Raw genomic sequence first — 83,651 nt, forward strand, 5'->3', positions numbered from 1 at the left:
CTGGCATCGGGAAGACATACCAAAGCGTTCTACGATGAGATGTGGACAACCATCAAAAAACAGGGCTTCTGGCAGGGAGAGGTCTGGAACCGCCGCAAAAACGGCGAAATCTTCCCCGAATGGCTCTCCATCAGCTGCGGCACCAACAGCAAAGGCGAGGTCACCGAATATGTCGCCATGTTCACCGACATTTCCGCGGTCAAAGCCTCCGAAGAGAAAATACAGCGGCTGGCACACAACGACCCGCTGACCGGCCTGGCCAACCGCCAGCTGCTGATGGACCGTCTGCAGCAGAGTCTCAAAGTCGCCGAACGCAGCGGGCGCGCAGTGGCTCTGCTGTTCATTGACCTGGATCACTTCAAGAACGTCAACGACACCCTGGGACACCATATCGGCGATGAATTGCTGGTAGAAATCAGCGCTCGCATGTCGCAGGTGCTGCGTGCCGAAGACACCCTGGCGCGTCAAGGCGGCGACGAGTTTATCGTGATACTGCCGGACACCGATGAAAACGGCGCCGCCCACGTGGCTCAAAAGATGGTCGAGGCGGTTGCCCAGAAAGTGGAAGTCGAGCATTACGACCTCTTTATCACCCCCTCCATCGGCATTGTCACCTATCCGCAGGACGGTAACGACGCTTATACATTGCTAAAGAACGCCGATGCCGCCATGTATCAAGCCAAGCATGACGGGCGTAACAACTACCGCTTCTTTACCCCGCAGATGCAGGCCCACGCCTCACGCCTGATGCAAATCGAAAGCGCCCTGCGCCAGGCGGTTGAACGCAACGAAATGTCACTGCATTATCAGCCGCAGATAGATGCCCAGAGCCATAAAATCATCGGGGTCGAAGCGCTGTTGCGCTGGCACCATCCGCAAATGGGTGCCATCTCGCCGATGGAATTCATTCCGGTGGCCGAACACAGCGGCCAGATTATTGCGCTAGGCGAATGGATTCTGCAAACCGCGCTCCAACAGCACAAAGCCTGGCTATCGCAAGGAATCGAACCCTTTGTCATCGCCGTCAACCTGTCGGCCGTGCAGCTGCGCCAGCCCGATTTGCCCAAGCAGATTTTCAAGGCGCTCGAGGAGAGCGGCGTCTCCCCCGAGCATCTGGAAATCGAACTGACTGAAAGCGTCACCATGTCCAACCCGGAAAGCGCCATTAAAATCTTTGAACAACTGACGCACAAAGGCATCAAAATCGCCATCGACGATTTCGGCACCGGCTACTCCTCGTTAAGTTATCTGAAGCGTTTCCATGCCACCAAACTCAAAATCGACCAGTCTTTTGTACGCGACTTGACGGTGGATGTCGAGGACCTGGCGATTGTTGAGGCGATTATCAGTCTGGCGAAAAGCTTGAATCTCAAGACCATCGCCGAAGGCGTCGAAACCCCCGAACAACTGGCGCTGTTGAAAGCGCGCGACTGTGACGAACTGCAAGGCTATCTCTTCAGCTGTCCGCTCGACAGCGCGGCGATGACAGAGTTTCTAAAACGCCATGCCAACGGCTTTGACAGTGAAAATCTAAATCACTAAAACGGCGTTTAAAACCGTTATAATGCCGGTTTTAAGCGCACCGCGCCCTTAAACGCTCCACGCAACCACGGTAAAACTATGCTCAGCTACCTGCACTCTTTCCACGCCGGCAATTTTGCCGATGTGCTCAAGCACACCATTCTGGTTCACACGCTGAACTATCTGACCCAAAAACCCAAACCGCTGTTTTATCTGGACACCCATTCCGGACCGGGTGGTTTCAGTTTGAATCAGAGTGAAGCGCAAAAGAACCGCGAATACGAAAACGGCATCGGCAAACTGTGGGAACAGGCCAACCTGCCCGAAAGCGTGGCGCAGTACGTGCAAACCGTGCGCGGCTTTCAGGCCGAAAACAAAACTCAACAGGCCGGGTCGGCACTCAGCCACTACCCAGGTTCGCCGTGGTTTGCCGCGCATCTGCTCGGCGAATACGACCGTCTCACGCTGTGCGAACTGCATCCGCGCGAACACCAAACCTTGGCGGGCAATTTCAAGGGCGACCGCCGTATTAAAGTCTTCAATCAGGACGGCTTTCAAAGCGCGATTGCCGCCATGCCGCCCAGAGAACGCCGTGGCTTGGTCCTGATTGACCCGCCGTATGAAATCAAAAGCGACTATGACCGTGTGGTTGAAGTGTTAAAGGCGTGCCACAAACGTTTTGCTACCGGCACTTACGCTATCTGGTATCCGGTGGTGCAGCGCAAGCAGATCGACAGAATGCTCAAGGCGATACAGACCAGCGGCATCCGCAATATCCAGGTGTTTGAACTCGGTCTGCAGGCCGACACCGCCGGACGCGGCATGACCTCCAGCGGCATGATTGTGGTGAATCCGCCGTGGACTTTATGGAAGGAGATGCAAACCGCCCTGCCGTTTCTGGCCGAAACCCTCGGCGGCAAAGCAGGCGTTTACAAAATGGAACAGTTAGTCGCCGAATAAACACAACAGACCGGCTGAACAGGCCGGGTAACAGCAAAGCGACCCGGCCTGTTGAGTTTTTGCGAAGGTTTTCAGCGCACGCGCTTTAACCACAAGACGGCCAGGGCAATCACCGTCACCGCGGGCAAAAAGGCCCCGACAACGGCCGGCAGGTGGTAAACGATACTGAGATTGCCAAACATCTGATTGAGCAGATGAAAGCCCATGCCGATCAAAATCCCCACAAACACACGCTGCCCCATACTCACCTGACGTTGCGAACCGAAAATCAGCGGAAAGACAATCGCAATCAAACCGATCACCACCAACGGCATGGCCAGCTTGCGCCAAAATGCCAACTGATATTCGGACGCATCCAGATCATTGTCCTGCAAAAACCCGATATAACCGCGCAAGCCCCACAAGCTCATATAACGGCTCTCGATATTCAGGCTCTCCAGCACCTCGGGCTGCAGCGGAAAATCCAACGGCAGGGTTTTCAGCGTTTGCTGCTGCCACTGCAGGCGTGGCGGCCAGGCGACTTCGCCTGCCGTAATACCCTGAGGTTGTGTGACAGCAAAAGATAACGCCTGTTGATTAACGGCTTGCAACTGCCAGCCTCCGTTCTCGAACACCGCCTTTTTAGCCTGCCAGACCTGCGAGATGTCGCCGTTTTTCTGCTCATAAATGGTCACGTTACGCAACTCCGTGGGAGAGACCGCCTGCTTCACATGAATGAAACGCTGCGGGTCTTTCAGCCAGAAACCGCTGCCGCTGCCGATGGAAAAGCCCTGCTGCAAGGCTTCGCTGCGCAGCTTCTTGGCATAGGTTTCACTCTGCGGCGCCAGCCACTCGCCCATCATGGCCACCACCAGCCACATCAGCAACGCCGTTTTGAGCACGCCCAACAGAATGCGTCCGACTGACCAGCCGGTCACGCGCAATACCGTCAACTCCGATTGGTTGGCCAAACCGCCCAATCCCATCAAAGTGCCGATCAGCAGGGCCACCGGAAAAATCTCGTAACCGTACACCGGCAGTTTCAACAGCGTATAAAGCGCCCCTTTGGCAAGCGTATAGGTTTCATCCAGCTTGCCGAGCTGAATCATAAACTCCGAAAAGCCGAGAATCACCAGCAGCACCAGCCACACCAACAAGGTGTGGCCAAACACCACGCTCCCCAAATAGCGTTCTATGCGGTTCATGCCTTGGCTCCTCTTTTTGAGCGCCCCAGCACAGCGCGTTTTGGTTTACCGGGCTGCCACAGCGCGTAAAGCAGAAACGCCAGCGGTACCGGCCACAGGCCCACAGCCAACGGAATGCCGCCGTTGCTGACGCCGTCACGCAATGTCACCAGCAGCTGGGTATAGACCACATAGAGCACAATCGCGATAAACAGCTTGGCGAAACGCCCTTCACGCGGGCCGGTTTTGCTCAACTTCAGCCCCAGCAGTCCCAGTACCAGAATACTCAACGGCACCGCCACTCGCCATTGCAGCAACGCCATGTCCTCGGCGGTTCCCGAGGCCCACAGCGTCGCGGTCGGAGCCCAGACGGCTTTGGTTTTCTGCTGGGCGGCCGCCTCGATTTCCGGCAAATAGCCTTCGAAACGCTCGAAATGCTGCACCGTCAGCGTTTCGCTGCCGCCGTGCAGCCCTTCATAACTTTTGCCGTTCAGCAACACCAGCGCCAGACGATTATTAATCCATTCAAACCGCCCCAAAGGCGCGCTCAACACCAGATCGCGCTGGGTGTCGCGGTATTGAATCCAGACCTCTTTCATCTGCCCTTCGGCGTCAATCTGTTTGGCATACAACACCCCTTTATTGTTGGGCAGGGTATTGAACTTGCCGGACACCAGCCCGGCAAACGGCGCACTGCTCTGCGCCTCACGCACCAGCTGCGTTTCCTGCTGATAACTCCACGGGGTGACCACCAGCGTAATCCAACCCGTCAGCAGCACCAGCGGCAACAGAAACCAAAACAGCACCTTCTGAAAATAGCGCGGCGCCACGCCGCAGCTGTTCAGCACCACCATTTCGTGATCCTGATACAGACGCCCCACCGCCAGCATTACCGCCAACAACGCCACCAGCGGCAGAATCACCTCCAGCGCCGGCGGGATTTTAAGCAGCAACACCTGAAACACAATCGAGGCCGGCAATTTGCCTTCCACCGCCAGCGCCAGCAGTTTGGTGGTCTCGGTGCCGAAGGTAATCAGCAGCAATACCGCCAGCACCGCCGCAAAGGTGGCGGCCAGCTCTTTCAACAGATACTTATCGAGAATACGCAAACGCTAAAAACCCCGTAATTCCGTTACAAAACGGCTCCAAAATCATTAAAATGGTGAAATTCCGTCCCCGCCAACGCCTAAGGGTTTTTGCCGGATTTTTACCGCAAAAACTCAACAGGCCGGGTAGCAGACATTTAACGCATTATACAAAACAACGCACCCCAAACGGTTTTTAAACAAAGGCTTTTCCATGAAACGACTCTCTTTTAGCTTGAATGCCCACGCCCAACATTTCGACACGCTGATTGCTCCGGTATTCGCCGACGGCACGCTGGATCAGAGCGTCAGCGACTTTCAGGCCGACCTACAGGATCAGGTCAGCCAGCTGGTCGACAGCGGCGACTTCAGCGCCAAACCCGGCAAAACGCTGCTGCTGGTGCAAACCGGCACCGGCCCCAAACGTATTCTGCTGGTCGGCTTGGGGGAGGCCGAAAAACTCTCGGTTAAAGCCTATTTAAGCGCGCTTAAAGCGGCTGCCACGGCGATTGAAAACAGCGGCGCGCAAACGGCCCTGAACCTGTTGGCGCAAGTCCAGCCCAACGGCTTCGACCTGCCCTGGGCGATTCGCCAGAACGCGCAGGTGTTCCAGCAAAGCTGCTACGACTATGCCCACGAAAGCCGCGGCGAGCACCATGCCAAAGACCCTAAACTGAACGCGATGGTCTTTGCCGCCGAAGCCAACCCAACCAACGAAGCCGCCATGACGCAAGGCCAGGCCACCGCGATCGGTATGGCGCTGACGCAGGATCTGGCGAACATGCCGAGCAACTTCTGCACCCCGACGCATCTGGCCAACACCGCCAAAGAGCTGGGCAGCACTTACGGTTTTGAGACCCATATTCTGGATCGCGAAGAGATGATCGAAATGGGCATGGGGTCGTTTATGGCGGTCGCGCAAGGCAGCCAGACTCCGCCTAAGATGATTTGCCTCTCTTATCAGGGCGGCAGCGATGAAGCCCCGATTGCCCTGGTCGGTAAAGGCGTGACTTTCGACACCGGCGGTATCTCTTTGAAGCCGGGTGCCGACATGGACGAGATGAAATACGATATGGGCGGCGCGGCGGCGGTGCTGGGTGTGTTCAAGGCGTTGGGCGAGCTTAAACCCAAGATGAATGTGGTCGGCGTGATTCCCGCCACCGAAAACATGCCGTCCGGCAATGCCATCAAACCGGGCGACGTGGTCACCTCCTTGTCAGGCCAAACCATCGAAATCCTCAACACCGACGCCGAAGGCCGCCTGATTCTGTGCGACGCGCTGACTTACACCCAGCAAACCTACAAGCCTTGCAAAATCGTCGATATGGCGACCTTGACCGGCGCCTGCATTATCGCCTTGGGTCACCACGTTTCCGGCTTGATGGCCAATGACCAAACATTGGCCGATGCCCTGATCGCCGCCGGGCAAAAAACCTACGACCGCGTCTGGCAGATGCCGCTGGGCGAAGAGTGGGACGAGCAGTTGAAATCCAACTTTGCCGACATGGCCAATATCGGCGGCCGTGCCGGCGGCAGCATCACCGCCGCGCAGTTTCTGGCGCGCTTTACCAAAGAGGTTTCCTGGGCGCACCTGGACATTGCCGGCACGGCGTGGGTCAGCGGAGCCAATAAGGGGGCAACCGGTCGCCCGGTGCCGACCATTGTGCAGTTCCTGTTGGATCAAATCCAATAATCATTGAGGTCGGCGGCAATGACAGAAAACGTTCAAACCCTGCAAACAGCCGCGTCGCAAGACGTGCTCTTTTATGTGCTTAACAGCACCGAACCGCAAAAGCGCGAACGTTTTCTGAGCAAACTGCTGCAAAAAATTCAAAACGAACAACGCCGGGCTGATGTGCGTTTTGAAAACGAACACGAGGCGCAACGCTATGACCTGACTTTGTGGGACACCCAGCCGCAAAGTTTTATTGTGCATAGCGTAGCGCGCCAAGTGGCGGCCCCGATCCAACTCTACGGCGAGCATATTCCCAAACCTTGTGAGGATGTGCTCGTCAATCTGCACCCGCAATTTCCGCAGGAATTCAGCCGTTACCAACGCACTATCGAAATCCTCGATCAAACCGACTATCTGGTGCAAATGGGACGCGAGCGCTATAAAGCCTACAAAGCCCAAGGCATCGAACCCACCGTCCATAAAATCGGGTTTTAACTCAACCCTCTTTTTCGTGCGCGTTTTCTTGCGTGGCCTATGATAAAGTTTTGTTAAGATTTAAAAAAACCCACTATTACACTAAGCGATTTTATAAGCATATAAACACATCGGATTTTTCTTATATAACCATTCCATGATACTTTGAACAGCACAATTCCAACGGGGGGAATGTTACATGTTCAACGCCATTCAAGACACTTTTAAAAATCTCTGGTTCCGCGATCCCAAGGAACAGACCCCATATATCAACGACACCGCCGTGCGTATCCGTGCCGGATTCCTGCTGTTTATTCCCATCTACATGCTTTATACACTGATTGACGTGGTCTACGGTTCGAACTGGGTGGTGGACGGCAACACCGCCGTGGATACCTATGAGATGAACTGGGACGACCAGATTATCTATTCGGTTGAAGCGGTCAGACGCACCTATGACTATACCATCCAGACCTGGGTGCTGTGGTATGCGCTGTTTGAAATGTTCGCCGGCATGTTTGTGGCGACATCGCGCCTGTCGCCGACAATCTTGATTGCCAGCTTCCTCGCCAGACGCCACCCTGCCGTTTGGAAACCCTTGTTGCCGAAACGTTTCGCCTGGACGCTGGGATCGACGTTCATCATCGCCTGTCTGGCTTTTTTCAATCCGGAAGTCCTCGCCAACTGGTTGAACGCCGTGCTTGCTACGTCCATTCCAACAACTTACAACTACATGCCTTATTGGATTCCGCTGTATCTGGTGTGGATTTGCTTCGGCTTTATGTGGCTGGAAACCGTGCTGGGCTTCTGTGTCGGCTGCAAAATCCACTCGCTGCTGGTCGCCCTTAAAGTTCTGGAAGCGCCCTGCGAAGCCTGTAACAATATCGATTGGGAGGCTATCGAGCGCCGCAACGCGGAACGCAGAAACGCCGAACGTCGCCAGCAGGAAGCAGAAAACACCTCACAGAGCTAAGCCCCGTTGACGTCCCCTCTTACGGCAATGCTTTAAGGGGACGCCTCATTTATGCGCATTTCCGTGTTAACCGGCGTCTGTTAAAATCAAACTCAATTCATCTATCCGCACAACGCTTTTAAATGCTACCGGGTACGCTACAGCAACGCGTGTCCTTTCAACGTAAAAAACTTATGCCTCTAAATACCGAACACCACACCATTAAGCTTTTGATTGTTGAGGACGATGCCCACACCCAGCATTTATTGCAGCTTTTTTTCCAGAAAACGCCGCAGTTCACGCCGCGTTTTTCCAGCCTCGGCAGCCAGGCCATTGCCCTGTTTGAAGAGTTTGCACCCGACATCGTCATTTTGGACATCACGCTGCCGGACGCTTCCGGACTCGACCTGATTAGCCACTTCCGCACGGATTCGCAAATCGGCATTATCATGCTTTCCGGTTCCGACGCCTCCGGCGATAAGGTGGAGGCCTTGACACGCGGTGCGGATATTTATCTGGAAAAGCCGGTTGACCTGCCGTTTCTCAAGGCGTCGGTGATCCGCCTGCACCAACGCCTGCAGCAAAGCCAAGTCGCTCCGCTGCTGGCCGAACAGACAGAAGAACCACTTTGGACATTGAATTCGCAATCATGGAGCTTGGACTTTAACCATCAGATTAAAGTGCGCCTTACCCCCAGCGAGTTCAAACTACTTGACCTGTTGTTGTCGCACAACGGCAAACCGGCTTCCAGCGAATGGCTTGCGCAGAAACTCAACCGTGAAGCCTACGACAGCTACGAGAAAGTCATCAGCACGTTGATTTCCCGCCTGCGCAAAAAAATAAAGGATGAAACCCAGCAATCCTTAATCATCAAAGCCTACCGCAATGAAGGCTACCTGTTGGTGAGCCGGATTGCCCGCAGCTGACCCGCACCCGCCGCCAACCCTCCCTCGCGCCCTTATCCACTTTCCCCAACACCAATAGCAGAAGCAGACGCCCGTTTGCAACTTTTGGTAATAAATCGCAGTTTATTTTGACCATTATCGGCATTCACTTTTTGTATGATTTCGCACAAAAATTATCTATCGTGCCAATCAGTAAATGAGTCCTTAAGTCCCTTATGCTGCAATCGATCTGTCAAAACCCACAACTTGTCGAAACCGTGTTACACACCGTTGACAGTCTCGTCATTGTATTGGACAAGGACGGTATCGTCCGCGCCATGAACGCCGCGGCCGTGGCGTTCACACATTACGATCCGGAAGAGGTCGTGGGCCGATACCACTGGTCCGACTTCGTCCCCGCAAAAGAGCAAGACAAGGTAGAACGCCTGTTTAAAAGCCTGCTCAAAAAACGAACCGTGCAAAATGTCGAGCATCATTGGCTAACCAAAGAGGGTAACCCCCTGCTTGTGAAGTGGCACAATACGGTGATTACCGATGAGCACGACGAGATTGAGTACGTGATCGCCACCGGGGTCAACATCACCGATCAAGCCCGACTGGCAGAGGAACTCAAGATTTCCAGCAAGGTCGTTGAAACGGGCGACCCCGTTTTAATCACCGATGCCGCCCTGCGCATCATCAAAGTCAATGAAGCCTTTACCCGGGTCACCGGCTACAGCGAGGCCGACGTTCTGGGACAGACACCGCGGATTTTAAGTTCGGGCGCACACGACCAGACCTTCTATGAGAACATGTGGCAAAGCTTGCAGACAAGCGGCTGCTGGGCCGGCGAAATCACCAACCGCCACAAAAGCGGCCACTATTTCACCGAGTACATGAGAATCTCAACGCTGCACGATAACGAAGGGCAAGTCACGCACTATGTCTCCTCTTTTATCGATATTTCCGCCGCCAAGGCCAACGAACAGAAACTGCGTTTTCTGGCGCGTTTTGATTCGCAAACCGGGATTGCCAATCGCGACTATTTCACCCGGAAACTCGACCAGACCATCCAAAGCCACCAGCAAAACAGACAGAAAGGTCTGCTGTTTTATCTGCGTCTCGGCTTTCTGGAAAAAATGGAGGCGCATTACGGCAACGCCTTTGTCGACACCGTCATACTGAAAGTGCTACATGATGTTGAGCATACACTGGCCGGCTACCAATATTTCCTCGGCCGGATCACCGGCTCCGGGTTTGGCATTTGCATACTCAATGTGCCCAGAACAGCCGGACTCAAAACCGCCACCCAGATCGCACGCTCTGTGGTGGAACTGACCAGACATTACCCCTTGGCGATCGATGAAGAGGACGAATTTTTCAACCTCTATCCGGAAATCGGCATCTGCACCTTTCCGGACGCCTACGATGCCAGCTCGCTGGATGCCGAGGCCATGCTGCATCATGCCCTGATCGCCTCGCAAAAGTCGCGGGATAAAAAAGAGTGCTACGAATTCTACTCCAGCGCACTGCAACGCGCGGTCGATGAGAGCCACAAACTGGAGGTTGCGCTCAACCACGCCATTCAGAAGCTGGACGAATTCGAGCTGCACCACCAGCCGCAATTTGATGCCTGCGGCCGGGTCACCGGCGGCGAAGCCCTGATTCGCTGGAAACATAACGGCAAGCTGGTTTCACCCGGCCTGTTCATTCCTTTGGCCGAAAAAACCGACGATATCATTACCATCAACCGCTGGGTTTTCAAGCAGGCGGTCGCGCAACTGCACGCCCTGGACGAAGGCGGTTTGCTCACCCAGTACCGCAGCCTGTCCGTCAATTTCAGTCCCAAATGCATTATGGCCGCCGATCTCGTGACCTTTCTCCAAAATGAGATCGAGCGGACGCCCTGGGTTGCACAACGCATCAAACTTGAAGTCACAGAAAGCTCCTTTATCCACGATATCGACGCCTTCAAACAGCGATTGGCGGAAATCAAAACCCTCGGCTTCAAGGTTTCAATTGACGACTTCGGCACGGGCTACTCTTCGTTGTCCTATCTGACAGAACTGGAGTTCGACGAAATCAAAATCGATCAAAGCTTTGTCAGCAAGCTCAATCAACGCTGCGAAAAGTCTTGCCGCGTTATCAAATCGATTATCAGCATCGCCAAAGCCCTCAACGTCAATGTTGTCGCCGAAGGGGTGGAAACCGCCATTCAGCTTGAGGTCTTAAAAGAGTTACAGTGCGCACACTTTCAAGGTTTTCTGTTCAGCAAACCGCTGCCGGTCAATGAGCTCACCACGCTTCTGGCCCGCAATCCGCCGTCTACGCTGGTACCGGCAAGCGCCGCCTGACCAACAACCGTTTTAGCGGGACGCCATCCGGGAGCCGGCTTTAGCACGGCTCGTCCGCGGTTCATCGCGCACTTCTCGGCCCACGCGGGCAAAACCTCAATAAATTCGCAAGAATTGTTTATTTTTGAAAAAATTCTTCACTATAATGAATCTTACTCAGTTAAGCCTTGTCGTTTGAGGAACCCCGCATGGATATTACCCAGCTTTTAGAATTCAGCGCCAAACAAGGTGCATCCGACCTCCATATTTCCGCCGGTCTCCCCCCCATGATCCGTATTGACGGCGATGTCAAACGTCTCGACACCGCCGCACTGGAGCCCGAACTGGCGCAGAAAATGATTTATGACATCATGAACGACGAGCAGCGCAAGAATTTTGAAGAGCACTATGAGCTCGACTTCTCGTTTGAACTGCCTCATGTCGCGCGCTTCCGTACCAACGTCTTTCGACAAAGCCGCGGCTTGGGTGCGGTGTTCCGTACCATTCCCAGCGTAATCCTGACGTTGGAAGACCTCAAGGCACCGGAAATTTTCAAAAGCATTGCCGACACGCCGCGCGGTATCGTGCTGGTCACCGGGCCAACCGGTTCGGGTAAATCCACCACGCTGGCGGCGATGGTGAACTACCTGAACGAGCGCAAGAACGCCCATATTCTGACCATTGAAGACCCGATCGAATTCGTGCACCAATCCAAACGCTCGCTGGTAAACCAGCGTGAAGTGCATCGCGATACCCACAGTTTCTCCAACGCCCTGCGCTCGGCACTGCGTGAAGACCCCGACATCATCCTCGTCGGCGAGATGCGTGATTTGGAAACTATCCGTCTGGCGCTGACGGCGGCGGAAACCGGTCACCTGGTATTCGGTACCCTGCACACCAGCTCGGCGGCCAAGACCATCGACCGTATCATCGACGTTTTCCCCGCCAACGAGAAAGCGATGGTGCGCGCCATGCTCTCCGAATCGCTGAAAGCGGTTATTTCACAGACCCTGTTGAAACGCGTCGAAGGCGGACGTATCGCCGCGCACGAGATCATGATCGGCACCGCGGCCATCAAAAACCTGATTCGTGAAGACAAGGTGGCGCAGATGTACTCGGTGATTCAGACCTCGAACCAGCTGGGTATGCAGACACTCGATCAGGATTTGAAACGCCTGGTCAACGAACGCAAAATCACCCTGGAAACCGCGCAAACCAAGGCGGTTAACAAAGACACTTTCATGAGTTAAAAACGAAATTGCCGTTTCATTCCATAAAGGCAATATCAGAGGAGATTTCCCATGTCGGACGCCATTAAAGAAGACCTGCATAAACTACTCATCTATTTCGCGGAACAAGGGGCTTCTGACCTTTTCATCACCGCCGGCCGCACGGCGGTCATGAAAAAGGACGGGGTGCTGGTCAATATCACCGAAGAGAAACTGACGCCGACCATGACCAAGGAATTGGCTTACGCCATTATGAACTCCGAACAGCTGGCGCTTTTCCAGAACACCAACGAATGTAACTTTGCCTATCACATCCACGGCAAGGCGCGTTATCGTGTCAACGTCTTTATGCAGCGCGGCACGCCGGGCATGGTTATCCGCTCGGTAATCACCAACATTCCGACGTTTGACAGCCTGCATCTGCCGCCGGTTCTCAAAGAGTTGGTGATGAGCAAGCGCGGTCTGTTTCTGGTGGTGGGGGGAACCGGCTCGGGTAAATCCACGACGCTGGCGAGCTTGGTCGACCTGCGTAACGAGCACTCCGACGGTCACATCATCACCATCGAAGACCCGATCGAATTCGTGCACTCCCACAAAAAATGCATCGTCACCCAGCGTGAGGTCGGCGTGGATACCGACTCCTACGATTCGGCCCTGAAAAACACCTTGCGTCAGGCGCCGGACGTCATCCTCATCGGGGAGATCCGCTCCGACGACACCATGGATCACGCCGTGGCCTTCGCCGAAACCGGTCACCTGTGTATGTCCACCCTGCACGCCAACAACACCAACCAGGCGCTGGACCGTATCATCAACTTCTTCCCGCCGATTCAGCGTAACCACGTATTGATGGATCTGTCGTTGAACCTGCGCTGCATCGTCTCGCAACGTCTGATCCCAAGCCTCGACGGCGGACGCGTCGCCGCGGTGGAGGTCATGATCAACACCCCGCGTATGCAGGATCTGATTTTCAAAGCCGATATTTCCGGCATCAAGAAGCTCATGGAAGATTCCGAAGACCAATATATGCAGACCTTCGACAAGGCGCTGTTCGACCTCTACGAAGCCGGCAAAATCAGCTACGAAGAGGCGCTGCGCAATGCCGACTCCATGAACAACCTGCGTCTTAAAATCAAACTGGAAAGTAAACTGCCGCTTCCCAAAATCGCCGAAGAGGAAATTATCTCGGTTAGCGGTCAACGCGGTTTCCGTGTACAGGACGATCTGGAATACTGAGTTTTCTTTCTCGCTGAAAATGTTTCCGATTTAAAACTGAACAGGCCGGGTAAAGCACACTCTACCCGGCCTGTTCAGTTTTTTCAGCCCCGAAAAACCGCAGGATCTTCTAAACGCCCATATCGCCCACACCGACCATTTTACCTTTGAGCTGCTTGAGCTGGTCGCGCAGCACCGCCGCTTCCTCAAAATCCAACTCCTTGGCCGCTTTGTACATGGCCTTTTCCAGCTTTTTGATCTGTGCCGCCAGTTCGGCCGGGGTGAGGTGCGCAAATTCGGGATGATAGCCGCCCTCTTTCTCCGCCGCCTTCTTCGCCGCCGCGCCGCGTCCCGCCTTGGACGCATAAGGCGAATCGTCGAGGATATCGCTGATTTTCTTGTTCAACGCCTGCGGCACGATGCCCATGCGCTCGTTATGCGCGATCTGTTTGGCGCGGCGGCGTTCGGTTTCGTCAATCGCCGTTCTCATCGAGCGCGTGATTTTGTCGGCATACAGAATCGCCTTGCCGCTAACGTTACGCGCCGCACGGCCGATGGTCTGAATCAACGAGCGGTCGGAACGCAGAAAACCTTCCTTGTCGGCGTCCAGAATCGCCACCAGCGCCACCTCGGGAATATCCAATCCTTCCCGCAACAGGTTGATGCCCACCAGCACGTCGAACTCGCCCAAACGCAAATCGCGGATAATCTCGATACGCTCCACTGTATCGATATCGGAGTGCAGATAGCGCACGCGCACCTGATGGTCTTCCAGATATTCGGTGAGGTTCTCCGCCATGCGTTTGGTGAGCGTGGTCACCAGAATGCGCTGGTTCAGCTCCACGCGCTGTTTGATTTCGCCCAACAGGTCGTCCACCTGCGTCAATGCCGGACGCACTTCGATTTCCGGATCCAACAGGCCGGTCGGGCGCACCACCTGCTCGACCACCTTGGAGCAGTGCTCCGCCTCGTATTTGCCCGGCGTGGCCGATACCAGAATGGTCTGCGGCATCAGACGCTCAAACTCCTCGAACATCAACGGACGGTTATCCAGCGCTGAGGGCAGACGGAAACCGTAAGTCACCAGATTCTCCTTGCGCGAACGGTCGCCCTTGTACATGCCGCCCACCTGCGGAATGGTCACATGGCTCTCGTCCACCACCAGCAACGAGTTTTTAGGGAAATAGTCCATCAGGGTCGGCGGCGGCATACCGGCATCACGCCCCGACAGATAACGCGAGTAGTTTTCGATGCCGGTGCAGTAGCCCAGCTCCAGCATCATCTCGATGTCGAGCTTGGTGCGTTCTTCCAAGCGCTGCGCCTCCACCAGTTTGCTCATGGAGCGTAACTGCTCCAAACGCTCTTTGAGTTCGACCTTGACCTTCTCGACCGTCTCCAGCACGCGCTCGCGCGGCGTCACATAGTGCGATTTGGGGTAGACCGTCACCCGTGTGGGCCGGCTGACGACCTCGCCAGTCAACGGATCGAACCAGGCGATGCTCTCGACCTCATCATCAAACAGCTCGATACGCACCGCAACTTCCTCGGCTTCCGCCGGGAAAATGTCGATGACATCGCCGCGCACGCGGAAGGTGCCGCGCCACAGCTCGATATCGTTGCGGTTATATTGCATCGAGGTCAGCCGCGCGAGAATATCGCGCTGCGAAAGGCGATCGCCCAGGCGCACCTGCAGGATCATCTTGAGGTACATTTCCGGGTCGCCCAGACCGTAAATGGCGGAAACCGTGGCGATCAGAATCACGTCCTCGCGCTCCAGCAGCGCTTTGGTGGCCGACAAACGCAGCTGCTCGATCTGCTCGTTGACGGAGGAGTCTTTGGCGATATAGGTGTCGGAAGCCGGAACATAGGCTTCGGGCTGGTAGTAGTCGTAGTAGGAGACGAAATATTCCACCGCGTTTTTGGGGAAGAAGCCCTTCATCTCGCCGTAAAGCTGGGCGGCCAGGGTTTTGTTGTGGGCCAGGATAATCGTGGGTCTTTGCACCTGCTGAATGACGTTGGCCACCGTAAAGGTCTTGCCCGAACCGGTCACGCCCAGCAGGGTCTGAAACGCCTCGCCGTGCTCCAGTCCTTCCACCAATTCGGCAATCGCCGTCGGCTGGTCACCGGACGGCTGATAGTGGGACACCAATTCAAACCTTTTTGCCACAATAAACCCTTTAAATCCGACCCTAAAATCCAGTAAAATGACAGCTTTATGAAAATTATCGCGTCAATCGGTCGCAAATCGTCACAAAACGGTCAAAACCGGCTGCACATGAAAAAAACGTTGTCTATTATAGCTCACCTTTTTTCGAGAGAAACATTACATGGTACCCCTAGCTGATCGCGTCAACCGAGTAAAACCTTCCCTGACTCTAGTTATTACCGCCAAAGCCGCCGAGCTGAAACGCGCCGGCAAAGACATCATCAGCCTAGGTGCCGGGGAACCTGACTTCGATACGCCGGAGCACATCAAAGCCGCGGGGATCAAAGCCATTCAATCCGGGCAAACGCGCTACACTGCCGTGGACGGCACGCCTGAGCTGAAAGAAGCGATTATCGCCAAGTTCAAACGCGACAATAACATCGATTACGCCGCCAACCAGATTCTGGTCTCGTCCGGCGGCAAGCAGAGTTTCTTCAACCTGTGTCAGGCCGTGCTCAACGATGGCGACGAAGTGATTATTCCCGCGCCTTACTGGGTATCCTATCCCGATATGGCCCTGTTGGCCGGCGGCGAGCCGGTGATTATCGAAGCGGGGATTGCGCAAGGTTTCAAAATCACTCCGGCGCAGTTGGCGGCGGCAATCACCCCGAAAACCAAAATCGTGGTCATCAACAGCCCATCCAACCCGACCGGTGCGGTGTACACGGCCGACGAACTGCAGGCGTTGGGTGAGGTGTTGAAACAGCATCCGCAAATCGTCATCGCCTCTGACGACATGTACGAGCACATTCTGCTGACCGACACCCCTTTCACCAATATTCTGGAAGTGTGTCCGGAGCTATACGACCGCACGGTGGTGCTGAACGGCGTATCCAAAGCCTACTCGATGACCGGCTGGCGTATCGGTTATGCCGGCGGTCCGGTGGAAGTGATTGCCGGCATGCGCAAGGTTCAGTCGCAAAGCACCTCCAACCCCTGCTCGATTTCGCAGGCTGCCTCGGTAGAAGCGCTAAACGGCTCGCAGGAATGCATTCAGACCATGCTGGTGGAGTTCAAAAAACGTCATGAGTTCGTGGTGGAACGCGTCAACCAGATTCCCGGTTTCAAATGCATCCGTGCCGCCGGCGCTTTCTATGCGTTTATGGACATCTCCGAAGCCATGCAGATGAAAGGCTTCGCCAGCGATACCGACTTCGCCACCGCACTGCTGGAAGAGAAACTGGTCGCTGCGGTACCCGGCTCCGGTTTCGGTGCCGACAGACACCTGCGCATCTCTTTTGCCACCAGCATGGAAAATCTGGTCAATGCACTGGACCGCATCGACGCCTTTATGAAAGGCTAAAACGCTTTGTAAAAAACTCAACAGGCCGGGTATTAATCCTGATACCCGGCCTGTTCAAAAGCAAAAAAGCCTTGCTGGAGAAACCTTCAGCAAGGCTTTTTTATTGCTACCAACTTTTGTCCGATCTGATTCGCCAATAAACCGGAAAACGCGGCAAACCGTTCTTGGTCAATCCCATATACTGAAAAGTCACCAGCGTGCCTTTTGGCGGCGGCTCCCGGCGCTCTTGATCGCTCAAGCCACTGCCGAGCTTCACAACCCTTTGTGAGTCTCTGAGCGCAGGAAATTGTCCCGCAACGATTTCACACAGCAAAGCCCCCACCTGTCCCTGATACTTGCCTTCGCCTTGAGTATAGCCTTGCACAATACATTCGGCATCCTGCTTTTCTTTGACCTTTAGAGCTTTGGCGGAACGCCCGGCATAATAGGGAGTGTTTGGATCACGCAGCACCAGCCCTTCGCCGCCATGCGCAATCATCTCTTTTAAATGGTTAGCCACCTCATCGCGGCCGCTGACGGCGGTTTGCTCGATAATATGCAGATAAGGCGCCGGAAAAACCTGTAAATACATTTTCAACACGCCAAGACGTTCTAACAATCCGCCCGCCTGGTTCGGCACCTCAAAAATCTGATAGCTTAGCTGCTGCCAGCCATTGTGCGGCTGTTGCTGATTGACAATCGACACGGTATTTTCAAACTGCCCGCGTCCCATCCACAATTCGCCATCCAATTCAAACGGCGGAAAGTTCTCGGTAAACCAGTCAGGCACCACAAAACGCTTTCCCTGACGACTCATCAGATGCTTGCCGTCCCAATAAGCGCGCACGCCGTCAAGCTTTTCGCTCAGCAGCCAGCCCTGCACCTCTTCTTGGCCTGAATAGGTATTCAGCAGGACTAGCGATGGCTCAATCGGCTTGGCTGAATCAAACGCCCATGCCGACGGAACAACGCCCAGCCACAAATAAAAAAGGCCTGTGAAACTCAACAGGCCGGCTTTCGCTAAATTCAACATTTAACTCGTTTCCAATTCAGGTTTTGTCCTGATCAAACCGTAGATCGGCTTTGATTTTCTCCAACGTCTTTTCGCCGATGCCTTTTACGTTCAACAGGTCTTCCGGCTTGGAGCAGGTATTGGCCTGACAGTATTGCGAAATTGCCTCCGCTTTGGCCGGACCGATGCCGCTTAATGCTGCGGAAATCTCCTGCGACGTGGCGGTATTGACATTCACCGGCGCCGCCAGTGCTACCCCACAAAGGGCCCAAAAGCCCACGGCCAACTTGATTGTTTTACTTAACATAGCGTTCTCTCCATATGAATAAAACATTCACTATCAATAAGATAGCTGTTTCATCATAACAAAGAAAACGCCTGTCGCACAAACAAATAAGCGGTATTACGTAACATTACACCTTGGCACTTCGCCCGGCACGCTTAATGCCGTGAGTTTTGGCCAGTTCTCGCAAGTAAGCGGCCAACGCCGTCGTCACATTCTGACCATCCTTTTTCTTGAATTTGACCTTCTCGATCTCTTCCAGATACTGCGCGATCTTTTGCACCGAATAGCCCTGTTCCAACAGCACTTTCAATTCGTCTTTATAGGTCTCGAACTGATTAGTACGGCCACGGCGCGCGCCCTTTTCCGGGTTTGCTTTGATCCAATCTTGCAATGTTTTTTTCATTTTCTCCCCCCAACGCTTAGGAAACGTTTAACGCGCATTTTTATGCCAGAAGCCTTTGAACAAAGTCATAAAGATAATTTTAACATCAAACCATATTGACCAATTTTTAATATAGTGCAGATCAAACTCTACCCGTTTTTCCATCTTTTCAATCGTATCTGTTTCACCACGCCAACCATTCACTTGTGCCCAGCCAGTGATACCAGGCTTTACCAAATGACGTTGCATATACTTAGGCACCAATTTGCGATACTGCTCGTTATGCGCCACAGCATGTGGACGTGGTCCGACTATAGACATCTTACCTTGCAGTACGTTCACAAACTGCGGCAATTCATCCAGACTGGTTTTTCTGAGAAATCGCCCCAAGGGTGTAATTCGGGGATCCTTCAGTCTAGCCTGCTGAATATGCTCGCTGTTTTCCATGCAGACCATTGAACGGAATTTATAGACATTAATACGCTGTCCATTTAGACCATAACGTGTCTGCTTAAATATAACCGGACCACTTGAAGAAAACTTGATTGCAAAGGCTATCATCACCAATAACGGACTAAACAAAATTAAAAAAAGAAACGCCAATGTAATATCTTCAATACGCTTTACTATTCTAGATGACAAAGAATTCAATGGCGTATCAAAAACTGAAATAATTGGAATGCCGTCTATATCAATCCAACGTGCATGCATCAAATCAAATGAAAACAAATCAGGTACGAATTTAACAACGACCGTTGTATTGGCTAAAACATCCAAAAGCTGCTTGATTTTGGCTTCTTCCTGTAACGGCAAACAGATATAAATCTCATTTATACGTAGTTGCTCGATTTCTTCTTGCAGTCTTTCGGTAGCTTCTCGTACAGGAATCCGCCCGAGAAAGCGTCCCCACAGCTCGGGATTATCATCATAAAAGGCAATTACTCTATAGCCCAATCCAGGCTTGCGATTGATACGCTCTGCCAATGTCAACCCAACCTTGCCAGCACCTATAATCGCAACATTCCTGACGTTCTCGCGCCTCTGACTCAATCCATTCAAAAGCAACTGCATTATCAACCGATACGCCATCAGTAAGACAGGCGTCACTAGTGCCCAAGCTAAAATAACTGGTCTAGGCAACTCGTGACTTTCCTGCAAAAGAAATGCCGCGATAATCAGGCCTGTCCAGGCCAAAAACCATGCCTTCAAAATGAGCTTCGAACTAAGTGCTAATTCATGCCCTTTCCATGCGCGGTAAACGCCAAATAGCTGCGCAAGGATTAAGAAAAATGCACTACCGAAGACAGCCAACCACACATAAGCCTGCGTAATTGGTAGCGCCAACACCATCACTATTGCATAGAGCACACCCGCCGGCAGAAGCAAATCCAATACGCGAAACAACCATACAGTACCTGGCAGCCTGCGCTTGATATCAATCTTGTTAAACGCCATAGAGCTCAATTTCCTATCCAATCAAAAAAACTGCTGATAAATCCAGCTAAAGCTATACTTTCATTCCCCAAATAAAAAAGGCGAGTCGAAAACCAACTCGCCTTAGATTATAAAGTTTTCAGAGACCAGATTAATCTTCATTAAATGAACGGGCAAACATATCCTTGAAGGGCTTCAAGAAATAATCCAAAAGGGTTCTTTCACCCGTTTTGATCATGACCTCAGCCGGCATACCTGGCAAAAGGAAAAGTCCATCCTTCTCCATCTGTTTGACACCATCAGGTGTCACGATGACCTTGGCTTCAAAGTACTCCATCCCGCTTTTTTGATCGATAAACTTATCCGCCGACACATTGATGACTTTACCCTCGATAACATGAGTAGTTTGACTGCTAAATGCGGAAAACCGGACATCTGCAATCAAACCCGCGTAAACACGATCAATATCTGTTGTAGAGACTCTGGCACGAACAGCATAGTCCTTCGAGGCAGGCACGACCTCCATCAATGTTTTTCCAGGTTGCACCACCTCACCCACTGTAAATACCGTCAGTCCGTTAACCCGCCCATCCACCGGTGCTACAATTTCAATTCGCTGCAATCGGTCAGCCAGCGCTACCTTGCGGGATTCCAAATCGGCTTTTTCCGATTGCGCCTTTCTCAGTTCAGAAACCACCTCTTCAAGAAATTGCTGCTTTTGTAGAATCTGCTGAGATTCCGTTTCCGCTATCTCGACCTTAAGACGTGCGATTTCCGAACGATGGCTATCACGCTCCCCCTTTAAACGTGCCAATTCTCGCTGCATTTCCTGCAAGCGGATTTTGTCGGCAAATTGTTCGCGGTAGAGCGCCTCCCAATCTGCCACCTCAAGAGCATAAGAGGCAATGCGCTCATCAAGGGTTCTGATAACCGATGTCAAACCACCAATCTGTTCCTTCAATGCCTCAATGCGTTGCGCGTAAATTCGCAGCTCACCGTTCAGCGCCTCCTGGCGCGCAGTAAAGACCTCCTGCTGACCAAGCAAAACTTCATTTACGTGGGCATCCCCTTTAAACTGCAATAATGCTACCGGAAACTCGATTTTAGCCGCCATACCTCTTTCGGCCTTCAAACGCGCCTCAAGCCCCAAAACCTCATTTAAACGAGATTGCACCATCGACAACTCAGCCTGAGCCTGAGTTGGAGAAAGACGCAATAAAACCTGACCCGCAGATACCTCATCCCCCTCTTGCACCAGAATCTCAGAAACCATTCCGCCTTCATAATGCTGCACGACACGGTTGTTGGAAACCACCATCACTTCGCCAGCCGCCACCGAAGCACTATTCAAGGGAGCAATGGCCGCCCAGCCACCAAACACCACAAAAACAACAAAGAGAATCAACAATCCCAAACGGGTATAACCGCGATGCTCACTACTTATCGACGGCAACGCCTTTTGCTCCACAATTGAAAAACTCTCAATATCCTGCTTTCCTAGGGATTGGACTGTGTCTGTCCGGGAGGTTGCCGATTGAGCCTGAATTAATTCCTGTGACATTAATAAACCTTTACTTTTGATCACTCAATGATAACTGCCCATTTTGCAACGCACTCAATACATCATCGCGAGGCCCAAAGCCACGCAATTGTCCCTGAGCCATTAGCAACACCTTGTCAACATGCTTAAGAATCTGTTTGCGATGTGATATCAACACAGCGGTAATACCGGCCTGTTTGAGGTGATCTAACGCCTCGCCAAGTGCCTTTTCACCTTGATCATCCAAATTGGAGTTCGGTTCATCCAGAATAATCAGTTTAGGACCATCATACAGTGCTCGTGCCAAGCCAATTCTCTGACGCTGTCCACCAGAAAGCCCGCCTGCGTTGCCCAGCAATACAGTATCGTACCCGTTTGGAAGACGTAGAATCATCTCATGCACACCAGCCAGCTTAGCGGCTTCCACCACCTTAATAGGATCCAACTCGCCAAAGCGGGCGATATTTTCACTAACCGTGCCGTTGAACAACTCTATATCCTGGGGCAGATAGCCAATATATTTCCCTAAATCCTCTTTATCCCAGGCATGAATATCTGCCCCATCCAGGCGAACCTTCCCTGCCATCAACGGCCACACCCCCAGTAATGCCCGCGCCAAAGAGGACTTACCAGCTCCACTGGGACCGATAATCGCAACCATATCCCCTTTTTCCAAAGAAAACGACACCCCCTTTACAGAAGGCGCTTTGGCACCAGGGGGCATAACCATAATACTCTCCGCCTGTAACCTCCCTTCGGGAGCCGGCAATGCCATATTTTTGGGCTTGACGGGATAGGCTTCAAACAAGCCATCAAGACGACCATACGCACTTCTGGCCTGGCCAAAGCCTTTCCAAGAACCAATCATTAGATCCAGTGGTGCCAGGGCACGTCCCAAAATAATCGAACCTGCAATCATCATCCCCGGGGTAATTTCGCTTTGAATAGCTAAATACCCCCCAAGCCCCAGAATCAAGGACTGGAACATCAGCCGAAGGGTTTTAGAAAGATTAGACAACACACTGGCACGGTCACTCGCCTTGGACTGTTTGCTCAAAAAGCTCATGTGCTTCTCAAACCACTTTTGACGCAGGTGCTGCTCCATACCCATAGCAGCCACAACTTCGGCATTCTTAAGACAAGACGCGGCATAATTACTTGACTGCAAATTTTCTGTATTTGCCTCTGCCAGTAATGTCTTGGTGGCATACTCGTTGGCCAGCGTTAAAGAAAACAAAATCACCACTGCAATGAGCGCAAAGGCTCCGAAATAAGGGTGAAAAAGAAACAAGATTGCAATATAGATAGGCAACCACGGCGCATCAAAAAACGCAAAAAGTCCATTGCCAGTCAAAAACTGGCGCAAACTTGTCATATCGTTAATGGGTTGCGGACTCCCCTGCCCCGGCTCATTAATAGCGCGCTTAAACATGGATGAAAACAAATTTTCATTGAGATACTGATCCATGTGATTCCCAACACGAATCAAAATACGCGAGCGCACAAACTCCAGCAAGCCCATGGTAATAAACAGAACCACAACAATAAGGGTAAGCATATACAGCGTGTCTTCACTGCGGCTGGTGAGTACACGGTCGTATAACTGCAACATATACAGCGCCGGCACCAACATCAGCAAGTTAATAAACAAACTAAAAAAACCCGCCGACAAAAAAGCCCTTCTCGCCGATAAGAGTGCTTTCTGTAATTCTGTTTTTTGAATATCCTTCGCCATTCTCTGCCTATGTTCCAATTCATTTCTAACGGCCGGTTGTCAAAACAGCCAACCAGCCTTACCGTACCACACGGTTACGTTTTAATTATCACCAATTTTCAACTGTAAAAGGCTGTTTTAAATAACGCTCTACCGAATTAGCATCCAGTCGGCCTATCAAATACAAAAACTCAAACTGTGCCATCAAGTTGTTATAAATCTCGGTTGTCAATTGACGTTGTGCACTGTATAAATTGGCTTTTGCCTCCAGCACATCAAAAACGCCCCGCAACCCATAGTTCATACCCTTCTGAGCAGCTTCAAGATAAGCTTCGTTAGATGCTTTACTCTGCTGTAATGCCAAAATATTGGCCATTGAACCATATAAGCGCGCCAGCACCTCTTCAAGCTTCACCTTAATAAAGCGTTTGCGGTCATTAAGCAAATGCTCTCTACTTAGCATCATTTTCTGAGCAGCCGTGACTTTAGACTGGGTACCCCCCCCCTGATAAAGCGGCACAACCATCTCCAACTGCACTTTGCGATCATCCTTAATACTGGTTTCATAAGAATCGGTTTCACCAGCCTCAAGACGCAAACTCACCTCCGGCCAATGTTCCGCCTTCTGAACACCCACCTCCTGCCGCGCAAGTTCATATTGCCGCTCAGCCACGCTCACACTTAACGCGTTTTGCAAGGCACTTTGCGGCCAATCATTACGCGATAAAATCAGACGCGCACGCTCCCAAAGGGTTTCATCAAGAGAAACCACACTCTCCACGGGCTGTCCCAGAAGATGCTCCAAACGCTTCTGGCGAATCTTCACCTCGTTTTGGTTTTGTACTAGAAACGAATTAATTTCATCAAAACGCGCACGCGCTTCCAGCAAATCCATTTTGGTGGCCAAGCCGCGTTCCAGCATGGCCTCCAGGCGCTCAAGACGAAGTCGATGATCCGCCAACTCGCTTTCAGACAGTATCAGTAACTTGTTGTATTTCGACAAATCCAAAAATGCCTCTGCCAGCTCCAGCGTCTTGGTTTGCTCATCAAGACGAAACTGCAACTCGGCTGCCTCAACAGAAACCTCGGCTTTATCAATATTTCTGAAACGCTTTAATGAATAAAGCGGTTGAACCATCGACAAAGTGCCTCGATTGTAATGATTGTCTAGCTTATCCGAAAAACTGTTTGAATACTCAGAATAGCCGCGACTGTATTGAAAACTCACATTTGGCTTCACAGCGGCCCACGCCTGATTTACGCTCTCCGCATCGGCCTGCAACTGAGCCTGTTTGGCGGCCAAGTCATCATTCTGACCCAAAGTCAATTTAATGGCTTCCAGCAACGTTACAGGCGCAGCCTGTAACGTAGGGGCCCAAACAAACCCGGCAACAAATATCATTACCCCAAACGGCTGGTTTAATTTCATACGTCTTTCATCTTAATTTTAATATGGAATTGGCAGATAAGATTCAAATCGGAATTAATTCCAACCATCCGCAAACTATTCAAACTTTAAAACGTCACTGGCCTCTTCGCCAAAAAAAGCATCCAGATTTTCAATCCTTGTTGCCCTCTGCTGCTTGAGCTTCGCAAAATTCTGAGTCGCCTCCGAAACACGCCTCAAATGTTGCAAACTGAAAAGATGCGCATAAATCAAAGACATGGCTCCAACCGACATCAAAGTCTGCAACTGCTCTGCATCCAGTCGATTGAGTTTATGTTCATCCACCCTAAATAGGTCTTCACGCGCTGTTTTCAACTCACCGTTTTGAGGATCTTTATATTGAAATAAGAGGGGCACCAATAATCCAAACGCCGCCAGTTGAGAACACGCTTTGGTTGTCTGTTCAAAAGAAGCATTCAGATTTTGCAAAAAACGCAAAAGTGCCTTGCCTTTTTCAGTCAACTCATTCTCATCATCAATAATCGCCTCTCCACGCCCCTTGGCAAACCCCTTTTCTGCAGCAAATGCACATAAAACCGGCTCACCATCGGCCGGCTTAATCAAATCATAAGGGTACTTGCGCAAAATAGCTGGCGCATAAGGCAACAAAAAACGACCATTTTGAGGATGTACCAAACAATTCACCCCACCCAAGCCGGTTGGCATACCGATTTGAATCCCGTTCTCATTTTTCTGAAAACAAATCGGGTAAAGCGGCAGCACACTGCCCAACTCAGCCTGAGACAACGCAATAAAAGACCAGTTCCCGGCAAAAGAAAACGGTTTATCCGGCGCATATCCAAACCCTGAATGCCCAGCTTTTGAAAGTGCAACAAATTCCGTCATATATTTTTACTCAATTTATTTTCATCCCCAAAAAAGCAAAGCCTCTAAACAATAGAGGCTTTGCTTTTGGCAATTTATGAAATTTCATATCATTCAAAAAATAGCCAATCCTAACACTTTTGAATGTTAATGTAAAAAGCTTAAGGAATGTCCGCCGTGCCCTCTTGAACAAAAAATCACGCCCATTTGACTATGAAACCTTGCTTAACTGAACTTGCTCATTCTCTTTATCACTTTTAAAGCATTTTAAGCAATGAAGCTTTGTACAAACTAGTCGACAGCCGCAAGAAAGAAAAGGCTATCAACCGAGTATTTCAATGCCTGCTAGCGGTTTTTGATACGCGCAACAATACTAGTACTCGAGACCGTGTCCGTAGCTGGCGCAAAACATACATGAATACCTTTTGCTTTGAAGAGGGCCGTTAAGCGGATCCAGCGCTCTGAGTCCCGCCACATTCCTACGACAATAATCGTATTAACTTTAAGTGACACAACCCAACTGACCATTTTTTGTGGTTCCAACTCAGTTGAAACATCCATCACGTCAACTTGATCTACACAACGCAGGGCTTTAATAATTTCAACACGATGCGCCTGAGGAATAACCGGCATTTTGCCTTTTTGTTTTTGGCAAACTCTGTCACTGATAACAGCCACGGTTAAACAATCAACTTGCTCGCGAGCATACTTCAAATAACGCAGATGCCCTATATGAAATAAATCAAAAACACCTAATGCCAAGCCTCCACTTTTATCATTAACTTGATTAACGCAACCTAAAAGCTCACCCTTTTTGGGGATGCCCTTCAAATGATTAACAAGCAAACTCAATAACTTGTCTTCAGGAAGATAATGCAACGTAAACTTTGCAAGTGAAACAGTCTTACTAATATTACCGCATTGCCAGTTAGTCAAAATACGGGAATAAGCAAAGCACTCTGTCAGTAAAGAGAATTCACGCAAATTGCAAGCTGCAATCACCGTATCAAAATCAGGCTGTGGGGTTTGCCAATCCATGCCATATAAAGCCTTCAGAATATATGATGGCTCGGCTACAGACCAACAAGGCTTTTCGGCGCTCTCATCATAATTAAGAGTAAATATGGGGAACTCGGTCACACGACTCCAAGGGTGATCAACAGACTCGTACCAAAACCCACTTAAGATTTTCTGATTGCCCTTATCGAAGGTGAAACCATAAAGATCGACGACGACATCCAGTTTTGGGTTCCACATAGCAACGGATTGACTAAATTTTTTACCCCTTCTTGTCGCTTCCAGCCTAGTTTTTCTAATATAGCGGCAGCCGCCCTAAGCTCCTCAAATGGAAGGCCGATATCTAAATCCTTATCGTAAGTAAATAACGCCCCATCTCGCACCATTGCAAGCAGCGTTCCCGAGGTTGCAAACGCATGAAGCCCGTTCTTGGCGAACAGGCCTAATATTTTATCTAAAACCTCTTTTCCCAGTTCAGGATTAAAACGAATCGCAGGAACCTTCGCATAAGCGGCTTCATAGCGATTCTGCAATCGACATTGCAACGCCTCTCTGAAATGTTGTTGCGCATCCGGCAAACACCCCAGCTGCAAAAGCATTACCGCCAAACTCCATTGCTCTTGCAGGGAACCAGGGGACAACACAACGGCATGCTCAAACGATTGCAAAGCACCGTCTGAATCCTCTAGTCGTAATAAAAGCTTTCCCTGCAACCTATAAAACACAAACTGATTGGGAAATTTTTCAATCGCCGTCTTTAAGAGCGTATGCGCTTCATTAAGACGATTTTGACTCAATAACTTTTCGACTTGTAAGCAAAACTGTGTAATATGACTGGTCATCTTGGCACTTGGTACCATAATTTATCCCGCCTTAAGCAAAACGCCCAAATATGAACCTAGCGCATAAGGCTTCTAATATAGAGAGAAATGTATAGAGAAAAGAGGTTATCCTTTTTCTACTTTCTACTCATTGATCGAAAAGAATTCGTAAAGATTGATTAATAAACTGTGAATGCGAACTAAACAGAATAGCAAATAAACGCTTGCCTACTTGCAATCCAGCATGATTAGCCGTCCCATCCAATCTTCCAAAGGAAGATCTTGGAACGATTTATCCATTTGCCAACTTTCTTTTAAAATACTGCAGTAAATAACTCAATTGATTCAATTCACTCGGTGTCTCCACCAACTGTTTTAGTCGCTGAATTTCACTTGTGAATCTAATGATAGCTTCCCGGTCTGCTTGGTTAGGAATTATGCTTTGCACCCATCCAACAATAACCAATCGCTCACCGCTGATGACTGGGTTAACCTGATGCAAAACACCGGTTGGATAAACTACCATCTGCCCTTTTTTTAAGCGAACTTTGGTCTTATATTCACCATAGTCAAATTCGAGTTCTCCACCCTCATAGTCATCTGTTAAAGCCAGAGTGAAACTCATATCCGTTCGTTTTCGGTTCATGATAGCCATATCGACATGCCAACCGTAATAGCCCCCCTGCTTATAACTCGCGACACGAGGACTCACAATCTCTTTAGCAAAAGTGTAACCGGCAAGGGCGTCATGTCCCATAAATAACTTACGAATGTCATTAAAAAGCGGCTGTGCTTGTGGATTGGTCTCCAATATTTGGAAGTTCTCCTTTATTTCTCTGGCACTGCCGCGTGCGGTCGCCTTACCATCCTCAAACTGCAAACCGTTAATAAACTCACGGAGTTGCTCAACTTGCCGTGCATTCAACACATTAAATACTTTCACACAAAAGCTCCCTTTGTTTTTCAGAAACACACTTTAACAAAATGTGCTTATAAAAAACCCCTCAGGACGAACCTTGAGGGGTTTGGGTTTGACTTTGACCTAAGTCAAGCCTAGCGAACTAGGCTATCTTAAGACATCTTAGACAAGTCTAAGATAAAGCTATTATGCAAATACGAAGTTTGCACCAGCATCATCCAGATCTGTCACACCCGTTAGCTTGATTGCCATATCAGCATCATCAAGTGTACCTGACGCATCGATATCAACGTACAGAATACTGGTTGTGTTATCAAGAACCACATTGGTATTACCGATGGTCAAGCTTGTCAATACAGCACCGTAACCTTCTGCTTCACCTACGTATACAGGTGTTGTCATATCACCAGCAAGCAGACTTAGGTCAATAATATCGCTTGCACCAAAGTTAGTGATGATATCCATTGTAACACCTTGTGACTCAGTCACCGCAGTGAATACATAGGTATCCACACCAGCACCACCGGTCATAGTATCGATGCCTTCGCCACCTGTGATAGTGTTAGCACCGTCACCTGCAACGATTGTGTCATTACCAGCACCACCAGTAATGTCATCATCACCAGCACCAGTAGTGATTGAGTCATTACCAGCACCACCGTCTACCGTGTTATCACCAGAACCTGCGTTGATTGTATCGGCTAAGTCACCACCAGTAATGTCATCATCACCAGCACCTGAGGTGATGTTGAATGAACCGTCCTGTTCAGCTGAACCATCAAATGTGAAGTCATTACCAACAACCAATGATGACGCGTTAACTGTCAAAGTTGCAGAAGCCGCAAGCATTTCATCAGAAGTGGTTACAGAAACTGATTCAGCAGCAGTAGCGTCTTCATCTGTTACCAGAATCGTTTCAAAACCAGAAACGTTAGCACCGAATACTGCCGCACCAGCGTCAGTCCAAACATTGATCACATCATTTGAACCCGTACCGCCTGCTAGGGCATCAGCAGCTGTGAACATAGCCGCTTCGCCTTGTACTGTTAATGTAAAGGCACTTGCAGAACCATCAACATCGACATCACCAGCTGCACCCAGCTCAACAGTTAGGTCACGCAGGTAACCTTCACCTACTGTAATCACATCGTCACCACCGCCACTTAGGATAATCTTATCCAGGCCAGCGTCGTTAGCAATCGCATTCAATTCGATATCGTCAACACCAGCAGCAGCTAGATCAAGTACTTCAACATTCGACCACTTGTAGAAGAATGCATCGTTACCCACAACTTCAGTTGCATTAGCAACTACCGTATCCGTACCGTCACCACCGTCAATGGTATCTGCAGAAGTTAATTGTGCACCATCAAAACGAATGATGTCGTCACCAGCGCCACCAGAGATGGTTTCGATACCCGCACCAGCCGTGATGTCATCGTTACCGTCACCACCGTCTAGCGTATCGTTACCAGCACCACCGTCGATGATGTCATCACCGGCTTCACCGTAGATGAAGTCAGCCATATCTGAACCTGTGATGGTATCAGCACCAGCACCACCCATAGCAGTCAAAGCAGACGCCGTATCATTTTGAACGATAGTGTCGTCATCAGAACCACCTGTTACAGAAATTGCTGCCGCAACATCAGTCAAAGTGATATCTAGAGAATGCGTCATACCAGAAGCATCAACCGTTGCCAAGTTAACGGCATCGACTGAAGCAACAGTGAAGTTGATGTCACCAGAAATATTTAATGTCGTTAGATCGTCAGAAACATCGGCTTCACCGTCAGAAGTCAAAGTTGTAACAGTGATGATGTCATCATTGTCATCCAAACCTTCTGTGACCAAATTCTCGTCAAGGAATGCGTCAACTAGAGAGATGTTTACCGTTTCAGACGTATCAAAGTCTAGGTCATTGATTGCATAAGTACCAGCCGCAGCTAATGCAGGCGTAGCGCCTAAAGCAAATTCAACGTTGGCGATATCCGCAGCAGAATCTTCTTGAGATACGGTAATGTTATAGCCGTCCTCAGCATCTTCATCCAGATCCATCAGCACATTTACTTCGGCAGTCATAACATTGGTCAAAGCAACATCGCTATCCATTGACGTACCAGTAAAGTCATAAGTGTGGATGCCTGCGGCATTCGCACCTGAATCGATACCGTCCAGTGTACCTGCGTATGCAGCGCTATTGTCTTCCAACACTTCCATGTTAGTGATGTTAGCGAATGCTGCCGTCAAACCAACACCTGCAGGTGCATCTGCCAACTCGATATCAGAAACGATAATACGGTCAGTGCCTTCACCACCGTCAATGGTGTAACCCATACCGTCATCTTCACCATCTTCTAGGTTGTTAGTCATAGCTGAAAGATTGATGGTATCGTCAGAATCCCCCATAGAAACGTCTAGAGCCGCAACTTGAGCGCCTGTCAGTGTCACAGCATCAACACCAGTTCCTGTTGTAATAGTGACATCAGCGTCTGCTGAGTCAAAATCCATATCTACAGTGTTCGTACCGTCGCCAGCGGCGATAGTGAAAGTTTCATTGTCAGCATTATCCACATTGATGTCGTCGTTACCAGAACCCGCTGTGATATCAATTGATCCAGCACTATCTTCAGACAAGTTAATGACGTTATTACCTTCACCGGCATCGATTGTATGCGTAGTTGAACCATCTGTCGAAATGTTCAAAGTATCGTTATTTGCCGTACCGGTTACAACAGAGTCATCACCGATTGAAGCAGTTAAGACTAATTGCGCTTCCAGCGCAGACGCATCAACTGTTTGAACAGTCGTATCAACACCTAGAGTAAGGTTGGCATCACCATCAATCACAACATCATTTAGCTCATCGCCATCAATTGTCATATCAGAGGCACGGTCAGATGAAGTAATATTGACATTCTCAACACCTTCAACGTTTACATCACCTTCAAAACGGTCAACCATGATATTTTGTGTTTCATCACCAGCAACTACATCATCCACGTAGTTAACAGCCACGTCAATCGCGGTTGCGCCGTTACCCGTCAGATCCAAGTCAACCAGATTCTGTACTGTATTTAGAGTGATATCACCAGTACTGGTAGTAGAGTAAACCTTTTCCAGGCCAGAAACGTTAACCATACCCAACGTGACGCTGTCACCGTATGAGCGAACATCCATCTCTTCAACGTTAGACATAACAAAACCGGTTACGGCCGCATCTTCACCATCCGCAGTTACACGAAGCGTATCCGTTCCTTCACCACCGTCAATAACGTCAGACGCATGCAATGTATTCGCGGCAGTAGGCTGAACTGAATCGGTCGCCTGACCCACGATCAAATCGTTAGCAGAAGTACCTTGTACATCATCGGTCGCACTGGTAGTCAACGTGAAATCTTCACCAACTGCATCAACGCCATCGATTGTCGCTTTAGCTGTGTCAACTGATGCTGAATCTCCAGTAATGTTTTCCATCACTTGCTCTGCAAGCGCTACATCGTTCGAACCGACTTCAATAGCGAAATACTCACCCACAGCCACTTTGTTATCAAATACGGCTTTGTCAGCTTCTGATCCTGGGTTGCTCAGTGACTTGAACATCTCAACCACAGTTTCGCCGCGTGAGTTAATGCCGTTATTCATGGCACCCGCCCAGAAAGCCAAGCCTTCGGCATCAGGCTCACGATTGAAAACGTTTTGATAGATTTTAGTGACAAACTGCTCGTTGGTCAGCGCATCAGAGTAGTTTGCGTTTACTTCGGCAATGCTTTGGTCATTGAAGATAGCGTTAGCTACGTCAGTTACTGTTGGGTTAACGCCGCTGATAATAGAGTTAGCCCAGAAATCCAAACCATCAGCATCTGGCGCGCGGTCAAACGCGGCGATGTAGACGCTGATCAGATCTGATTGTTGTTGAGTTGTTAAAGCCATTCGATAATCTCCTATTGAGTGGACTTAATTTTGAAATTGCGTCTTAGACCCTTCATTGCAATAATGATTGGTTGGCGAACGCTTGTGCGTAATTTACTTTATTAATAACTTGATCAAGTTACTCGTTGTGCGAGCTGATTAAAAACTACACGATGGCGATTATTGCACAACCTCTTTAGGTATTTCAGTGATATTTGTCACAAAAAAGGGTCTTTTTTCTATTTAAATTAGATTTAATGCTTAAGCGATGCCGCTAATTTTAGAATTGTGCGCCGCAGTACGGTTCTTCTTTAGACATTTTCAGAATTAGCAGACAACAGAATTATCATTTTCCATACTAAAGTAGGAATTTTTGTGGATATACCTTACAGCCGTTTAAAAAACATTACGCTTTTTAGCGTCTTTACTCAGCCCGAGCTACAATCGCTGGCTCCTCAGATTAAGGCGTTTGAATTCCAAAAAGGCTTGACGATTATTAAGCAGAACGCTGTCGCACAAGGTATTTTTGTGATCTTTGAAGGGCGTCTAAGAATATATAGCTTTGATTTTGAAAACAAAGAAACGGCCTTTGCTTTTTTAAATAAGGGCGATTTTTTTGGCGAATTATCGGTAATTGATCAAATCCCCTCCTCAGTAAATGTGGAAACAGTGGAACCCAGTATCTTGCTGCTGATTCCAAGCCCGTTAGCCCAGCGCCTACTACAAAATCACGCGGCCTTTAATCAGATTGTTTTGCACAAACTTGCCAACACTCTCCGAAAAAGCAATGAAAAAATCCGTATGCTCAGCGCCAAAAGCATGGGGCGTGTAATCTATTTTTTGAGTGCCCAGGGCAATCCCAACTTGCATGGAGAAGTCCATGGTAAAATGCTGACTCATGAAGAGATTGCCAACATGGTTAATTTAAGCCGTGAAACAGTATCACGCACAATCACCCAATTGCAAAAGCTTGGGCATTTACGCATTTACTACGAGGCAGAACAAAAAATGTTTTGTATTAAACCAATGGACGTCGAAGACAAACGCATTGGCCAGAAAGGTTAATAATGTGCTGTGTAGAGGTTAAAAAGTAGATGTTTCATTATCGATTATCGTTGTTTTTGCTGTTATGGCTCACCTCCTATTCGGTAATGGCAGAAGCGGGCGTAGTGGCTTTTTCGGTAGGGGAAACCTCCGTCAAAAAAGGCCAATTGATTGAAGTGGGCCAAACCATTACGACTGGCAATAACGGCCATGTACACATTCGCTTTATCGATGGTGCAAAACTGAGTTTGCGCCCCAATACTGTGTTAACCGTGGAAACCTATCTTTATGACCCGAAAAACCCTCAAAACAACCGCGTTAAACTTTATCTGGAAAAAGGCGTAGCGCGCAGTGTTACCGGCGAAGCGGGCAAACAGAACAAAGAAGGCTTCCGGATGAACACGCCGATTTCTGCAATTGGTATTCGGGGTACCGACTACACTGTCTATACAACCGATAAAAAAACGCGTGTTTATGTGAGCTCTGGCGGCGTTGGTGTATCCCCTTTTGACGAAAACTGCAAGCCTGAAGCCTTTGGAGTATGCAACACCCCTAAGTTGGTTGAACTGTTTGAGGGCGACTCGCACGTACTGGAAATCAGCAATCAGCACGAGCGCGCATTCCTAATCGACATCGAAAACGCCCTGCAAAATCCTGATTTGTATCTGACAGACATCCATCACAAGGCATTGTTTTTGGCGGATGCCGGAAACTTACCTACACAACCCGTCGAGAGCCGCACACCTGAGATAGGATGGGGGCACTGGAGCAGCTACCAGCCCGTATTGGATCGTTTATTTATTTCGATGACGCCATACTTGAACAGCGATTGGCGCGTGGTGTCTATTAATCAGTTCTTTGGACTGTTTTTGCCCAATAAAGACCCAGAGCTACCCAAAACCGGTCAGTTGGCGTTCAAACTGGATCGCTATCAGGCTTTCAGTCTGGTTGACAATCGCATTGAAACCGCGCAACTTTCTGAGCCGAGCTTTAGTGTAAATTTCACTGATCGTACCTTTAGTACAGCCTTTAAGGTAAGCTCTAACAGTCTGAGCACTCAAATCAGTGGCACGGGCACTCTTGATAACATAGGTTTTTTACGTTTCAGCGATAGTAACTCGAGGATATCCGGCGCCATTAATCGGGATCTAAGCCAAGCAGGCTTGCTATTTGAAAAAACCTTAAACGACAATCATAAGGTGCTCGGCAGCAGTGCGTGGATTCAAGAGTAAACTGACCTTAATTGCGCTGGCAGTACTGGCGTTTAGCTTGCCACTCCCCCCTTTGCAGCAAAGCCTGTATGACCTGAAAGTTCCGCTACGTAGTTCCACTGCACATTTTTCTGCCCCCATCGTGGTCGTAGCGATTGATGAACCAAGTTTACAGGCTTTTGGCCATTGGCCCTGGCCCAGGGAACAATTGCAACATCTGTTAAAACTTATCATGAATGACTATCAAGCAACCGCCATTGGCTTGAATCTTATGCTGCCGGAAAACGGTTCTCTTGAGCAGGATTATGCTCTGACAACCCTTTTTGCAACCCAAGCGATAACACCTGGCGTTGCCTTTAATCTGCATGAACCGGTATATTCAGGCTATTTGAATCGTGGAATTAAAACAGAAGATTTGAAAGATTGGCTGCAAAGCCAACTGGCTTTGCCTTATCAAGCTAAAGGTTGGATCGGTTTGTTTTATGAAATGGCCAAAATCGAACGTTTGAGCGGGCATCTGAATACTGAATTAGACAGTGATGGCAAAATTCGCCGTGTCCCTCTATTTATAAAGGCTGAAAATCAGCTGTATCCACAACTGACTTTGGCCATGCTATACGACCTTTTGGATGCACGCCATGCCTACATTGATTGGATCGAACTACTCCCCCCCCCCTCCCGACAAGCTTCTGTATTAATTCCGTATGACTTTCCTTTTGAGCAGATTCCAGTCGTCTCTGCAAAGGATATCCTTGAAGGAAGCGTTCCGCCAAATCTCTTAACTAACTCTCTGGTATTGGTGGGCGCAACAGCGGTTGGAGTAAGTGACCTGGTTTCCACACCGATTGCTAATCAACTGCCAAGTGTTTATTTACAAGCCTATTTACTAAACGCGGCTTTGAGCCAACGATGGATAACCCCTCCTGCACGGGAACGTGAGCTGACCGCACTAGGCTTCACTCTCTGGACCTTGTTGCTGATTCTTTTGGCACACCGTTTAGGCTCGATTAGTTTGTTTGGCTTAATGGCACTGGCTTTGGGTCTGTTATGGCTTATGAATCTATGGCAGTTTGTGTTTTTAGGCGTACATTGGGATTTTAGTCCATGGTTGGTATTGTTTGCTGGCCAGATAAGTTGGTTGATTTTTCAACGCTATCAATTTCATGCGCAACGCAGCCAGCAAATTGAGGCAATGTTTAAACCCTATGTGCCGCCTAGCGTATTGCAAAAGCTGATTGAAGGTGAGTTTGAACATTTAGAACAGGGAGAACGCCGTAAAATCACTGTAATGTTTATGGACTTGAAGGCGTTTACTCAGCTTGCCGAGCAAAGTGATCCACGTGAATTGACGCAATTTACCCGTTCCATTTTTAACGCACTGACACCGATCATTTTGGAACACCAAGGCACAATTGATAAATACATGGGCGATTCGATTATGGCGTTTTGGGGTGCCCCGCTGACGGATGAAAACCAAGCGCACAATGCGGTTTTGGCGGCCATTGCGATGTGTAATAAAATGGCCTCGCAGTTTCCTGACCTTGGCTTCGGCATTGGTATTCATACCGGTGAAGCGATTGTTGGTAATATGGGTTCCGATTTCCGTCATGCATATAGTGCATTGGGCGATACGGTGAATATTGCCGCGAGAATTGAGAGGCAAACTAGAGTTTATGGCTACTCAATTTTACTCTCGAAGGAAACGGCTATGGAATCGGGCGTACTAACCAAATGGGTAGATGACTGCCAATTAAAAGGAAAGCAGCAATGCGTCAGTTTGTATACATTAGTTTCTTGAGCTTGTTGGGATTGGGGGCAACTTATAGCCTCCCAGCGTCAGCCGACCTGCCGGAAATTAATCAATTGGAACAGCGTCTGTTCAATGAAGGTGAAAGCGCGGCACTTTATCTGGCTTTAGCAAAAGCTTATGCACAAAGCGGCGATTTGGCATCGGCTCAGGCTTATTTGCAAATTATTGAACAGACCTGGTCACTGGAGACGCTGAATGAACAGTTACGTGTGCAAATTGAAGAGTTTCGTCAGTCTTTAAAGACTCATCAAAATAAAATGGTTAATCAACAAAAACTACTTGTCGTAATGGAGAGTGGTTATGAATCCAACGCCAACCGAGGCACCAACTTGGATTTCTTAACCTTTTCACTCGACAACGGTGAGGCGTTTTATTTAAGTTTGGATGAAGGTAGCCAACAACGAGAAAGCTTTTTTGTTAGTACGACACTGCTTCATCATTATCTACCGGACAATCAAGATTGGATGCTCTCTACCGCGCTGGAAACCACTCAGTATAGTCATACTGACTTGGAAAGTAGCCTGCTTATTCGTTCCAGTTTACGTTGGCGCACGCAAAGCATTACGCTCTATCACTATGCAAACAGCAGGAAGCTTAATGGCATTCTATACAGCGGACATTTTTTACCGTTCGACTGGGGGTTACGACGTCAGAATGATCGCCAAATCGCAAATTTGGGTATATCAGATTGGTGGCAAAAGGGTAACTCAATCCATCATTTTGGCGTAAGCCTGGGATTAGATGAGCCGCTGGAAACCCGAGCCGGCGGGATTACTGAAAGCGTTCGTTTTAAATATGAATTAACGCAACAAGAACTCAGCTTAACCTATCAGTTTGAATATGGTCATGACCAAGAGGCTTATAATCCGTTTTTCTATCAACACCAGCGGGATACTTATCAATGGCACAGTCTTGGAATAGAATACACCTTAAGTCAAAGCGCTCAGCATCGTTGGGCAGTTAAGCTGCAATATGATGATAAAAATCACAAGATAAATTTAAACAGTTGGCAAAACACTACCGTAGCGATCAGTTGGGCGCAGTTGTTCTAGACTGCAGGAGCCCCCCCAATGTCTGCTGTAGCGAGCGCACCTCAGTCGGTTTTATCCATTGCTTTAATTTTTGGGCACTCCCACCAAGTCGTGGCAACTCATTGGCACGGACAAACGCAGGATTCACTTCAATTCGCGGTTGATGACCGGTGAGTTTTGTCAACTGCAACAACACCTCTTGCAGTGAGACAAGCCTCTCACTGCACAGATTAACTATACCCAAAGCCTCTGGATTCTCCATCAACTGTTGATACCAGACGCAAATATCTGCCACATCGTTAAATTCACGCCAAACTTGCAAATTACCCAACTCAATTACCTCTGCTTTTTCCACAAAATGTTTAATCAGCTTGGGAATAACAAAACTTTCAGCCTGACCAGCGCCCGTGTAATTAAACGGTCTGGTGATGAGAATGGGCAATTTATCTTTATAAGTTTGCGCTAGGAGTTCCATCGCTAACTTAGAATACCCATAATGATTTTGCGGACGTGGGCAAAGCGACTCTTCCAGCAATTCTTTCCCGTGATGACTACCGTAAACTGCGGCCGAACTTGCTAGGATAACTTTTTTAGGTGCCGTTTTGAGCTGAAAGAGCGCTTTGAGTAGGTTTTCGCTACCTAAAACATTCACCCGATAAAAATCGAGAGCATCACTATGGGCAACAAAGCTGATGGCGGCTAAATGCAGCACATAATCAATCGGTTCATCTTGTGTTAGCGTTGATATCTCGGCAGAAATCGCAGATGAATCAGTGATATCGGCCTGCAACGACAAAATCTGATAGCCATTTTTTGCCAAATGCTGACTTAAATGTACACCTGTAAAGCCATACGCCCCTGTGATGAGAATCCTCTTAGCCATTAAAAAGAGCGTCCAGTTTGATTACGCTGGATGTCAGCTTGAACCATCATTGTACAGAGTTGCTCTAGGGTGGTTTTTGGTTGCCAGCCCAACTGCTCTAGTGCCTTTTGCGGGTTACCGATCAGCAGATCAACTTCGGCTGGGCGGTAAAACCTCGGATTAACCCGCACCAGTATTTTTCCGGTCACTTGGTCTTTTGCAATTTCGTTCTCTCCCTGCCCGGAGAATTCCAATTCGATATTAACGGCTTTAAACGCCAAACGTACAAAGTCGCGCACAGTTTCGGTACGGTTAGTGGCCAGCACATAGGTATCGGATTGCTCCGCCTGTAGCATTCGCCACATCCCCTCAACATACTCTTTGGCAAAGCCCCAGTCACGCTTGGCATCCAAATTACCGAGCTCTAGACAATCTAGCTGCCCTAGATAAATTTTGGCAACTGCATCAGTGATCTTACGGGTTACAAATTCTTTACCTCTGAGCGGAGACTCATGATTGAACAAGATGCCACTAGAAGCAAACATACCATAAGATTCACGGTAATTGACGCACATCCAATGCGCATACAACTTGGCGACGCCATACGGACTGCGCGGATAAAATGGTGTAGCTTCAGTTTGCGGCACCTGTTGGACCAGTCCAAACATCTCGGAAGTAGAGGCTTGATAAAACCGTATTTTAGGATTAACAATACGAATGGCTTCAAGCAAATGGACACAGCCCAATCCTGTGATGTGCGCGGTGGCTAAAGGCTGTTCAAAAGAGACGCCGACAAAGCTTTGCGCGGCGAGGTTGTAGATTTCATCCGGCTGGATCTGCGCCACTAAACGAATGGCATTTGCTTGATCTGTTAAATCGAACTCCACTAACTTAAGATTGGGGTGTAACGCAATCTCTAAATCTTCGATTCGCCAAAAATTCACCGAACTGGTGCGGCGATAGGTACCAAATACCTGATAGCCTTTCTCTAACAATAACTGCGCTAAATAGGCCCCGTCCTGGCCAGTAATGCCAGTGATAATCGCTTTTTTTGTCATGCTAACTCAATTATTTTACGTCTTTAAAATAGCAGGCATTTTACACGATTTGCCATGAGATTTTGAACAGGAGTCTAACTTAGCGTAAAAGCGCAAAGCACTTTCCTGCCAAGTCAAGTATGGCAGCGCTGATGAACAGGGGTGTTGGTGCTTTTGGTAGAGCTCGATCCACTCATGGATGGCTTGACTGAGCACATCTGCATCTTTTCGATCAGGAAAATAAAACGCAGATGCTCCTGCTACCTCTCGAAAGACCTTGAGATCGCGTGCAATAATTGGAAGCCGATACTGGGCGGCTTCAATTAAAGGCAAACCAAACCCTTCGCCATAAGAAGCAAAAATCAATGCATCTGCGTGCTGATACAACGCTTGTAATAAATCATCATCCGCATTATCCAACCAAAAAAAGCGCTCATTGCGCTGAGAATGCTGGCTCAGGGCGTGAATGATTTCCGGTAGATTACGTTTTTGCGAACTGGCGGCTTCTCGCCAACCTTCACGCCCCACTACAATCAGGTTGACAGCCCTACCCGCTTGCCACAATAAATCAAAGGCTTGCAGTACTTGCAGGTGGGCTTTACGCGGCTCAATGGTACCGATCATTAGAAAAGTCACTCCGTCCGGCGGCAACCGATCTAAATACTTTTCACGGCTTAAAACCGATGATATAACTTGCTCTTCTAGTGACGCGTTGGCACCCAAGTGCCAGTAATCGATGGTAGGTAACGCCCCCAGTTTAGGTTGGTTTTCAAGCCATATATCAAAGTCTTCTGCAACACTTTGGGAAATGGCCAAAACATGATCGGTTTTGGTAGCTGCTTGTAGCCAATTTTCATACATGGCACTAAAGGCCGGTGGAAAAACTTCTGGTAACTGCAGGGGTAGAAGATCGTATAGAACCGTTGTAACTTCCACGCCTAAGTTTTGGTAATAGCGGTATAAACTAGAGTTGGCAGCTTCGATAAAAGGCGTGCCAGAAATATCCAATATCACCAAAAGGTCACCGGTTTGAGCATCAACCACGGTTTCAGCTAACGGCGACGGGATGTGACCAAATAGATTGAGGGTAAAGCCAGTTGCATAACGGTATTGCCATGCCGCGCCATGCTGTGTCAGATAAACAGGTTCAATTCGATGCACTAAGTCTTTGACCTGAATCAACTCGGTAATGAGGGCTTTAACCACCCGCTCAATTCCGGTTTTGTGGTCTTGCTGATAGGTGGCGGTGACATCTAAAAAAAGCCTTGGTTGAGCCGGGCGACGCGGCAAACTGTTGGTAACGGCATCGGCCAAAGCCAATTGTTGGCTTTCGTTAAACAAGTGCAATGTGTTTTTTAGCGATTCCAGCCATTGCGAGAGCGGTGGATTGTGCACGTAGAAGTCTTCTATAGCCTGTGCATATTTTTGTGCGCAACTTTCGGGGTTATGGCTCGTTCTAATTCTGTTTTGTGCGGCCTGGCCAAGTTTATGACGCAATTCCGGATTGTCCGCCAGTTGCTCAAGCGCTTCGATAAGCGCTTGGTCAGTGAGCAAATCGGGTAGTAGTCTAACCGCTTGCGGATCAAGTTCAGCCATGCTGCCGTTGGCATTGACAATAGTGGCAATACCGTAATTCATACAATCCAAAACGGCCGCCGAGGTTTCCCCGCGCGACAAGGTTCTCAACTGCACAGCCATATCGCTGATGCACAAGTAATCTTGATAGGTTTGTGCCTCGGTCCAGCCGGTAATTTTAATCCTCTGCCCCAGATTGGCACGCTGAATTTTGTCCTGCAACGTTTGACCATTTTCATCCAGCGGATTTTTCCCGACAAAGACGAGATGAACTTGAGGATTGTTGCGCAATTCGGAGGCTAAAAATGCATCCAACAAAAAATGATTCAGCTTCGTTTTATTCAAAAAACCAAAGCTACAAATCACTAGACTCTCTGCGGCAAAGCCATACTGGTTTTTGAGCGCTATTTTGTCCTGAGCGCCGAGAATTTTTGCCGGTTGGCGCAATAACGGAATCTGCTGGAAAAAGTTGGCTTTAAAATCTCCATACCACTGCTTGGCCAACTGCATGGCGTAATGCGAATGCACAATCACACCCAAAGCCTGGGCTAACACTGGATAGTTACAGGGGTATTTCATCATTAGGCCGTGTTCATCCGCGCCGGCTAACCGCTCCAACAGCGCGGTATAGCCATGGCTTTCATACAAGGCTTGATAAAACGCATTATGCCGTAACCCTAGCTTTTCACTCAGTGCCTGAGGGCCGGAGAGATAAAAATCGTGTAGCACAACAACTCCGGGGTAATGGCGCAATAGGTCAAAATAAGCTTCATGAAAGTGCGAGTTGCCGAAGTGATAGAGCACGCGATCGTAATGTAGAAAATATTTCTTAAAATGCTCAATGTCTACCACTTGACAGGCAGAGGGCAACACGCATTCGTCCAGAATTTCTGCGTCGGTAATTAAATGGATGTGATAATGATTCACAAGATTTTGCAGCAGTTCGGCGCTGTAGTCACTGATACCACTCTGTGCCGGTGGCAGAGGTGAAAAATAGGCCAACTTGGGCTTGAAGCTTGGCGCATTTGCCGGTGCTTTGGCAGTGGGTACGATTGGCACCGCTTCAAGTTTTTGCAGAGCACGCTGGGCAGTTTGCTCCCAGCTGAATTTTTTTACTTGTTGCTGGCTATGGACAATCAGCTCTGTCTTGAAATCGGGGTTGGTAAGAACTTCGGTGATTTTTGCTGCAATGCTTTCGGGTGAATGCGGGTCAAACAGTGCAGCAGGAAAGTCGATGACCTCCGGCAAACTGGAGCAGTTAGAAACAATAGTGGCGGTATGGCACTGCATCGCCTCTAATACGGGCAAGCCAAAACCTTCGTGCCAGCTCGGGAAAACAAACAGCTCAGCAAGATTGTACAAGACTAATAAATCGGCATCGCTGACGTAACCGGTAAACAGAATTCGTTCGGGTTGAGTACCTAATTGCTGCGCCATGTCGCGAAAACGCTTTTGATCAGCGTCGGACATTTTGCAGACAATCACCAGCAAATATTGATTTTGCAACTCGGCACTGAGCAAGCAATAGGCACGCACCAGACCTTCGATGTTTTTCCGCCAATCGTTGCCACCGGTGTACATCATAAACGGCTCGGTAATGCCGTACTGCTTTTGCAGCTTATGGCGTTGTTCCTCACTAACCGTAATCGGCTGAAAAAAATCAGTGCTGGCCGATGAAATGGTGACTATTTTCTCTGCGGGATAATCCATCTGCTCAATGGCCTCTTGCGCGGAGGAGTTCGATATCGCCAAAAGCAAATCGGCTTTTTTTAGTTCGAGGAGTTGTTCATGGTACCAGCGTTGATTTTCCGGCACACTCAGATAGATATTGGGATACCGCAACGGAATCAAGTCATACAGAATAACGGCAGTCTCAATAGTGCTAGATTGGGAAACTGTGACGACGGTATTGTCGATAAAGCCTTCAAATAGACTAGTAATCACCACCCAATCTGGATTGAGCTCCAGGATAACTCTTTCTCGAATTAAGGCTGCGGCTTGGCGATGGGCCTGATTCTCCGGGTTAAAGGCCGCGATATCGTGATGGGTAAACCAGATCCGATATTGATGTGGCTGCAGATAAGCATCAAATTGTGCCTTAATCAGCGGAATGCTTTCTGGGAAAGCGCCGTTTAACAGCAGAATCACTTCATGCTGCGCGGCTTGTTGAATCAAGGCTTCGGTAAAGGACAACGCATAACGACCAATACCACGTTTGCGGCGTTCTGAGCTTTGCGCACCTTGCATATCAATCACCAAACGCATCTTTATTAATCCCCTGTCTTTACTGACGCATTTTTAAGAAGCTCCAACTGCTGAAAAATCGTCTCTGCCGGTACACTAAGTTGGGTATTTTTATACATAACCCCTTCTTGCGTTGCACGCTGCCGAATCAACAGTTGTGCTAGACGGTTGCGCACCCATGGCATTTTTTCAAGCAGATTCACTAAGCGATTTTTCAGCTTTGGTCGCGCACGGACATAATCCACGGCATTCCAAACGCTTTTGCGTAATAGACGATAAGGACGACTGTGCGGCGACATGGTGAACCAGGCCATCGTACCTTGTTTGAACCAACGCCATTTTGGACTGAGCCAATGTTTGACTTCGCGTATGGGTCTAGTTAAACGCCACGAGCGGCTTTGATAAACAGTACGCAGCTCGTTATGAAGTAGATTGTTAGTTTGTTGAACTTGTACAATTTCAGATTGGATCTCTTTTACCCGCATTTCTGATTGTTGCATCCGCTGTTCGACGCGGTGCAGCAAGGCTTTTAACGTTATCCCATACTCCGGATCAAAAACCGAGTCAAAAATATCTGCGAGAGCTGGATTGGGTTTCTGCGCCAGTACTGCATAATCGGGGCTGACGGCATAAACCAAATCCACCAGCGAAATCTGCGGCTTTTGCAGAATGCCTTGTGGCTCCTGCAAACGCAGAATTTTGTTACGGCTAAAGCCGGCATATTCGGTACTAAACGCTAATAGATCTGGCGGTATTGGTTTGACATGCGTGGGATCGAGATAAAACTCGGTAGTAGAAACTAGTAAACTCTCAGGATTGGGAGTTTCCATTAACAACAAGCCACCAGGGACTAGGATCTGATAGGCTAAGGCGATGAGTTCTTGACGTTGCTCAAAGGTGATGTGCTCCACCACATGAAAAGCAGAAATCAAATGCAAACTGTTTGGCCGACACGTTTTTAAAAAGGTAAGCGCATCACCATGAGTAACGTCAAGATTGCGTTCTTGGCAAGCCACCAGCATTCCCTCATCCAAATCAATGCCTTTCGCTTGAAAACCCTGGTCGCTGAGTAACTCCAACCATTCACCACGGCCACAACCAATATCCAAGGCACGACAATCCGCAAAACAATGTTTAAGAGCATCCAAAAAAGGTTGATATTGGGCTAAACGTTGTTTAATAAGTTCGCGACTGCCGCGATAACGATCTTCAAAGGCGCGGTAGAATCCGGGTTGACTAATGGTCTGACTCATGATTTTTCTCGGTGAATTTGAATGTTGTTCTCTTGCCACAGTATGCCTTCAAAAACCGGTTTATCGGTATTAATCACCTCAAAAATCAACGCCCGCTCCAACCAAGCATAATTGGCATTTAAATGATTTTCGCTATCGGTAAGCGCTAAAACCACCGAATAACTACCCTCCCCTAAACTGGCTTTAAAATGGATTGCGTATTCGATTTCTTCATCGGCTTGCAAATTGCGAATCAATTGCTGGGTGTGCCACGTATTCGTACCAAACACCACCCGCCCTAAACGATCTTTCAATGCATAACCCAGAACCAGCTGAGAAATTGGGGTTGTGACCTTAACCCGCACAAGCAGTTGAACATCTTGGTTAACACTAACCACATCCAACCGTTGTTGCTTTGCATTGAGTAATTGCACCGACATAATTTTCGCTTCACCGCTTCCGGAATAGGTTTGAGTCAGACCATTTGTTAGCTTCTGCTGAGTAAGTTGACTGTTTTCTTTTTCGGCGATCATCGCATTGTAGTAATCCATAATGTCATCCGGCCGACCTTCTTGGATAATTTGACCATTCGCCAACAATAACGCACGATTGCACACCGTTTGAATGGCCGTTTTATCATGCGAAACCAGCAGTAAAGAGGTGCCCATTTGCTGAAAACTTTTGATGCGCTCAAAACTTTTATGCTGGAAATAGGCATCCCCTACACTCAAAGCCTCATCGACAATCAGAATATCGGGACGAAAGGCGGTAGCAACCGCAAATGCCACACGCATTTGCATGCCGCTGGAATAGACACGCAGTGGTTGGTCAAAGTAACTGCCTATTTCAGCAAAGGCTTGTAAATCAGGTAACACTGCCTCAATTTGCTCTTGGTTGTAGCCCATTAAAGCAAGGCCGTGCATGGCATTTTGCCGACCAGTAAAGTCAAGGTTAAACCCCATGCCCAACTCTAAAATCGCTGCCACCTTCCCGTGAACGTGAACACTGCCACTACTGGGATTAAGAGTGCCGACAATCATTTTTAAAAGCGTGCTTTTGCCCGCGCCGTTTTGGCCGACAATCGCTACCGACTCGCCCGCTTGAACATCAAAACTGATCGGTTTTAGCACCTCCAGAGTTTGAGTTTCTGCTGAACGCCAGCCAAACCACGAGGCGACCCGAACCAGTTCATTCGGGTATTTTCGATAGGATTTGCTTACTTGGCGAACGCTTAACACACTCATAGCTGATCCAACATTTCCGCTTTAGCCTGTTTAAACAGAAAGGCACCAACGCTCAGCAAGCCAAGTGCTACCGCCAACAAAACGCCCATGATGGATAAATCCACTGCGCGATTATAGAGTAAGACGTCTTGGAATGCGCCCGCCAAATGCGCCATCGGATTGAAGGCAAACCAGTGGCGATAGGTTTCGGGGATAATGGCCAAGGTATAGACAATCGGAGTCAGCCAAAACATAAAATTCATAATAATGGGTACTATCTGACCAATATCCCGCATAAAAACATTCAAAATGCCCAAAATCAGCCCAATGGAAAATCCCAGCAGCAGTGTCACCAAAAACAGCAGCGGCAACCAAAGGATTTGAATACCGGGAAAGTGACCTAAAAAGGCAAAAACTAGCAAAATCGCACCCAGTAAGAGCAGGCTTTGCAGCAGGACATTACCAAGCAAAATAATCGGCAGAACCGCTTTCGGAAAGGCGATTTTCTTGAGCAGATTGGCATTGTCAATAAACAGGTTGAGCGAGCGTAGAACGGTTTCTGAAAAGATAAACCAAGCTAGAACCCCTGCCGTTAAGTAGATCGGATAGGCATTATCAATCGCCGCCCCCGGAAACTTTACCTGAATCAGTTCGGATAAAATCAGCGCATAGACCAACACCATCGCCAAAGGATGGATAACCAACCATAAACCGCCCAGTTTGCTACGCGCAAAACGTGCCTTAAACTCGTTTTTAATTGAGCTCAAAATAAAATAACGATAGCTCAGCAAAACTCTAAGCACAGTCACAGGCCTTTTCGACTGCCTGCATAAAGGCCAGGCGGAACGTTTCAACAGAGAAACGTCTACTGTTTTCAATACAATGCGATTGAGATATACCAACCTTTTGCTGATAGTCCTCAAATACTTCGAGAGCCGAGATGAGACTTTCCGGAGTATTGTCTTTAAAGTTTATGCCAGTGGGCCGCGAAGAACGGCCAATCCCCATTATAGTTTCATGCAGTGCTCCGCGTTGATAGGCAATTACCGGCACCCCTAAGCTTTGCGCTTCAAGGGGCGCAATGCCAAAGTCTTCAACAGCCATATGAATACAAGCCCTAGCTTTTTGTAAGACATAAATCATTTGCTCTTTAGGTAAATAACCCAAGAAAGTAACATTGGCGCTCGCCATTTGTTGAAACGCAGATAGAAGAGGGCCGTTACCTATAATGACCAAGTTTCGCTCCGGTAATTGAGCAAAGGCACGAATGATTTTATCGATATTTTTATATGGCACCATACGGCTAACGATCACATAATAGTGCTCAGGCAAGCCTTCAACTTCTTCAGCAAGTCCGGGGTTGAGTGGACTGACCGGCGGATAAATCACCGGACAATCAAGGTTGACAACCTTCTCAATCCGTTTTGCAATAAAATGTGATGAAGCGATAACCTGATCTGGACGTAAAAAACTAACGGCATCCCACACCCTAAAGCGATGTAACCAGTGTTTAAACAACCACCCTTTTAGACCACGCCCAAAATCACCACGTTCAAAATGTTCAAATTGTAAATCCCAAGCATAACGCATCGGAGAGTAGATATAAGCAAGATGTGTCTGATGGGGGTGAGTAATTACCCCTTTGGCCACAGCATGTGAGCAAGAAATCACCACATCATAATCAACCAAATCGAACTGTTCAATCCAAAACGGCATAATCGGCAAAAACCAGCGGTATTTGGAAGGAAAATATCTTAACAATAGACTCTTGCTGGTAATCACTTTGGTTTGCTTCAACCAACAGCGCTCGGACGGTTTCAGTGCATCAAACAATGTATAAATATCGGCCTGTGGAAACATTTCAAGCAAAAGCTGCAACACCTTCTCGGCGCCGCCATTTACAGTCAACCAATCACAGACAATAACCACCCTTTTTTCAGCAACACTATTTTTCATCAAAATCTTCCAAGAAACAAATCACTCTACCGTTACTGACTTCGCCAAGTTACGCGGCTGATCCACATCCGTACCCTTGATCAACGCCACGTGGTAACTGAGCAGTTGTAGCGGAATGTTAAAGGTGATCGGCGCGGTAATCCGCCCCACATTGGTGGTGGCCTTGACCACCTGCATACTGCCTTCGGATTCGATATTGGAGAGTTCGTCTTCAAACACGATCATCTGTCCGCCGCGGGCTTTGACTTCCTGCAGGTTGGATTTGAGTTTTTCGAGCAGATCATCGTTGGGTGCGATCATGACCACGGGAATTTGGTCGTCAATCAGGGCCAGCGGGCCGTGTTTGAGTTCGCCGGCGGGATAGGCTTCGGCGTGGATGTAGCTGATCTCTTTGAGTTTTAAGGCGCCTTCCATGGCAATCGGGTACATGGTACCGCGGCCGAGGAACAGGGCGCTGTTTTTGTCGGCAAACAGTTGCGCCAGTTCGATGATTTTGTCTTCGTGCTGTAAGGCGTTTCTGAGCAGGCCGGGTAGTTTTTGCAAGCCGCGCACGATAATGGTTTCGCGCTTGGATGACAGGTGTTTTTGGGTTTTGCCGATGGCGGTGAGCAATAACGCCAGCGCGACCAGCTGTGTGGTGAAGGCTTTGGTGGAAGCGACCCCGATTTCCGGGCCGGCGTGGGTGAGAAAGGTGAGATCGCTTTCACGCGTTAGACTCGATTCGGGTACATTGCAAATGGTGAGCGTAGGAATATTCTTGGCTTTTTTGCTGTTTTTGACTTGTTGCAACGCAGCGAGGGTATCGGCAGTTTCACCCGATTGGCTGATGGTGACAAACAGGGTGTTGTCCAACACCGCCGGATTGCGGTAGCGGTATTCGCTGGCGACTTCGACCTGACAGGGTAAGCCGATAATGTCTTCAAACCAGTATTTGGCGACCAGGCCGGAGTGGTAGCTGGTGCCGCAGGCGATAATCTGCACCCGTTCGATGGTTGCAAACAGCGCTTCGGCCTGATGTCCAAAGGCGGAGACCAAGACGTGCTCCTGAGTAATGCGCCCTTCCAGGGTGTCGATGACCGCTTGTGGTTGCTCGAAAATCTCTTTGTGCATGTAGTGGCGGTGATCGCCCAGTTCGACGGCATGGGCAGTGAGCGTGGATTGTTTGACGGCACGCTCTACGATTTGGCCAGTAGCATCGAAAATGCGCACGGTTTCACGGGTGATGTGGGCGACATCGCCCTCTTCCATAAAAATGAAGTTTTGCGTGACCGGCAAGAGTGCGGAGACATCGGAGGCGATAAAGTGTTCGCCGATGCCGATGCCGATCACCAGCGGGCTGCCTTTGCGGGCGGCGATAAGGGTGTGCGGGTCATTCACCGCGACCACGCCTAGGGCGTAGGCACCTTTGAAATGGCGCAGGGCGTTTTGTACGGCTTTAAGCAGTGCGTCTTCGCTTTCTCCCAACAGAGTGAGTTCGTAGTGGATTTGATGGGCGACGACTTCGGTATCGGTTTGCGAGGTGAAGCGGTAGCCTTTGTCCAGCTGCTGGGCTTTGAGTTCCTGATAGTTTTCGATAATGCCGTTATGCACCACGGCGACGCGGTTGTTGCAGATATGCGGGTGGGCGTTGTTTTCAGCCGGAATGCCGTGGGTCGCCCAACGGGTGTGGGCAATGCCTAAATTACCGGCAAATTCTTCAGTACTTTCCTGAATCTTTTGGCTGAGGTTTTTGATCTTGCCCAAAGCGCGCACACGGCGGATTTGCTGTTGACCATCAAGCACCGCCATACCGGAGGAGTCATACCCGCGGTATTCCAGACGTTTCAAACCTTCCAACAAAATCGGAACGATATTACGCTCCGCCACTCCGCCAACAATTCCGCACATGGCCGGATAACCCCCCAAAATAAAACAAGGCGGAATTATACCATGAGTTTCTCAGCCAGAAATGGCGACGCGATAAGCATTCCCCTTTTTATTATAGACAGATTTGGTGCGAACTAATCCCCAGCCGCTATAGGCTCAAGCCTCCAAATATCACGATTGTATTCCTGCATGGTACGGTCGGTTGAGAAAACACCACTTCTGGCACTGTTGATAATGCTTTTCTTTATCCAGCTATCCTTATCCTGATAGACCTGTGCAGCGGCTTCGTGGGCACTCACGTAACTCTGAAAGTCCGCCAACGTCATCCAAGGATCTTTCGGGCTTTTGAGCGATTGGATCACATCGTCGAAAATGCCCGGTTCAAACTGATTGAAGTGCCCGGACTCGAGTAGTCCCAACACCGCTTGCAAGTCGTAACTTTCGTCAATGCACCACTGCGGATTGTAATGCTGACGCAACGACTCGACCTCCGGCGTAGTCATACCGAACAAAAAGAAGTTTTCATCTCCGACTGCTTCACGGATTTCGACATTGGCACCGTCCAGCGTGCCGATAGTCAGAGCGCCGTTCATCATAAACTTCATATTACCGGTACCAGACGCCTCTTTGCCTGCTGTGGAAATCTGTTCCGACAGATCCGTACCGGGGCAGATGATCTCCATCGCCGACACCCGGTAATTTGGATAAAACACCACCTTCAATCTGTCGCCCACATCCGGATCGACATTCACCACCTGCGCCACGTTGTTGATCAACTTGATGATTTTTTTGGCCATGGCATAACCCGGCGCCGCTTTGCCGCCGAAAATGACGCAACGATTGGTCCAGTTGTCCAAGTCACCGCGCTTGATGCGCGAATACAAATGGATAACATGCAACACGTTCAACAGCTGGCGCTTGTATTCGTGAATGCGTTTGACCTGCACATCAAACAGGGAATCGACATTCAGTTTGACGCCGGTTTCGTCAAGCACGCTGTCCGCCAGACGCTGTTTGTTGGCCTGTTTGATCGCAAACCAGGCTTCGCGAAAGGCTGCATCGTCCGCCAGCGCCTCAATCTTGCTTAACTGTGTCAATTCGGTAATCCAGCCCTCGCCGATTTTGTCCTTCAACAAACTGCGCAGGCCGGGGTTACAGCCTGCCAACCAGCGGCGCTGGGTGACCCCGTTGGTTTTGTTATTGAATTTCTCCGGCCACATTTCATAGAAATCGTGGAACAAACCCTCTTTCAACAGATTGGAGTGCAGTTCGGCCACACCGTTCACGGAGTGCGAGCCGACTATCGCCAAATACGCCATACAGACATTGTTATGCTCATCAATAATCGACATGCGGCGCTGACGGGCAATATCCGCCGGCCATTTCATCGCCACCTGCGTCAAAAAACGCTGGTTGATTTCAAAAATAATATCCAGAGGGCGCGGCAGCAGTTTTCTGAACAGGCTCACCGGCCATTTTTCGAGCGCTTCAGGCAACAACGTATGATTGGTGTAGGCCATGGTCTGCGTCACAATCGACCAGGCTTCGTCCCACCCCAGACGCTCCTTGTCGATCAAGATACGCATCAGTTCGGCTACGGCCAGACTCGGATGGGTGTCGTTCAACTGGAAGGTGTTGTATTGGGCAAAGTCTTTGAAGTCGCCGAAACGATCCTTCCACTGACTGACCACGTCCTGCAGACTGGCCGATACCAGAAAATACTGTTGCTTCAGACGCAGTTCCTTGCCGTTTTCGCTGGAGTCGTTCGGATAGAGCACCATGGTGATGTTTTCGGCTTCGGCTTTTTTGGCCACCGCTTCATGGTAGGAACCGGCATTGAATTCCGACAGGTTAAACCCCTCCTGCGCCATCGCCGACCACAGCCGCAAGGTATTGACGGTTTCATTCTTGAATCCCGGAATCGGCACGTCAAACGGCACGGCCAAGACCACGTCTGCATGCTCCCAATGCACCGTCAGTTGACCGGTATGCGGATCGGTATAGTGACGTGTTTCGCCGCCGAACTTGACCACCTGGGTATATTCGGCACGCTGAATCTCCCACGGATAAGGCCCCATGCCGAGCCAGTGATCAGGCTCTTCAATCTGGTAACCGTTCTGAATGAGCTGTCTGAACATGCCGTATTCATAGCGCAGGCCGTAGCCCATCACCGGCAGACGCAAGGTTGCGCAGCTATCCATAAAACAGGCCGCCAGCCGCCCCAAACCGCCGTTCCCCAAACCGGCATCACGCTCGCTCTCTTCAATCTCCTCCAAATTCAGGCCCAGATCATACATGGCCTGCTCGGTTTGATTTTCAATGCCCAGATTCAGCAGATTATTGGTTAAGGAGCGGCCGATCAAAAACTCCATCGAGAGGTAATAGGCCTTTTTCAGTTTCTTGGCGTTATACGCCTCCCAGGTCTTTTTCCAGTTGACCATTAAGCGGTCACGCGTCGCATAGGAAAGCGCTTTGAAAAGATAGTAGTCCTCGGAGGTAAGATTGCGTCCCAGGGTGTGACACAGATAACTGAGGAAATCGGCCTCGATATCCTCTTTTTCCATACCGACGTGCTGCAACATCTTGGTCATCACGTCGGCGCGTTGGGCTTCAGTTAAGGTTGGCATTGCTCAATCCTCCACATATAGGGCTAGGTAACGCTGGGCGCTGGCTTTCCAGCCAAACGCTTGCTGCATGCCGGTTTTTTGCAGTTTCTGCCAACTGCGTTTTTTGGCAAACAGACCCAAGGCGTGTAATAAAGTAGACTTTAAAGCGAAGCGGCTCGGGTCGTAAAATACAAACCCCGTGGCCGTGCCCGCCAGCATGTTTTCATCCGTGGCATTGACAACGGTGTCAGCCAGTCCGCCGGTGTGGTGGACAATCGGAGGCGTGCCGTACGCCAGACTATACATTTGGTTCAATCCACAAGGTTCGAAGCGTGACGGCATCAAAAACATGTCCGCCCCCGCTTCCACCTGATGGGCCAGGGTTTCGGAATAACCGATATACACCCACATACGCTCAGGATAACGCTGCGCCAAATCACGCAGGGCGTTTTCAAACGATTTGTGGCCGGAACCCACAAACACAAAATTGGCCGGCGTCTGTTCGATCAGTTCGGGCAACACCTCCAGCACCAGGTCGATGCCCTTCTGCTCCACCAGACGGCCCACAAAACCAATCAACGGTGCCTGCAACCAGTCCGCCAGATGTCCCTGAATCCGGGTTTCGCTCAAACCGTTCAACAGCGCCAGCTCTTCAATCAGAAACGCCTTGTTGCGCTGCTTGCCGGCCACTCGCCCCTTTTCGGCCGAATAACGGCTGTGAATCAGTTCGTCGACTTCCGGATTCCAGATATGCTCGTCGATGCCGTTCAAGATCCCGATCAACCGGCCCTCGGCAGCGCGTTTCTGCAATACCCCCTCAAAACCGTAGGCATATTCCGGATAACAGATTTCCTTGGCATAGGTCGGGCTGACCGTCGTCACCCAGTCGGAGCAGATCAGGCCCGCCTTGAGCATCGAAAAATGCCCCCAGAATTCCACGCCATCCAGATTCCACAACGACTCCGGCAACTGCAGCTGGGCGAACAGCGAGTGCGGGAAATTGCCCGGATAAGCCATATTGTGGACGGTAAACACCGTTTTGGGTCTTTGGGTTTCGACACTCAACAGCGCACTCACCAACCCTGTCTGCCAGTCATTGACATGCACCACGTCCGGTTGCCATTGCAAACCGGCGCGATCCATCGCCAATTCCGCCACTACCTTGGAAAACACCCCGAAACGTTCGCCGTTATCCCACCAATCGGCACCGTCTTCCGCCAGATAAGGGTTACCCGGCCTGTCGAAAAGCGCGGGAATATCCACCAGCCAAACCGGCACATCAACCCCCGGAACCGCCCCGGCCTTAAGCTGCCAGATGACCGCCTCGAACTCGCGGCCGCACCCACCCACAGACAGCTTGGCGACCTGCTTCAGACTTTTTTCAGGCAAGCGCTCCATCACCGCGCGGTACGCCGGCAACACCAAACGCACCTTGTGCTTATAGTGCGCCAGCGCGCTGGGCAGACTCCCCGACACATCGGCCAGACCGCCGGTTTTAATCAAAGGATGGGCTTCGGAGGTAGCAAACAGAATTTTCATTTTCTCAATCAACAGTCGTTTTGTTTTTGTTTTGTCTTTGTCTTATTATTTCAATTCTCGCGGCGTAATACCAAGGCGGCCAGCGGCGGCAGCGTCAGCTCCGCCGAATGGGACTGGTTCATCCAAGGCAGGTTTTCGGCATTGACCGCACCGCTATTGCCCAGATTGCTGCCGCCAAACAGCGCGGCATCGGAATTCAGCCGTTCCGTCCAAATGCCGCCACCCGGCAGACCGATGCGATAATGCTGACGCGCGACCGGCGTGAAGTTGAACACACACACCAGCGTTTCCTGCTCGTTTTTACGCATAAAACTCAGTATCGATTGCTGATAATCATGGCAATCGATCCACTCAAAACCGTGGCTTTCAAAATCATGCGCATACAGTGCCGGCTGCTCGCGGTACAGGTGGTTAAGCGCCTGCGCCAACAGCTGCACGCCGCGGTTCAACGGCACATCGCACAAATGCCAATCTAACGCGCGCGACTCGTTCCATTCGCCCCATTGCGCAAACTCGCCGCCCATAAACAGCAGTTTTTTACCCGGATGCAACATCTGATAGGACAACAACAGACGCAGGTTGGCGGCTTTCTGCCAATCGTCGCCGGGCATTTTGCCAATCAGCGAACCTTTGAGATGCACCACTTCATCGTGCGACAACGGCAGAATAAAATTTTCGGAATAGGCGTACATCTGGCTAAACGTCAGGTCGTTATGATGATAGGCGCGGTGCACCGACTCCTTTTCAAAATAACTCAGGGTGTCGTTCATCCACCCCATATTCCATTTCATCGAAAACCCGAGCCCACCCATCCAGGTAGGGCGCGACACCATCGGCCAGGAGGTCGATTCTTCCGCCATGACCACCGCGCCCGGACACTGCGCATGCACCTGCTCGTTGAGCTGTTGCAGAAAGTGGATCGCATCCAGATTCTCGCGGCCGCCATACTGGTTGGGCACCCACTCGCCCTCGGCGCGGGAATAATCCAGATAGAGCATGGAGGCCACCGCATCCACCCGCAGACCGTCGATATGCAGCTCCTTGATCCAGTAAAGCGCATTGCCAATCAGAAAGTTGCGCACCTCGTTACGGCCGAAATTGAAGATATAGGTGCCCCAATCCTGATGTTCGCCGCGGCGCGGGTCTTCATGTTCGTAAAGCGCCGAACCGTCAAACCGCCCCAACGCAAACTCGTCTTTGGGAAAATGCGCAGGCACCCAGTCGAGAAACACGCCGATGCCGTGCTGATGGCAATAATCGACAAAATAACGGAAATCGTCCGGCGAGCCGAAACGGCTGGTGGGCGCAAAATAGCCGCTGGTCTGATAACCCCACGACTGATCCAGCGGATGCTCCGATACCGGCAAGAGTTCGATATGGGTGTACCCCATCCACTTCACATAATCGACCAGACGATGCGCAATGTCGCGATAATTCAAAAAACCGCCGTTATCGGCGCGTTGCCACGACCCCAGATGCACTTCGTAGATATTGATCGGCGCGTGTTGCCAATCAAACCGTTCCCGATGCTGCAGCCAGTTGTCGTCCTGCCATGCATAATCCGATGCATACACAATGCAACCGGTCGCCGGACGGTATTCCATTGCCTGGGCGTAAGGATCGGTCTTGACAAAACAGTGGCCGGTCTGACGGTTGCGAATTTCAAACTTGTAGAGGTCGCCGGCATGCAGTCCGGGGATAAACAACTCCCAAACGCCCGACGCACCCAGCACCCGCATCGGTTGTGCCAGGCCGTTCCAGCCGTTGAAGTCGCCCACCACCGATACCCGTTCCGCCGCCGGCGCCCACACGGCAAAGTGCACGCCGCTCACACCGTCGATGGTTTTGGGATGGGCGCCCAACATCTCATACAGTTGCCAATGCGTGCCTTCGGCAAATAGATGCAGATCCAACTCGCCGAGCTGCGGCCAAAACGTATAGGACGACTCACGTTCGTAGGTCTGGCCGTTCTTGTCGAGCCAACGCACGACATAGTGCTGCGGCAGTTGCACCTTTGCCGTTTCATCAAGCTTGAGCATAAACAGGTCGGTACCGTGCAGACGCATCATCGGCAACGGCGCCTCCTCGCGGGTTTTAATCCATACGCGTTCGGCACTGGGCAGCCATTCGCGGATACACCACCCGGCCTGTTGAGTTTTTTGAGCCGTTTTTTCAGCGCCCTGCTTTACAGGCAAGGCATGACAGCCTAAAAACGCAAACGGATCGTGATGCCGTCCTTGCGCCAGGCGCGCCAGCGATTCGGCAAACATGGGATCAAACTGCGCGGGATCAAAATGTAAAAGTTCATCTACCGGATGTTTCAATGCTTCGACCTGTTTTATAAAAGATGTTTGGATTGTTTTAAAGTCGCTTGGCCTGCGCCAGCAGGCTATGAATGCTATCCGCCAGCTCCGGCGGAACCTGCGGCCAACCGAACTGCCAACGCCAGTTGCCGTCCGGCGTGCCGGGCACATTCATGCGATGCTCGCCATCCAGTGCCAGCCAATCCTGCATGGGCACAATGACACGTTCGGCGACCGAATGCAAGGCGGCGTCAATCAACAGCCACGGCATGGTTTCAGGCAGGCCGGCTTTGGCCAGATGAGGCGCTGCTAGCGGCTGCAACTGCTGCCAAATCCATTGCTTGGCGCCCTCATCCAGGCTTTCAAACCAACCCAAAGTGGTGTCGTTGTCGTGAGTGCCGGTGTAGGCGACCGAGTTTTCCACCTGCTCGGCCAAGCTGTGCGGATTGTCCGGCAAGCCGTTGAAACCGAATTGCAAGACCGACATCCCCGGCAAACCGAAACGCTCTTTAAGCGCCACCACTTCCGGGGTAATAATGCCCAAGTCCTCTGCCACCAAGGGCAACCGACCTTGTGAATCGGTAAAATCGGCTTGCAGCACCCGCAACAGCGCCTCACCCGGCGTTCTGACCCAATGGCCGTTGATTGCCGTGGTTTCGCTGGCATCAATCTGCCAGCTGGCCTCCAGTCCGCGGAAATGGTCGATGCGCACCAGATCGAACAGCTCCAAAGCCGCCGCCACGCGTTGGCGCCACCAGGCAAAACCGTCGTCCTGCATCACGGCCCAATTGTAATGCGGATTGCCCCAACGCTGACCGGTGGCGGAGAAGTAGTCGGGCGGCACACCGGTGACGACCGTCGGATTATGCTCCGCATCCAACATAAACTGCTGCGAATTGGCCCAGACATCGGCGCTGTCATACGCCACAAAAATCGGCATATCGCCAAACAGCCTGATGCCTTTGCCGTTGGCGTCGCTTTTGAAGCGCCGCCACAGCTGTTGCAACGCGAACTGTTCGGTTTTCAACTGCAGAATCGCCTCGGCATGCTCCGCGGCAAACGCAGCGAGCGCCTGAGGTTCGCGCATCTTCAAGGCGTGAGGCCAGTCGCGCCATGTGGCCAGGTTCTGGGTCTGACGAATGGTTTTAAAGAGCGCATAATCTTCCAGCCAGTGCGGTGGCGCCTCCAGGTAATCGGCCAACGCCTCTGGCTCGATGGCTTCCTGCCAGTGATCGGGCAGCAGCGCCGGGTTAAGCGCAAAGGCCGACACCGCCTGATAGGGCGACAAATCCTCATGCGGCTCGGTTAAGGGCAGCATCTGCCACCAACGCAGGCCGGCTTGCTGCATCCAATCGAGAAAACGCCACGCCTCGGCGTTGAGCTGCCCCGGCCTGCCATTGGCATTGGGCAAAGAGGTTGGATGAAGCAACACCCCGGCTTGTCTTGGTTTCACAGGCACACCTCGCTGCGATACTGCATGTTAATTGCGCCGCATAGTGCCGGCGTTTTCCATCTGCCCGCCACCTTGGGAAATCGGCACCGCCAGATCGGCGGGCGGCTCCTCTCCGAGCAATTGATAAAGTTTGGTCAAATGACGCCGGTACAAGCGGTCAAAATCGCGCACGCTGTCGGAGGGATTGTAATCGCCAAACCACCAGAACCAGTCGGAGCCTTCGCAAATGGCTAATTGCAGGGTGGCCTGTTGCGTTTTTTCGGCGCTCAGTTCGCCGGAAGCCATGACCCGGTCAAAACACTGTTTGGCCTCAACCAACAGATCCCATCCCTTGTTTTTGTCCTTCTCGCCAATCCAGGTCGAAAAAGAACCGTACACCCAACTGCCCGCCTTGAGCACCGGCAGATGGCGAGGCTTGGCGCCGTTATCCAACGCATCGCTGAACGTGGTCATCTCCACAAAGGGATGCGAACTCAGTTTGTCGTAGAGTGCGGTGAGAAAATGGCAGGCGTTGTCCGGGTAATACTCCCAAGCATTCTCGCCGTCGAGAATGACCGTGACCACATGCTCGTTCACCGCGTCACCCAGAAAGTTGGCGATGTTCTCCATGTTATGCACGAAGTTGTTGGCCGCATCCTGCGGATGCCAGTCTTTGTACTGGAAACCGATGAGATCCGACAGACCATCGTCGCGGAAAAACAGCGCACAATTCTGCGAGCCGTGCTGCAGGGGCTGATAAAGCGCCTTTTTACTGTGCAGATCGTGCTGATTAATATGAGAGGCCTCGCAGGAATGGCGCCAGACCCCTTCCCCCGAAGCGGTCCATTTGAAACCGAACTCGTCCAGCAAACCGACTGCGGCCGAACTCATGGCGCCCTCCGACAGCCACACCCCTTTGGGCTTGCTGCCGAAGTGCTGATTAAAAACCTCCAAACCGTGCTTGATATGCCACTTGGCGCGCTCGTAACCATCGGGGTAACCGGCAGAGGACGGTGGCGGCGCATCCGGCAGTGCATCGCGCATACTGGCAAAATCAATCAGCAGCGGCACAATCGGATGGCCGTAAGGCGTCATGGAGATTTCGATCTGACCGCTTTCCATCAGCGTCCGGTAACGCGGAATAATAGAGCCGATCGCCTCGGCCATAATCTCGATGATCAGGCGCTGATCCTCGGTGGTAAAATGGCGCTGTTTGCTCATCAGCGAATGGATGCGTGAATCGTCATGCCGCAGACTGATGCCCATCCACGCCAGGTGATACCACATCAACAGATCAATATAAAACTGCCGGTTCAAGTAACCGATGCAGATCGGATCGACGCCCTGCGGGGCACCGCTCAAATGGATCATGTCGATCAACTCGCGAAAATGCGGCAGCGCATTGATCATGGTCGGCGCATAAGCGCGCTGGCAGGCCTCTACAATTTCCAGACGCTCGGACAGATCGTCCGGAATCGGCGTGACACCCGCGAGTAAATTAAGCAACGGGTCGCACATCGGCGTCCCGTCTTTCAGCCAATCCTGCATCTGCCGCTGGTAGTCATCGAGCTGCTCCAGCAATACCGGCGCGAAATTCACCACCACTCGCGCATGAGGCGCGTTTTCGAGGTGCCATGCCATGTCGGTGTAATCCTTGATGGCGTGCAGATAGACCCATGGCAGGCGGTAAAGACCGTCCAAACCATCGCGATAATGAGGCTGGTGCATATGCCAGCACAGCACCACCTTGAGTTTTTTGACTTTCATCTTGCCTGCCTTAGCTCCGAGCTATTTAACGTACGGTATGCAGTTTTTGCCCGAGCATATCCGGCGTGACCAGCACAATGCCGGAACTCTCCTCCACATAAAAACGTTTGCGATCCTCTTCCGGGTCTTCGCCGATAATCGTCCCCGGCGGAATCACCGTGCCTTTATCGATCACCGCATTCTGAATACGACATCCGCGTCCCACTTCAACCCGCGGCAAGACCACCGAGTCCTTAATCAACGAGTAACTGTGAATCCGCGAACCGCTGGAGATGACCGAACGTTTGATACGCGCCCCGGAGATAATGCAGCCGCCGGCCACCAGCGAGTCGATCGCCTCCCCGCGCCGGCCTTCGTCGTCAAAGGTGAATTTGGCCGGCGGCATTTGCGCCTGATAGGTCCAGATCGGCCAGTCACGATCATAAAGATTCAGTTCCGGTTCAATGGAACACAGATCCATATTCGCTTTCCAGAAAGACTCGATTGTCCCCACGTCGCGCCAATAATGCGCCTCGTCCTTTTCATTAACAAACGGATAGGCACGTACATGCCAGTCCTTGATGACCGACGGGATAATATCCTTGCCGAAATCTCTGGAGGAGTTCGGATTATCATGGTCTTCAATCAGCTTTCTGTATAGGAACTCGGTTGAAAAAATATAAATCCCCATCGACGCCAATGCCTTATCGGGCTTGCCGGGCATAGGGTCGGGGTTGGCCGGCTTTTCGGTAAAACGCGTGATGCACAGATTCTCATCGACAGACATGACGCCAAAACCGGTGGCTTCCATGCGCGGCACTTCGATACAGGCGATCGTCACATCGGCGCCGGACGCAGCGTGCTGCACCAGCATTTTGCTGTAGTCCATCGAATAGATGTGATCCCCACCCAGCACCAATACATACTCCGGCGTATGACGGCGCATGATGTCCAGATTCTGATAGAGTGCGTCGGCGGTTCCCTGATACCACTCTTTATCGACACGCTGCTGCGCCGGCAAAAGCTCCACAAACTCTCCGACCTCATAACGCATGAAACTCCAGGCACGCTGGATATGACGAATCAACGAGTGTGACTTGTATTGCGTCAACACACCGATCTTACGAATCCCCGAATTGACGCAATTCGACAGCACAAAATCGACAATACGATATTTGCCGCCAAACGGCACCGCCGGTTTGGCGCGCCAGCGCGTCAATCCCTTTAACCGGCTGCCCTCGCCGCCGGCCAATACCAGCGCCAGGGTTTTACGCGTCAGCTCGGTGGCTGTCTTGGTTTCGCAATAATATTTCATGCTTTGTCTCCATCCCGCTGATTATTTTTTATGAGAGCTTTGCACGAGTGGGGAGCGAAAGAAAAATGAGGAAAAAATGGGCTGGTTGAGGCGGAAAACGCAGCTAATAGCGAGCTATTAGCAAGTTTTTCAACAAACAAAGAACTCGACGCCCGTAGGGGTAAGTCGAGAAAAAACAGACAGTTTTTAACCATTTTTATTCGTGTAGCCATCTCGTGCAAAGCTCTCTTTATGCTGCCATGCGGTCTTGTTCTGTCATGCACAGTGCATCCAAACCAAACCGACACAATGTTCTATCTTGCCATTTTTTTACGCCGTCAAAATGACTTATCCGCTAAAACCAACCCGATAATTGACGTAGCGCATGTTATGTTTGCGACAATACTCACGCCTTCATCCGCTGCAAATTAAACTGCATCGCGCCCCCCAAGCCCAGATTTTCATCCGTCACCAGAAACACCGGCCGGGATTCGACGATGCCCTGCATGCGGCCTTTTTCGAGATAAGCCTGCTGAAAATAGGGTTGGCGCATCCAGTGCTGAATCTTGACGGCAACGCCTCCCGCCAAATAGACGCCCTGCGGGGCGTTCCAAAAGAGTGCGGCCGCACCAACAAAAGCGCCGTAGATAGTCACAAACTCGGTCATCGCTTTGATGGCAATCGCATCCCCGCCGTCTGCCAACTGCTGAATCTGCGCGGCACTGACGTGTTTGAAAACCCTATCCGGGCGGTTCGCCGGACACTCCGGCATCAATTGAGCAATATCTGCACCCACTTCGCTATTTTGCGAACTTTTCAAGCGATTTTTTTGAAGCTTTTGTGACGCCGTCAGGCGATAGGAAGGAGGACAATCGAAACGGCAGAAAAACTCATACAGGGTTTCCAATCCCGGACCGGAAAGCACGCGTTCATAGGAAACGTGCTCGAAGCGCTGCCATAGCCAACGCAACAAACACTGCTGCGTCTCCGAGATGGGCGCAAAATCAAAATGGCCGCCCTCATGTGCCACAGGCAACGCCTTGACGCCATCAAAAAACACCGGCGCCACCCCCAGGCCGGTTCCCGCCCCCACCACCAGATAATGGCCATGAATATCACAGGGTGAATGTGGCGCGGTTTCGCCTGAAGGCGCTGCGGGCAACAATGTTTGAACAGTATTAGAGGACAAGCTGCTCACGCCCAGCGCCGCCGCATGAAAATCGTTGATGAAATGCACCTCTGAAAGTGAACAGGCCACCCCCAGTTCATCCGCATCCACCACCCAGGGGAGATTGGTGAGCTGCACGCGCCGCCCCAGCACCGGACCGGGCAAGCCGAAACAGGCTGAATCGATAGATTGGTGTAAAGGATTAAAGGAGAGAAGAAAGGTTTGGACAATCGCATCAAGCGATTCAAAATGTTGGCAGAGAAAACGCTGCTGACCAATAATACGAGTTTCGGCAGGCACATCACCGCGGGCAGGTTGGTACTCAATCAGCTGTAAGAGCGCTTTGGTGCCTCCGATATCCCCTGCCAGCAGTAACATAATCGCCTCCTAAAGCTGCCTGCTTGTATTCAAAGCCCGCTGCGGAAACGTCCTGCAGGACTGGCTACGATTGTCTATGCCGCTCCACATCATCCGTTTCCTCCGCATAAACCGAATCCAACCCCTCGCACAGCAGGTGACTGATGACGCTGTGCGCCTCTTGGGCACGCGCCGTTTCCAACGTATCCACCTGAAAGCAGACATCGGCCAGATCGGTCAACGGCCCCGCCGCGCCGCCGGTCATGGCCACACAATAACAACCGATCGCTTTGGCCGCCTCCACCGCCTTGATGACGTTGGCGCTTTTGCCTGATGTGGAAAGCGCAATCAACACATCCTCGGGCTTGGCCAAGCCCTCGACCTGGCGGGCAAACACCGTATCGAACGTATAGTCGTTGGAGTGCGCCGTTAAAATCGAGGTATCCGTCGTCAATGCCAGAGAAGCGATGGGCCGGCGATTCCGGACGTAACGCACCATCAACTCCGCCGCCATATGCTGCGCGTCGGCCGCACTGCCGCCGTTACCCAACCAGAGCACCTTGCCGCCGCTTTCCACCGATTGCACAACGCGGTTCAACACCTTTTCAATTTTGTCGGCCTGCGCCATCACGGAATCGATGGCACGCTGGTGTTCGGCAAGAGCATGGCTAAAATTAATTTTCATAAACGGCTGTGAGTGACTCTAAAGGGGTTATTCGGCGTCTGCCTGTTCAAGGCGCTGCGCCTCCTGAATACGTTCAACAATATTGGTGGTCGAGAAGCCGTCCCAGAAAGACAAAACCTCAACCTGCCCCCCATTTTGCCAAACGCACTGCGCGCCGGCAATCTGTTCGGGCAGATAATCACCGCCTTTCACCAACACATCGGGTTTGAGCTTGCAGATCACGCGCTCCGGCGTCTGCTCATTGAAAGGCACCACCCAGTCGACACAACTCAATGCCGAGAGCAATTCCATGCGCCCCTGCAACGGCACAATCGGCCGGCTCGGCCCCTTCAGCATCTGCACCGATTCGTCGGAGTTGACCGCCACAATCAGACGCTCACCCAGCTTGGCCGCTTCGTTCAGATAACGCACATGGCCGCTGTGCAGGATATCGAAGCAGCCGTTGGTCATGACCACGCGCTCGCCGTTCTGCTGCGCCAGCTGCACCAGCTCCAGCAGTTCGTCCTCGTTCATGGCCACGTAACCCTGATGGCGCATCGACGCCTTGATCGCCTCGTCCAACTCGGCCTTGCTGACGGTGGAGGTGCCCACTTTGCGCACCACAATGCTCGCCGCCTGATTCGCCAGATGCACCGCATTCTGCAGACTCATGCCGCTGGCATAAGCCGTGGCCAGCGCCGCCATCACGGTGTCGCCGGCACCGGTGACGTCAAACACCTCCTGCGCCTGCGATTTGAGCAGATACGGTTTTTCACCGCGTTTGACCAACGCCATACCGTGCTCGCTGCGCGTCACCAGCAGCGCCTGCAAATCCAGTTCGTCCAGTAAACTGTTCGCCTTTTCAACCAGCACGTCGCTGTCGGCACAAGCCCCGACAATCGCCTCGAATTCGCCCTGATTGGGTTTGATCAGCGTAGCCCCCGCGTAACGTCGGAAATCGATGCCTTTAGGATCAATCAACACCGGCACATTTTCGGCACGCGCCGCCGCAATCATCTGCTCGACAAACTGCAAGGCGCCCTTCGCATAGTCGGAAATGACCAAGGCATCATAGTGTGCGACCTGACTGGCCACCAACTCCGCCAACTGCTGTGCGGCTTGCGGTTCGGACGTTTCTTCAAAATCCATACGGATCAGCTGCTGATGATGGCTCAGCACCCGCAACTTGCAGATGGTACCCTTGGCAGACAGCGCCCAATCGGTAGACACGCCCGCCTGCACCAACAAATCCTGCAACTGCTGCGCATAAAGGTCTTCGCCCACCACGCCCAACAGATGCGCCTTGGCGCCCAAGGCGGCGATATTCAGCGCCACGTTGGCGGCACCGCCGGCACGCACCTCTTGATGGGCCACCTTCACCACCGGCACCGGCGCTTCCGGGGAAATACGGCCGGCACGCCCGGTCCAATACTGGTCGAGCATCACATCGCCCACCACCAAAATTCTTGTCTGCGAAAAATCGTGCATAAAACTGTCTAAGCTTAAATTCCAAAAAAGCGGAGGATTAATACCGATCCAATCAACGCCGATATTGGGCAGCTTATCCGTCCCCATCGGCATTTAAATCGTATAGAATATGGCGACTAGTTTATCAGGAAAGCGCCTTATGCACAGTTTGAAAAAGGTTTTTTATTTCGCCGCCATCGCCCCTTTAAGCCTGGCACTGATGGCTGCCAGCCCGGCTGCACAAGCAGGCAAATCGAACAACGATCCCATGACGCTGGCGATTGCCGGTTCCATTCTCTCCTTCGGCATGGCCTGTTACCAGGGCAAAGCGCCGTGTTCACTGGATCCGGGCATCGATACCGACCTATTGACCTTGAGTTACGACCAGGGTGCGGACAACACCATCGATCATTTCCGCATCGCCCTCGGTGCCGACTGGAAAGAGAAGTTCTACCAGTCCGGTAACTTTGAAATCGGCGGCCGCTGGGAAGTCAACGCCAACTACTGGCATTCCACGCTGGCAAACCCGGATAACAAAGAGGGGTATATGTTCGGCATCACGCCGGTTTTCCAATACATCTACAAGCTTTCATCGCTTGACCTTTACATGGAAACCGGCGCCGGATTGCAATTTCTAAATGACCCGACCATCGAAAACGAATTCAAATCGACCCAATTCCAATTCGGCGACATTTTCGGAATGGGCATCAAGACCAAACAGTTCGAGCTGGGTTACCGCTATCTGCACGTTTCCAACGCCGGCATCGAAATACCGAACCCCGGCACCGACTTCCACAACCTGTACCTGGGTTATCGTTTCTAAGCCTTATTAACACGGAATGAACGCATGTCACTAGATTACCAAGCCATCGCCAAACGCGTTTTGGACATTGAAGCCGATGCGGTACTGCACCTTAAATCGCTACTGGATGAAAACTTCAACGGCAGTGTTGACGCCATTCTCAAAGCCCAAGGGCGCGTGGTCATCTGTGGCATGGGCAAATCGGGACTGATCGGCAAGAAAATCATGGCCACCTTCGCCAGCACCGGCACACCGTGCTTTTTCATGCATCCCGGCGAGGCTTTTCATGGCGACCTGGGCATGGTCACTCCCGACGATGTTTTTCTGGCACTCTCCAACTCCGGCGAAACCGAAGAGGTTATCCGCCTGCTGCCGTTTCTGAAAGACAACGGCAATGTCGTCATCTCCATGACCGGCCGCCCTCATTCGACCCTGGCCAAAAACGCCGATTTCCACCTGAATATCGCCGTACCGCAAGAGGCCTGTCCGCATCAGCTGGCACCCACCTCTTCCACCACCGCGACTTTGGTCATGGGGGACGCTTTGGCCGTCGCGCTGATGGAAGCGCGCGGTTTCCAACCGCACGATTTCGCCCGCTTCCATCCGGGCGGCAGCCTGGGCCGCAAACTGCTGACCCGCGTCAAACACGAAATGAAATCCGCCAATTTGCCGCTGATCAGCGCCAGCGCCTCGATGCCCGAAGTGATTCACAGCATGAATGAAGGCCGCTTGGGATTGTGCATCGTCGATAACGGCCAAGGCATTATTACCGACGGCGACCTGCGCCGTCACATGGAAAAAGATGCCGCCGGCCTGATGAGCAAGCGTGCTGCCGACATTATGGGCACCGCGCCCAAAACGATCGACGCCGACGCCACGCTGAGCGCCGCTGAAGAGATGATGAATCAGCACAAAATCACCTCCTTGCTGGTCACCGAAAACGGCGCTTTGGCCGGCGTGATTCAGATTTACGACTTAAACAGCTAAGCCTCTACTTGTCATGCGTCTTAGCGTTTACCGCCTGCTGACCACCCTGACCCTGCCGCTGATCGCCTGGTCGGGCTGGAAACGCTGCAAAAAACATGAGGCGCAACGCCAAACCCAACCCGGCCTGCCCGAAATCCCGCACTGCTTTGCCGCGCGCTTCGGCCGCAATCCGGCCGCGTTGGCAAAGGGCGGCATCTGGATTCACGCGGTGTCGGTTGGCGAAACCCGCTCGATTTTTCCGCTGCTGTCCGCGCTTAAACAACGTTACCCTAATCTGCCGATTACCGTCACCAGCGGCTCGACACAAGGTGCCATTCAGGCACTGCGTTTTTCGCCGGTACCGATTCAGCATCAGATGATTCCCTACGACTTCAACTTTGCGGTGAGCCGTTTTCTGCGCCAGATCGAGCCCAAACTGGTGATTATGATCGAAACCGAAATCTGGCCCAACCTCTACCAGGCCTGTTCGGATTTACAGATTCCGCTAGTGCTCGCCAACGCCCGCTTAAAAGAGAAATCGTTTGATGCCTACCGCAAATGGGGTGGCAAAATGCTCCAGGATGCCCTCAATCAAACCCGCTTTATCGCCGCCCAGTTTCCGGTGGATGCCGAACATTTCAAGGCACTGGGCGCCTCCACCGACAAGATCAAGGTGCTCGGCAATCTCAAATTCGACTTGGAAATCCCAACAGGCCGGGTAGCTGACGCACAGCAGTGGAAACAGGAGAACGGACTGACGGATCGCTTTATCTGGGCGGCCGCCAGCACGCATGCCGACCCGCAGGGCGGGCAGAGCGAAGAACAGCTCCTGCTGGAAGCGCATCGCGAACTGCTTAAAACCCAGCCGGATGCGCTCCTGATTCTGGTGCCGCGTCACGCCGACCGCTTTGAAGCGGTGGCGCAACAACTGCAACAATCGGGGCTGCAATCGGCGCAACGCAGCCAACTCCAACCGGTTGCGGCGGACACCCAGGTTTATCTGGCGGACACGGTCGGCGAGCTGATGCTGTGGTTTGCCGCCTGCAACGCCGCATTTGTCGGCGGCAGTCTGGTGCCTTTCGGCGGCCACAATATTCTCGAACCCGCTGCACTGCACAAACCGGTCATCTCCGGGCCGCATTTTGCCAACCTCAAAGCGCTGTTCGACACCTTTATCGAAGAAGATGCGCTGACCTTATGCGCCACGCCGCAAGCATTGGCGGCACATCTGCTCGAACTGAACAACCATCCCGAAAAACAGCAGGAGCTGGGCGAACGCGCCTATTGCGTCTTTGCCAAACAAAGCGGCGCGCTGGAGCGCCTGATGCACGAACTAGCCGGTTTGCTCCACTAATCTACAGACGGATGCCGTGCGCTTTGACCGGCGCCGGTCGCGTCAATATCGGCCAGTAAAGCACACTCAGCCACATAAACGCCAAGACCCAGCCCCACTGCGCCACGCCGATCCACAAGGCGTAATGCGCCGCATCCCACCAGGGCAGAAAAATGCGCACCAGCGCCGTCAAGGCCAGCAGCACAAATACCCAAATCACCGTTTTAGGCGGCTCAAACACATTGCGCTGCGTATGCCCGAGTGCGATGCGCGCCAGTATGGCCGAACACAGCAGACCGATTCCGCCTGCAGCCAGCGCATGCAGCGCCACCGTCAACGGCACCTTGCCCAGACCGACGCCGGCAAACAGCGCCATACCGAGAATCATAAAGGCATAGGACAAATAAAGCGGCCACAACAGCACCACCTTCCAGATTCCCGGAAGATACCAGCGCCACAAGCGCCAGGCGTGCAATGCCGCCAGCAGCGCGGCAACCACGACCATTGGCCAGCCTGTCGGCCACCAAATAGCCAGCAGCATTAATACCAGAAAAGCAGCCACAACGCTGCCGTCGAGCCACTTGGACTGTTTAAAAGGCTCGAGTCGCAGCGCCCGCTTGGTGAAAAACGGCAGCAGACGACGCATCATGGTCAGATTGATGGCCAACACCAGAAACAGCCCCAGCAAGGTGCCGATATGCATGCCATGCTCTACCACGCCGAATGCTCCGCCATAAAAAACGCCGTTGGCGATCGCCAGCAACAGAAACTTGGCCGCCAAGCCGAGCTGCGGCCAGAGTTTCTGGCGCCACACCGGCCACATAAAATGCGCAAACAGGCCGAGCGTAAAGGCACTATCCAAGACGGCAATCCATACCAGCGGCACATCCAGCAAAAACCCCAGACGTGCCCCCAGCCATAAACCAAACAGTACCGCCAAAGGCCAGCCCGAGGCCGAATTGCCGCCCGACCAGTTCATGACCGCGGTCAGCAGAAACCCCGTGACCGTGGCCAAGGCATAACCAAAGACCATCTCATGAGCGTGCCACTGCACGCCAGCCACACCGGACAGACCTTCTGCTGTCGGGTAAAGCCTCCACCATGCCAGCATGGCCACCACGGCAAACAGCGCCGCTCCCATAAAAAAGGCGCGAAAGGCGCGCTCAAAGAAAAACCCCGGCATAGTCATCCCGCATTTGACCCGATAAAAGATTCATTCTATTTGAATCTTTGAAATCCAGTCAACTATAATGACACTTTAACCCCAAGCGGAACCGCTTATGCAACTGAGCAAACACACCGACTATGCCTTTCGCGTATTGATCTATTTAGGCATGCAGCCCGAGCAAAACGGCGCGCAAATCAAAGAGATCGCCGAACGCTACGACATCTCGCGCGCGCACCTGATGAAAGTGGTACAAAAGCTCGCGCAACACGGCTTTATTGACGCCAAACGCGGTCAGGGAGGCGGTATTAAACCCAACAGGCCGGCTCACCACATCAACTGCCGGGAGGTCATCGAAACCATGGAGGCCGTGCTCACCCCCATCAACTGCCAAACGCCGCCCTGCCTGATTCGCGGCGAATGCCGTCTGGCCGGCTACCTGCACGCCGCCCAACAGGCCTTTCTGACACAGATGCAACACTATACTTTAGCCGACTTGCTGACGCCTGCACTGCAGACACCGCTGCAAACACCGCTCCATGAAGTCAGATTTGATTCAAACGCCAATAACAGCAGACCCGCTGGCGGGAAATAAAAAACGCCGGACGAAGCCGGCGTTTTTTGCATGATTTAACAGAAGACTCTGTTGACGGAAAATTAGTGGTGGCTATAGGCCTTATGCGACAGAAACAACGCCAACGCCACCAGCATAATCGCCAAGGAGTAATACAGCAACTCCAGCGGGCCGGTCGGTTTCAGGAAAATCGCCTGCTCGAAGAACATCACCACCAGAATCATCAGAATCACTTTGGCCAGTTTGTCTTTCAAATCATCCAGCGAGTTGATCATCAGAATCTTGCTGGAGCTATTGCCGGCCGCCAGATCGATCTTGGAAATGAACAGTTCATACAGACCCAACGAGAAGATCAGCATAATCGCCCCCAGCAAAAAGCCATCGACCGAGCCAACCACGTGTGCCACCGTCTGCGCTTTCAACGTGGCGCGATCGGCATCACCCAACTCGTGATAATGGGTCAAATGGGCGATGGTGTAAAACACATCGACCGAGGTGGTGTAGAAAATCGCAAAGGCGGTCAGCAAACTGGCGACAACCGCCACCATCACCACAAAACGGCTATTCCAAAGCACACGCTCCAGCGTACTTTCAAAAAAGCCCTGCTTGACCGGTTCACACACAAATTGCGTGCCGTTGAGTTCCACTTCTTTTTCTTGTTGCGGACTTGCCATCAGCTTTTCCTCACTTTTAAGACACCTATCAGGCGTTCAGACTTTCAATCGTAAAATTATGATTTGTGTAGATGCACAGATCAGCGGCCACGGTCAGCGCCTTTTCGACGATCTGCAGCGCGCTTAAATCGGTGTTGTCCATCAACGCCTGGGCGGCGGCATGGGCGTAATTGCCGCCGGAGCCGATGGCGATAAAATCGTGCTGCGGTTCGATCACATCGCCGGTGCCGGAAATCAGCAACATATTGTCCTTGTCGGCCACCAGCATCATCGCCTCCAACTTGCGCAAGGCGCGATCGGTACGCCAGTCCTTGGCCATCTCCACCGCCGCACGCATCAATTGGCCATTATGAGACTGCAAACGCCCCTCAAAACGCTCAAACAAGGTAAAGGCATCGGCCGTCGCCCCGGCAAAACCGGCCAGAATCTGACCGTTGTAAAGACGACGCACCTTGCGGGCGTTGCCTTTCATGACCACATGACCCAACGTCACCTGGCCGTCACCGCCGATCACCATTTCGCCATTGCGTTTGGCGCATAAAATCGTTGTACCGTGAAATGACATCTTCATTCCTTAGCTGTTTTAAATCTGCCCGCTATTCTATCTGAAAACGCCCTGCGAAACGAGGCCAACAAAGCTAACGGCCGATTTTTAGGAAAGCAGCATGCACAATTGCGAGCCGTTGAGTGTGTATTTAACATCCCCTGAGGAGCGGCCGGCATCGTCCAGCCGCAACTCTATCGAGCGCGCCAACTCCACATCAATATCGGTAATGCAGAGCTGGTTGCGGCCGGCAATCAGTCCATAGTTGGCGCCGCTGCCGCCGCCCCAGGTGGCTTTGAAAGCACTGCCGATTCCCGGCTCCAACACTAGAGTCTGCGTAAACCCGGAACGATACAGGTCGTAAAAAAGGCCTTCCGTCGAGTTTTGCAGGGTCGATAAAACCGTTTTGAAACGTCCCGGATGCGCGGCATCTTCGCCCGGCAAGTGCCCGTAGCGGTCTTTGTAGAGGAGAAAAGCGCTATGCAACCCTTTCATGGTTCTGAGGTCGCGCTGCAACCTGGCGTTATCGATAAAGGCGATGCCTTTCAACAGGACGGTGATGAGCATCCCCAGAATCACGAGTCCCACCGCCAACTCGACCACGGTATAACCTTGCTGACGGACAGCGTGACATCGGCAATTTAACATCGGAAACCTCCGTCGCTAAATGCGAAAAGACAAAATAAGACATATTGCTTAATAAGCGTATTTACGCACTATAATCCGTAAGCAGTTAAAAATAAAGCAAAACGTTAATCGCGTTTTTTGGCGCGGGGATGCGCCTGGTCGTAGACTTGGGCGAGATGCTGCAGATCGAGCTTGGTGTAGATTTGTGTGGTGGACAGATTGGCGTGGCCGAGCATCTCCTGCACGGCGCGCAGGTCGCCGCTGGATTCGAGCACATGGGTGGCGCAGGCGTGACGCAGGCGGTGCGGCGACATCTTGGTAGGCAACCCGGCCTGTTGAGTTTTTTTGTCGAGCCGAAGCTGGATGCTGCGCACCCCCAAACGGTTGCCGTGGCGATTCACAAACACCGCCTGTTCATCGGCCTGGGCGACATCGGCGCGGATTTTCAGCCAAGCCTGCAAGGCCGCTTGCGCTTTACTGCCGACCGGTGCGAGCCGCACCTTCTGGCCTTTACCCAAGACGCGCACCCAGCCGGCGTGCAGCTGGTCCAGCCCGGGGCTTAAGTCGAGGCCGGCACATTCCGATACACGCAATCCGGCCGAATAGAGCAGTTCAAACACCGCCTGGTCGCGCACGTCCTGCCAGGTTGCCAGCGGCTGCTCCAACAGGGTTTGGGTCAAATCCACATCCAGACTTTTCGGCAAGGGTTGCGGCTGTTTGGGGGCTTTGACGCCTTTGGCGGGATTTTTCAGCACCCGCTCCGCCTCCAGCAGAAAATCATAGAAACTGCGCAAGGCGGAAAGCTGGCGCGCCAGCGTGCGCGGACAGATGCCTTGTTTGACGCGAAAACTCAGAAAAGCACGCACCGCCTGCGAATCGATAGCCTGCCAATCACGGAATTCCGCCACGGACCCGGCCTGTTGAGTTTTTTCTGGGCCATGTTCGCCCAACAGATAAAAGTGTAGAAAATCGTGCAGATCACGCCCGTAGTTTAATTGGGTGTGCGGCGAACGGTTCTGGCGGCGCAACTCGGTTACAAACGCCCGGATATCGGCATTATCCGTACAAGAAGAGTCTGACGGCGCGCGCTTACTCATCGCTCGGTTCAACGGACAAACAGATGGCTCAAACGCGCGGTGATCATTTCGGCCATGATTCGGAGAAAATAGGTGCCCAGATTGGGATGGAAACGGTCGGTGCTGCTGCCCAGCGCCAACACCCCCCAAACGCGGTCTTCGCCCAGCGGCAAGAGACAGACCGAATGCATCGGCTTGTCGGTATGGAACAGCCCTTTCTGCCAGTGGTCTTCCAGCAGCCCGCAGGCCGGCTCCTCGGGACGCAGAGTGCCTTTGAGGGTTTCCGCCCAGGTCTGGCTGATGCCCAGTTGCATCATGCCGTGCAGGCTGATGGCCGGCATTTCCCAGGTCACCAGCGAAACCTCTTCCACATCAAAACGCTGCTGCATCTCTTGAATAATGCAGTCCACCGCCGCCTGCTCGCCACGGCTCGCCATCAGCGCCTTGGTAAATTCCTTGACCTTGTTGAGCAACTGGCCGTTTTCGCCGGCGATATTAATCAGCGTATCGACTTCCACCTGCAACTCGTCGCGCTGCTTGCGCAGCTGGTAGATCTGGCGCTCCAGCAAAGAGACGGCGCGGCCGGTTTCCGGATGCGGGATGCTCAACTCGTCGAGCAGATTGGGAAATACATGAAAGAACTCGCGGTTGCGGTTCAAGAAATTAGCCACGTCCTCTTCATGGATATCGTTCAACAGGCTCGACATACACTCACTCCTCCGGCAACTCGCCTTCAAAAACCGTTACCGCCGGGCCGCTCATCCACACCGGCGCATCGCGCTCACCGTTCCAGGCGATTTTCAGATCGCCGCCCGGCAGGGACACCGTGACCTCGTCGGCCACCTCGCCCCAGTTGCGGTACACCACCATCGCCGCACAAGCGCCGGTGCCGCACGCCAGGGTCTCCGCCGCGCCGCGTTCATAGACGCGCAGTTTGATGTGGTTGGCATTCAGACGCTCGGCAAAGCCGACATTGACGCGCTCCGGAAACGCCCGGTGCGATTCGATGGCTGCGCCGATTTTGTCAACCGGCGCACGGCCGATATCGGCCACACGCAGCACCGCATGCGGGTTGCCCATCGACACGGCGCCGATTTCAAACTCTTCGCCCAACACGTCCAACGCGTAATGTTCCCGCTCGGCGGGCATGGTAAACGGCAAACTTTGCGGATGGAAATTGGGCGCGCCCATATTGACGCGAATCCAGCCGTTCTCCTCGACATACAGCACAATAATGCCGGAGGCGGTTTCCACGGTGATTTCGGTCTTGTCGGTCAGCCCTTTGTCATACACGAATTTGGCGAAACAGCGCGCGCCGTTGCCGCACTGCTGCACTTCGGAGCCGTCGGCGTTGAAAATGCGGTAACGGAAATCCACATTCGGCGTCGAGGTCGCTTCCACCACCAGCAGCTGGTCAAAACCGATCCCGAAATGACGGTCCGCCCAGGCACGCACCCGCTGCGTCTGCAAGTCGAGCGACTGATTGATCGCATCAATCACCATAAAATCGTTACCCAAGCCGTGCATTTTGGTGAACTTTAGGCCCATTTCCGCGTTTTCCTTGTGTGTTCAGGGTTTAAAACGACAAATCTATCACGCGCACAGGGAATACGCAAACGCCGCCAATTTGCTTTATAATGCCTGCATTCTTTATTTTTTAATTGTTTTGTAGCAAGCCCGCCAGATACCGGGGCTTTGTTTTTGAAAAAACCAGCAGGATTCGATGTTGCCATGATGACGCCTAAAGAGATTGTTCACGCTCTGGACACCCACATTGTCGGCCAAAGCGACGCCAAACGCGCCGTTGCCATTGCATTGCGCAACCGTTGGCGCCGCGCCCAACTCAGCGAAGAGTTGCGCCACGAAGTCACCCCCAAAAACATCCTGATGATCGGCCCGACCGGCGTGGGCAAAACCGAAATCGCGCGGCGTTTGGCCAAACTCGCCAACGCCCCTTTCCTGAAGATTGAAGCGACCAAATTCACCGAAGTCGGTTATGTGGGCCGCGACGTCGATTCGATTATCCGCGACCTGATGGAAAGCGCCATCAAAATGACACGCGAACAAGCCATGCAGCGCGTGCAGCGCCAGGCCGAAGATGCCGCCGAGGAACGTATTTTGGACATCCTGCTGCCGCCGGCGCGCGGCCGCGAAGCCGATAGCTACGACAACATGGCCGACACCCGCCAGAAATTCCGCAAGCGTCTGCGCGAGGGCGATCTGGACAACAAAGAGATCGAAGTCAATGTCAGCGCCGCACCGGCGCAGGTGGAGATTCTCGGCGCACCCGGTCTGGAGGAGATGACCCAGCAGCTGCAAGGCCTGTTCGAGGGCATGAACCAAGGCAAAAAAGAGAAGCGCAAAATGCCGATCAAACAAGCCTTGAAAGCGCTGACCGAAGAGGAAGCGCAACGCCTCATCAGCGACGAGGACATCAAATCGCAGGCCATCGAAGCGGTCGAACAGCACGGCATCGTCTTTATCGACGAGATCGACAAGGTCGCCAAACGCCAGGAAACCAGCGGCGGCGATGTCTCGCGCGAAGGCGTGCAGCGCGACCTGCTGCCGTTAATTGAAGGCTGCACCGTTTCCACCAAATACGGCATGATCAAAACCGACCATATTCTGTTCATCGCCTCGGGCGCTTTCCATCTGACCAAGCCGTCCGACCTGATTCCGGAGCTGCAGGGCCGTCTGCCGATTCGCGTGGAACTGCAATCGCTTAAAGTGGAGGATTTCGTGCGCATCCTCACCGAGCCGAAAGCCGCTTTGACCACGCAGGCGATTGAACTGCTGAAAACCGAAGGGGTCAGTCTGAACTTTACCGAAGGCGGCATCCAGCGTCTGGCGGAGATCGCCTATCAGGTCAACGAAACCACCGAAAACATCGGCGCGCGCCGCCTGCATACGGTGCTGGAACGCCTGCTGGAGGATATTTCGTTTGAGGCCGCCGACATGCGCGGCGCCCATGTCGAAATCACCCCGCAGTTTGTCGAGGAACGTTTGGGGCAGCTGGCGCAGAACCAGGATCTGTCGCAATACATTTTGTAAGCGGTTCATAAAAGATAACACCATGCCCCACCCGACCGACATAAAACTGCACCAACTCTCGCGCAAGCTGGAAATCGCCTTCGACAACGGCGAACGCTTTGAATTGCCGTGCGAATACCTGCGCGTCTATTCGCAGTCGGCCGAAGTGACCGGCCATGCGCCGGGGCAGGAAGTGCTGCAGGTCGGCAAGCAAAACGTCAATATCGACGACATCACGCCGGTGGGCAATTACGCCATCAAGCTGCATTTTGACGACGGCCACGACACCGGCCTCTACACCTGGGAACGCCTGTACGACCTGGGCAAACATTACGACCGATACTGGGTGGACTATCTGCGCCGCCTGATGCGCGCCGGTCACGACCACGCCGATTTGCAGGCGCTCAAAAACCAAAGCGGCCAACGTTAATAGATGGCTAACACAAAGCTAAAAAGAGGCTAACAAGATGAATCAATCCAAAAAAACCATCGATTTCGGCTTTAGTGAAGTGCCGCTGGAGGAGAAGGTCAAACGCGTCAAAGGCGTGTTCGATTCGGTCGCCGGCAAATACGACGTGATGAACGATGTGATGTCGCTCGGCATCCACCGCCTGTGGAAACGTCATACCATCGAACTGAGCGGCGTGCGCCCCGGGCAAACCGTGCTCGATCTGGCCGGCGGCACCGGCGATCTGACCAAAGCCTTTGCCAAACGCGTCGGCAAGAGTGGCCGCGTGGTGCTGGCCGACATCAACGAAAGCATGGTACGTGTCGGCCGCGACCGCCTGATCAACGAAGGCATTGCCGGCAATGTGGAGTACACCATCACCAATGCCGAGGCGTTGGCGTTTCCCGACAACACCTTCGATTTGGCCACCATCGCCTTTGGGCTTCGCAATGTCACCAACAAAGACAAGGCGCTGGCCGAACTGTATCGCGTTTTGAAACCGGGCGGGCAACTGATGGTGCTGGAATTTTCCAAAGTGACCCAGCCGCTGCTGGCCAAAGCCTACGACTTCTACTCCTTTAATATCCTGCCGAAAATGGGCAAGCTGATTGCCGACGACGAGGCAAGTTACCAGTACCTGGCCGAATCGATCCGCATGCATCCCGATCAGGATACCTTGAAGCAGATGATGCTGGATGCCGGTTTCGACAAGGCCGACTACCTCAATATGAATGAAGGCATCGTCGCCCTGCACCGCGGCTGGAAATATTGAGGACGCCGCCATGCCGCATACTACCCCTCAAACACCCGGCCTGTTCAGTTTAAGTTTGTCGAAAACCGTCGAATTCGCGCTCAATCAGGCTTTGCGCCTGGACGAAGCGCAGGGTGCCGCGTTCAAGGATTTTGAAGACAAAACCTTTGCCGTGACGTTCACCGATTTAGGGTTGACGCTTTATCTTTTTTTCACCAGCTACGGTGTCAATGTGCAGAACGCCTTGCAGGGCGAGGCGGATGCGCGGATCGAAACCGATCTGCCTTCGCTGTTGGGTCTGCGGGAAACGGGGCGCTTAAGCCGCGTGACCCTGCATGGCGACGTGCCTTTGGCCGAAGCGCTGATTGATGCGCTGACGAGTATCGAAATCGACTGGGAAGAACACCTCTCCCACTACACCGGCGATTTGATCGCCTTCAAAGTCGGCCATGCGACCCGCTCGGCCATGGCCGCCACCCAGGCCGCCAAACGGCAGGCCGGCGAAACCCTTAAAGAATACCTGCAGTTCGAACTGGAAGTGCTGCCGACGGCGTCCCAGCTGCAACGTTTCGGAGACTCGGTGCAACGCACGCAGGCGGCGGTCGACGCCATCGAAACCCGCGTGCAGGCTCTGCTCGACCGATTGTAATCCCATCCATTCACAGACCGCATTCATGAATCTACTGAGACAACTTTTCCGCATTATCAAAATCAACCGCGTGCTGACGCACTACCAGATCGACAAGCTGGTGCTGGCGCACACCAAGTTCGCCTGGCTGATTGTCGTCAACCAGCTGCTGCCGTGGAACTGGCGCGCCAAGTCGCAGGCGGAGCGCGGCGAACGCATCCGTCTGGCGTTGGAGGAGTTGGGGCCGATTTTCATCAAACTCGGTCAGGCGCTTTCCACCCGTAAAGACCTATTACCCTACGATATTTCCGTCGAACTCGCCAAACTGCAGGACGACTGCCCGCCGTTTGACGAAACCCACTCCAAACAACTGATTGAAGAGGCGCTGAAAAAACCGGTGGAAGAGGCCTTTGCCAGCTTCGACCCGGTGCCGATGGCCTCCGCCTCCATCGCCCAGGTGCATGCCGCCACGCTGCACACCGGCACCGACGTGGTGGTCAAAGTGGTGCGCCCGGACATCAAACCGGTCATCGAGCAGGATGTGGCGATTATGTTCTCGCTGGCCAAGCTGCTGGAAACAGCGGTCAAGGAGTCGCGCCGCCTGCATCCGGTGGAAGTGGTGGCCGAATTCGAGAAGACTATTCTGGATGAGTTGGACATGATGCGCGAGGCCGCCAATGCCGCACAATTGCGCCGCAACTTCGAGGGTTCCGATTTGCTCTATGTGCCGGAAGTTTACTGGAGCCATACCAACGACAACGTCATGACGATGGAGCGCATCTACGGCATCCGCATCAGTGACACCGAAAAACTGATTGAAGCCGGCGTGGACCTGAAAGACCTGTCCGCCAAGGGCGTGGTGATTTTCTTCACCCAGGTGTTCAAACATAACTTCTTCCATGCCGACATGCACCCGGGCAATATCTTCGTGCTGCCCGACGGGCGTTATGCGGCCATCGACTTCGGCATCATGGGTACGCTGACGCCGGAAGACCAACGCTATCTGGCGGAAAACTTCCTCGCTTTCTTCAACCGCGACTATCTGCGCGTCTCCGAACTGCATATCGAATCGGAATGGGTGCCGTCTGATACCCGCGTCAATGAACTGGAGTCGGCGATCCGTTCGGTGTGCGAGCCGATCTGGGACCGCCCGTTGAAAGAGATCTCCTTCGGCCTGTTTTTAATGCGCCTGTTCCAGACGGCACGCCGCTTCGGCATGGAGGTGCAGCCGCAACTGGTGTTGCTGCAAAAAACCCTGCTGAACATTGAAGGTTTGGGGCGCCAACTGGATGACGAACTGGATTTGTGGGATACCGCCAAACCGTTCCTGGAAGACTGGATGCAGGAGCGTGTCGGCTTCAAGAGCCTCATCAAGAACGTCAAGGCCAACCTGCCCTACTGGATCGAACAGGCCCCGCAACTTCCCGGATTGTTGCACAATTCCCTGAACCGAATCGCGCATAATGGACTGCAGGTGCAATCGACGCAGATCACCGCGCTGCAAACGGAAATCCAAACCCAGAACCGCCAGCAGCGCCAGCGCGCCATCGGGCTTGCGCTGATTCTGCTGGGATTGTTTTTGCCGCTCGATTTGGTCTACAGCGGTTGGACGCAAATCGCCTTGCTGGCTGCCGGCGGTTATTTTATTATCAAAAAATAGCGGCAACCGCGCCCCTTTAACTTGCGCGCCAAGGAGTTCGCATGAAACCATTCAAAAACGCTTTTTTGCCTGTTGTGTTGAGCTTGACGCTACTTGGCAGCCTCAACTCGGCGCGCGCCGGGGAGATTCTGCCGCTGGCGGTCGATTTGCAAAAGGCCGGTGCGGTGGCCGCGGAGCATCAGGTACCGGTGGTCATCTTTTTCACCGCCACCTGGTGCAATTACTGCAAGAAGCTGGAGCAGAATATTCTCAACCCGTTACTGGAAACCACCGACATGGAGTCGTATGCGGAATTCAGTCAAGTGGTCATGGACCAGGCGCACTGGATGATGAAAGACTTTGACGGACGCCCGGTTGAGATGAAGGATTACGCCCAGACCAAAGGCGTGGTGGTTGCGCCGACCACGCTGTTTTTCAACAGCAAAGGCGAACAGATTGCCGAGCCGATTCTGGGCTTGACGCTGGAGGAACACTATCCGGGGCACCTGGAAAAACGCATCAACCAGGCATTGGAAAAACTCGGCAACCCGAAACGCATCGATATTTACAAGATGGTGGACGAGAGCAAAGGCTTGTAAGTCTGGCGATTTCCCTTAAAAATTTCCGATAAAAACTGAACAGGCCGGGTTGAGAGTTCACCACAGAGGCACAGAGACACAGAGACACAGAGGATTTAGACTGGGTAAACACTTAAACCTTAAAAACTCTGTACCTCGGTGTTTCTGTGGTTCAATAAAAAATAAGAATTTAAATCGCGTCTTTAACCCGGCCTGTTGAGTTTTAGATGCCGGTAAATACCAGCGCGATCACGTCGTTGCTGTAGCCGTCGCCGTTTTTGTATTCACGGTAGCCTTCGCTGACCTTGTAGCCCACCAGATAAGGCTGGCCATTATCCTCCCAGTAGACCGTATCGTTTTTGCCGTTGGCCGCCTGCAGCACCTCTGCCGGCAAATTGAGCAGCGCACCCTTGGCAAAATGCGGCGAGGTTGAAGCTATCACTTTGCCGTTGCGATCCACAAAGGCGCTGAAGGTGGCTTCATTCAAGGCCGCATTGATGTATTTCGGCTGGGTATCGCGCAACATCGCGTCAAACTCCGGCGCGCTGTCAAACACCAGAGCGATGCCGCCGACATTGCGCTGCTCGTTTTCCCAGTCCTTGACTGCGGCATGGTAAACATAGGTGTAGTCGCCGTCATACAATTCGGTTTTGTCAAACTCGGACACCGCATATTTCTGGGTATCGGTGATGCCCAGACAACGGCTCGCATCCTTGGGCGACGGAATCACCGTGCCGATCAGCTCGCTCTGCGCCGGGCTGGATACGGCCAGAATCTTGCCGCGGCTGTCGTAAAGCAGGATATTGGTGTAGACGGTATACAACTTATTGATGTAACTGAGAATGTCGCACAACTTCTGCGTCTGCGCAGCGCTAAGCTCGCGGCCTTGATGGTGCTGGCTCAAAAGCTGCCTGAAGGTGCTGTTGAGCGCCCACCAGCGGCAGTCGTTGGCGCGCTCGTAAAGGTTGCGGTCCATGACCTCCACCGCCAAGGTCGCGCTGAAAGCGACTTTGCCCTGAATGGTTTTGACGAGCACGTTGTGAATATGGTGAATGAAACGCGCAAAAATCGCCTGAATGTCGATGCTGATGGTCTGGAAGTTATCCAACACCGGCAGAAAAGCCTTCACATCGCGCTTCAGCGAAATGATCTTGCCGTTCAGAATCACAATCAGCAGCAAGGTGCTGACCTTGAGGTTCATCTCTTCCAACGCCCCCAGATACAAAGGCGAATCCTTGGGAATGGTGACGTGCATCTCCTTCAAACTGGATTTGTCGCTGAAGGCGATCTGGTTGGGCACGGTCACGTAACCAAACCACGGCAAACCATAAAATCCCTGATAGCCGTTGGTCTTGGTCGCAAAATGCATATTCGCCCCCTGACGCTCCGGGCGTTTGAAACCCTGCGGCTTCACCTGCTGCTTGCCGATGGCGTGGTGCTGCAGATCATTGGACGCCAGGGTGCGCCCATGATCGTCCAACAACATAATCGCATAACCGTCGTTATCGGCATTGAGCGTTCGGAACAAGCGCTGCAACTCGTCTTCAAAATTGAAACTCAGACACAAAACGCCCACGGTGCGCAGCTGACCATGCAGTTGCGCCTGGATTTTCTTGGCATAAATCAGGCTGGTGGGCTTGTTGGGGAACAGATCGGAATGACGGTACACCTCAAGATAATCTTCTTCGGTGGCTAACGCCTCGCGAATCAGCGGATCATGGCTGTGGGTGACCGGATTATTCAAATCCAGTTTGGCCTTGACCTCCCCGTCGGGAGCAACCAGCAGAACATCGTCGTAAACACTGTATTTGGCCACATATTCAACGATGCGACGATAGATGAATTCGCGCTCGGCATCACTTACCTGCGACTTGGCCATAAACTCCACCAAATCATCATCGGTTGCCAAGAAGCCCACATCGGCGGTGCGCTCAAACAGGTTGCGAATCAGAATGTCGATAACCGCCTGAGCCTTTAAAATGACCTCGCTGCTCGCCTGGTTCAGATAGCGGCCGACCAGCTCTTCGATCATACGGTCACGCAGACTCTGGAACTCTTTCTGGGTATCGACAATCGAATCGAGTAACTGCGAATCCATATTCTCGTTATTGATCTTGCCGACCATCGCCACCGTGGTCCACCACAGATCCTGATGCTGCAGTTCCGCCAGATACTTTTTAACTTCCGGAAGATATTGAATGTATTCGTGTAAGGCTGATGAACTGGGATGCTGATTAAACATGGCCTATGGTATGCGCTATATAAATGGGTTAAGAGTCCAACCCATACAGCAAGCTACAGACCAACGAAGTCTTTTATGCTTTATAAACAGCCGTTTACCGATTAATGGCGGGCTAAGATGCATCATAAAAGCCCTCGGGCCCGCCCTGGAATTGTCCAAAATTGTTAAGCTGCACCAAAATAGTCCAACCTAGCATCAACGCAGGCGGTAACGCGGCTCGGCCAGCACCGGAACCGCAAACTGCACATCTTTGTCGCGATCCAAGCGTTCCAGCATCCGGTCGTACGACGTCACCCCGCTGACATCGAAAATCGCCGCGTTACCGCTCGGCAACAGCGTCAACAGCTTAAAGCCGTAACGTTCCGCCATCTTGTCGATATCGTTTTTCTGATACGTCTTGAGCATAAAACTCGAAGTAATCACCGCATTGCGCCCGGTGGATTGGTTTAACAATACAGGCACGAAATCAAACGTCTGATGAGCAACCACCTTTTGCACGGGTGCGCAGCTTTCTTTACCAAACCAGGCCTGTTCAGTTTGATAGATAAACCAACCGCCGCTGCGTTCCAGCAATGCCAAATGAAGCGTTTCGGGCAATTCTTCGGGAGACGTGAAACTCGCCACGCGCAGAGGCTGCACGCTGTAAACCGGCCCCGCCATTTTAGCGACCCACTGGCACGCCTCGGTAAAGGCAAATGCGGGATGAGCAAGCATCAACCCCATCAACCCGATCAAACCCGCTAAGAGTGTCTTTTTCATTTTGCCTCTCATCTTGTCACCTCAGTGCCCGTAAAACTTTAATGACCAACCCGTCAATTTGCCTTTGCCGACATCATGGATGCGGTTATCCGTGGCATTATCCACATCACGCACCATCAACGTCCATTCACCCTGCGTCGATTCACCATAAAAGGCATGGCTAATCAGCTTCAAATCCACCATATCATATCCCGATTGATAGGCATTAAACGGCGTCAGCACAATGCTTTCTGTACCATTGGGCGAACGCAATACAATCTGATAATCGCTCATATCGATTTTATTGGCCGCACTGTTGCCCGCCACCGCATTTAAATCATCGATGCTAATCACCAACTCCACGCTTTCAGCAATCAGATTATCCACCACAGTGACCTTAGCCGAAAGGCCAGCCGCATTGAAATCGGGGATCTCATTACTCGCGGGCACATTCCCAGTCATCTCAGTGGTTTCCTGCATGGCCGGCAAATGCGTATTATTGGCTTTCCAATCCAATGCCATTTGAATCGCATTATTGGTATGAGGCGCACCAAAACCGTAGGCATTACTGTAATGGTGGCCGGCCGCATTTGTGACCCAACCTTGCTCCAATATCACTGGCACAGCGCCGATTGTCATGGTTTTAGCCGCTAAATGCGGATCCAAGTGCCTTGCTGTGGTCGCCAGAATATGCTTAACATCCCGCCAGGTCAGCTCCGGATTAGCCTGCAATAAAAGCGCACCTATACCGCTCATTACCGGCGTGGCGGACGAGGTACCGTTAAACGCAGAAAAGTAGTTGCACTGCTCATTATCCGAACCCGCTTCTCCACTATTAAAGTCCGAATTAAAGGGCAGCTGATTAAAAGGATAATCGGTCGATTGATTCTGGCTATAACCATAAGCACAGCTGCTCATATCCGTGGTAATCAAAGCCGGCTTATTGACACCATACTCGCCTGCCGGCCCCACCATCCACAAAGCCGAGCCGGTATTGGCATAACTGGCACGCGTATCGTCCGCATTGAATCCGCCGATAACCATTTGATAGGGCGTCACGTTTTCGTTTTCCATATTGACGTTGTAACACGTCACTTCATGTTCGATCGCCTGCTGACACCAATCCGCAGTAAATGCCTTGCCGCCTTTATATTCGTTTCCGCCAGCCTTGAAGTACAAGGCTCCCTTGCCGCCGCGCAGAACGTCCGTGCCGTTTTTTAAACCCGCAATAATTTCAGACGTATAAAAAGCGGTTTCATTGGTGCCCTGATACGGATTGCGTCCGTAACTCATATTGAAAACGTCTATATTTTCACTGTAAAGCCCGGAATAATTCGCAACGGAATTGGCATAACCGATTGCCGCCAGCTCCATATCCATATCGAAACCGGAAGAACCTTCTCCCTCATAAAGCAGGTTATAACCGACCAATTCGGCACTGGGCGCCACTCCCCAAATTCCCGCCTCATTGCCCCCGCGTGCCCCTAAAAGACCACTGACGGCCGTGCCATGATAACCTTCAGGATTATCTATACTGACTGGCGGCGTTGGATCATGCACTCCTTTACCATTACTGAAGAAATTATAGGAAGCGTTATTAAGCACATTGGACGACAGATCGGGATGGGCAATTTCCAAACCATTGTCAATCACCGCGACTTGAACCCCGTCACCAGTCAAGCCTTTTGCGTAAGTCTCTGCTTGCGTAGACGCACTATCAAAAACGCGGATATCGGCATGCTCACCCGAACTATTAAGCGCACCTCCCGCATTGCTGAAGGCGGCCTGTCCACTATTAAACAGATACCACTGGTGTGCCACAAAGGGATCGTTAATCGCTGAGATCACTACATCCGATGCAGGATTGGCGGTAGCCGGAGA

At 51.6% G+C, this 83,651-nt stretch carries 67 protein-coding genes (1 of these 67 cut by a window edge); 24 read left to right on the forward strand and 43 right to left on the reverse strand.

All coding sequences use genetic code 11. The annotated features are described in order from the left end of the window. Positions 1-1,542 carry the 3' portion of a bifunctional diguanylate cyclase/phosphodiesterase gene (locus tag HZ297_RS02790; RefSeq protein WP_178861445.1) on the forward strand. 1,473 nt of this gene lie to the left of the window's left edge, so the window shows 1,542 of its 3,015 coding nt (coding positions 1,474-3,015); the start codon falls outside the window, past its left edge; the stop codon is at positions 1,540-1,542. A gap of 78 nt (positions 1,543-1,620) precedes the next feature. Next, positions 1,621-2,481, forward strand: a complete 861-nt coding sequence (locus tag HZ297_RS02795) for a 23S rRNA (adenine(2030)-N(6))-methyltransferase RlmJ (protein WP_178861446.1) — start codon at positions 1,621-1,623, stop codon at positions 2,479-2,481. A 71-nt stretch (positions 2,482-2,552) separates the two neighbouring features. On the opposite strand, the gene lptG is transcribed toward HZ297_RS02795, so the two are convergent. Both lptG and lptF read right to left on the reverse strand, forming a co-directional pair. Next, positions 2,553-3,665: an LPS export ABC transporter permease LptG gene (lptG, locus tag HZ297_RS02800; protein WP_178861447.1), complete on the reverse strand. Its 1,113-nt coding sequence runs from the start codon at positions 3,663-3,665 to the stop codon at positions 2,553-2,555. Beyond that, complete coding sequence (gene lptF / locus HZ297_RS02805) at positions 3,662-4,753, reverse strand: LPS export ABC transporter permease LptF (RefSeq protein WP_178861448.1); 1,092 nt, start codon at positions 4,751-4,753, stop codon at positions 3,662-3,664. The genes lptG and lptF overlap by 4 nt, the downstream gene beginning before the upstream one ends. Before the next feature lie 190 nt (positions 4,754-4,943). Here lptF and HZ297_RS02810 point away from each other — a divergent pair, with 190 nt between their 5' ends. The 7 genes from HZ297_RS02810 to HZ297_RS02840 all read left to right on the forward strand — a co-directional run bounded on the left by HZ297_RS02810 (position 4,944) and on the right by HZ297_RS02840 (position 13,512). Continuing rightward, positions 4,944-6,422 (forward strand): leucyl aminopeptidase, encoded by a 1,479-nt coding sequence (locus HZ297_RS02810; RefSeq protein ID WP_178861449.1) that lies wholly within the window; start codon positions 4,944-4,946, stop codon positions 6,420-6,422. Between the two features lie 18 nt (positions 6,423-6,440). Next, positions 6,441-6,899, forward strand: coding sequence for a DNA polymerase III subunit chi (locus HZ297_RS02815; protein ID WP_178861450.1), 459 nt, complete (start codon positions 6,441-6,443; stop codon positions 6,897-6,899). 178 nt (positions 6,900-7,077) lie between these two features. Then, positions 7,078-7,851, forward strand: coding sequence for a DUF4395 domain-containing protein (locus HZ297_RS02820; RefSeq protein ID WP_178861451.1), 774 nt, complete (start codon positions 7,078-7,080; stop codon positions 7,849-7,851). A gap of 173 nt (positions 7,852-8,024) precedes the next feature. Then, positions 8,025-8,756, forward strand: coding sequence for a response regulator transcription factor (locus tag HZ297_RS02825; RefSeq protein WP_178861452.1), 732 nt, complete (start codon positions 8,025-8,027; stop codon positions 8,754-8,756). 194 nt (positions 8,757-8,950) lie between these two features. Continuing rightward, the gene (locus HZ297_RS02830; protein ID WP_178861453.1) at positions 8,951-11,068 is read left to right on the forward strand and encodes a sensor domain-containing protein; all 2,118 of its coding nucleotides are present in this window, start codon (positions 8,951-8,953) and stop codon (positions 11,066-11,068) included. Positions 11,069-11,256: 188 nt separating this feature from the next. Next, complete coding sequence (locus tag HZ297_RS02835; protein ID WP_178861454.1) at positions 11,257-12,297, forward strand: type IV pilus twitching motility protein PilT; 1,041 nt, start codon at positions 11,257-11,259, stop codon at positions 12,295-12,297. 51 nt (positions 12,298-12,348) lie between these two features. Next, complete coding sequence (locus tag HZ297_RS02840; RefSeq protein WP_178861455.1) at positions 12,349-13,512, forward strand: PilT/PilU family type 4a pilus ATPase; 1,164 nt, start codon at positions 12,349-12,351, stop codon at positions 13,510-13,512. Positions 13,513-13,621: 109 nt separating this feature from the next. On the opposite strand, the gene uvrB is transcribed toward HZ297_RS02840, so the two are convergent. Continuing rightward, positions 13,622-15,658, reverse strand: a complete 2,037-nt coding sequence (gene uvrB / locus HZ297_RS02845; protein WP_178861456.1) for an excinuclease ABC subunit UvrB — start codon at positions 15,656-15,658, stop codon at positions 13,622-13,624. Between the two features lie 160 nt (positions 15,659-15,818). On the opposite strand from uvrB, the gene HZ297_RS02850 reads away from it, so the two are divergent. Continuing rightward, complete coding sequence (locus HZ297_RS02850) at positions 15,819-17,000, forward strand: pyridoxal phosphate-dependent aminotransferase (protein WP_178861457.1); 1,182 nt, start codon at positions 15,819-15,821, stop codon at positions 16,998-17,000. Between the two features lie 106 nt (positions 17,001-17,106). Here HZ297_RS02850 and HZ297_RS02855 read toward each other — a convergent pair whose 3' ends face one another. From HZ297_RS02855 to HZ297_RS02910, 12 genes are all read right to left on the reverse strand, one after another. Beyond that, positions 17,107-18,012 carry a DNA ligase gene (locus HZ297_RS02855; protein WP_178861458.1) on the reverse strand — a complete coding sequence of 302 codons (906 nt, stop codon included), beginning with the start codon at positions 18,010-18,012 and terminating at the stop codon, positions 17,107-17,109. Between the two features lie 16 nt (positions 18,013-18,028). After that, the gene (locus tag HZ297_RS02860; protein WP_178861459.1) at positions 18,029-18,298 is read right to left on the reverse strand and encodes a ComEA family DNA-binding protein; all 270 of its coding nucleotides are present in this window, start codon (positions 18,296-18,298) and stop codon (positions 18,029-18,031) included. Positions 18,299-18,404: 106 nt separating this feature from the next. Continuing rightward, the gene (locus tag HZ297_RS02865) at positions 18,405-18,680 is read right to left on the reverse strand and encodes a hypothetical protein (protein ID WP_178861460.1); all 276 of its coding nucleotides are present in this window, start codon (positions 18,678-18,680) and stop codon (positions 18,405-18,407) included. Positions 18,681-18,707: 27 nt separating this feature from the next. Further along, positions 18,708-20,114 (reverse strand): undecaprenyl-phosphate glucose phosphotransferase, encoded by a 1,407-nt coding sequence (locus tag HZ297_RS02870; RefSeq protein WP_281357375.1) that lies wholly within the window; start codon positions 20,112-20,114, stop codon positions 18,708-18,710. Between the two features lie 130 nt (positions 20,115-20,244). Continuing rightward, complete coding sequence (locus tag HZ297_RS02875) at positions 20,245-21,654, reverse strand: HlyD family type I secretion periplasmic adaptor subunit (RefSeq protein WP_178861461.1); 1,410 nt, start codon at positions 21,652-21,654, stop codon at positions 20,245-20,247. 10 nt (positions 21,655-21,664) lie between these two features. Continuing rightward, positions 21,665-23,368, reverse strand: coding sequence for a type I secretion system permease/ATPase (locus tag HZ297_RS02880; protein ID WP_178861462.1), 1,704 nt, complete (start codon positions 23,366-23,368; stop codon positions 21,665-21,667). A gap of 88 nt (positions 23,369-23,456) precedes the next feature. After that, positions 23,457-24,776 carry a TolC family outer membrane protein gene (locus HZ297_RS02885; protein WP_178861463.1) on the reverse strand — a complete coding sequence of 440 codons (1,320 nt, stop codon included), beginning with the start codon at positions 24,774-24,776 and terminating at the stop codon, positions 23,457-23,459. Positions 24,777-24,851: 75 nt separating this feature from the next. After that, positions 24,852-25,640, reverse strand: a complete 789-nt coding sequence (locus HZ297_RS02890; RefSeq protein ID WP_178861464.1) for a SapC family protein — start codon at positions 25,638-25,640, stop codon at positions 24,852-24,854. Between the two features lie 324 nt (positions 25,641-25,964). Continuing rightward, the gene (locus HZ297_RS02895) at positions 25,965-26,759 is read right to left on the reverse strand and encodes an adenylyltransferase/cytidyltransferase family protein (RefSeq protein ID WP_178861465.1); all 795 of its coding nucleotides are present in this window, start codon (positions 26,757-26,759) and stop codon (positions 25,965-25,967) included. Positions 26,760-26,800: 41 nt separating this feature from the next. Further along, on the reverse strand, positions 26,801-27,478 hold the full coding sequence (locus HZ297_RS02900) for a tetratricopeptide repeat protein (RefSeq protein WP_178861466.1): 678 nt from the start codon (positions 27,476-27,478) through the stop codon (positions 26,801-26,803). A 271-nt stretch (positions 27,479-27,749) separates the two neighbouring features. Continuing rightward, on the reverse strand, positions 27,750-28,400 hold the full coding sequence (locus HZ297_RS02905) for a Fe2+-dependent dioxygenase (RefSeq protein ID WP_178861467.1): 651 nt from the start codon (positions 28,398-28,400) through the stop codon (positions 27,750-27,752). 162 nt (positions 28,401-28,562) lie between these two features. Further along, positions 28,563-32,309: a DUF4214 domain-containing protein gene (locus tag HZ297_RS02910; RefSeq protein ID WP_178861468.1), complete on the reverse strand. Its 3,747-nt coding sequence runs from the start codon at positions 32,307-32,309 to the stop codon at positions 28,563-28,565. A 354-nt stretch (positions 32,310-32,663) separates the two neighbouring features. Between HZ297_RS02910 and HZ297_RS02915 the strand changes: the two genes are divergently transcribed. From HZ297_RS02915 to HZ297_RS02930, 4 genes are read left to right on the forward strand one after another with little or no spacing between them, the layout of a single operon-like run. Further along, positions 32,664-33,353 carry a cyclic nucleotide-binding domain-containing protein gene (locus tag HZ297_RS02915; protein WP_178861469.1) on the forward strand — a complete coding sequence of 230 codons (690 nt, stop codon included), beginning with the start codon at positions 32,664-32,666 and terminating at the stop codon, positions 33,351-33,353. A 29-nt stretch (positions 33,354-33,382) separates the two neighbouring features. Further along, a complete protein-coding gene (locus HZ297_RS02920; RefSeq protein WP_178861470.1) occupies positions 33,383-34,564 on the forward strand; it encodes a FecR family protein in 1,182 nt (393 codons plus the stop codon). Further along, positions 34,545-36,341: a CHASE2 domain-containing protein gene (locus HZ297_RS02925; protein WP_178861471.1), complete on the forward strand. Its 1,797-nt coding sequence runs from the start codon at positions 34,545-34,547 to the stop codon at positions 36,339-36,341. The genes HZ297_RS02920 and HZ297_RS02925 overlap by 20 nt, the downstream gene beginning before the upstream one ends. Then, positions 36,311-37,405 (forward strand): hypothetical protein, encoded by a 1,095-nt coding sequence (locus HZ297_RS02930; RefSeq protein ID WP_178861472.1) that lies wholly within the window; start codon positions 36,311-36,313, stop codon positions 37,403-37,405. Before HZ297_RS02925 ends, HZ297_RS02930 begins: the two co-directional genes overlap by 31 nt. Here HZ297_RS02930 and HZ297_RS02935 read toward each other — a convergent pair. The 17 genes from HZ297_RS02935 to hldE form a co-directional block, all read right to left on the reverse strand. Then, the gene (locus tag HZ297_RS02935) at positions 37,383-38,267 is read right to left on the reverse strand and encodes an NAD-dependent epimerase/dehydratase family protein (RefSeq protein ID WP_178861473.1); all 885 of its coding nucleotides are present in this window, start codon (positions 38,265-38,267) and stop codon (positions 37,383-37,385) included. The two genes, HZ297_RS02930 and HZ297_RS02935, sit on opposite strands and share 23 nt — an antisense overlap. Continuing rightward, positions 38,267-39,304 (reverse strand): GDP-mannose 4,6-dehydratase, encoded by a 1,038-nt coding sequence (gene gmd / locus HZ297_RS02940; protein WP_178861474.1) that lies wholly within the window; start codon positions 39,302-39,304, stop codon positions 38,267-38,269. Before gmd ends, HZ297_RS02935 begins: the two co-directional genes overlap by 1 nt. Before the next feature lie 15 nt (positions 39,305-39,319). After that, a complete protein-coding gene (locus HZ297_RS02945) occupies positions 39,320-43,123 on the reverse strand; it encodes a glycosyltransferase (protein WP_178861475.1) in 3,804 nt (1,267 codons plus the stop codon). Between the two features lie 5 nt (positions 43,124-43,128). Continuing rightward, entirely contained in the window at positions 43,129-44,355 is a 1,227-nt protein-coding gene (locus tag HZ297_RS02950; protein ID WP_178861476.1) for a class I SAM-dependent methyltransferase, read from the reverse strand. Next, entirely contained in the window at positions 44,352-45,578 is a 1,227-nt protein-coding gene (locus tag HZ297_RS02955; RefSeq protein ID WP_178861477.1) for an ABC transporter ATP-binding protein, read from the reverse strand. The genes HZ297_RS02950 and HZ297_RS02955 overlap by 4 nt, the downstream gene beginning before the upstream one ends. Then, positions 45,575-46,360, reverse strand: a complete 786-nt coding sequence (locus HZ297_RS02960; protein WP_218644508.1) for an ABC transporter permease — start codon at positions 46,358-46,360, stop codon at positions 45,575-45,577. Before HZ297_RS02960 ends, HZ297_RS02955 begins: the two co-directional genes overlap by 4 nt. Next, positions 46,353-47,513 carry a glycosyltransferase gene (locus HZ297_RS02965; RefSeq protein ID WP_178861479.1) on the reverse strand — a complete coding sequence of 387 codons (1,161 nt, stop codon included), beginning with the start codon at positions 47,511-47,513 and terminating at the stop codon, positions 46,353-46,355. The genes HZ297_RS02960 and HZ297_RS02965 overlap by 8 nt, the downstream gene beginning before the upstream one ends. A gap of 21 nt (positions 47,514-47,534) precedes the next feature. Further along, positions 47,535-49,400 (reverse strand): glutamine--fructose-6-phosphate transaminase (isomerizing), encoded by a 1,866-nt coding sequence (glmS, locus tag HZ297_RS02970; protein ID WP_178861480.1) that lies wholly within the window; start codon positions 49,398-49,400, stop codon positions 47,535-47,537. Between the two features lie 113 nt (positions 49,401-49,513). Then, on the reverse strand, positions 49,514-52,006 hold the full coding sequence (locus tag HZ297_RS02975; RefSeq protein WP_178861481.1) for a glycogen/starch/alpha-glucan phosphorylase: 2,493 nt from the start codon (positions 52,004-52,006) through the stop codon (positions 49,514-49,516). Between the two features lie 3 nt (positions 52,007-52,009). Continuing rightward, a complete protein-coding gene (gene glgA, locus HZ297_RS02980) occupies positions 52,010-53,524 on the reverse strand; it encodes a glycogen synthase GlgA (RefSeq protein WP_178861482.1) in 1,515 nt (504 codons plus the stop codon). A gap of 50 nt (positions 53,525-53,574) precedes the next feature. Continuing rightward, positions 53,575-55,794: a 1,4-alpha-glucan branching protein GlgB gene (gene glgB, locus HZ297_RS02985; RefSeq protein ID WP_178861545.1), complete on the reverse strand. Its 2,220-nt coding sequence runs from the start codon at positions 55,792-55,794 to the stop codon at positions 53,575-53,577. A gap of 91 nt (positions 55,795-55,885) precedes the next feature. Next, the gene (gene malQ / locus HZ297_RS02990; RefSeq protein WP_178861483.1) at positions 55,886-57,280 is read right to left on the reverse strand and encodes a 4-alpha-glucanotransferase; all 1,395 of its coding nucleotides are present in this window, start codon (positions 57,278-57,280) and stop codon (positions 55,886-55,888) included. 27 nt (positions 57,281-57,307) lie between these two features. Next, complete coding sequence (locus HZ297_RS02995; RefSeq protein WP_178861484.1) at positions 57,308-59,026, reverse strand: glycoside hydrolase family 57 protein; 1,719 nt, start codon at positions 59,024-59,026, stop codon at positions 57,308-57,310. Positions 59,027-59,051: 25 nt separating this feature from the next. Next, positions 59,052-60,320: a glucose-1-phosphate adenylyltransferase gene (gene glgC, locus HZ297_RS03000; RefSeq protein ID WP_178861485.1), complete on the reverse strand. Its 1,269-nt coding sequence runs from the start codon at positions 60,318-60,320 to the stop codon at positions 59,052-59,054. A 385-nt stretch (positions 60,321-60,705) separates the two neighbouring features. Continuing rightward, positions 60,706-61,845: a glucokinase gene (locus HZ297_RS03005; RefSeq protein WP_178861486.1), complete on the reverse strand. Its 1,140-nt coding sequence runs from the start codon at positions 61,843-61,845 to the stop codon at positions 60,706-60,708. Positions 61,846-61,909: 64 nt separating this feature from the next. Then, positions 61,910-62,509 carry a D-sedoheptulose-7-phosphate isomerase gene (locus tag HZ297_RS03010; protein ID WP_178861487.1) on the reverse strand — a complete coding sequence of 200 codons (600 nt, stop codon included), beginning with the start codon at positions 62,507-62,509 and terminating at the stop codon, positions 61,910-61,912. A 27-nt stretch (positions 62,510-62,536) separates the two neighbouring features. Next, on the reverse strand, positions 62,537-63,976 hold the full coding sequence (gene hldE, locus HZ297_RS03015) for a bifunctional D-glycero-beta-D-manno-heptose-7-phosphate kinase/D-glycero-beta-D-manno-heptose 1-phosphate adenylyltransferase HldE (RefSeq protein ID WP_178861488.1): 1,440 nt from the start codon (positions 63,974-63,976) through the stop codon (positions 62,537-62,539). Between the two features lie 139 nt (positions 63,977-64,115). Between hldE and HZ297_RS03020 the strand changes: the two genes are divergently transcribed. The 3 genes from HZ297_RS03020 to HZ297_RS03030 are packed head-to-tail and all read left to right on the forward strand — an operon-like array spanning position 64,116 to position 67,077. Continuing rightward, on the forward strand, positions 64,116-64,778 hold the full coding sequence (locus HZ297_RS03020; protein WP_178861489.1) for an acyloxyacyl hydrolase: 663 nt from the start codon (positions 64,116-64,118) through the stop codon (positions 64,776-64,778). Between the two features lie 24 nt (positions 64,779-64,802). Beyond that, a complete protein-coding gene (locus tag HZ297_RS03025; protein ID WP_178861490.1) occupies positions 64,803-65,744 on the forward strand; it encodes a KpsF/GutQ family sugar-phosphate isomerase in 942 nt (313 codons plus the stop codon). A gap of 13 nt (positions 65,745-65,757) precedes the next feature. Continuing rightward, a complete protein-coding gene (locus HZ297_RS03030; protein WP_178861491.1) occupies positions 65,758-67,077 on the forward strand; it encodes a 3-deoxy-D-manno-octulosonic acid transferase in 1,320 nt (439 codons plus the stop codon). A 1-nt stretch (position 67,078) separates the two neighbouring features. Here the strand turns inward: HZ297_RS03030 and HZ297_RS03035 are convergent, their stop codons facing one another. After that, entirely contained in the window at positions 67,079-68,239 is a 1,161-nt protein-coding gene (locus HZ297_RS03035) for an NnrS family protein (protein WP_178861492.1), read from the reverse strand. A 97-nt stretch (positions 68,240-68,336) separates the two neighbouring features. On the opposite strand from HZ297_RS03035, the gene HZ297_RS03040 reads away from it, so the two are divergent. Beyond that, positions 68,337-68,816, forward strand: a complete 480-nt coding sequence (locus HZ297_RS03040; protein WP_178861493.1) for an RrF2 family transcriptional regulator — start codon at positions 68,337-68,339, stop codon at positions 68,814-68,816. 62 nt (positions 68,817-68,878) lie between these two features. Here HZ297_RS03040 and HZ297_RS03045 read toward each other — a convergent pair whose 3' ends face one another. The 7 genes from HZ297_RS03045 to HZ297_RS03075 form a co-directional block, all read right to left on the reverse strand. After that, on the reverse strand, positions 68,879-69,469 hold the full coding sequence (locus HZ297_RS03045) for a YqhA family protein (RefSeq protein WP_178861494.1): 591 nt from the start codon (positions 69,467-69,469) through the stop codon (positions 68,879-68,881). Positions 69,470-69,497: 28 nt separating this feature from the next. Continuing rightward, the gene (gene hslV, locus HZ297_RS03050) at positions 69,498-70,034 is read right to left on the reverse strand and encodes an ATP-dependent protease subunit HslV (RefSeq protein ID WP_178861495.1); all 537 of its coding nucleotides are present in this window, start codon (positions 70,032-70,034) and stop codon (positions 69,498-69,500) included. Positions 70,035-70,121: 87 nt separating this feature from the next. After that, positions 70,122-70,661 (reverse strand): type II secretion system protein, encoded by a 540-nt coding sequence (locus HZ297_RS03055; RefSeq protein ID WP_178861496.1) that lies wholly within the window; start codon positions 70,659-70,661, stop codon positions 70,122-70,124. Between the two features lie 104 nt (positions 70,662-70,765). Next, positions 70,766-71,737: a tyrosine recombinase XerC gene (locus tag HZ297_RS03060; RefSeq protein ID WP_178861497.1), complete on the reverse strand. Its 972-nt coding sequence runs from the start codon at positions 71,735-71,737 to the stop codon at positions 70,766-70,768. A gap of 8 nt (positions 71,738-71,745) precedes the next feature. Beyond that, positions 71,746-72,423: a DUF484 family protein gene (locus tag HZ297_RS03065; protein ID WP_178861498.1), complete on the reverse strand. Its 678-nt coding sequence runs from the start codon at positions 72,421-72,423 to the stop codon at positions 71,746-71,748. A 4-nt stretch (positions 72,424-72,427) separates the two neighbouring features. Beyond that, a complete protein-coding gene (gene dapF / locus HZ297_RS03070) occupies positions 72,428-73,264 on the reverse strand; it encodes a diaminopimelate epimerase (protein ID WP_178861499.1) in 837 nt (278 codons plus the stop codon). After that, a complete protein-coding gene (locus HZ297_RS03075; RefSeq protein WP_178861500.1) occupies positions 73,255-73,449 on the reverse strand; it encodes a hypothetical protein in 195 nt (64 codons plus the stop codon). Before HZ297_RS03075 ends, dapF begins: the two co-directional genes overlap by 10 nt. Here HZ297_RS03075 and hslU point away from each other — a divergent pair. Genes hslU through HZ297_RS03105 form a run of 6 tightly spaced genes read left to right on the forward strand, consistent with a single transcriptional unit; the run spans position 73,448 to position 78,811 of the window. Continuing rightward, the gene (hslU, locus tag HZ297_RS03080) at positions 73,448-74,767 is read left to right on the forward strand and encodes an ATP-dependent protease ATPase subunit HslU (protein ID WP_178861501.1); all 1,320 of its coding nucleotides are present in this window, start codon (positions 73,448-73,450) and stop codon (positions 74,765-74,767) included. The two genes, HZ297_RS03075 and hslU, sit on opposite strands and share 2 nt — an antisense overlap. A gap of 22 nt (positions 74,768-74,789) precedes the next feature. Continuing rightward, the gene (locus HZ297_RS03085) at positions 74,790-75,176 is read left to right on the forward strand and encodes a gamma-butyrobetaine hydroxylase family protein (RefSeq protein WP_178861502.1); all 387 of its coding nucleotides are present in this window, start codon (positions 74,790-74,792) and stop codon (positions 75,174-75,176) included. 37 nt (positions 75,177-75,213) lie between these two features. Beyond that, positions 75,214-75,966 carry a bifunctional demethylmenaquinone methyltransferase/2-methoxy-6-polyprenyl-1,4-benzoquinol methylase UbiE gene (gene ubiE, locus HZ297_RS03090; protein ID WP_178861503.1) on the forward strand — a complete coding sequence of 251 codons (753 nt, stop codon included), beginning with the start codon at positions 75,214-75,216 and terminating at the stop codon, positions 75,964-75,966. A gap of 10 nt (positions 75,967-75,976) precedes the next feature. Then, entirely contained in the window at positions 75,977-76,594 is a 618-nt protein-coding gene (locus tag HZ297_RS03095) for a ubiquinone biosynthesis accessory factor UbiJ (RefSeq protein ID WP_178861504.1), read from the forward strand. A gap of 25 nt (positions 76,595-76,619) precedes the next feature. Continuing rightward, complete coding sequence (gene ubiB, locus HZ297_RS03100) at positions 76,620-78,233, forward strand: ubiquinone biosynthesis regulatory protein kinase UbiB (RefSeq protein ID WP_178861505.1); 1,614 nt, start codon at positions 76,620-76,622, stop codon at positions 78,231-78,233. Positions 78,234-78,274: 41 nt separating this feature from the next. Beyond that, a complete protein-coding gene (locus HZ297_RS03105) occupies positions 78,275-78,811 on the forward strand; it encodes a thioredoxin family protein (RefSeq protein ID WP_178861506.1) in 537 nt (178 codons plus the stop codon). Positions 78,812-79,013: 202 nt separating this feature from the next. On the opposite strand, the gene HZ297_RS03110 is transcribed toward HZ297_RS03105, so the two are convergent. From HZ297_RS03110 to HZ297_RS03120, 3 genes are all read right to left on the reverse strand, one after another. Then, positions 79,014-81,032, reverse strand: coding sequence for a cache domain-containing protein (locus tag HZ297_RS03110; RefSeq protein WP_178861507.1), 2,019 nt, complete (start codon positions 81,030-81,032; stop codon positions 79,014-79,016). Between the two features lie 195 nt (positions 81,033-81,227). Next, the gene (locus HZ297_RS03115; RefSeq protein ID WP_178861508.1) at positions 81,228-81,791 is read right to left on the reverse strand and encodes a hypothetical protein; all 564 of its coding nucleotides are present in this window, start codon (positions 81,789-81,791) and stop codon (positions 81,228-81,230) included. Between the two features lie 21 nt (positions 81,792-81,812). Then, positions 81,813-83,651 (reverse strand): S8 family serine peptidase (locus HZ297_RS03120; protein ID WP_218644509.1); only part of this gene is annotated, 1,839 nt, incomplete at its 5' end.

Source organism: Thiomicrorhabdus cannonii (genome assembly GCF_013391695.1).
Lineage (GTDB): Bacteria > Pseudomonadota > Gammaproteobacteria > Thiomicrospirales > Thiomicrospiraceae > Thiomicrorhabdus > Thiomicrorhabdus cannonii.

What these genes read in the sequence shown, in the direction of transcription:
- HZ297_RS03025 (WP_178861490.1), top strand. Translation starts at nt 64,803, where the DNA reads ATGTCACTAGATTACCAAGCCATCGCCAAACGCGTTTTGGACATTGAA.
- HZ297_RS02855 (WP_178861458.1), bottom strand. Translation starts at nt 18,012, where the DNA reads ATGTTGAATTTAGCGAAAGCCGGCCTGTTGAGTTTCACAGGCCTTTTT.
- HZ297_RS03005 (WP_178861486.1), bottom strand. Translation starts at nt 61,845, where the DNA reads ATGTTACTGCTGGCAGGGGATATCGGAGGCACCAAAGCGCTCTTACAG.
- HZ297_RS02810 (WP_178861449.1), top strand. Translation starts at nt 4,944, where the DNA reads ATGAAACGACTCTCTTTTAGCTTGAATGCCCACGCCCAACATTTCGAC.
- glgC (WP_178861485.1), bottom strand. Translation starts at nt 60,320, where the DNA reads ATGAAATATTATTGCGAAACCAAGACAGCCACCGAGCTGACGCGTAAA.
- HZ297_RS03085 (WP_178861502.1), top strand. Translation starts at nt 74,790, where the DNA reads ATGCCCCACCCGACCGACATAAAACTGCACCAACTCTCGCGCAAGCTG.
- HZ297_RS02795 (WP_178861446.1), top strand. Translation starts at nt 1,621, where the DNA reads ATGCTCAGCTACCTGCACTCTTTCCACGCCGGCAATTTTGCCGATGTG.
- HZ297_RS02885 (WP_178861463.1), bottom strand. Translation starts at nt 24,776, where the DNA reads ATGAAATTAAACCAGCCGTTTGGGGTAATGATATTTGTTGCCGGGTTT.
- HZ297_RS03105 (WP_178861506.1), top strand. Translation starts at nt 78,275, where the DNA reads ATGAAACCATTCAAAAACGCTTTTTTGCCTGTTGTGTTGAGCTTGACG.
- HZ297_RS02955 (WP_178861477.1), bottom strand. Translation starts at nt 45,578, where the DNA reads ATGAGTGTGTTAAGCGTTCGCCAAGTAAGCAAATCCTATCGAAAATAC.
- HZ297_RS02835 (WP_178861454.1), top strand. Translation starts at nt 11,257, where the DNA reads ATGGATATTACCCAGCTTTTAGAATTCAGCGCCAAACAAGGTGCATCC.
- HZ297_RS03065 (WP_178861498.1), bottom strand. Translation starts at nt 72,423, where the DNA reads ATGTCGAGCCTGTTGAACGATATCCATGAAGAGGACGTGGCTAATTTC.
- HZ297_RS03095 (WP_178861504.1), top strand. Translation starts at nt 75,977, where the DNA reads ATGCCGCATACTACCCCTCAAACACCCGGCCTGTTCAGTTTAAGTTTG.
- HZ297_RS02965 (WP_178861479.1), bottom strand. Translation starts at nt 47,513, where the DNA reads ATGAAAAATAGTGTTGCTGAAAAAAGGGTGGTTATTGTCTGTGATTGG.
- HZ297_RS02920 (WP_178861470.1), top strand. Translation starts at nt 33,383, where the DNA reads ATGTTTCATTATCGATTATCGTTGTTTTTGCTGTTATGGCTCACCTCC.
- hslV (WP_178861495.1), bottom strand. Translation starts at nt 70,034, where the DNA reads ATGTCATTTCACGGTACAACGATTTTATGCGCCAAACGCAATGGCGAA.
- HZ297_RS02935 (WP_178861473.1), bottom strand. Translation starts at nt 38,267, where the DNA reads ATGGCTAAGAGGATTCTCATCACAGGGGCGTATGGCTTTACAGGTGTA.
- HZ297_RS03060 (WP_178861497.1), bottom strand. Translation starts at nt 71,737, where the DNA reads ATGAGTAAGCGCGCGCCGTCAGACTCTTCTTGTACGGATAATGCCGAT.
- HZ297_RS02930 (WP_178861472.1), top strand. Translation starts at nt 36,311, where the DNA reads ATGCGTCAGTTTGTATACATTAGTTTCTTGAGCTTGTTGGGATTGGGG.
- HZ297_RS02995 (WP_178861484.1), bottom strand. Translation starts at nt 59,026, where the DNA reads ATGAAAGTCAAAAAACTCAAGGTGGTGCTGTGCTGGCATATGCACCAG.
- HZ297_RS03045 (WP_178861494.1), bottom strand. Translation starts at nt 69,469, where the DNA reads ATGGCAAGTCCGCAACAAGAAAAAGAAGTGGAACTCAACGGCACGCAA.
- HZ297_RS03040 (WP_178861493.1), top strand. Translation starts at nt 68,337, where the DNA reads ATGCAACTGAGCAAACACACCGACTATGCCTTTCGCGTATTGATCTAT.
- HZ297_RS02870 (WP_281357375.1), bottom strand. Translation starts at nt 20,114, where the DNA reads ATGGCGTTTAACAAGATTGATATCAAGCGCAGGCTGCCAGGTACTGTA.
- HZ297_RS02875 (WP_178861461.1), bottom strand. Translation starts at nt 21,654, where the DNA reads ATGTCACAGGAATTAATTCAGGCTCAATCGGCAACCTCCCGGACAGAC.
- HZ297_RS02900 (WP_178861466.1), bottom strand. Translation starts at nt 27,478, where the DNA reads ATGACCAGTCATATTACACAGTTTTGCTTACAAGTCGAAAAGTTATTG.
- HZ297_RS02820 (WP_178861451.1), top strand. Translation starts at nt 7,078, where the DNA reads ATGTTCAACGCCATTCAAGACACTTTTAAAAATCTCTGGTTCCGCGAT.
- hldE (WP_178861488.1), bottom strand. Translation starts at nt 63,976, where the DNA reads ATGCACGATTTTTCGCAGACAAGAATTTTGGTGGTGGGCGATGTGATG.
- HZ297_RS02850 (WP_178861457.1), top strand. Translation starts at nt 15,819, where the DNA reads ATGGTACCCCTAGCTGATCGCGTCAACCGAGTAAAACCTTCCCTGACT.
- gmd (WP_178861474.1), bottom strand. Translation starts at nt 39,304, where the DNA reads ATGACAAAAAAAGCGATTATCACTGGCATTACTGGCCAGGACGGGGCC.
- HZ297_RS03035 (WP_178861492.1), bottom strand. Translation starts at nt 68,239, where the DNA reads ATGCCGGGGTTTTTCTTTGAGCGCGCCTTTCGCGCCTTTTTTATGGGA.
- HZ297_RS03055 (WP_178861496.1), bottom strand. Translation starts at nt 70,661, where the DNA reads ATGTTAAATTGCCGATGTCACGCTGTCCGTCAGCAAGGTTATACCGTG.
- HZ297_RS02910 (WP_178861468.1), bottom strand. Translation starts at nt 32,309, where the DNA reads ATGGCTTTAACAACTCAACAACAATCAGATCTGATCAGCGTCTACATC.
- HZ297_RS02860 (WP_178861459.1), bottom strand. Translation starts at nt 18,298, where the DNA reads ATGTTAAGTAAAACAATCAAGTTGGCCGTGGGCTTTTGGGCCCTTTGT.
- HZ297_RS02890 (WP_178861464.1), bottom strand. Translation starts at nt 25,640, where the DNA reads ATGACGGAATTTGTTGCACTTTCAAAAGCTGGGCATTCAGGGTTTGGA.
- ubiE (WP_178861503.1), top strand. Translation starts at nt 75,214, where the DNA reads ATGAATCAATCCAAAAAAACCATCGATTTCGGCTTTAGTGAAGTGCCG.
- HZ297_RS02825 (WP_178861452.1), top strand. Translation starts at nt 8,025, where the DNA reads ATGCCTCTAAATACCGAACACCACACCATTAAGCTTTTGATTGTTGAG.
- HZ297_RS03020 (WP_178861489.1), top strand. Translation starts at nt 64,116, where the DNA reads ATGCACAGTTTGAAAAAGGTTTTTTATTTCGCCGCCATCGCCCCTTTA.
- glgA (WP_178861482.1), bottom strand. Translation starts at nt 53,524, where the DNA reads ATGAAAATTCTGTTTGCTACCTCCGAAGCCCATCCTTTGATTAAAACC.
- HZ297_RS02865 (WP_178861460.1), bottom strand. Translation starts at nt 18,680, where the DNA reads ATGAAAAAAACATTGCAAGATTGGATCAAAGCAAACCCGGAAAAGGGC.
- HZ297_RS03010 (WP_178861487.1), bottom strand. Translation starts at nt 62,509, where the DNA reads ATGAAAATTAATTTTAGCCATGCTCTTGCCGAACACCAGCGTGCCATC.
- HZ297_RS02945 (WP_178861475.1), bottom strand. Translation starts at nt 43,123, where the DNA reads ATGCGTTTGGTGATTGATATGCAAGGTGCGCAAAGCTCAGAACGCCGC.
- glmS (WP_178861480.1), bottom strand. Translation starts at nt 49,400, where the DNA reads ATGTGCGGAATTGTTGGCGGAGTGGCGGAGCGTAATATCGTTCCGATT.
- hslU (WP_178861501.1), top strand. Translation starts at nt 73,448, where the DNA reads ATGATGACGCCTAAAGAGATTGTTCACGCTCTGGACACCCACATTGTC.
- HZ297_RS02815 (WP_178861450.1), top strand. Translation starts at nt 6,441, where the DNA reads ATGACAGAAAACGTTCAAACCCTGCAAACAGCCGCGTCGCAAGACGTG.
- HZ297_RS03075 (WP_178861500.1), bottom strand. Translation starts at nt 73,449, where the DNA reads ATGGCAACATCGAATCCTGCTGGTTTTTTCAAAAACAAAGCCCCGGTA.
- dapF (WP_178861499.1), bottom strand. Translation starts at nt 73,264, where the DNA reads ATGGGCCTAAAGTTCACCAAAATGCACGGCTTGGGTAACGATTTTATG.
- lptG (WP_178861447.1), bottom strand. Translation starts at nt 3,665, where the DNA reads ATGAACCGCATAGAACGCTATTTGGGGAGCGTGGTGTTTGGCCACACC.
- HZ297_RS03110 (WP_178861507.1), bottom strand. Translation starts at nt 81,032, where the DNA reads ATGTTTAATCAGCATCCCAGTTCATCAGCCTTACACGAATACATTCAA.
- glgB (WP_178861545.1), bottom strand. Translation starts at nt 55,794, where the DNA reads ATGTTTGCCGAATCGCTGGCGCGCCTGGCGCAAGGACGGCATCACGAT.
- HZ297_RS03115 (WP_178861508.1), bottom strand. Translation starts at nt 81,791, where the DNA reads ATGAAAAAGACACTCTTAGCGGGTTTGATCGGGTTGATGGGGTTGATG.
- HZ297_RS02880 (WP_178861462.1), bottom strand. Translation starts at nt 23,368, where the DNA reads ATGGCGAAGGATATTCAAAAAACAGAATTACAGAAAGCACTCTTATCG.
- ubiB (WP_178861505.1), top strand. Translation starts at nt 76,620, where the DNA reads ATGAATCTACTGAGACAACTTTTCCGCATTATCAAAATCAACCGCGTG.
- HZ297_RS02950 (WP_178861476.1), bottom strand. Translation starts at nt 44,355, where the DNA reads ATGAGTCAGACCATTAGTCAACCCGGATTCTACCGCGCCTTTGAAGAT.
- HZ297_RS03030 (WP_178861491.1), top strand. Translation starts at nt 65,758, where the DNA reads ATGCGTCTTAGCGTTTACCGCCTGCTGACCACCCTGACCCTGCCGCTG.
- HZ297_RS02840 (WP_178861455.1), top strand. Translation starts at nt 12,349, where the DNA reads ATGTCGGACGCCATTAAAGAAGACCTGCATAAACTACTCATCTATTTC.
- HZ297_RS02975 (WP_178861481.1), bottom strand. Translation starts at nt 52,006, where the DNA reads ATGCCAACCTTAACTGAAGCCCAACGCGCCGACGTGATGACCAAGATG.
- HZ297_RS02830 (WP_178861453.1), top strand. Translation starts at nt 8,951, where the DNA reads ATGCTGCAATCGATCTGTCAAAACCCACAACTTGTCGAAACCGTGTTA.